Here is a 109,838-nt window from a genome sequence, read left to right as displayed (position 1 = left end):
CGTCGTCAAGGTGTTCGGGCAGTACGCCCAGGTCACCAACGACACGAAGAACGTCGACTACAAGATCTACGAGGCCGGCGTGAGCATCCCCGTGGGCGCCGCCAAGCTGCTGGCGCAGTACGGCCAGATCAGCCCCACCAGCGGCGCGGGCCGCAAGACCTGGACGGTGGGCTACGACTACTGGCTGTCCAAGCGCACGGACCTGTACGCCGTGGCCATGATCGACAGACTCAGCAACCTGAGCGCCGGCGAGAGCTTCTCGGTGGGCATGCGCCACCGGTTCTAACGCACGCCGCTCAGCACCTGCTGCCGCTGCGCCAGTTCCGCGGGCTCGAACGGGCTCAGGCCGGGCTTGTCCGCGTACAGGCGGTACAGCGCCGCGAGGTTGGCGCGCAGTTGCGCATCCTGCGGCGCCATGGCCAGCGCCCCCAGCAAGGCCCGGCCCAGCCGCTGCGCCGAGGCGGCGTCGGCCGGCGTGTCGCTGAGCGCCGACACCGCCGCCAGGTTGGCCGCGGCCGCCGAGGCCGGCAGCCGGGCGCGGGCCTGCGCGAACAGCGCGGCCGCGGCGGCACGGTCGCCCCGGGCCCAGGCGAGCTGGCCACGCAGCGCGGCGGCCAGACCCCAGGCGGCGGGGGCCTCGTCACCGGGCACGGCGGCCTCGTAGCGGGCCAGCGCCGCGTCGGTGAACTGCGCGATGCGCGCACGCTCGGCGTCGCCGACGCTCCCCACCTGCAGGCGCAGCCAGCCGGCCACGCCCAGCGCGTAGTCCAGCTCCGGCAGCCAGCGTGACAGCGACCACTCCGGCACGCTGTCGTCGCCACTGCGCGCCCGCACCCAGCCGGCCGGCAGGCCCGGGCGCATGGGCTGCAGCTGCAGCCAGTCGCCGCGCTGCGCGGTGATCCAGTACGGCAGCCCCTCGCCGGGCGCGCTCGGCAGCGCCACGCCCGGGGCCGCCGCGTCCGGCTGCGGCCGCACGCGCAACGCGGCACGGGACGCCGCGTCGATGCGAGCCAGCTCGTCCACCCGCAGCCGGCGCGGTGCGAAGGCCAGCGCCTGCATCGGCAGCGCCGCCTGCAGCGTCTCGCCACCCCAGCCCAGCGACAGCGTTTCCGGCTGCAGGCCGCTGCCAGTGGTGGCCCCCTGGCGCGCGAAGCGCAGATAGGTCTGCACGAACAGCTCGCCGTCCTGCTCGAAGAACCGCCCCCACAGCACGACGACCGCCTGCCCGGGCGCCAGCGTGCCGCCCAGCGCGCCGCCACGGCTGACACGGCCCAGCACCTCATCGACATCGCAGGTGGCGCCGGGCGACGCCACCAGGTCCACCGCGCCGATGGACCCCAGCGGCAACATGCCCATCAGCAGCTGCAGGAGGGCCAGCGACGACAGCTGCCGGCCGGTGGCCAGCAGCCGGGGGCTGCCGGACTCCACCCGCCACGGCAGCACCAGCGCATTGACGGCGGCGCCGCGGAAGACGAAGGGGTCGGAACAGTCCCGGGCCATCATGCCGGCCCGCGCAGAGGGGCTGGCCCCGAGCGCCAGCAGCAGGCAGGCGGCGAACAGCAGGCGGGCCATGGTCACTCCTCGCCGGCGCAGGGTTGCGCCGGGTTCTGCAGCCGCAACAGGCCGGCCTTGGGGTAGGCCGGGTCCGCCAGCGCATCGCGCAGCGCCTTCGCCGCACCGTCCTGCACGAAGTGCTGCAACGCCGTCAGCTCGGTCTTGGCGCGGCCCGCCAGCGGCCGCTTGAGCAGCGCGCCCAGCAGCCGCGTGGCGCGGCACAGGTTGGCGTGGGCGGGGTCGAAGCGGCGCTCGCGCAGCAGCTTCAGGCCCAGGCTGGTGGCGATGAAGGCGTCCAGGTCCTGCGGGCGGGCCACCAGCTGCACGGCGTCCTGCGCGGGCGCGGCGCCCGCCTCGGGGTAGCGCAGCCGCTGCAGCGCGGCGGCCGGCACCGCCTCACGCTGGTCGGCCGCGAAGCGCAGCGGCACCAGCAGGTAGTTCATCTGCGCGGACAGCACCGGCGGCGTGCCGTCGCGGTCCACCGCGCCCCACACCTCCAGCAGCACGCGCTGGTCGTTGAGCTGCTCGACGACCTCGGGGCTGAACTCGCTGCCATCCAGCGCCGGCGCGCGGCGGGGGCAGGCCCGGAAGGCCACGGGCGTCGCGTCGGGGTTGATCCACTGCTCGTCGCGCTCGCGGTCCAGCGCGAACTGCAGCCGACGCAGGAAGCCGTCGACGGCGGCGCGGTCCGTCATCGCGCCACCGCTGGGCTCGCTGAGCAGCACGGTGAAGCTGTTGGGCGCCGGCGCGCAGTTGACGACGGCGGCCTGGGCGCCGCCGGCGCCCAGCAGCAGGGCTAGCAGCAGGGATCTCATGGGCGTCACTCCAGGTTGGCAATGGCTTCGTCGAGCACCTTCTTCAGCCGCGGGTAGGCCTCGGCCGGCGCGGAGACCTCGCCGCCGATGCGCTCCTGCAACTCCGCGGGCCGGCCGGCCACGGCGGCGTTGACGAAGTCCCGGTAGCGGCGCAGCTGCGGCAGCGCCTTGCGGCAGCCGTTGTCGCCGACGAGCCCCACCAGCGTGCGGTGGGCGCCGATGTCGTAATGCTGGTTGCGCTTGAGCAGCAGCGGCGGCAGCACGCGGCACAGCAGCTCGGGGTCGCGCACGGCCATGGCCTCCAGGCCCCGCGTGGCGGCCACCGCGTGCAGATCGGTGCGGCGCAGCTCCATCAGCAGCGCGGGCAGCGCCGGCTCGCCAAACGAGGCCAGCACGACGGCGGCGTTGTTGAGCTTGCCGAGGTCGTCCTCCTGCGTCAGCGTCTGCAGCACCGCCAGCATCTCCTTGGTGTAGCTCAGGTCCAGCTGGCGCTGCTTGATGGCCAGGTCCACCGAGTCCTTGACCCAGTAACCCAGCACCAGCAGCACGATGCCGGCCAACAGCTTGGGCGCCTCGCCGCCCATCCAGCCCAGCAGCCGTGCCGGCAGCGAAGGCGGGGCCGCCGACGGCTTGGGCGGCGGGGTGGGTGAGGGGCCGGGATAGCTCATCACCGCAGTGTCTGCGTGCCCGCGCGGCCCGTACAACCCCAGTTTGTCGGATGTCAAGGCGCGGGCCACGCCCGGCTCCTAGAATGCGCCGCCATGCCCCGATTCACCCACGCCCGCGCGCGCCGCCAGTCCTGGTGGTGGCTGGCCGTGCTGGTGCTGGGGCTGCTGGCACCGGGCATCAGCGCCGCACTGGCGCATGCGCGGGGCGACTTCAGCGCCTGGCAGGACGTCTGCCGCGCGCCGACCGTTGGCCGGGCCGAACAGCCCAAGCCCATCGAGAAGGCGCTGGACCTGTTGGCCCACGGCCATTGCGCGGCCTGCCACCTGCAGGCCACCGACATGGCACCGCCCCCCGTCGCGCCCGAGTTGGCGCTGCGCTCCGGCCTGCTGCTGCAGGCGCCCGAGCGCTTCTGGACCGCGCCGGTCACCGGCCACGCCTGGCGGCCGGCCAGCGCCCGCGCGCCCCCTGCACTGATCTGAGTCCTGCTGCGCCGCCGTGGCCTGCCCGGCCCGGCGCCTGCCGTCGCACCCGCGCACCGCGGCACGTGACGGCCCGACCTGATCACTGTCCTTTCATGACCAAGACTGCCCTTGCGCGCGCCGCTGCTGCGTGCGCCGCCCTGTCCGGCCTCGTGCTGGCCGCCCCCCCTGCCCGCGCCTGCGACGACTGCGACGGCGACGACACGCCCGCCGCCCTGACGAACACCGCCGCCGCTGCGGCCGATGAAACGCCCGCCCTGCCGCGCACCCGCCTCGGCCTGGTGCGCGTGGCCGGTGCGGCGCCCAGCTCGCTGCCCACCAACATCCCCACCACGCGCGAGACCGTCACGCGCGAGGACATCGAGCGCAGCATCAACGCCACCGACTCGGAAGACGCGCTGAAGTACCTGCCCAGCCTGCTGGTGCGCAAGCGCTACATCGGCGACTACAACCACGCCATCCTGTCCAGCCGCGCCTCGGGCACCGGCAACAGCGCGCGCTCGGCCGTGTACGCCGACGGCGTGCTGCTGTCCAACTACCTGGGCAACGGGGTGGGCGGCCTGTCCTTCCCGCCGCGCTGGGGGCTGGTGACGCCGGAGGAGATCGAGCGCGTGGACGTCATGTACGGCCCGTTCTCGGCGGCCTACCCGGGCAACTCGGTGGGCGCCGTCGTGGACTACCAGACCCGCATGCCGACCCGGTTCGAGGCGTATGCCAAGCTGGGCTACAGCACCCAGCCCTCCGAGCTTTACGGCCTCAAGGCCACCTATCGGGCCTGGCAGGCCAGCGCGTCGGTGGGCAGCCGCGACGGCGCCTTCAGCTGGTGGCTCAACGTCAACCGCACCGACAGCGACGGCCAGCCGCTGACCTTCGCGACACGCCCCGCCAACACGGCCACCGCGGGCACCGTGGGCACGACCGTCACCGGCGCCGTGGCCGGCCTCAACAACGCCAACGCGCCCTGGTACCTGATCGGCGCCGGCACGCAGTACAGCACCACGCAAGACCACCTCAAGCTCAAGCTGGCCTACGACATCAGCCCCACCGTGCGCGCCAGCTACGTGCTGGGGCTGTGGCGCAACGCGGCGGATGGCAACTCGGTGAGCTGGCTGCGCGACGCGGCCGGCAACCCGGTCTACAAGGGCACGCTGGACCCGGTCTCGAAGAAGGAGTTCATCTTCATCGACGGCAAGCAGTTCGCCGGCCCCACCGGCGGCGACTTCGCGCTCACCCGCGAGAAGCTGCAGCACGCCATGCATGGCGTTTCGGTCAAGAGCCACACGGGCGGCGAGTGGGACTGGGAAGTCGCCGCCAGCCTCTACGACTACCGCAGGGACGACAAGCGCCAGAACGCTGCCACCAACCCGCAGCCCGGTGCCCTGAGTGGCGGCGCCGGCACGCTGGCCGACGGCAGCGGCACCGGCTGGCACTCGCTGGCCGCCAAAGGCATCTGGCGCCCGGCCGGCACGGCCCATGTCGTGGACTTCGGGCTGCAGCAGGACAGCTACAAGCTCAACTACCTGACGTCCAATATCGCAGGCAACTACCTGGCGGACGGGCCGGGGGAGATGGTCAACAAGGTGCGCGGCAAGACCCGTCTGCAGGCCGCGTACGCCCAGGACGCATGGCTCATCACGACCGACTGGAAGGCCGTGCTGGGCCTGCGGGCCGAGCACTGGCAGGCGTTTGATGGCCGCACGGACTTCTCCGCTACCGGCACGCCGGCGCCCAGCATCTACGCGGCGCGCAGCGCGAACTTCCTCTCGCCCAAGGCGGCACTGTCCTGGCAGGCCACGGCGCAGACCGTGCTGAAGGCATCGGTGGGCCGCGCCGTGCGCATGCCCACCGTCAGCGAGCTGTACGGCGCCACGTCGACCACCAACTCGCAGTACATCAACGACCCCAACCTCCAACCCGAGAAGTCGTGGACGGCCGAGCTGAGCGCCGAGTCGGCCTGGGGCGCGCTGCAGTCGCGCGTCACGCTGTTCGCCGAAACGACTCGCGACTCGCTGTACTCGCAGACGCTGCTGGACCCGGTGCTCAACCGGAACGTCAGCCGCGTGCAGAACATCGACCGGATCGCCACCACCGGCCTGGAGGCCACGCTGGCCGCGGCGGACCTGGTGCTGAAGGGGCTGGACCTGTCGGCCAGCGTCACCGTGACCGACTCCAAGATCAAGGCCAACCGCGGCTTCGTCGTGACGCCGGGCGACACCCTCGGCAAATGGCAGCCCAACATCCCGCGCTGGCGCGCGACGGCGCTGGCCGCGTACCGCTTCAACGACGCCTGGAGCGCCAGCCTCGCCGCCCGCTACAGCGGCCGCCAGTACCGCACGCTGAACAACGCCGATGTGAATGGCTTCGCCTACCAGGGCGTCAGCAAGTACGCCACGGCCGACCTGCGCGTGCTGTGGAGGATCAGCCGCCAGTGGAGCGCCGCGGCGGGCATCGACAACCTGAACAACTACCAGTACTGGAACTTCCACAACTACCCGCAGCGCAGCTATTCGGCCGAGCTGAAGTTCGACCTGTGAGGAGCACCGCATGAAAGCCTTCGTCATCACTGCCCTGGCCCTGCTGAGCGCCTCGGCCCAGGCACACGTCGTGCTGGACCCGCCCGAGGCCGCGGCCGGCAGCAGCTACCGCGCCGCGTTCCGCATCGGCCACGGCTGCAACGGCGCGGCGACGACCGTCGTCATCGTCACGCTGCCCGCCGGCCTGCGCGGCGCCAAGCCCAGCCCCAAGCCCGGCTGGACGCTGACCACCACGCGCCGCCCGCTGAAGAGCCCGTACGAGAGCCACGGCAAGCCCGTCACCGACGAACTGGCCGAGGTGCGCTGGACGGCCAACACGCCGGCCGACTTCCTGCAGGACGACTGGTTCGACGAGTTCGTCATCCGCGCCGGCCTGCCGGCCGAGCCGGGCGTGCTGTGGTTCCCGGTGCGCCAGCTCTGCACGCAGGGCGAATGGCACTGGGCCGAGCTGCCCAGCCCCGAGACGCCGACGCCCCGCGCGCCGGCCGCCAAGCTGACGGTGACGCCGGCAGCCCCGGCCCCGCACGCGCACTGAGCCCAAAAAAGGGCGGCCCCGCCCCGCTGATTGCGGCTTTGTTCACGGCGGGCTGCGCCGATGATCCTTCCTGTCACCAGTGCACGGCCCCCGGCAACGCTGCGGCCCCTGGCGAGGCGGAGCTCGAGCCCGCCCGCGACCATGAAAGCATGAGCTTCCCGGCCCGCCAGCGTCACCCCGGTGTCGCCCGCGTCAGCCGCCTGCGCTGTGATGCACACCGCAGCCCCATGTCCATCGCGAGGTGGATGTCCCGGGCGGTGTGAAGCGCTTTTGCGCCCCGACCGGTGAACGCCGGGCGGGGCTTTCCTTTGCGCCGTCTCCGGAGAGGCCGTCAGCGCCTGGCGCTGCGGCGGCGCCGCTGCAGTACGGCCAGGCCGACCAGGCCGCTGGCCATCAGCGCCATGCTGGCGGGCTCGGGCACGGGCGCCGCCACGGGCGAGAAGTGCCCCGAGGCCGAGGTGTAGGTCCAGCCGGGCGGCAGGTCCCAGTGGAACGACATGGTGTGGCTGTAGTCGGCCACGGCGCCGTCGCGCGCCGACACCGACAGCGCGCCATACACGTACAGCGTGATGGGCTGGCCATTGCGCGCTTCCACGGTGCCGGCCGCCTCCATCTTGCCGTTGCCCAGCGTGCGCATGTTGGGCGTGTACCAGCCGTTGGCGTCGGTGCCGATGTAATACCAGGAGGTGGCCGTGGTACCGCTGCCGTAGGCCCACGGGCCACGCTTGCGGAAGCCGTCGATGGCGAACCGGTAGTCCAGCGTCTCGGTGCTGCCTGCGGTGGGCGTGATGGTGACGGTGTCCCACACCGACACGTTGGCGTAGGTCCGCCACGAACAGGTGTAGACCGTGCAGTAGATGGGCAGCGTCGGGTTCTCGGACGTCCAGGCCCGCGCATGGACGCTGAAGGATTCCGAGCTGCCCCAGGCGCTGGCTTCGGTATTGCCGCTGGCACTGCCGTGCGAAGCGCTCGCCGTGGACTGGTACCAGCCGCCGGCCTTGACGCTGCCGGCCTCGGCCGTCGCGCCGAAGCTGCTGCCCTGCTGCACTGCAGCGAGGCTGGGAAGGGACAGGGTGAACAGGCACAAGGCCGTCAATGCGTGGCTTGGATGAAAGGACATGGTTTGCTCCTGAGAGAGTTGGGTTGCTGTGGTTGGGCGCGAACGCCTTGGATGGCGGCCCTGGCTTCAGGGCCGGGGCTGTGGCTGCGGGCGCGAGGGGCTCCGCAGCGCTGAAATCGGGGGGCTACGTGGCCCAGCCGGCGGGGGCGTTCGCCAGCAGGCCTTTGCGCACGAGTGCCGAAGCGGCCAGCTCCGGCTCGAGGGCCGCGAAGCCTGCCCTCATTGCGGCCGCTCCAGCGACCAGCTGCGCACGCCGCCGAGCACGACCTCCAGGCCCTGAATGCGGCCCGCGGAGATCTCGCCCTGCGCATCCCAGTCATAGCCACCAGCGGCGGCCGAGGAGGCCGAGCCGGTCGGACAGACCATGGACCACACCGAGTTCCAGTGCGTGTGCAGCTCCAGCGTGTAGCGCACAGGCGTCACGGACTCGTCCACCACCAGCTTGCCCGACGTATCAGCCTGCGACAGCGGCAGCTGACGGGGCGACACGCTGTGCGTGCAGACCGGGTCACTCACCGTGTAGATGTGCCTGGCTTCGCCACTGGTGGGCAGGTAGACGCGGCGGGTGGCCGTGCTCTGGCCCGGGTCCAGCGTCCATCGCGTCGTCGTCGGGAAGCGATGGACAGCGCCAGGGACGCCGAGGCTGCCTTCCAGCTCGCCGACCCAGGCGTCCTCCACGACGCGCACCTGCGCGCTCAGCACCAGGCGCCGCCCGCTGGCGACATGCGTGCTGGTGAAACGCAGCGTCAGCGGGTTGGTGGCAGGCACCTGGGCGGGCGCCGTGTAGACGACGCCGCTGCCCGACTCCGCCGCCAGCGCGCCAAGCGCCGGCGCGGGCGTGGTGCTGTCCTGCAGCTCCCACTGGCGCTGGTAGCCGGCCTTGGTGTTGCGCACCGGCATCGTCACGTCGCGCAGCACCGGCGTCGGGATGCAGATGTCACCATCGGCGGGGCTGTCGCAGGAGATGTTGTCGCTGACCGTGTAGATGGACACCGGCACGAAGCGCTGGCTGCCCAGCACCCGCACGCTGGCGGAGGCCGGCAGCAGCTTGTGGGCCTTCACGCGCACGACATGCAGCTTGGCGGTCGGCGTGGGCAGCGCGGTCTGATGTGCCTGCAGCGCCTGGGCGGTCACGGCCTGCGGCCACAGGGACACGGGCAGGTCCACCGTCAGCAGGCGCTCACCCTCGCCGCGCGCCGCCAGCGGCAGCAGCCACCAGCTGCCGTCGGCCTGCTGCACCGCGAGGCGGTCCGAGGTCACGTCGTCCGCGCTTTCGTTCATGCCGTAGCGCAGCGACAGCCTCAGCGGCTGCGCCGGGCGTTCGGGCAGGCTCAGCGCAAAGCCGGTGCCCACGCCGTCGGGCAGCGGGTTGCTCACCGGCTGCACGGTGGCGGTGCCGGCCTGACTGAAGGCACCGGCCGGCAGCGACAGCGCCAGTGCGCCGTCGGCCAGCGCGAGGCGGCGGGTGTCGGGCGTGAACGGCAGCGGGACGGCGTCGCCGGCCGGCTGCGGGGCGGGTGTCACCCGCGCGGCATCACTGCCGGTGCGCGCATCCGCCGTGGCGGCGACGCTGCCATCGGCGCGCGTCAGGCGGTAGCGGTAGGCGGTGTCGGCGCCAAGGCCAGCGTCCATCCACAGGCCGGCACCGCTGTCGACATCGGCCACGGGGGTGAACGCACCGCTCTCGCCGGCGCGGCGTTCCAGCCGCCAGGTCTGGCCGGTGCTGCCACCGCGCCAGCTCAGGCTGACATGGGAGGCGGAGCCGGCCGCTGCCGACATCGTCACGGCAGCAGGCAGCGGCGCCGGTGCATCGGGCTGGGCGGACGGCGCGCCGCCGTCACCGCCGCCGCCGCAACCGGCGAGCGCAAGCACGCCGGCGCACAGCGGCGCCAGCAGTCGGAGGGACAAGGACATGGGGATCTCCAGAGTCAGGGGAGCGGGAGCGCCGGGCCGGGGCCCGGCGCGCGCGGTCACAGCCAGTGGCGCATCAGCACCACGTCGAGGTCGTTCGTGCCGCTGGCCTCGCCGGCCTGCAGCACGCGCACGGTGGGCACGCGGTCGTCGGCCTGCAGCGCGAGTGCGCGGCCAGCGTCGGTGCGGGTGCCGGCGGCCACCGCCGTGGTGCGCACGCCGCCGGGGCCGAAGCCGGCGTCAGCGCTGCCGTTGGCGTTCAGGCGCACCAGCACCGTGTCGGCGCTGGAGCTGTTGCCGGTGTAGACCCAGCCGCCCAGCAGCAGCTTGCCGTCGGCCTGCTGCACCAGCGCGGTGGCTTCGTCCCAGTTGGTGGTGCTGACCGGCAGCGTGACGCGCCCGCCGGTGCCGAAGCTGGCATCCAGCGCGCCGCTGGGGCTCAGGCGCACGGCCGCGAAGTCGTGGTCGTGATGACCGGCCAGCACCAGCTGGTTATCCGCCGTGACGACGACACCGCGCGCTGCGCCGGTGACGCTGCCGAACAAGGCGTTGACGATGCCGCCCGTGCCGAAGCTGGTGTCCAGCGTGCCGTCGGCCCGGTAGCCCGCAGCGATGAAATCGCCCTCGCCGCCGACGGCGACGAGGCGCTGCGCGCCGCCGACGGTCTGCAGCGCCAGCGCATAGACCGTCTCACTCGCACTGCCGGCGCCGATCGCCGTCAGCACCTTGCCGCCGGTGCCGAAGCTCGCATCCAGCGTGCCATTGGCGTTGTAGCGGGCCAGCGCGAAGTCGTTGCCGCTGGCGCCCTGGTTGCTGTCACCGGCCAGCACAATCTTGCCGTCGGGCTGCAGCAGCAGCGCGTAGGCCTTGTCGGCACCGTTGCCGAACGAGGTGGTGACGCGCCCCCCGTTGCCGAAGCTCGTGTCCAGCGTGCCGTCGGCGTTGTAGCGGGCCAGCGCGAAGTCGTAGCCCGTGGCGCCCTGGTCGCTGGTGCCGGCGACGAGGATCTTGCCGTCGGGCTGCACGGCCACCGCCAGCGCCTCGTCGCTGCGGCCCGCATTGTTGAAGGCGGTGGCCACCTTGCCACCCGTGCCGAAGCTGGTGTCCAGCCCGCCGTCGCGCAGGTGGCGCACCAACAGGAAGTCGGTGCCCGTCGCCGTGGCGGTAACGCCGAAACCGGCCACCAGCACGCGGCCGTCGGCCTGCACAGCCACGCCGCGGACGTAGTCGTCGGTCAGCCCGCCAGGCGCCACCAGCGTGCCGCCGCCGAAGCTGGTGTCGATATCGCCCGCCTGGCCGCGCACGGTGACGGTCAGCGGCTTGGTGGCGTTGACGGTGCCCGCGACGCCCTTGATGGTGACCGCCGTCGGCAGCGAGTGCGGCGCCGTCGACGTGGCCTGCAGCGTCAGCGTGCCGGTGGTGCTGCCGGCCGCCACGCTGAGCGCGCCCGCCGTGGTGCCGGTGGGCAGGCTCTCGGCACTGAACTGGATGGCGTCGGTGAAGCCGGCATCGCGCTGCACGGTGACGGCCACGGTGGCCTGCTGGCCCTGCCAGACGATGGCCTTGCTGGTGTCCAGCGTGAAGCTGAAGCCGGCGCTGCCGCCGTTGCCGGGCTGGGGTTGCTGGGGCTGCGGTTGCTGCGGGGACGCGTCGGTCGGCGTCGACGAGCCGCCGCCACAGGCGGTGAGCGCGGCGGCCAGCAGCGCGGCCAGGCAGGGAGCGCGCAGCGCGCGGCGGGCAGAGAGTCGGTGTTGCATGGGAAGTCCAGGGTGAAACGTGGAGGGAGCCCTGTTCGGGCCGGACGCCGCTTCAGGGTTGACGGCACTGTGCCGAGCGGGGTCCGCGCGGCCATCGCCCGGACGGGCCACGCGCCGCGGCGGCGAAGAGCCATGCCGCGCCATCGCTCGAATGGCCCATCGGAGCGATGGCAGACGCGACCGGCGCCGGAACACTGGCGGCCATCGGGCATCCCGCCCGGACCACCAGGACCCACCATGACCTCACCCGCCCCCCGCCTCGACCTCTACGCCCACATCCACAAGGCCTTGCGCCTGTTCATGAGCGACACGCTGCAGCAGCTCGGCCGCCTGGACATCGACGACCCGCTGGACCTGGCCGCCACGCTGGGCCAGCTGGATGCGTTGCTGGACGCTGCGCGCCACCACCTGGACAAGGAGAACACCTACGTGCACCCGGCCATCGAGGCCCGCCGTGCCGGCGCCAGCGCGGCCGTCGAGGCGGAGCACGACGAGCACCTGGACAGCCTGGCCGCACTGCGCGCCGAGGGTGCGGCGCTGCGGGCCATGCCGTCAGCCGCGGCGGCGCAGCGGCTGTACCGGCGTTTCGCGGCCTTCGTCGCGCACAACTTCGAGCACATGGGCGTGGAGGAAAGCCGCCACAACCAGGCGCTGTGGGCGGCCTACACCGACGAGGAACTGATGGCGCTGCACGGCCGCATCCTGGCCAGCATCGGGCCGCGCGAGATGAGCGAGACGCTGCGCTGGATGATCCCGGCGCTGACGCCGGCCGAACGCGCCGAGGTGATCGGCGGCCTGCCGCCCGAGGTGCAGGCACCGGTGCTGGCGTCGGCCCGCGCGCTGCTCAACGACACCGCCTGGGCCAAGCTGTGCCGGGCGCTCGGTCAGCCCAGCGCGCCAGGCCTCGTCGCCGTGGCCTGACGCTGGTTCCACCACGCGGCGGCCTCGCCGCGCGAGTTCAGGCCCAGCTTGTCCAGGATGTTGGCCACATGGCGCTTCACGGTGTGGGGGCTCAGGTCCAGCGCGCGGGCGATGTGCTTGTTGCTGGCACCTGCGGCGATCTGCGCGATGACTTCCGCCTCGCGTTGTGACAGCCGGTCATCGGCCGGCGCGGCGGCGTCCGCGCCCGGCTGCGTGGCGGGGCGCAAGGCCTGGCCCCAGGCCCGCAGTCGCGCCAGCGCAGCGGCATCCAGAAGCTCGCCCCAGTCCTGGCCGGCCAGCTGCAGCAAGCGGGGCACGGCCCACATCAGGCCGGCCGGCTCGCGCCGGGCCAGCGCCGGCGCCAGCACCTGCGCGGCGCCCTCGCGGTCGCCGCGGTCCAGCAGCGCGCCGGCCAGCCGCGCCCGCGTCTCGCCCAACTGGCCCAGCAGGTCGCCGCTCTCGCCGTCGGCCAGCAGGCCGCGCCAGCCGGCGATGGCGTCGTCCAGCCGACCGTCCAGCGCCGCCAGCTGCGACTGCAGCCCCAGCAGCGGCCGCGGGCGGTGTGGCAGCGCGAGGTCGGGCAGGTCGGCGCCCAGGCGCACCAGCCGTGCGAGGCCCTCGGTCAGCGAGGCGCGGTCCCCGCAGGCCGCAGCCACGCGGGACATGAAAAAGGTGGCCTGCCACTCGCCCCACAGCCCGTAGCCGGGCACATGCTCCGACAGGCGCAGCTTCATCAGCGCGACGGCCGACTCGTGCCGCCCGGCGATGAGGTCCAGCATGGCGTGCAGCGCCTGGCCATGGTTGCGCGCGATGACGAGCCTGCCGCACCAGGCGGCATCGGCCTCGGCGCGCAGCAGCAACTGGCGGGCCTCGTCCAGCCGGCCCTGCCAGAACTGGTTCCACGCCTGGGCCATGTGCGCATTGACGCCGAAGTGCAATGGCCGATCGCCCAACACCTTCATCGCGCCGAGGTACCAGCGGTCCACCACGGCCGACATGCCCGGACAGCTGATCTGCCGCGGCGGCGGCGAGCCGACATACCAGGCCTCCAGCGACGCGCTCTGCAGCAGCTCGGTGACCAGCGCGTCGTACAGCGGTGCGACTGCGTTGAAGTGGCAGCTCTCCAGTGCATGCCACGCCCGGCCCAGCAGCGTGGTGCGCTTGAGCTCGCCGCTCAGCGCAAAGGGGTCGAGGTCGCGCAGCAGCGCCTCGGCCTCCTGCAGGCGGCCTTGCGCGATGAGCAGGATGCTGCGGTGCGCGCGCGCCGTGCGCAGCCCGGTGTCGTCGCCGCGCGCCTCGAACAGCGCCTCGGCCCGACCCAGGTGCCACTCGGCCTGGCGCGCCTCCCACAGCACCCACAGCGCCAACGCCATGACACGGTGCAGTTCGGGGCTGGCGTCCGCGAACGCGGGGTCGAAGCGCCGGGCCAGCTCCATGAGGCCATGGGCGCCCAGTTGATTCATCAGCAGCGCGCCGTCGCCCAGCAGCAGTTCAGCGGCGCGCTCAGGGCGCCCGGCCGCCAGCAGCAGGCCCTGGCGGCGCACCGGGTCGGCCTCCAGCAGCGCGGCGCGCTCCAGCAGCTGGCGGTGCAGCGCCGGCTGCTCCTGGCTCAGCCTCTGCTGCAGCATGTCGCGGAACAGCTGGTGCAGACGCAGGGTGTGGGGCGCCAGGTCCACCACCGTGACGAACAGCGACAGCCGCTCCATCTCGGCCAGCCACTGCCCGGCGTGGCTGTCTTCGCCCAGCGCCTGGCAGCGCGCGGCATCCAGGTCGTGCAGCACGCTGGTGCGCAGCAGGAAGCCGCGCAGCCCGGGGTCCAGCCGGTCCAGCACCTCGGCAGCGAGGTAGTCGAACGTGGCGCGGTCGATGGCCGACGGCTGGCGCTGCGCGCCGGGGGTCATGCCCAGCGCCAGCCGCAGGCCGGCAGGCCAGCCCTGGCAGCGCTCGTACAGGCCGTCCACGGCGCTGTCGTCCAGGCCCGCGGCCTGGGCCAGCTGGGCCACTTCGTCACGCGCCAGCGCCAGCGCGCCAGGGCCCAGGTCGGCCAGCTCGCCCGCGGCCCGCAGCCGGGCCAGGCGCAGCGGCGGCTCGTGCCGGGCCGACAGCACCAGCCGCCAGCGCCAGCCCATGCGGGCCAGCCAGCGGTCCAGGAACTGCTGGGAGGCGGTGTCCGCCAGGTGGTGCGCGTCATCGAGCACGATGAGGCCGCGCGGCACCTCGCAGGCCTCCAGCGCGTTGAGCATCGCGTCGGCCACCGTGATGAGCTCGGCGCCGCCGCGCAGCGCCGCATCGCGCAAGCCTTCGGGCGCGGTGCGCCACGGCGGGTCGTAGGGCTCGAGCGCGGCGAACAGGCAGTCCAGCAATCGCCCCAGGTCGTCGCCTTCGTCCAGCGCCACCCAGGCGATGGCCATGTCGGCCGGCTGGGCCGCCAGGGACTGGGTCAGCAGCGCCGTCTTGCCGTAGCCGGCGGGCGCGCACAGCAGCAGCACGCGCTGCTCGTTCAGTGCGCGGGACACCTGCTCCAGCAGCGCCGGCCGGGGCAGCAGCAGGCCGTCGCGGGGGCGCGGCGCACGGGTCTTGGTGTGGGCAAGGGCCATGGCGCGAAATGATAGGTGGCGCCCCGGCGCCTGGCGCCGTGTTCAGCGGACGCTCAGCCCGCGAATGCCAGCGACACCTGCAGCTCCGCCGGGCCGCGGGGCGCCAGCGGCGGGCTGCCCATCACGCGCACCACGGCCGCGGCTTCGTCCTTGCTGCAATGGATCTCGGCCTCGTACGTCCAGGACTGCCCCGCCACCAGCGGCGTGGCCGACACGCGCAGCACGTCGTAGCGGCAGTCGCGCGTGCCGGCAAAGTCCTGCGCCTGCCGCACGGCGGCGGCGACGACCGCATTGGCCTTGAGCTGCGCGACGACACGCGCCTTGTCTGTGGGCTTCACCTCCGCCGCCTGCGCTGCGGCGGCCAGTGCCAGCCCGGCCAGGGCGCACAGAGCTGTCTTCATCACTCGTTCTCTCCGCTGCGGCCCATCCACGGCCGCGTTGCTGCCCATCGCGGGCGGGGCGCGATGGTCCGCGGCGCCACCGGCGCGGGCAATCCCCAGCTTCCACATGACCCAGGTCATGGTCCGACCCATGCCCGGGCTGTCGCACGGCGGTCAAACGGCGTCGCGATAGTCGCGCTCCCACAAGGAGAAAAGTCGTCATGGGTCGTCCGAAACAAGTCCAGCCCGCGCGCACCGGCAGCAGCCGCCGCGATTTCTTCAAGCGCTCCGGCGCCGGCACGCTGGCGCTGGCCGCCGCGCCCGCGCTGTTGCCACTGGCCGCCGAGGCCGCCGTCAACGCGGTGTTCCAACATGGCGTGGCCAGCGGCGATCCGCTGGCCGACCGCGTCATCCTGTGGACACGCGTGACGCCCGCGAGCGTGAAGCCGGCCGTCAGCGTCAGCTACGTCATCGCCACCGACGCGGCACTGACGCAGGTGGTGCAGCGCGGCAGCGCCAAGACCAACCCGGGCCGCGACTACACCGTCAAGGTCGACGCCGCCGGCCTCAAGCCCGCGACGACCTACTACTACCAGTTCAGCGCCGAGGGCGCCACCAGCCCCGTGGGCCGCACGAAGACGCTGCCCACCACCGGCGCCAGCAGCCTGCGCATGGCCGTGGTGAGCTGCTCCAACCATGCCTACGGCTACTTCAACGCCTACGCCCGCATCGCCGCGCGCGCGGACCTGGACTTGGTCATGCACCTGGGCGACTACCTGTACGAGTACGGCGCCGGCCAGTACGGCAGCGTGCGCACGCCCGAGCCGGCGCATGAGATGGTGACGCTGGCCGACTACCGCGCCCGCCACGCGCAGTACAAGCGCGACGCCGACGCGCAGGCCATGCACCGCCAGCACCCGATGATCGCGATCTGGGACGACCACGAGGTCACCAACGACTCGTACAAGGACGGCGCGCAGAACCACCAGCCCGCCACCGAGGGCGACTGGCCGGGCCGCGTGGCCGCCGCGCTGCAGGCCTACTACGAGTGGATGCCGGTGCGCCCGGCCGATGTGGCCAACCTGCGCGACAACCACCGCAGCTTCGCCTACGGCGACCTGGCCGAGCTGCTGATGCTGGAGGAGCGGCTCAACGCGCGCTCCAAGCAGGTGGGCACGGCCACGCATGCCACCGCCTTCGGCGCCGGCTTCGCGTCCACCGACCCCGGCTACAACGATCCCAGCCGCACGCTGCTAGGCGAGGCGCAGGAGCAGTGGCTCGTCAACCGCCTGCGCACCACGCCGGCGCAGTGGAAGCTGCTGGGCCAGGGCGTCATGTTCGCGCAGCTGAAGGCCCCGGGCAGCAACCAGGCCACCGACCCAGGCCTGTACTTCATCAACGGCGACCAGTGGGACGGCTACGAGCCGGCCCGCAACCGCATCTACGCCGGCATCCAGGGCGACGCCACGCGCGCCAAGGTCGACAACGTCGTCGTGCTGACCGGTGACATCCACAGCAGCTGGGCCGCGGACCTGCATCCCAATCCCTACAACCCCGCGCTGTACGACAAGGCCACCGGCACCGGCTCGCTGGCGGTGGAGTTCGTCGGCACGTCCGTCACGTCGCCCGGCATCGACACCGACACCACGGGCGCGGTGGCCGGCGCCATCCGCTTCTACAACCCGCACTTCAAGTACGTGCAGCTGACGCGCCGCGGCTACCTGCTCATCGACGTGAACCGCGAGCGCGTCGTCGGCGAGTGGTGGTACGTGGACACCGTGGCCAGCCCCAGCAACGTGGAGACCTTCGGCACCGCCTTCGAGGTGCGCGCCGGCGAGAACCACCTGCGCCCCTCGGCCCAGACGCCGTCGCGTGCCACCCCGCCGCTGCTGGCCCCCTGACACCTCAAGGACACGACATGCACAAGCACCTGCTCTCACTCGCCCTCGCCGCCTCGGCACTGGGCGCCAACGCCGCCGACTTCAGCTTCTCGGGCCAGGCCGCGAACCACAACGACAAGATCGTCATCGACTTCCAGGTCGCCGCCGGCAGCTCGGTCAGCCTGTGGACCGACTCCTGGCAGTCGGGCCTGAACTTCGACCCGCAGCTGTTCCTGGCCTCGGGCGGCACCATCGTGCAGGCCGACGACGACGGCGGCAGCCTCGTCAACGCCGGTGCCGGCTACTACGACGCCGGCCTGCAGTTCACGGCCACCACGGCCGGCAGCTACCGGCTGGTGCTCAACGCCGCGTCCAACAACGCGCAGGGCACGACGCTGCAGCAGGGCTTTGTGTACGACGGCGACACCCCCATCGCGCTGGCCGCCTGGAACCAGCCCAGCTACGACGTCAACGCCAACGACCAGAAGGGCGGCTTCTGGCGCCTGCACCTCAGCGGCGTGGAGCAGGCCGCCGCCGTGCCCGAGCCGGCCAGCGTGGCGCTGCTGCTGGCCGGGCTGCTCAGCCTCAGCCTGGCACTGCGGCGCCAGCAACGTCGCTGATCCCCGTCTGCGGGGGGCCACGCGGCCCCCCGCAGCGAACGTCTGCCTAACGGGCGCTGCCAACACTGGGCTTCCCTTGCCGAGGAGACGCCGGATGAGCACCGCCCGCCAACGGTTCTCCGCCCCCCCGCGCAGAACGACGTGCCTGGCAACGGCTTCATGTACAGCAACCTGGTGCTGACGGCGCCGGCCTTCCACGACGCTGCCGGCGCCAACGGGCTGGCCGCCGACGGCCACTTCGTCACCAGCGCGATACCGGGGCCCGCGCCGGGCCGCTGGGCGCAGGTGCCGTCCGGTCTGGGCTGCCTCGCCGTGCTGGCGCGGCGCCGTCGCGCAGCCTGACCGGGCCGAGCCTGAACCTCAGCCACCCGCCACGAAGGCCAGCGCCTCGCGCGACAGCGCCAGACACACCGCCGGCGTAGGACGGGCCAGTTGCAGCCACTCCTTCATGACGCGGCCGTGGCCGGGGTCGAACCGCTCGCCGGCGCCCTGCGCCACCAACGCCTCGACGCGGGCGCGCGGCAGCTTGACGACGAAGTGCCCCGCCGACGACACCATCGCAAAGATCTTGCCGTGCACCTTCAGCGTGCCGGCGCCGAACGACTTCTTCGCGCTGTCGGCCAGCTCGACACCCGGCTGGCCGGCCAGTTCACGCGCGATCTGGTGGAAGACGGGGGTGAGATCGGTGCTCATGAGGGTCCTCGGTCAATGCAGGCTGGGTCAGGCTCAGTCTCGTCGCGCCACCAGCCGGCGGCCGGCGTCGGTGTGGCTGGCATGCAGCGGGTCGATGGCCTGCCGCAGCCGCAGCAACACGTCGGGCGGCAGGCGCTGGCCATGGTGGTTCAACGTCGCGCGGGCCAGGTTGATGATGCGTGCGTTCAGGCTGGTGCTGGCCAGCTCGGCCAGCGCCTCCAGCGTGCGCTGGTGCTGCTTGCCGACCAGGTACGACATCGCCTCGTTGGCCTGTGCGTTGATGGCCTGGGCCATGTCGCGCACCAGCAGCTCGACGGCCGGCATGGGCGCGGCGGCCAGCTCCAGCAGATGGGTGCGCGGCCGCGAGATGCAGAAGCGCCGCGCCAGCTGCGCGATCCAGGTCATGGCCTCGGGAATGGGTTGCTGGCCGGCGCTGCGCACCAGCAGCTGCAGCAGGCTGCTGGCCATTTCGTAGGTGAATTCGGGCTGGGCGATCTGCGCGGCCAGCTCGCGCAGCCCTGCCAGCGCCGACGCGGCGCGGCGCAGCGCCAGCTGCAGCGCCACCTCCGCGGCAAGCTTCAGCATGCGCACCCGGTAGCTGTCGGGGTGGCGGCCCAGTGCCGCCTCCAGGCAGCGGTAGGCCCGCTCGGCGCCGTCCACCTGGGCCAGGTCCAGGCTCGCGATGGCCAGCGCGACGACGCCCTGGTAGTCCAGCGCCCGCGACTGCGCCCCGATGGTCAGCGCCGCGCCGAGGTGGCGCGCCGCTTCCGCGCTCTGGCCCAGGTAGAGCTGCAGCGAGCCCAGCTTCTGCAGGCGCGAGACGTTGCCGGGCGTGATCTGCACCGCCTTGGCCAGCACGTCGGCCGCGGCCTCGACCTTCATGTCCTCCAGCAGCGCGTGCCCGTAGACGTCGTAGGCGTCGGCATAGGCCGGGTTCTCGGTCAGCAGCGTCTCCAGCGCGCGGCAGGCCTTGTCGGCGTCGGCGCCGCTGAGGTCCAGCCGCGCCAGGCCCAGCTTCGCCCACGGCACGGCCTTGCAGGCCAGCACCGCCTCGAGCATGCGCCGCGCGGCGTCCAGCCGGCCCAGCCGCAGGTACAGCTCCGACGCGATGCGTGCGGCATAGACCGCGTAGCCCGCGCCGTCGCGGAACATGGCCTCGCACAGCGCGGCGGCGTTCGCGTAGTCACCCGACGCGATGGCCTGGAACACCGCTCTGAAGGCCAGCTTGCGCGCCAGCACCACCTGCAGCCGCTCCTCGAACTGGCGCGCCGTGATGGGCTTGAGCAGATAGTCGTCCAGCGCCCCTTCCAGCGCCTCGGCCACATGCTGGTAACGGGCCTCGCCGGTCACCATGATGAAGGCCGTCTGCATGGGCAGGCCCTTGGCCTGGCGCAGCTCGTCCAGCAGGTCCTGGCCGGTCATGTCGTGCGGCCCCTGCTGCCGGAACGTCATGTCGCTGATGATGAGGTCGTAGGGCTGCGATGCGCTGCGGATCAGCCGGCGTGCCTCCTCCGGTCGGCGCGCCATGTGCAGGTGCTGGTGGCGCACGCCCAGATCGCGCAGCATGCTGGCCAGCACCGAACGCGACAGTTCGACCTCGTCGATGATCAGCACGAGCAGCTGATCCACCGGCACGCCGCCAGCCAGACCGTTCGCCTGGGTTGCCAATGACATCTCTTCAGGTCGCCTCAAGGGGTGGGTGCCGGCAGTCTGTCAGTTATTGGCCGCCACGTCCGGATGTTTTCACACCTGCCGCGCTACGCGAGCAGTTGCTCCAGCCGCTGCTCCCGCAGCCCGTAGAAGCGCTTGATCTCGGCAATCTGCGCCAGCAGCTCGGGCCGACGCGCGGCCAGCGCCTCGGCGGCCGGGCCCTGCGCCTTCACGGCCAGGATCATCTTGTTCTTGCTGGTGTGCTCCAGCGCGATGAACTCGAACACCTGCGTGCGGTAGCCCCGGCTCTCCAGCAGCAGCGCGCGCAGGCTGTCGGTCACCATCTCGGCCTCCTGGCCCAGGTGGATGCCGTGCTGCAGCATGGGCCGCAGCACCGCCGGCAGCGTCATCTGCGGGCGCAACTCCTTGTGGCAGCAGGGCGAGCTCATGATGACCTTGGCGCCGCTCTGCAGGCCCACGTGCAGCGCATGGTCGGTGGCGATGTCGCAGGCATGCAGCGCGATCATCACGTCCAGCGGCTGCACGGCCTGCGTGCGCACGTCGCCCTGGTCGAAGCGGATACCGCTCAGCTGCTCACCGTCGATGACGGCGTTGCACAGCTTGACCATGTCGTCGCGCAGCTCGATGCCGGTCACGCGCGGCTGCAGGCCGTGGGCCAGCAGCCAGTCGTGCACGGCGAAGGTCAGGTAGCCCTTGCCGGAGCCGAAGTCGGCCACACGCACGGGGCCCTGCAGGCCGGCTTCCTCGACGGCCGAGGACAGGATCTCGACGAAGCGGTTGATCTGCTTCCACTTGCGCGCCATCGCCGGCACCAGCGCCGGCTCGCCCTTGACGACGTGGGTCAGCCCCAGCGCGCGCCACACCGGGTGCGCCATCTCCAGCGGGCGCTGCTTGGCCTTGTCGTGCGCGGCCGGTGCGGGCGCGTCCTCGGCACCGTCCAGGCGCGTCACGCGCAGCGTCTCGCGGCCCTTGCGACTGACGGCGAACTGCACTTCCTCGGAAGCGGTGTGCAGGTGCGCGTTGCGAAAGCGCGCCCCCAGCAGCGCGGCGATCTCGGCCACGCCGGCCTCGGGCGCGTGGTTCTTCGTGATGTCCTTGGTGCGGTGCCGCCACAGGAAGCTCAGCGCCGGCTCACCGCGCAGCTCGACGAGCCGCACGGTCAGGCGCTCGACGTCCTGGTCCTCCCCATCGCCCCCAACAGGGCCGGACAGCAGCAGCTTGCCGAACTGGCCCGAGGCCAGCGCCAGGCGCACCAGGTGCAGGAAGCGCTCGTGCGCGGGCGCGGTCTGGGCGGGCGGGGGGGTGATCAGGCTCGTGAACATCGAGCCGGATTGTCTCAAGCGTGCGTGATGTGACCGCGCGTCGCCGCCGTATCCAGATGCGGCAAGGTGTTGAACGTGACGAGGTGATGCCGCTTCGGGTTGAACACGAACTCCGTCACGGCCGAGTTGCGCAGCCGCAGGTTCAGCTCCACGACGGACTCGGCCGGGCAGGCCAGCACGTGGCCCACGGCCGTCGAGATCGGCCCGCCGCTGGAGACGATGAGCACCTGGCGGCCGACACCCAGCGCCAGCACGCGGGCCAGCGCGTCGGCCACGCCCGCTGTGAAGTCGGCATGTGTGGGCATGCCCTCCGGTGTCGTCTCGCCGCGCATCCAGGCCAGCAGGCCCGTGCGCAGCAGGCGGAAGTGCTGCCTGACCGACTCGGCATCGGCAGGCCGGGCCAGCGGCTCGGGGTGCACGGCGCGCACGATGGCCTCGCTGTCGTACTCATTCAGGCCCGCCAGCGCGACGGCGGGCAGGTCGTCGCCAAGCCCCTCGGCGATGCCCGCCAGCGACTGCGCATGCCGGCGCAGCGTGCCGGTGAAGACGGCGTCGAAGCGCTGGCCGCGCTCGCGCCAGTAGGCGCCCAGCAGGCGGCATTGCTCGTGGCCGGTGGCGCTGAGCTGGTCGTAGTCGGCAGCACCAAAGCTGGCCTGGCCGTGGCGGACGAGATAGAGGCTTCCCATGCCGGCATCATGAAGCGCGAACGCGGCGCCGGCTGTCGCGACAATGACGGCATGTCACGCCTGCGCCAAGCCACCCGCGACGACACCGCCGAGATCTGGCGCGTGCGCTACGCCGTCACCGAGAACACGCTGACGCCGGGCCGCATCGGCGACGCCGAGCTGCACGCCCACCTGGAGGTGTTCGGCCGCGGCTGGGTGGTGGAGCTGGAGCCCGAGCCGAACCTGAAGATTGCCGGCTTTGCCATCGGCGACGCCCGCGACGGCCACATCTGGGCGATGTTCGTGGACCCCGCCATGCACGGCCAGGGCTACGGCCGGCAGCTGCACGACGTCATGGTGGACTGGCTGTTCGCGCAGGGCCACCGCCGGCTGGACCTGGGCACGCAGCCCGGCTCGCGCGCCGAGGCGTTCTACCGCCGCGCCGGCTGGCGCCCCACCGGCGACGCGCTGGACGCGCACGGCGACCGATTGTTTGAACTGCGCATCGAAGACTGGAAACCCCATGCTTGAGACCCATGAGATCGAGACCGCCCCCAACCCGCGCACGAGCATCATCGTGCTGCACGGTCTGGGCGCCGACGGCTATGACTTCGTGCCCATCTGCGGCGAACTGGACCTGACCGCCCTGGGCCCCGTGCGCTACGTGTTCCCGCACGCGCCGACGCGGCCCGTGACGATCAACAACGGCTACGTGATGCGTGCCTGGTACGACATCCTCGTGACCGACCTCGTGCGCCGCGAGGACGAGGCCGGCCTGCGCGAGTCGCAGCACCTGATCGCCGAGCTCATCGACCGCGAGCGCGAGCGCGGCGTGCCGGCCGAGCGCATCGTGCTGATGGGCTTCTCGCAGGGCTGCGCGATGACGCTGATGACCGCGCTGCGCTACCCGCACCGGCTGGGCGGCGCGGTGGGCATGTCGGGCTACCTGCCGCTGGCCGCGACGACCGCCGCCGAGCGCCACGCCGCCAACGCGGGCCTGCCTCTCTTCCTGGCCCACGGCACGCAGGATCCCATCGTCGCGCTGCCGCGCGGCACTGCCAGCCGCGACGCGCTGGCTGCGCTGGGCCACGACATCGAGTGGCACCAGTACCCCATGCCGCACTCGGTCTGCGCCGAGGAGATCGCCGACATCAACGCCTGGCTGCTGAAGCGGCTGGGCTGAGCGCCGACGCGCCTGACAGCTCCCCCGCCGGGCCCGTGATACGGCCGGCGCCGAGGCGGCTGCCACAGCAACTGACCCCGCTTGGCAGCGCTGTTCAGGCGGCCGCTGCACACGCCGCTGGGCGATGATCCATGCGTCATGGAGCGCCTGCCCGAACAGATCGTCGACTGGCACAACCGCCACCCCCTCGCCCGCCGCATCGGCGTGGGCGACGTGCACACGGTCGGTGTCGTCGCCCTGCCCTTCGTGCGCGCGACGGCGCAGGCGGGCGGCTTTGCCGAGCCGGTGCTGACCGACGCGGTCAGCGCGTTCGACGAGCTGCACGGCTCGCCGCCGGTGTCGCGCGGCGCCGTGTGGCTGCAGCGGCTGCAGGCGCTGCCTGCACGCCTGGCCGGCCGGCTGCCGGGGCGCCAGCCGCGCACGCAGTGGCGCGCCTTCAGCGAGAAGTTCCTGCCCGGGCTGGGCGCCGGCCGCATCGAGCGCTTTGCGCTGGCCCACGGTTTTGCCGAGCCGCCCGCGACGCCCGAGTCCCAGCCCTGGCGCGTCATCGTCATCGACGAGAAGCTGGCCAGCGCCCACGGTGGCTGGCCGTTCGAGCTGTACCTGATGAGCGCCGGCATCGACGTGGGCAGCGCGCGCACGCGCGTGCTGTGCGGCCGCGGCATCCCGTCGCAAATCATCGGCCGGCGCCTGTGGGACCCGCGGCGCCTGGCGATCGCCGCCGCGGTGGTCGCGCTGCTGGGTGCGGTGGCGGCCTGGGCGCTGTGGCCGCGGCACGCGGCCGAGCCGGCGCCTGAGCCCCCGGCGGCGGCCGCGTCGTCACCCGCCACGGCACCACCGCCGGTCGCCCCCGCCGAACCGGCATCGGCGGCCAGCGTTGCGGAGCACGCCTCGGCGCCGGCATCGCAGGCGGTGGAGCCCGCGGCGGTGCCCGTGCCCGCCGCGTCGCTGCCCGACGCCAGCGACAGCGCCGCCTCCCAGCCCGACATCCGGCCACGGCTGGTCGAGCGCGCCGACGGCATCACCCGGCCGCCGCTGCGCGCCGACAAGCCGGCGCCGCCGCCCGCAGCGGACACCACTGGCAAGACGACGGAAAGACCGGGCACCAGCCCCGCGGAGAAAACCACCGAGCGCTCCGCGCAAAAGGCGATCGAGAAGGCCGTCGAGCCCGTCGACCCGCGCCTGGTGCGCATGGCCGAGTCGCCCACCAAGATCGCGGTGGCGCTGGTGGGCCCGCCGGGCAACAAGGCCGATGCCGAGGCGCTGCTGAAGAAGATGAAGGAGAGCCTGAAGGGCGTGCACGGTGACCCCGACTCGCTGCAGGCCGACGTCATCCAGACGCCCGAAGGCTGGCGCGCCACGGTCTGGCCCTTCCCCAGCCGCGAGCAGGCGCAGCTCATCAACGCGACGCTGGTGGCGCGCGGGCTGAAGACCAAGGCCGTGAACTTCTAGGCCGGCGCGCCGAACCGCTCGGCCAGGAAGTCCAGCAGCAGCCGCAGCGCCAGCGGCTGGTACTGCCGCGACAGGTAGACGCCGTGGATGGCGTGCGACTCGGGCTCGCAGCCCGGCAGCACGCGCACCAGCCGGCCCGTGCGCAGGTCGTCGTCGACGAGGTAGTCCGGCAGGATCGCCAGGCCCGCGCCGGCCAGCACGGCGCGGTGCATGACGCCGGCGTCGTTGCTCTGCAGCACCGAGCGCACCGGCACGCGCAGCCACTGGCCGCCCTGCTGCAGCGTGTAGTCGCTGCGGTTGACGTAGGCATGCGTCACGCAGCGGTGCTGGCGCAGGTCCTCGGGCGTCTGCAGCGGCGGCGCGCCGGCGAGGTAGCCGGGCGTGGCGCACAACACCGAGTTGAAGCGCCCCAGCGGCCGCGCCACCAGGCCCGGGTCCAGCTGGTTGCTGATGCGCACGGCCAGGTCGATGCGCTCCTCGACGAGGTTGACGGCGCGCTCCAGCACGACGAGTTCCACCTCGCAGTCCGGGTGCCGGGCCAGGAAGTCGGCCACCGCCGCGGCCAGCCGCGCCTGGGCCAGCGAGGCGCTGGCCGTCACGCGCAGCCGGCCGCGCGGCGCCAGCTGCTGCTCGCCGGCGGCCGCCTCGGCCTCGCGGGCCAGCTCCAGCATCTGGCGGCAACGCAGCAGCGCGCCGGCACCGGCCTCGGTGAGGCTGACGCGCCGCGTCGTGCGCTGCAGCAGCCGCGCGCCCAGCCAGCGCTCCACGCTCTCCAGGTAGCGCGACACCATCGCGCGCGACATGCCCAGCGCGTCGGACGCTTGCGTCAGGCTGCCGCGCTCGGCCACCTCCACGAACACCTGCATCGCGATCAGGCGGTCCATGGTCCTAGAAGCGGCAGTTGGGCAGGCCCGAGGGCGCGCCGAGGCGGGCGGCTGGCAAGGCGCGACGACGACGTGGGCTCATGCCCACGAGAAGGAGCAACGCAGCCAGCGGCCCGAAGCGGCGGGCCAGCGGGCCTGCAGCGCTGCTGACCGACGTGGCGGACGTGGCGCCGTGAGCAAGGTCTTGATGCATTGAGACTTTCGATCCGTCGCAAGCGGTCGACTGCCGCTTCCAGGACATTTGATCGATTGAGTTGACAAAGCATCGACTTTATCGGCGTTTATTCATTCAACCAGCGCAAATAGAGTGCAAGTCATTCCCTCCAACTCTGCAAGGATCACCATGACCCCCCTCAAGACGCTGCGCCGCCTCGCCCTGCCGCTGGCCGCGCTCACGCTGAGCGTCACCGACGCCGGCGCCCAAGCCGCCGCACCGGCCGCCACCCCGGCGCCACTGGCGCTGCAGGTCTACAACGCCGACGCCGGCAGCTTCCACGTCAACGCGGTGCTCGTGTCCGGCAAGACCGACGCCGTGCTGCTGGACACCGGCTTCACCCGCGCCGACGCGCTGCGCATCGCCGCCCTGGTGCTGGACAGCAAGAAGACGCTGACCACCATCTACATCAGCCAGGCCGACCCGGACTTCTACTTCGGCATCGGCGTGCTGAAGGCCTTCTTCCCGCAGGCCCGCGTCGTCGCCACCGCGCCCACGGTCAAGAAGATCGCGGCCACGCTGCCGACCAAGCTGCAGGTGTGGGGCCCGCGCCTGGGCGCCAACGCACCGCAGGCCGTGCCGCTGCCCGAGGCGCTGGCCACGCCGGTCATCGAGCTGGAGGGCGAGAAGCTGGAGATCCGCGGGCTGGACGACGCGCTGGCGCACCGCAGCTATGTCTGGATCCCGTCGCTGCGCACCATCGCCGGTGGCGTCAACGTGTTCGCCGGCCTGCACGTGTGGACGGCCGACACGCAGACGGCGCAGGAGCGTGCCGCCTGGCGCGACAAGCTGTCGGCCATGGCGGCGCTGCAGCCGCTGCGCGTCATCCCCGGCCACAGCCGCGCCGGCACGCCGCAGGACGTCACGCAGATCCGCTGGACGCAGGACTACCTCGCCCGCTTCGAGACCGAACTGCCCCAGGCCGCCAACGCCGCCGCGCTGATCGGCTCGCTGCAGCAGGCCTACCCGGAGGCGGGCCTGGGCATCGCGCTGGACATCGGCGCCAAGGTCAACAAGGGGGAGATGAAGTGGTGAGCCGGCTGCACTACCTGCACGACCCCTTGTGCGGCTGGTGCTGGGCGGCGTCGCCGCTGGTGCAGGCCGCGCGCGAGCTGCTACCGGTGCAGGCCCACGCCGGCGGTCTGTTCATGGACGGCGCCCGCCGCACCATGGGCGCCGAGTGGCGCGCCCACGTGCTGCCGCACGACCTGCGCATCGCGCAGCTCAGCGGCCAGCCGTTCGGCGATGCCTATCGCGACGACCTGCTGAACGACCCGACGGCCTGGGTCGACTCGGAACCGCCGATCGCGGCCGTGCTGGCCGCCGACCGGCTGGCCGGCTGCGGCCTGGACCTGCTGCCGCGCATCCAGCAGGCCCACTACGTCGAGGGGCGCCGCATCGCGGACCCCGCCGTGCTGCGCGAGCTCGCCGAAACGCTGGGGCTGGACGGCGAGGCCTTCGCCCGCGAGCTGGCCGCCTGCCTTGGCGATGCGACGCGGGCGCATGTGCACGACGGCCGCGCGCTGCTCGGTCGCCTGGGCGGCCGGGGCTTTCCGACGCTGGCGCTGGCGCGCGGCGACGACTGGCAGGTGATCGACGTGGGCCGCTACCTGGGCCGCGTGGACGACTGGCGCGAGTGGCTGCGCACGCAGTGCTGAACGCTCAGCCTGCCGCGGGCGCGCGGATGACGAAGGCGCGCTTGTCGCTGCTGCTGAAGCCGCAGCGCTCGTAGAACGCCCACACGGCCGGGTCCTTGCGGCTGGTGGTCAGCACGACCTTGTAGGCGTCCATCGCCCAGGCCTGCGCGATGGCATGCCGGATGACGGCCTGGCCGTGGCCCTGGCCGCGGTGATCGGCGTGGGTCACGACGTTCTCGATGACGCCGTAGCTGCGGCCGCCGCGCGTCAGGTTGGGGATGACGGCGAGGTTGCAGCTCGCGATGAGCTGCGCCCCGTCGAACCGCCCGAAGTGGCGCAGCCCCGGGTGCGCGAACACGCGGCGCACCGCCTCGGGTGATGGCGGCGCGTCGCCGGCGTTCAGGTGCTGGTACAGCGCCAGGAGGGCGTCGACATCGTCGACGCCCAGGTCGCGGATTGCGACCTCCGTGCTCACTTGACTTCGAGTTTCATGGTGTTCGCGATGAACGCCAGGATGTCGCTGCGCTCCTCGATGATCTTGGAGGTCGGCTTGCCGGCGCCGTGGCCGGCGTTGACCTCGATGCGGATCAGCTTGGGCGCCGGGCCGGTGTCGGCGGCCTGCAGCGCGGCGGTGTACTTGAAACTGTGCGCCGGCACGACGCGGTCGTCGTGGTCGCCCGTGGTCACCATGACGGCGGGGTACTTCGCGCCGCTCTTGATGTTGTGCAGCGGCGAGTAGGCATACAGCGCCTTGAACATGTCGGCCTTGTCGCTGGTGCCGTAGTCGGTGGCCCAGGCCCAGCCGATGGTGAAGTTCTGGTAGCGCAGCATGTCCATCACGCCCACCTGCGGCACGGCCGCGGCGAACAGGTCGGGGCGCTGGTTGGTCACCGCGCCCACCAGCAGGCCGCCGTTGGAGCCGCCGTTGATGGCCAGCGTGGCCGGGCTGGCCACCTTGTTCTTGACCAGCCATTCGCCGGCGGCGATGAAGTCGTCGAACACGTTCTGCTTCTTCAGCTGCGTGCCTGCTTCGTGCCAGGCCGAGCCGTATTCGCCGCCGCCGCGGATGGACGCGATGACATAGACGCCGCCCATCTTCAGCCACGAGGCCGACGTGACGCCGTAGCTCGGCGTGATGGAGATGTTGAAGCCGCCGTAGCCGTACAGCAGCGTCGGGTTCGTGCCGTCCAGCTTCAGGCCCTTCTTCGCGGCGATGAAGATCGGGAAGCGCGTGCCGTCCTTGCTGGTGACGAACTCGCGGCGGGTCTCGAACTCGTCGGCGTTGAAGGCGGTCTTGGGCTTCTTGAACAGCTCGATCTTGCCGGTCTTCACGTCGTAGCGATGGATCTCGGCCGGTGTCGTCAGGCTGGTGTAGCTGAAGAAGGTCTCCGTGTCGCTCCAGCGGCCACCGAAGCCGCCGGCCGTGCCCACGCCGGGCAGCTTGACCTCGCTGAGCGGCCTGCCGTCGGCGCCGTGCACACGCACCAGCGTGGCGGCGTCGTGCAGGTAGCTCAGCAGGTAGCGGCCGCCCACGGCGGACGCGCTGGTCATGGCGTCGGGGCCCTGCTCCACCAGCGTCTTCCAGCCGGCAGGCGCGGGGTTCTTCAGGTCGATGACGATGAGCTTGCCGCGCGGCGCGCCCTTGTCGGTCTTCACGACCAGCTTGCTGCCGTGCACGGCGACGGGGCTGTAGAGCGCATCGAAGTCCAGCGTGACGGGCTGCGGCTTGCCGCCCGCGAAGCTGCCCTTGGGCAACGGCAGCACCAGCAGGCCGTTCTTGCTGCCGGCGCTCTTCCAGACGTTGATCAGCAGCAGCTGGCCGTCGTCGGACACCTCGGCGCCGAAGCCCCATTCCTTGTCGTCACGGTTCTCGGTGACCAGCACGTCCTCGCTCTGCGGCGTGCCCAGGCGGTGGTAGTACAGCTTCTGGAAGTAGTTGGCGCCCTTGAGCTTCTCGCCGTCCTTCGGCGCGTCGTAGCGCGAGTAGAAGAAGCCGCGGCCATCGGCAGTCCAGGCCGCGCTGCTGAACTTGACCCACTCGATCTTGTCGTCCAGGTCCTGGCCGGTGGCAAGGTCGCGCACCTTCCAGGTCTGCCAGTCGGAGCCGGCGCCGGCGATGCCGTAGGCGATCAGCTTGCCGTCGCGCGACGGCACCAGGCCCGAGAGCGCCACCGTGCCGTCCTTGGACAGCAGGTTGGGGTCCAGCGCCACCGTGGGCGTGTCCTTCAGCGTCTTGGCCGTATAGATGACGTTCTGCTGCTGCAGGCCGTCGTTGCGGCTCCAGAAATAGCGGCCGCCCTCGCGGAACGGGATGCCGAAGCGTTCGAAGTTGTAGAGCTCGGTGTAGATGCGGCGCGCCGGCAGGCGCTGCGGCATGGCTTCGAGGAACTTGTCCGTGACCTTGTTCTGCTCGACGACCCAGGCCTTGGTCTCGGCGCTGTTGTCGTCTTCCAGCCAGCGGTAGGGGTCGGCGACGGCGGTGTCGTGATAGCCGTCGATCTGGTCGACCTTGCGCGTGACCGGGTAGGTCAGCGACTGGGCGTAGGCCGAGGTGGCGAGCGTGGCCGCGAGGGTGACGGCGGTCAGGGCGAGCTTCATCGTGCGAAGTCCTGGGGGTCTAGAAGGCGCGGATTGTCTCCGCGCCACCCACCCCGGCCGATGGTCACTCCGGGTTTGACCCGGCGCCGGCCTCCGCGTCGAAGGTCAGCTCCGGTAGTCGGCGTTGATCGTCACGTAGTCGTGGCTGAGGTCGCAGGTCCAGACGGTGGCGCTGGCCGTGCCGCGGTTCAGGCCCACGCGGATGGTGATCTCGCTCTGCTTCATGACGCGCTGGCCGTCTTCCTCGCGGTACTCCGGCCGGCGGCCGCCGCGGGTGACGACGTGTACGTCGTCCAGGTGCAGGTCGATGAGGCCCTGGTCCAGGTCCGTGATGCCGGCATAGCCGACGGCGGCCAGGATGCGGCCCAGGTTCGGGTCGCTGGCGAAGAACGCTGTCTTGACCAGCGGCGAGTGGGCGATGGCGTAGGCCGCCAGCTTGCACTCGGCCTCGTCGCGGCCGCCTTCGATGGTGATGGCGATGAACTTCGTGGCGCCCTCGCCGTCGCGCACGATGGCCTGGGCCAGTTCCTGGCTCAGCGCGATCAGCGCATCGCGCAGCGTCTTCGCGTCGGCGCTGTCCAGCGACGTGATCTCGGCGTGCTGCGCCTGGCGGCTCGCGATCAGCAGGAAGCAGTCGTTGGTGGAGGTGTCGCCGTCGATGGTGATGCGGTTGAAGGACGCGTCGGCGGCCTCCTTCACGAGCGGCTGCAACAGCGCCGGCGCGATGTTGGCGTCCGTCGCGACGAAGCCCAGCATCGTCGCCATGTTGGGGCGGATCATGCCGGCGCCCTTGGAGATGCCCGTCAGCGTGACCGGCACGCCGCCGAGAGTGATGCGGCGCGACGCCGCCTTGGGCAGCGTGTCCGTCGTCATGATGCCGGCCGCGGCCTCGCCCCAGTTGGCCGGCTGCAGCGCGGCCAGCGCACCGGGCAGGCCGGCGGCGATGCGGTCGACGGGCAGCGTCTCCATGATGACGCCGGTGGAGAACGGCAGCACCTGCTGCGGCTGGCAGCCGATCAGGCCGGCCAGCGCCTCGCAGGTCTGGCGCGCGCGGGCCAGGCCGTCGGCGCCGGTGCCGGCGTTGGCATTGCCGGTGTTGATGACCAGCGCGCGGATGGCGGCACCTGCGGCCAGATGCTCGCGGCATACCTGCACCGGCGCGGCGCAGAAGCGGTTGGTCGTGAACACGCCGGCCACGGCGGCACCCTCGTCCAGCGCGATGACGGTCAGGTCGCGCCGGTTGGCCTTGCGCACGCCGGCCATCGTCACGCCGAGGCGCACGCCCGGCACGGGCAACAGGGTGGCGGGATCGGGGGCGGTGAGATTGACGGGCATGGCGCGCTCGGTGAGGGTGTCAGGGAAACCCGCGGATTCTAGAAAAGCAAAAAGGCTCCCGAGGGAGCCTTTTGGTCGTGCCGCTGACGATCAGCGCGGCATGCGACGGCGGGCGATCATGCCGATGGCGCCCAGGCCGGCCAGGAACAGTGCGTAGGACTCCGGCTCCGGCACGGCGGCCAGCGGCGTCGCGACGATCAGGTCCTGCTTGCCCAGGGTGACGTCGTCGCCCAGGTTGGTCAGCTTGGTCAGCGTGTACTTGGCCGCGCCGTTGTAGCTCAGTGCCTGAGCCAGGAAGCTGGTGGCCTTGGCCGCCACGGCAGCGGTGGCGACGTCGTCACCCAGCGTGTAGAAGCTGCCGCCGCTCACGTTGAAGCTGCCGCTGGTCTCACGCACCAGTTCCCACACGGCCAGCTGAAAGGCGGCCTTGTCGTTGTAGGTCGCCAGGCTCGCGTAGCTGGTGGAGAACAGGCCTTGCAGGTTGTGGGCCTGCGCGCCAGTGAAGCTGCTGACGTTGTAGGTGTACTCGCGACCCTTGCGGCCGTTGCCTTCGTTGGGCTCGATGCAGAAGGCGATGAAGCTCTCGCCGCTGGCGGCGTAGCTGTAGTTCAGCGCCGACGTGGCGTAGCCGTCCGTGACCGGCACGGTCGGGTTGATGGTGCTGTCGATGGTCGTCAGCTTGGTGCCCGCCTGGTCCAGGCCGGCCCAGATGATGTTCACCGTGTTGGCGGCCGAGGCGCCCTGGGAAGCGAGGACACCGGCGGTCAGCAGGCTGGCAGCAACAATGCTTTTCATGGGAGTCATCCGTTGTTCTTATGGGGCTCAGGCCTTGCGGCGGCGCGCGCTGGCGACACCGGCACCGACCAGGGCCAGGGCGGCGAGGGCAACGCTGGCGGGCTCAGGCAGTTCCAGCGTGGCGGTGTAGCCGTTGCCGGCCTTGTCGATGTAGCTCACGCCCTTGACCTCGAACTGCCAGCTGCCGGCGGCCAGTTGCTGGGTGGCCATGGACCACTTCTCGACGCCGCCGTCGGCCACGTCCCAGTTGATCGCGACGTTCTGCACCCAGCTCAGGCCCGTGCCCAGCTGACGCAGCGTGACCGACTGGATGTCGATCGCCGGCAGACCGCCCAGCAGCGAGCCGGTCGTCAGCAGGCCGCCCACCCAGGTGTCGCTCGCCAGCTCGAAGGTGTAGGTGTCGTCGAAGGCCGTGCCGTCGCCGCTTGCATCCTTGTGCGAGAAGTCGCTGATCTTGATCGTGCCGGCGGAGGCGCTGGTGGCAAGGACAACGGCAGCAATCGCGGTGAACAGAGCTTTCATGACGAGCTTTCTAGAACTTCTATCGGGCAAACCCCAGTGGCGGGGATCTCTTGGACTGCACTCTAGGGGGATGCCTCTTCCCCGAGCACCCCCCATGCATGTGGCGAGGGGGTCGGTTCGTGCCCAAACGCACGTTTTTCCCCCTGGATGGGTGGGGTCCAAAGGCAGCGGACCGCCCACGAAAACGGGCCGGCAGTGCCGGCCCGAGGGGGTTCTGGCGCCGCGCCGGCCTCAGGCCAGCTTGCCGTGGCAGCTCTTGAACTTCTTGCCGCTGCCGCAGGGGCAGGGGTCGTTGCGGCCGACATGGCCAAAGCGCTCCAGCAGCGTCTCGGGGTCGACGTCCTGGCTGATGGAGCCGTCCTCGTTGGGGTGCTGATAGGTCACGTTGGAGACGGCCTCCGCGCGGCGCTCGATGGCCTCGGCGGCGCGGTCGGCCTCCTCCTGGCTCTGGATGCGCACGTTCAGCAGGATGCGCGTGACTTCCATCTTCACGACGTCCAGCAGCTGCGAGAACAGCTCGAAGGCTTCGCGCTTGTATTCCTGCTTGGGGTTCTTCTGGGCGTAGCCGCGCAGGTGGATGCCCTGGCGCAGGTAGTCCAGCGCGGCCAGGTGCTCGCGCCAGCGCTGGTCGATGCTCTGCAGCAGCACCATGCGCATGAAGGGGTTGAACTGCTCGATGCCGACGCGGTCGATCTTGGTCTGGAACAGCGCATCACCGGCCTTCACGACCGCCTCGACGATCTCCTCGTCGGTGATGGAGTCGCTCTTCTTGACCAGTTCGGTCAGCGAGACCTCGATCTGCCACTCGTCGCGCAGCACCTGCTCCAGGCCGGGCAGGTCCCACTGCTCTTCGACGCTCTCAGCCGGCACATAGGTGCGCACGACGTCGGTCAGCGTGGACTCGCGCAGCGACGCGATCTGCGCCACCAGTTGCTCGGCTTCGAGGATGTCGTTGCGCTGCTGGTAGATGACCTTGCGCTGGTCGTTCGACACGTCGTCGTACTCGAGCAGCTGCTTGCGGATGTCGAAGTTGCGCGCCTCGACCTTGCGCTGCGCGCCCTCAATGCTGCGCGTGACGATGCCGGCCTCGATGGCCTCGCCCTCCGGCATCTTGAGCCGGTCCATGATGGCGCGCACGCGCTCGCCGGCGAAGATGCGCATCAGCTGGTCGTCCAGCGACAGGTAGAAGCGCGAACTGCCCGGGTCACCCTGGCGGCCGGCACGGCCGCGCAGCTGGTTGTCGATGCGGCGGCTCTCGTGGCGCTCGGTCGCGATGATGCGCAGGCCGCCCTCGGCCTTGACCTTCTCGTGCAGGCCCTGCCACTCGTCCTTGAGCTGCTGGATGCGCGCGGCCTTCTCGGCCTCAGGGATGGACTCGTCGGCCTCGATGAACTGGATCTGCTTCTCGACATTGCCGCCCAGCACGATGTCGGTGCCGCGGCCGGCCATGTTGGTGGCGATGGTGATGACGCCCGGGCGGCCGGCCTGGGCGACGATCTGCGCCTCCTTCTCGTGCTGCTTGGCGTTCAGCACGTTGTGCGGCAGCTTGGCCTGGTTCAGCAGTTTGGAGATCAGCTCCGAGTTCTCGATGGACGTCGTGCCCACCAGCACCGGCTGACCACGCTCGTGGCAGGCGCGGATGTCCTGGATGACGGCGTTGTACTTTTCCTTGTCGGTCTTGTAGACCAGGTCCAGCTCGTCCTTGCGGATGGTCGGGCGGTTCGGCGGGATGACGACGGTCTCCAGGCCGTAGATCTCCTGGAACTCGTAGGCCTCGGTGTCGGCCGTGCCCGTCATGCCCGACAGCTTGCCGTACATGCGGAAGTAGTTCTGGAACGTGATCGAGGCCATCGTCTGGTTCTCGGCCTGGATCTGCACGCCTTCCTTGGCCTCGACGGCCTGGTGCAGTCCGTCGCTCCAGCGGCGGCCGCTCATCAGCCGGCCGGTGAACTCGTCGACGATGATGACCTCGCCGTTCTGCACGACGTAGCTCTGGTCCTTGTGATAGACGTGGTGGGCCCGCAGTGCTGCATTCAGGTGATGCATCAGCGTGATGTTGGCCGCGTCGTACAGGCTGGCACCCTCGGCGATCAGGCCGGCCTGGGCCAGCAGGCGCTCGGCGTTCTCGTGACCGTCTTCCGTCAGGTGGATCTGGTGCGACTTCTCGTCCACCGTGAAGTCGCCCGGCTCGATGACGCCCTCACCCGTGCGCGGGTCCAGCTCGCCGATCTGCTTCTTCAGGCCGGGAACGACGCTGTTGATCTTCAGGTAGACGTCGGTGTGGTCGTCGGCCTGGCCCGAGATGATCAGCGGCGTGCGCGCCTCGTCGATGAGGATGGAGTCCACCTCGTCGACGATGGCGTAGGCCAGGCCGCGCTGCACGCGGTCGGCCGTCTCGTAGACCATGTTGTCGCGCAGGTAGTCGAAGCCGTACTCGTTGTTGGTGCCGTAGGTGACGTCGGCGGCGTAGGCGGCCTGCTTCTGCTCGCGCGGCATCTGCGGCAGGTTGATGCCCACCGACAGGCCCAGGAAGTTGTACAGGCGCCCCATCCACTCGGCGTCACGGCGCGCGAGGTAGTCGTTCACCGTGACGACGTGGACGCCCTTGCCGGTGAGCGCGTTCAGGTAGACCGGCAGCGTCGCCATCAGCGTCTTGCCTTCGCCGGTACGCATCTCGGCCACCTTGCCGGCGTTGAGCACCATGCCGCCGATCAGCTGAACGTCGAAGTGGCGCATCTTCAGCGCACGCTTGCCACCCTCGCGGCAGACGGCAAAGGCCTCGGGCAGGATGTCGTCGACCGTCTCGCCGGCGGCGATGCGCTGCTTGAACTCCTCCGTCTTGCCCCGCAGTTCATCGTCGCTGAGCGCCTCGAACTTCGGCTCCAGCGCGTTGATCTGCTGCACGGTGCGGCGGTAGCCTTTGAGCAGGCGCTCGTTGCGGCTGCCGAAAATCGAGGTGAGAAGCTTGGGCAACATGCTGCAGGGTGACGAAACAGGGGCTGGGCACGGACCGGCGAGAGCCGGGTGACGCGCGAATCTGGGGGCGGGCCGGGGCAATGCAAGGCGGATCAGCCTGGCCACGCAAAGCGGCGCAGTTTAGCAGCGGGCCTGTGTCGGCCCGCCCCGCTGACTACACTGCCACCATGTCCCCGCCCCGCTACCTGGCCCCCACCCGCATCCGCACCAGCGTTCCGTCGCCCACGCCGATGGCCGACGCGCTGCGCGCGCACGAGGGCCTGGCTCGCCTGGGAGAACGGCTGGAGGCATCGCGGCGCCGGCTGCGCGTCATCGCGCCCGCGCTGCCTGGCACGCTGATGGCCAGCGTCCAGCCTGGCCCGCTGGACGAGGATGGCTGGAGCCTGCTGGTCGCCAACGCCGCCGTGGCGGCCAAACTGCGCCACCTGCTGCCGCGGCTGGAGGCGCTGCTGGCCCAGGCCGGGCTGCCCGGGCGCATCCGCGTGAAGCTGGCGCAGAAATAGAAAAACCCACGGTCGTGAAACCGTGGGTTTTCGTTGGTGCCGGCTATCGGATTCGAACTGATGACCTACCGCTTACAAGGCGGTTGCTCTACCAACTGAGCTAAGCCGGCGAAAACAGAACGCGGATTCTAATGCGCTACTTGACCCGCTTCAGCGCGGGGCGAGGTCCGCCGCCAGGCGCGTCGGGCGGCGGCGGGGTGTCGTCACCCTCATCGTCGCCGGCTTCGCTGGCCAGGCGCAGGCCGCTGCGGCGCGGCTCGGCCGGCGCGGGGGCTGCGGGCGGCGGCGCGCCGTCGGCCGGGGCCTCGGGCGCCGGAAAGGCCATGCCCTGCCCGTTCTCCCGGGCGTAGATGGCCACGACGTGGTCCACCGGCACGATGATCTCCCGCGCCACGCCGCCAAAGCGGGCCTTGAACTGGATGAACTCGTTGCCGAGATCCAGACCGCTGGTCGCGTCAAAACCGATGTTCAGCACGATCTCGTTGTTGGACACGTACTCCATCGGCACCTGCACCGAGCGGTCGACGTGGACCGCCACGTAGGGCGTGAAGCCGTTGTCCGTGCACCAGTCGTGCAGCGCGCGGATCAGGTACGGCCGCGTGGACGTCCCGTTGCCCACGCCGGAGGCCGGGGTCTGGTCCATCAGCGACGCATCACCTTCTCGGACGGCGTCAGCGCCTCGATGTAGGCCGGGCGGCTGAAGATGCGCTCGGCGTACTTCAGCAGCGGCAGCGCGTTCTTGGACATGTCGATGCCGTAGTAGTCCAGACGCCACAGCAGCGGGGCGATGGCCACGTCGAGCATCGAGAAGTCGTCGCCCAGCATGTACTTGTTCTTCAGGAAGATCGGGGCGAGCTGGGTCAGGCGGTCGCGGATCTGGGCGCGTGCCTTTTCGAGCTGCTTGTCCGTCGCCTTGGTCGCCATGCCGCGGCCTTCGAGCACGTTCACGTGGGCGAACAGCTCCTTTTCGAAGTTCAGCAGGAACAGGCGCACGCGGGCGCGGGCCACCGGGTCACCGGGCATCAGCTGCGGGTGCGGGAAGCGCTCGTCGATGTACTCGTTGATGATGTGCGACTCGTACAGGATGAGGTCGCGCTCGACGAGGATGGGCACCTCGTTGTACGGGTTCATCAGTGCGATGTCTTCAGGCTTCGCGAACAGGTCAACGTCGCGGATTTCGAAGTCCATGCCTTTCTCGAACAGCACGAAACGGCAGCGGTGCGAGTAGGGATCGGTGGTACCGGAGTAGAGGACCATCATGGCTTGGGCTCCCGAGGGGTCAGTCAATCAAAACGCGCAGCGGCGGCCGCGCTGAAAAAGCAAACGCAGTGGGTGGCCGAAGCGCGCCCCACTGCGTGGTTCGGCGCCGCTTTGACGCGGCGCCGGGAAGGACAGGCTTACTTCACGCCCTTCCAGTACGAGGCGTTCAGACGCCAGGCGAACACGGTCAGGAAGCCAAGGAAGATCAGCACGATGACACCGAGCTGGAATCGCTGGCCCTGCGCGGGCTCACCCATCCATTGTAGATAAGCCACCAGATCGGCCACGGCCTCGTCATATTGACGCTCGGTCAGCGAGCCGGGCGTGAGCTGCTGGTAGCCGGCGAAGACATGTGTCTTCTTCTCGTGGTCATGCGGGTCAGCGACCTCTTCGAACTTGGCGGCACGCTGCCCCTGCAGCTCCCACAGCACATGCGGCATCGCCACACTGGGGAAGGCCAGGTTGTTCCAACCGGTCGCCTTGGTGTCGTCGCGGTAGAAGTTCCGCATGTAGGTGTAGAGGTAGTCCGCACCCGAACCCTTGGCGCCGTCGGCGCGCGAGCGGGCGATGACGGTCAGGTCCGGCGGGTTGGCGCCGAAGTAGGCCTTGGCGTCCTTCGCGTCGAGGCTGACCTTCATCGTCTCGCCGACCTTGTCGGCGGCAAACAGCAGGTTGTTCTTGATGTCGGCTTCCGTCAGGCCGATGTCGCGCATGCGGTTGTAGCGCATGAAGGCTGCGGCGTGGCAGTTGAGGCAGTAGTTGACGAACAGCTTGGCGCCGTGCTGCAGCGACGCCATGTCCGACATCTTCTCCTTCGGGAACTTGTCCCACTCGATACCGCCACCGGAGGCGTGTGCGCTGCCGACGAGGCCCAGGGTGGCCAGCAGGAGGGCGATGAGCTTTTTCATGAGTGTTCTTGCTCCGCGGCTCAATGGGCGTGGAAGGTCACACGGTCGGGCACCGGCTTGGGCGTGCCGAGTCGGCTCCACCACGGCATCAGCAGGAAGAAGCCGAAGTAGAACAGCGTGCCGACCTGGGCCACCAGCGTGCCCATATCGCTGGGCGGCTGGATGCCGAGGTATCCCAGCCACAGGAAAAACACGACGAACACGGCGTACACGTACTTGTGCCAGTCGGGGCGGTAGCGGATGGACTTGACCGGGCTGTGATCCAGCCAGGGCAGGAAGAACAGGATGATGACCGCGCCACCCATGACGACCACGCCCCAGAACTTGGCGTCGAAGACCTTGAGCAGGAAGATCAGCACGGCCGCAGCCACCAGCAGCGCCACCTTGGCAGCGCCGCCGAACTTGCCCTTCAGGAAGCTCACGACGGCGGCCAGACCGATGACGCCGCACAGCACGTTGACCATCACGTCGGTCGTCGCGCGCAGCATCGAATAGAACGGCGTGAAGTACCAGACCGGGGCGATGTGCGCCGGCGTCTTCAGCGGGTCGGCCGGGATGAAGTTGTTGTATTCCAGGAAGTAGCCACCCAGCTCCGGCGCGAAGAACACGATGGCGGTGAACACCATCAGGAACAGGCAGACGCCGTAGATGTCGTGCACCGTGTAGAACGGGTGGAAGGGCACGCCGTCCAGCGGCTTGCCGTTCGCGTCCTTGGGGCCCTTCTTGATCTCGACGCCGTCGGGGTTGTTGGAGCCGACATCGTGCAGCGCCAGCAGGTGAGCCACCACCAGGCCCAGCAGCACCAGCGGCACCGCGATGACGTGGAAGCTGAAGAAGCGGTTCAGCGTGGCGTCGCCGACGACGTAGTCGCCACGGATCATCAGCGCCAGGTCACCGCCCACGAACGGCACGGCGGCGAACAGGTTCACGATGACCTGGGCGCCCCAGTACGACATCTGGCCCCAGGGCAGCAGATAGCCCATGAAGGCCTCGGCCATCAGGCACAGGAAGATCGCACAGCCGAAGATCCAGACCAACTCACGCGGCTTGCGGTAGCTGCCATAGATCAGGCCGCGGAACATGTGCAGGTAGACGACCACGAAGAAGGCCGACGCACCGGTCGAGTGCATGTAGCGGATCAACCAGCCCCAGGGCACGTCGCGCATGATGTACTCGACCGACGCGAAGGCCAGCGCCGCGTCCGGCTTGTAGTGCATCACCAGGAAGATGCCGGTGACGATCTGGATCACCAGCACCAGCAGCGCCAGCGAGCCGAAGATGTACCACCAGTTGAAGTTCTTCGGCGCGTAGTACTCCGACATGTGAACCTTGTAGGCGTCGAACGCGGTCGGGAACCGGTTCTCCAGCCAGGTCATGGTCTTCACGCCGACCGAGGCGCCCGCGGGCGCTTCCTTGAATTCAGCCATGTGTCGTCCCGGATGTTCTAGTTAGGCCTTCTTGTCCTCGCCGATCAGCAACTTGGCGTCGGTGAGGTACATGTGGGGGGGCACTTCGAGGTTGTCGGGCGCCGGCTTGTTCTTGAAGACGCGGCCGGCCATGTCGAAGGTCGAGCCGTGGCAGGGGCACAGGAAGCCGCCCGTCCAGTCGTCCGGCAGCGAGGGCTGCGGGCCGGCGGCGAACTTGTCGCTGGGCGAGCAGCCCAGGTGGGAACAAATGCCCACGGCGACGAAGAACTCGGGCTTGATCGAGCGGTAGCCGTTCTTGGCGTACTCGGGGGTCGGATAGGCCTTGCGATCAGAGTTGGGATCGGCCAGTTGGCCATCGATCTTCTTCAGAGCTTCCAGCTGCTCCGGCGTGCGGCGGACGATCCAGACCGGCTTGCCGCGCCATTCCACCGTGAGCTTCTCACCGGGCTTGATGCCGGAGATGTCCACCTCGACCGGGGCGCCGGCGGCCTTGGCACGCTCGCTAGGCGCAAAGGTGCTGACGAAAGGCACGGCCGTCGCGACGCCACCCACGGCACCCGCACAACCGGTTGCGATCAACCAGGTCCGCTTGCCTTGGTCCACTTGCTGGTCACTCATGAGGGTCCTCTAAAGAGACTTCTGATCAGGGGCAGCCGGGGATTCTAGCGGACGAGAATTCGCGCTCCGGGCCTGCGACACTGGGGAAAGAACGCAGGTTTACCCGCCTTCTGCCCCCGTCGGGTTGGCGCCAAGATAGCGTCAACACCTTTCTTTGACCCCAATCAGGAGTTCTGCATGAGTTTCTTCTCCGAATTCAAGGAGTTCGCCGTCAAAGGCAATGTCATCGACCTGGCGGTCGGTGTGATCATCGGCGGCGCCTTCGGCAAGATCGTCGACTCCCTGGTTGGCGACGTCATCATGCCGGTCGTCAGCAAGATCTTCGGGGGGCTGGACTTCAGCAATTACTTCATCCCCCTGGCGGGCCAGACGGCTGCGACGCTGGCCGAGGCCAAGAAGGAAGGCGCCGTGCTGGCCTATGGCAGCTTCCTGACGGTGTCGCTGAACTTCATCATTCTGGCCTTCGTCATCTTCCTGATGATCAAGCAGATCAACCGCCTCAAGCGCAGCGAGCCGGCCGCCGCCCCGGCCGAGCCGCCGCCGACGCCGGAAGACATCCAGTTGCTGCGCGAGATTCGCGACTCGCTGAAGCGCTGAACCCACGTTTTCCGCAACTGCCCGGTAAGCAATGGTTACCGGGCTTTCTTTTGCAACGGATTTGGCGGCCTGCTGAAAACCCGACCCTGTTGCAGGCGCGATACTTTCGGCGCTACTTGTGCCAATTTCTAGATGAACGCGCCCGAGATACGCCTGAATCCGCACCTCGAAGCTTCGCTGACCCGCATTCGCCTCGCGGGTGAGCAGGCTGCGGAGCGCTGCGCGGAAGGTTTGGGGCTGTCGGCGCTGTCGGCGGGCCAGGTCAAGCGGCGCGACGCGCTGCTGGCGGCCCAGTTCATCTTCCGCCAGCAACAGGGCACGTTCTCGCAGCGCTTCCTGCAGAGCCTGCGCCGCCAGGTGTCGGCCGAGCAGTCCGACACCAAGCCGGCCGCCGCTCCCGCGGCCAAGAAGGACTGGGGCGAGCTGTCGCTGATGGACGACGACCAGGTCAACAACCTGGTGGCCGCTGACCGCATCGGGCTGGCCATCGGACACCACAGCGAGTGGGAGCTGCGTGAGGTGGAGTCCTACATCGCCGGCATCCAGGTCGGCGAGCGCAACCCGCTGCGCCCGGAGCTGATCGGCCAGGCGCTGCTGGATGCCGTGCAGGCCATCACCGACGACGCGCTCACGCGCCAGACGCTGACGGACGAGTTGACCCGCTCGCTCGCGCAGGAAATGCGCGGCTGCTATGCCGACATCGCCGAGTTGCTGCGCTCGCGCGGGTTGCGCCCGCAGGACCTGCGCGTGCGAGCGACACCTGACGGCGCTTCCCGGCACGGCACGCTGAGTGGTACCAGCCAGATGGGTGACCTGGACAGCGGCCACGGTGGCATGTCCACACGAGGCGGCGGCTACGGCGGCTCTGGCCACGGCGGGCTGGGACAGTCCGGCGGCCGCAGCGGATTTGGCGGCGGCGGCAGCTTTGGTGGCCGGGGCGGCGGCGGCGGCGGCGGCGGCGGCATCGGCCGCGTCGACCCGCAGATGATGGACCTGCTGCGCCGCCTGGCCCAGGCACCGGCGGCCTACGACAGCTACGACAGCGGCCTTTCCAGCCGCATGGGGCTGGATACGCTGTCCGGCGAGACCAGCGCCTGGGGGCAGATGCCGCTGCCGACCAACCTGATCCACCAGCACCGGGACGAGCTGCGCCAGGCCGCCACGGGCCGGCTGGACCACATGGTCATCGACGTCGTCAGCAGCCTGTTCGACCAGATCCTGTCCGACCCCAAGGTGCCGCCGCAGATGGCGCGCCTGCTCGCCCGGCTGCAGCTACCCGTGCTGCGCGCAGCGCTGGGCGACGAGACCTTCTTTTCGTCGCGCCGCCATCCGGTACGGCAGTTCGTCAACCGGCTGGCCTCGCTGGCCTGCGCGTTCGACGACTTCGGCGAGGACCCCGGCCGCTCCTTCCTGGCCCACGTGCGCGACATCGTGCAGGAGGTGGCCCAGGGCGACTTCGACCGCATGGACGTCTACACGTCCAAGCTGGACGACCTCGAGTCCTTCATTGCCGAACAGGCCCGCGTCACGCTGAAGGCCTCGGGCGACGCTGCCGCAGTCGTCGAACGCCGCGAGACCGACCTGCGCCTGCAGCAGCGTTACGCGCTGCAGCTGCAGCAGCAGCTTGCCAAGGTGCCGATGCAGGAGTTCCTGCGCAGCTTTCTGGCCGGCGTGTGGAGCCAGGCCATCGTGCTGGCGTCGCGCGAAGGCGCGCCGGAGCGCGCGCTGCGGCTGCGGCAGCTGGGCCGCAGCCTCGTCATGAGCGTGCAGCCCAAGGGCGGCACGGCGGCACGGGCGGACTTCCTGCGCGAGCTGCCCAACCTGATGCGCACCCTCAACGAGGGGCTGGACCTGATCCGCTGGCCCGACGGCCCGCGCAAGGACTTCTTCGGCGCACTGCTGCCGGCGCATGCGGAGTCGCTGAAGGGCCAGGCCCCCAGCGCGCTGGACACCAACCTGCTGATCAAGCAGCTGGACCAGATCTTTGGCGTGCCGCCCCCGGCCGAGGGCGACCTCGCCAAGCCCATGGCCGGCGAGACGCTGCCCGCCGAGCTGGACGCCAGCCAGCGCCTGACGCCGGCCGAGGCCAAGAGCCTGGGCCTGGTGGAAGACGCCGTCGTCGACTGGAACGGCGAGCTGGACCTGGACCTGTCCGGCAACGACGCGACGGCCGCCGCCGAACCGCTGCAGGCGGTGGACATCTCCATCGACGGCCTGCCCGCCGCGGAGAGCGCCTCCGAGCCCGGCACCGGCGCGCTGCTGGTGGACCACATGCAGCTGGGCTTCGCCTACCAGATGCACACCGGCACCGAGTGGCAGAAGATGCGCCTGGCCCACATCAGCGCCGGCCGCAGCTTCTTCATCTTCACGCACGGCAGCCGCCACCAGGAGACGGTGACGATGACCGCCCGCATGCTCAAGAAGCTCTGCGAGGCCGGCCGCATGCGCACCTACGAAACGGCCCACCTGCTGGAGCGCGCGACGGCCCGGGCCCGCGCGCAGCTGGCCGCCCTCACGCCGGCGCGCCAGGGCGCCTGACGCCGGCGTCTCAGCCGGCCAGACGCCTGGCCATCGCCAGCGCCGCCCCCAGGCTGGCGGGATCGGCGATACCGCGGCCGGCGATGTCGAACGCGGTGCCGTGGTCAGGGCTGGTGCGCACGAAGGGCAGGCCCAGCGTCACGTTGACGCCCTGCTCCACGCCCAGGTATTTCACCGGGATCAGCCCGTGGTCGTGCGTCATCGCGACGACGACGTCGAACTCGCCGCGGCGCGCGCGCATGAAGACCGTGTCGGGCGCGTAGGGGCCCGTCGCGTCCAGCCCCTCGGCGCGCGCGTCGGCGATGGCGGGCGCGATGTGGCGGATCTCCTCGTCGCCGAACAGCCCGCCCTCGCCCGCATGCGGGTTCAGGCCGGCCACGGCGATGCGCGGCGCGGCGATGCCCATCAGCTGCAGCGCTGCGCCGGTGATGCGCAGCGTCTCCAGCACCGCCTCGCGCGTGACACGGGCGATGGCGTCGCGCAGCGAACAGTGGATGGTGACCAGCACCGTGCGCAGCTCCTCGTTGGCCAGCATCATGCGCACCGGCACGCCGCCGGCCAGCGCCTGCAGCATCTCCGTGTGGCCGGGGAACGGCGAGCCGGCGGCATGCAGCGCCTCCTTGTGGATGGGCGCCGTGACCAGCGCCCGCGCGCGGCCGGCCTGGATCTCGCCCACGGCCGCCTCGATGCAGCGCGCCGCCGCCGCGCCGGCGCGGGCGTCCACACGGCCCAGCGGCACGTCGGCCAGGCCGGCCGGCAGCCCTGGCGGCTGCCACACGGGCAGACAGCGCGGCGGCACGCGCGTCACGTCGGCCACCGCCTCCAGCGTCGCCACGGCCAGGCCGCCACCGGTGGCCGCCACGGCACGCCGCAGCACGGCCACGTCGCCGACGACGACAGCGTCGCGCGGCGCGTCGCGGCGCCACAGGCTGGCAATGATCTCGGGGCCGATGCCGCAGGCATCGCCCATGCTGATGACGACGGGGGCGGGCGCGGGGGTATCGAGGCTCATGCGGCATTCTTTCATCACGCCCCGGGGCAAGCTGGCAGACTGCGCGACCGCCCTGCCCCCCTCGAGGAGACTGCCTTGCGCCGCCTGATTGCCGCCGTTCTCGCCCTCGCGCTGCCCTGCGCCGCGCTGGCCGCCGACAACCGCCCTGCCGTCCGAGCCCTGTTCGACGAGGCCTGGGAGGCCGAGCTGCGCGCCGCCCCGGAGATGGCCAGCCTGCGCGGCGACCTGCGCTTCAACGACCGGCTCACCGACCGCTCCGCCACCGCCCTTGCCGCGCGCGACGCGTTCGCCCGCGACATGCTGGCCCGCGCGCGGGCCGTCGATGCCGCGCCGCTGGGCGACGCGGACCGGCTGTCGCTGGCGCTGTTCATCCATCGCTACCAGCAGGACGTGGCGCTGCAGGCCCACCCCGGCTGGCGCACGCTGACGCTGGGCACGCTGGGCGGGGCGCAGTCGGCGCTGGCCAGCCTGGCGCGCAACGTGCCGGTGGGCAACGAGGCGCAGGTGAAGCAGTGGCTGGCGCGGCTGGCGGCCTACCCGGCGCGGGTGGACCAGGAGATCGCCATCCTGCGGCAAGGCCTGGCCCTGGGTTGGGTCACGGCGAAGCCGGTGCTGGCGCGCGCTGTCGCGCAGATCGAGGGCCAGCTGCCCGACGACGTCACCAAGAGCCCCATCTACGAGCCCTTCACGCGCATGACCGTGGACGCCGGCGCCCGGGCCGCGCTGCAGGCCCAGGGCCAGGCGGCGTTGCGCGAGCAGGTCTACCCGGCGCAGCGCCGGCTGCTGGCCGTGCTGAAGGACGAGCTGGCGCCCAAGGCGCCCGAGAGCGGCTCCATGGTCAGCTACCCGGGCGGCGACAAGGCCTACGAGGCGCTGATCCTGCGCCACGTGACGCTGCCGCTGACGGCCGCAGAGATCCACGCCACCGGCCTGCGCGAGGTGGCGCGCCTGCGTGCCGACATGGACAAGGTGCGCGCCGAGGCCGGCTTCGACGGCGATCTGGCCGCGTTCAAGAAGTTCCTCTACAGCGAGCCACGCTTCTTCAACCAGACCGCCGACGAGTTGCTGGACGGATACCGCGCCATCGCCAAGCGCATCGACCCCGAACTGCCCAGGCTGTTCACGCAGCTGCCGCGCTCGCCGTACGGCATCCGCGCGATGCCGGCCTACACCGGCGAGGGCGCGGCCGACAACTACAACGGCCCGGCGCTGGACGGCACGACGCCAGGCTGGTTCAACGCCAACGCCATCGCGTTCAAGCGCCGGCCCAAGTGGGCGATGGAGACGCTGGTGGCGCACGAGACCGTGCCGGGCCACCACTTGCAGATCTCACGCCAGGTGGAGCTGGCCGACCTGCCCGCGTTCCGCCGCCAGTCGCAGTACTCGGTGTTCAGCGAGGGCTGGGCGCTGTATGCCGAGACGCTGGGCCCGCAGCTGGGCCTGTACCGCGACCCCTACACCCGTTTCGGCCACCTGCAGGCGCAGATGTTCCGTGCCGCGCGGCTGGTAGTGGACACCGGCCTGCATGCGCTGGGCTGGCCGCGCGACAAGGCCATCGCGTACATGATCGAACAGACCGGCCACGATGCCACCTTCATGACGGCCGAGGTGGACCGCTACCTCGCCCAGCCCGGCCAGGCGCTCAGCTACATGATGGGCAAGCTCAAGATCCAGGAACTGCGCGCCCGCGCCGAGGCGCAGCTCGGCCCCAAGTTCGACCAGCGCCGCTTCCACATGGCCGTCCTCGACCAGGGCGCCATGCCGCTGCCCATGCTGGAGCAACGCATCACCACGTGGATTGCCACGGAGAAAGCCCGTTCATGACCTATCCCATCGGTACCCCCGGCCAGCCCTGGGGCGACACGGAGATCGCCGCCTGGCGCGCACGTGTCGTCAAACAGCGCCGCTACGCCGACGACGTGCTGGCGGCCGTCGAGCCGCTGCGCGCCGACTTCGACGTCAGCGAGTACGGCGCGCTGGACTACGACGGCGAGCGCTTCCCGCTCGTCGCCGTGCGCAGCCGCGGCTGGCGCGAGAGCCTGCCGACGCTGGTCGTCACCGGCGGCGTGCATGGCTACGAGACCAGCGGCGTGCTGGGCGCGTTGCAGTTCCTGCGCGGGCACGGCCTGGAGACGGCCGGCCGCGCCAACCTGCTCGTGGTGCCCTGCGTCAGCCCTTGGGCCTGGGAGCGCATCCAGCGCTGGAACCGCGACGCGCTGGACCCCAACCGCAACTTCCGCCCCGGCAGCCCGGCGGGCGAGTCGGCCGCGCTGGTGTCGCTGCTGGCCCCGCTGCGCGGCCGCGTGCTGATGCACATCGACCTGCACGAGACGACGGACAGCGACGAGGCCGAGTTCCGCCCGGCGCTGGCCGCGCGTGACGGCGTACCGTTTGAGCCCGATGTCGTGCCGGATGGCTTCTACCTGGTCGACGACGCCGACCAGCCGCAGCCCGAGTTCCAGCGCGCCGTCATCGAGGCGGTCGCGCAGGTCACCCACATCGCGCCGCCCGACGCGCACGGCCACATCATCGGCTGCCCATTGCAGTCGCCCGGCGTCATCAGCTTCGCCGTCTCGAAGAAGGGCTTGTGCGCGGCCATCACGGGCGCGCGCTTCAGCACGACGACGGAGGTCTACCCCGACAGCCCGCGCACGACGCCCGAGCAGTGCGTGCAGGCGCAGGTCACGGCCGTGCGCGCAGCCATCGGCTATGCGCTCGCGAATGCCTAGGCGGGATTCGGGACGTCGATGAAGTGCACGTCCAGCCCCAGCTCGGCGGCGACGCGCTCGCCGACGCCCTGCACGCCGTAGCGCTCCGTGGCGTGGTGGCCGGCGGCGATGAAGGCCACGCCGGTCTCGCTGGCGTAGTGCGCCTGCGGCTCGGAGATCTCGCCGGTGATGAACACGTCGGCACCGGCGGCGATGGCCGCCTCGAAGTAACCCTGCGCGCCGCCCGTGCACCAGGCCACGCGGCGCAGCGGCCGGCCGTCGCCGGGCACCGCGGTCACGTCGCGGCCGGTCAGCGTGCGCAGTTGCGCGGCCACCGCGTCCAGCGTCGTTGGCGCGACGGCGGCCGTGAAGCCCAGGTCCTGGTCGCCGAAGCGGCCGTCCGCCGCCCAGCCCAGGCGCTTGCCGAGCTGCGCGTTGTTGCCCAGCTCGGGGTGCGCGTCCAGCGGCAGGTGGTAGGCAAACAGGTTGATGTCGTGCTGGATGAGGCGGGCCAGGCGCTGCTTCATCCAGCCGGTCACGCGGCCGTCCTGGCCGCGCCAGAACAGGCCGTGGTGCACGAGGATGGCATCGGCACCGGCCTCGATGGCGGCGTCGATCAGCGCCAGGCTGGCGGTGACCCCGCAGACCAGCCGGTAGACCTCGGCGCGGCCCTCGACCTGCAGACCGTTCGGCCCATAATCCTTGAACCGTGTGGGCTCCAGCCATTGGTTGAGCTGGCGTTCCAGCGCGGCGCGATCGGTCATGGGGTGATGAAGTGTTGAAGCGGCTCTGGCTGATTTTCGCGCAGGCGGTCACGGTGGTGCTGGCCGCCCTGTTCGTCGTGGCCACGTTGAAGCCGCAGTGGCTGCAGCAGCAGCGCCCGCTGCCGAAGGCGGTCACGGCGCAGACGGCCCAGCAGATCGCGCTGCCCGCGTCGCCGCCGGCGTCGGTGGTGCGCGCCGGGTTTGCACAGGCGGCCCGGGCGGCGTCGCCCGCCGTCGTCAGCATCACGGCGCGCAAGGCATCGGCGCCGGGGGACGGCCAAGCCCGCGACTCGCTGTTCGGCTTCCCGTTCGGCCCGCGCATGCCGCCGGGCCATCCCCAGCGGGGCCTGGGGTCGGGCGTCATCATCTCGGCCGACGGCGTGCTGCTGACCAACAACCATGTGGTCGAGGGCGCGTCGGACATCGAGGTCCAGCTCACCGACGGCCGCCAGGCCCGCGCGACGCTGATCGGCACCGACCCCGAGACCGACATCGCGGTGCTCAAGATCGACCTGCCCGGCCTGCCCGCCGTCGGCCTGGGCGACGCCGCCAGCCTGCAGGTGGGCGACGTGGTGCTGGCCATCGGCAACCCGTTCAACGTGGGCCAGACGGTCACGTCGGGCATCGTGTCGGCGCTGGGGCGCAACCAGCTGGGCATCAACCCGTTCGAGAACTTCATCCAGACCGACGCGGCCATCAACCCGGGCAATTCGGGCGGTGCGCTGGTGGACGCCGATGGCCGGCTGGTGGGCATCAACACGGCCATCTTCTCGCGCGGCGGCGGCTCGCTGGGCATCGGCTTCGCGATCCCCGTGGACATGGCGCGCCAGGTGGCGGCCACCATCCTGAAGGACGGCGCAGTCGTGCGCGGCTACATCGGCGTGCAGACGCGCGAGCTGACGGCCGAGCTGGCCGAGGCCCTGAAGCTGGGCGACGGCAAGGGCGTGCTGGTGGGCGGCGTCGTCAACGACGCGCCGGCGGGCAAGGCGGGCATCAAGCCGGGCGACGTGTTGACCCGCATCGGTTCGCATCAGGTCGCGTCACCGGCCGAGCTGCTGGCCAGCGTCGCGGCGCTGAAGCCGGGCAGTCAGGTGGAGGTGGGCGTGCAGCGCGGCGGCAAGGCGATGAGCTTCGCCGTCACGGTGGCCCAGCGGGAGCGGCTCCGGCCTCAGCGCGCGTCCGACGACGACTGATCGTCGCGGTCTTCCGGCGGCGTGGTGGCGCGGATGAAGTGCGTGGCCGCGAACAGGCCCAGTTCGTAGAGCAGGCACATCGGGATGGCCAGCGCCAGCTGCGACACGATGTCCGGCGGCGTGATGACGGCCGCGATGATGAAGGCCACGACGATGAAGTAGCCGCGCCATTCGCGCAGCTTCTCGACCGACACGATGCCCATGCGGGCCAGCACGACGACGACCACCGGCACCTCGAACGCGGCGCCGAAGGCGATGAACATGTTCATGACGAAGCCGAGGTAGGCCTCGATGTCCGGCGCCGCGGTGATGCTCTTGGGCGCAAAGCTCTGGATGAACTTGAAGACCTGGCCGAAGACGAAGAAGTAGCAGAACGCGACGCCGGCGAAGAACAGCAGCGTGCTGGACACCACCAGCGGCATCACCAGCCGCTTCTCGTGCGAGTACAGCCCCGGCGCGATGAAGGCCCAGGCCTGGTACAGCACCACCGGCAGCGCCAGCAGGAAGCCGGCCAGCATCGTGATCTTGATGGGCACGAAGAACGGCGCGATGACGTTGGTCGCGATCATCTTCGTGCCTTCGGGCAGGTTGGCCACCAGCGGCGCGGCCAGCAGGTCGTACAAGTGGCCGGGGCCGGGGTACAGGCACAGCGCGCCGAAGCAGACGGCGATCGCGATGACGGCGCGCAGCAGCCGGTCGCGCAACTCCATCAGATGAGAAACGAAAGGCTGCTCGGTGCCGGCCAGCTCGTCGTGGTCGGGCTTCTGGAAGGAACTCATCAACGACTACCGGGCGGACGGAAGCGCGCCACGCGGGCGGCGCCGGACTGGGTGTGGCGGCGCACGCCGGCCTTCTGCTTGAACCACAGCGGCGTGGCCCCCCGCTTGAGCCGCCAGTTTTTCTTGGGATGGCGGTACTCGGGCGGCGGCGGGGCGATGCTGTGATAGTCGCCGCCGCTGCCGTCGCTGGTCACGTCGCCCCAGGTCTGGTGCAGCGCCTGCGTCGCGGAGTTGACCTCCTGGCGCACGCTCTGCTCGACGTCGCTCACCGCCGTCTGGAACTGGGTCTTCATCTTCTGAAGCTCCTCCAGCTCGATGGAGCGGTTGACCTCGGCCTTGACGTCCGCGACATAGCGCTGCGCCTTGCCCAGCAGGGTGCCCACCGTGCGGGCGACGCGCGGCAGCTTCTCGGGGCCGATGACGATCAACGCCACCGCGCCGATCAGCGCGATCTTGTCAAAGCCGAAGTCCAGCACTCGTCAGGCTCAGGACTTGTGCTTGGCGTCGACGTCGACGGTGTTCGGGTCGTTGGCCTTGCTGGCCGTGACCTGCTGCGGCGGTGCGGCCGGGTCGGCGGTCGAGCCGTCCTTCATGCCGTCCTTGAAACCCTTGACCGCGGCGCCGAGGTCGGAACCGACGTTGCGCAGCTTCTTGGTGCCGAAGATGGCGATGACGACGACGAGAACGATCAGCCAGTGCCAAATACTGAATGAACCCATGATGCTTGCTCCTTGTGGACTGGCTCAAATTCTAGGTGAGGGGGCGCATGGCCCCTGCCATCACCGCGTCATGCGCCGCGGCTAGCTGGGGGCGGATCTCAGCCCTTCAACCACGGGCGCGGGCCGCCCATCACGTGCAGATGCAGGTGAAACACCTCCTGGCCGCCATCATGACCGGTGTTGATGACATGGCGGAAGCCGTTGCTCACGCCCAGCTCCTTCATCAACCGCGGGCCCAGCGTGGTCATCTTGCCCAGCAGCTGGCTCTCGGCCTCGGTCACGTCGGCCATGGAGGCGATGTGGCGCTTGGGGATGATGAGGATGTGGACGGGCGCCCAGGGGTGGATGTCGTGGAAGGCGAGGACGTCCTCGTCCTCGTAGACCTTCTTGCTCGGGATCTGGCCGGCGACGATCTTGCAGAAGAGGCAGTTGGGGTCGTGGGACACGATGGTTTTCCTTGTTCAGACCGGCATGGGCTTGCCGTCGTTCCAGTTCAGGAAGCCGCGCACCAGACGGTAGACCAGCCACAGCCAGTTGGCGCCCAGGATGACGAAGCCGACCCCGACCCAGATCGTGACCCAGCCCAGGATGGCCCAGGCCAGGCCCCACCAGAAGCTGCGCATCTGCCAGCTGAAGTGGCTGCGGTAGATCGTGCCTTCGGTGTCCCCGGCCTTCAGGTGGTTGATGAGGATGCCGATGAAGGCCGGCAGCCCGGTGAACACGCCGACGGCGTAGAGGATGTAGACGACCAGCGTCAGGCTGCGCAGGCTCTGCAGCCGCTGGCTGTCGACGGCGGGGGTCACTTCGAGGCTCACAGGTTGCATGGCGGGGGTCTTTCGTTCAATCCGGCTTGCGCGCAGCGAATTCCGCGAGGCCGGACAGGCCTTCGCGACGGGCCAGTTCCTGCAGCACGTCGTCCGGCGTCAGGCCGAAGTGCGCCAGCGCCACCATGCTGTGGAACCACAGGTCGGCCACCTCGTAGACGACCTTTTTCGGGTCTCCATCCTTGGCGGCCATGACGGTCTCGGTGGCTTCCTCGCCGACCTTCTTCAGGATGCTGTCCAGGCCCTTGTCGAAGAGCTTGGCGACGTAGCTGGTGGAGGGGGCGGCGCCCTTGCGGCTGTCGATGACCGCGCCGACGCGGCGGAGGATGTCGTCATTCATAGATCTTGTGCGGGTCCTTCAGCACCGGCTCGGTGGTGCTCCAGACGCCGTTCTCCAGCTTCTGGAAGAAGCAGCTGTGCCGGCCGGTGTGGCAGGCGATGCCGGGCTCGTGCCCCAGCTGCGTGATGGTCAGCAGCACGACGTCGTTGTCGCAGTCCATGCGGATGCTGTGCACCTGCTGGAAATGGCCGCTCTCCTCGCCCTTGTGCCACAGCTTGTTGCGCGAGCGGCTGAAATACACCGCCTGGCCGCGCTCGGCCGTCAGCGCCAATGCCTCGCGGTTCATCCACGCGAACATCAGCACGTCGCCGGTGCCCTGCTCCTGGGCGATCACGGGCACCAGGCCACGGTCGTCCCACTTCACTTCGTCCAACCAGTTCATGGCTTCAGTCTAGGTGAGTGGGGCCGGCGTGTTGACGCTCTTCGGCAAACCACTGCAGCACGGGGATGGTGCCCGGCAGCACGGGCTTGACCTGCACCGGCAGCTGGCCCCAAGCCATCTGCTGGCCTTCCAGCATCTGGAACTCGCCGGTCCAGTCGTAGACCTTGCAGAAGTTCAGCCGCACGCGGGCATGGGGGTAGTCCATCACCAGCACCTGCCACGGGTGGGCGGCACCGATCTGGATGCCGATCTCCTCGCGCAGCTCGCGGGCCAGCGCCTGCTCGACGGTCTCGCCGGCCTCGACCTTGCCGCCCGGGAACTCCCAGTAGCCGGCGTAGACCTTGCCCTCGGGGCGGGAGGTCAGCAGGAAGCGGCCTTCGCGCCCGGCCGCGTCGCGCTCGACGAGCACGCCCACGGCCACTTCCACCGGCACGCGTTCGGCGTCAGACATGGTCCAGCCCTTCCGGTGCCTGGCCATCGTCGCCGAGACGCTGCGCGGGCTCCGCATGGCCGACGGCCCCGCGGCCGGCGCGGTCACGCGCGAACTGGAAGGCCACGCGGCCCGAACGCGAGCCGCGCTCCAGCGCCCAGATCAGCGCCTCCTGGCGCGCCGCAGCTATGGACGCGTCGTCCAGGCCGAAGTGGCGCAGCCACTGCGCCACGATGGTCAGGTACTCCGCCTGGCTGAACGGGTAGAAGCTGATCCACAGCCCGAAGCGCTCGGACAGCGAGATCTTCTCCTCCACGGCCTCGCCGGGGTGGATCTCGCCATGCTCGCCGCGCGTGCCGCCGAGGTTGTCGGCCATCTTCTCGGGCAGCAGGTGGCGGCGGTTGCTGGTGGCGTAGATCAGCACGTTGTCGCTGGCGGCCGCGACCGAGCCGTCGAGCACGCTCTTCAGCGCCTTGTAGCTGGCCTCGCCTTCGTCGAAGCTCAAGTCGTCGCAGAAAACGACGAAACGCTCCGGGCGGCCGGCGACCTGGTCGACGAGGTCCGGCAGGTCCACGAGGTCGGCCTTGTCCACCTCGATGAGGCGCAGCCCCTGGCCCGAGAACTCGTTCAGCACCGCCTTGATCAGCGAGCTCTTGCCCGTGCCCTTGGCGCCCGTCAGCAGCACGTTGTTGGCCGGCCGGCCGGCCACGAACTGGGCCGTGTTGCGCAGCAGGCGCTCCTTCTGCGGCTCGACCTCCTTCAGGTCGGACAGCGCGATGCGGCTGATCGCGCGCACCGGCTCCAGGCACAGCGCGCCATGGCGCCGGCGGGCGCGGAAGGCGGGGGACGCGGCCCAGTCGGGCGGCGTGGCGGCATGGGGCAGCACGGCTTCGAGCCGGGCCAGCAGGCCCTCGGCGCGGGCGAGCAGGGATTCAACAGCGGCAGACATGCCGCCAGTGTAGGAGGCGAGCCGTCAGCCGATGACCTTCAGGGCCGCGTCCAGCTGCTCGGTCGGCAGCCGCTTGAAGCCCGAACGGGCGTAGCGGTGCAGCCGGCCGACGATGAAGCTGATCCACACCGACGCCTGCGCATTGGCCTGCACGGTGGGCGTCAGCGACCCCTGCGCCTCGGCCGCCGCGCGCAGCACCTGGCGCAGCGACGACTCGACGCGGTCGAAGAACTGGTTGATGCGCGCCGTCAGCCGCTCGTTCTCGTAAACCAGCGCGTCGCCCACCATGACGCGCGCCATGCCGGGGTTCTTCTCGCCGAACTGCAGGATCAGCGCCGCGATGCGCGCCGCCTGGCCCGGCATGGGCTGGGGCACGTCGACGACCTGGTGGATGAGCCCGAACACGCTGCTCTCGATGAAGTCGATGAGCGCCTCGAACATCTGCGCCTTGCTGGCGAAGTGGCGGTACAGCGCGGCTTCGCTGACGTCCAGCCGGGCGGCCAGCGCGGCGGTCGTGATGCGGTCGGCGCCGGGTTGCTCCAGCATGCCGGCCAGCACCTGCAGGATCTGCGTGCGGCGCTCGCCGGGCTTGGGGCGCTTCTTCGGCGTCGGCGTGGCGGGGCTGTCGGCGGCGGTCTCGGCGTCCATGGCGCCGGATGCTAATCCCGCAGCCAGCCCAGCCGGCGCGCTTCGTAGATCGCCTCGACCTTGGAGCGCACGTGCAGCTTGCGGTAGACGCGCTTCACGTAGGTCATGACGGTATGCGGCGAGACCTGCATGAACTGCGCGATCTCGTCGAACGTGAAGCCCTTGGCCGCCAGGTGCAGCACGCGCGACTCCTGCTCGGACAGCGCGACGACCTCCTCGTCGGCCATCGCTGCGGCCATGGCCTCGGGCGACGGGCCGGTGGAGCCCTGTGCGCCAGGCGCCAGCCGCACCAGCAGCCGGCGCGCGATGACGGGGCTGATGGGGCTGCCGCCGGCGCGCAGGCTGCGCAGCTGGCCGGGCAGGTCCAGCGCCAGGCTGTCCTTCAGCAGGTAGCCGGTGGCGCCAGCCTCGATGCTGGCCACCACATGCTGCTCGTCACCGAACACCGAGATCACCATGACCTCGCACTGCGGCCGCGTCTGCGCCGCGTGGCGGATCAGCTCGATGCCGCTGCCGCCGGGCAGGTCCAGGTCGACGAGCAGCACGTCGGGCTGGAGCTGGTCGAACATGCGCCGGCCCTGCGGCAGGTCGGGCGCGATGCCCAGCAGCTCGATGTCGGGCACGCTGCCCAACGCATGGGTGAAGGCCTCCCGGAAGCGGGCCTGGTCTTCGACGATAAGGACCGAGAACGGGGTCATTGACTCTTCAGATCTTCAAAGGCGCGAAAGACGTATTGTCGCGGCCAGGATAACCCCAGGTCACGCAAGCCTTCCTTCAGAAGTGGGGGGAACGCGCCAGTGCGGCCAGCGACCGCACGCGCCGGCTGACGTACACCGGTCGGTGCTGCAGGCGCCGGCCGTCGGCGGCCAGCCGCGCCCAGCGCTGCATCCAGACCGTCTTCATCCCCAGGCCGCGGGCGGTTTTCTGGTGGATCAGCGTGTCCTCGACGAGCACGCACTGCTCGGGCCGCAGCTTCAGCCGCGCCATGACGACGCGGAACATGCGCGCATCGGGCTTGGGTCGGGAATGGCCGAACAGCTGCATGTCCTCCACGCAGATCAACTGCTCGAAGACGCCCGTCAGCCCGATGGCGGCCAGCACGCGCTCGGCATAGGCACGCGGCGCATTGGTCATCAGCAGCTTGCGCCCGGGCAGCCGGCGCAGCGCGGCCAGGTCGTGCGCATGGCCGTGCAGGTGGGCCTCCAGCCCGGGCAGCTTGTGCGTCTCGTGCAGGAAATGCGCCGGCTTCACGCCGTGATGGCGCTGCAGCCCCGTCAGCGTCGCGCCGTAGCGCTGCCAGTAGCGGTTGCGCAGCGTGGCCGCGTCCTCCTCGGTCAGGCCCAGGTAGGTCACCATGTAGGCGGACATCGACGCGTTCAGCTCCCGGAACGCGCGGTGCGACGCGTTGTGCAGCGTGTCGTCGAGGTCGAACAGCCAGACGCGTGAGTGACGGGTCAAATCGAGGGCTCCGTGGTGGGGTATTGCGGGCCGAGCGCCGGGCCGCTCCCAAGCCGGCCCGGGCTGGCGATGTGCCTGGCGGTCGATCCGCCAGGCATCGCCGTCCCCTCGGGGGACCGGCTGGGCTGGCCCGCGTGCAGCGGCGCCTGGCCAGACGAGGGGCGCACTCGTCTCACCGAGACGAGATCATCGTGCCGTAGGCCTGGTCGGTCAGCACTTCCAGCAGCATCGCGTGCGGCACGCGGCCGTCGATGATGTGCACGGCGTTGACGCCGCTCTTGGCCGCGTCGATGGCGCCGGCGATCTTGGGGATCATGCCGCCGCTGATGGTGCCGTCTTCCACCAGCTCGTCGATGCGGCGCGGCGTCAGCTCGGTCAACAGCTCGCCCTGCTTGTCCAGCACGCCGCGGATGTTGGTCAGCATCAGCAGCTTCTCGGCCTGCAGCACGGTGGCCAGCTTGGCGGCGACGACGTCGGCGTTGATGTTGTAGCTCTCGTTCTTCTCGCCGAAGCCGATGGGGCTGACGACGGGGATGAACTGGTCGTCCTGCAGCGCCTTCACGACGGAGGGGTCGATGGAGACGATGTCGCCGACCTGGCCGATGTCGTGCTCCTTGGCCGGGTCGTCCTTGTCCAGCATCTTCAGCTGCTTCGCGCGGATCATGCCGCCGTCACGGCCGGTCAGGCCCACGGCCTTGCCGCCGGCGGCGTTGATGAGGCCCACGATGTCCTGCTGCACCTCGCCGGCCAGCACCCATTCGACGACGCTCATCGTCTCGGCGTCCGTCACGCGCATGCCCTGGATGAAGTGGCCCTTCTTGCCCAGCTTGTTCAGCGCGTCCTCGATCTGCGGGCCGCCGCCGTGCACGACCACCGGGTTCAGGCCGACAAGCTTGAGCAGCACGACGTCCTCGGCGAAGTCCTGCTGCAGCTCGGGGTCGGTCATCGCGTTGCCGCCGTACTTGATGACGATGGTCTTGCCGTGGAACTTGCGGATGTAGGGCAGCGCCTGCGACAGGATCTCGGCCTTCTCGCGCGGCGCGATGTGGGCGACGCTGGTGGTGTGGGGGGTGCTCATGCGGGGCTCCGGGAGGATTTCAGGCCATTCTAGGAACGCGCGGCTCAGGCCGGGTCCTTGAACACCTGCCTGCACTGGCGTTTCCAGGCCCAGTGGGCCGACACCGACGCCGTCAGCAGCGCCGCCAGCGCCGCCCAGCCCAGCACGGAGCCCCAGCCGAAACCGGCCGCGCCCCGCTGCAGCCATTCCACGAGGCCCAGTGCGGCGCCCGCGAGCACGAAGACCTGTGCGAAGCGCAGCAGCCAGAACTTGACGAGGATCTTGAGCACGCGGGCTCCCAGCCGGGCGGGGTGACGCGCGCATGCTAGCGACAATGCCGGCGCGGAGGGACCGACGTGATCGCAGTGTTGCAACGGGTGCGCGAGGCGCGCGTGGAAGTGGGGGGCGTGGTGATCGGCGCCATCGGCCAGGGCTTGCTGATGCTGGTCTGCGCCGAGCCGACGGACAGCGAAGCCGTCGCCGAGAGGCTGGTTTCCAAGGTGCTGAAGCTGCGCGTCTTCAGCGACGAAGCCGGCAAGATGAACCGCAGCCTGCAGGACGTGGCCGGTGGGCTGCTCATCGTCAGCCAGTTCACGTTGGCGGCCGACACCTCGGGCGGCAACCGGCCCAGCTTCACCGGTGCGGCGCCCGCGGAGCAGGGCCGGCGGCTGTACGAGCACACGCTGGCGGTCGCGCGCCGCCAGCACCCGGTCGTCGCCAGCGGCGAGTTCGGCGCCGACATGCAGGTGCACCTCGTCAACGACGGCCCCGTCACCCTCCCGATGCGGATGACCTAGCCGCCGATGCGCGCCGCCCGCCTCTGGTTGACGCTGCTGGCCGCGGTGCTGCTGCCGCTGCTGGCCGTGTTCGCCGTGCAGGCCGTGCAGCGGCCCGACCCGGCCACGCTGGGCGTGCGCGTGCTGCGCGAGGCGCGGGTGCTGGTGTCCGACGCTGCCACGCCGCCGGCCGGGCTGGCCAGCGCGCCGCTGCGCCGGCTGCCGCTGAGCCGCGCGGCCACCGACACCTCGGCGCTGTGGCTGGCCCTGCCGCTGCCCACCGCGGGCGACCGGCCCGAGAGCCTGGCGCTGACCTACCGCCCGGGCCTGACGGCCTACCTGGACGGCGTACCGCTGGCCGCAGGCCCGGGCGACGCGGCCGGCACCGGCGAGCGCTTCGTGCTGGGCCACCAGCGCTGGGTACTGGAGCTGCTGCCGGGCCTGCACCGCCAGCCGGCCGCCCAGGTGCTGCAGCTGCGTCTGGCCGCGCCGGGGCCCAGCGGCGCCGGGCTCGAAGCGCCGCTGCTGGGCCCGCCCGATGCGGTGCAGGCGCTGGACAGCGGCCGCCGCCGCTGGCAGCTGCTGCGGGCCGCGACGGCGCTGGGCGGCGTGCTGGTGGCGGCCTTCCTGGCGCTGGTGGCGCGCACGCGGCGCGACGAGCCCCTCTACGCGCTCAGCGCGCTGCACGTCGCGCTGCTGGCGCTGCTGCTCAGCCCCTACGTGCTGCCGGAGCAGCCGCTGCCGTCGCCGTGGTGGCGCATGCTGCTGGACGCCGCCGACCTGGGCGCCAAGCTGCTGCTGGTGGCGATCTGCGCGCGGCTGGCTCAGGCCTGGACGCCGGGGCTGCGCCGGCTGCTGTGGGCCGTGGCGCTGGTGGGCCTGCCGCTGGACCTGCTCGCCGCGGGGCTGGGCTGGCCGTGGGGCCGCTTCGACCACTTCTGGCCCTGGTGGGCACTGGGCTCGCGGGCGCTGCTGTTCGGGCTGGCCTGGCAGCTGGCACTGCGCGCGTTGCGCGAGCGCGCGACGCCGGCCACCTGGGGCACGACGCTGCTGGTGGGCTTCTCGGCCGGCACCTGGGCCTGGGTCAGCCTGTGCGCGCTGGTGCTGGACCGCCCGGTGGTGGACGCCAACGCGCTGGCCCACGCCGGCTGGGTGGCCTGGGTGGCGCTGCTGCTGCAACGCCACTTCAACGACGGTGCGCGGCGCGAACGCCAGCTGCGCGAGCGTCTCAGCCTGGAGCTGGAACAGCGCCGCCGCGAGCTGGAGACCGTGTTCGCCGCGCATGCGCAGGCCGAGCGCGACCGCGCTGTCAGCGAGCAGCGCCGCAGGCTGCTGCAGGACCTGCACGACGGGCTGGGCGCTCGGCTGCTGAGCGTGCGGCTGCGCGCGCCGGAGCTGGACGCCGCAGCGCTGGGCGAGGCGCTGGACGAATGCCTGCTGGAGATGCGGCTGTCGGTCGACACGCTGGCCCAGGGTGACGGCGACCTGGGCGTCTTGCTCGGCAGCTGGCGCCAGCGCATCGAGCCGGTGCTGCGCAGCGCCGGCTGCGCGATGGACTGGCGTGTGGCCCATGCGCCGCACCTGCCCTGCCTGGCGGGCGGCGGCGCGCTCGAGCTGGTGCGCGGTTTGCAGGAGCTCACCGCCAACGCGCTGCGCCACGGCGGCGCGCACCGCCTCATCGTCGCCACCGAGGCGGACGATCAGGCGGTGACGGTCTGGGTTGTGGACGACGGCACCGGCATGGCCGACGACGCGCCGCAAGGCCAGGGCCGGCGCAGCGTCATGCAGCGGGCCGAACGGCTGGGCGGCGCCGTGAGCTGGCATTCGCCGGCGCCGCCGCGCTGGGCCGTCGACGGCCCGGGCACGGCCGTGGCGTGGCGGCTGCCGTCGGGCTGATCAGCCGATCAGGCCCAGCCGACGGGCCTGCGCCAGCGCCTGCGTCTTGGAATGCGCCTGCAGCTTGCGGTAGCAGCGCTTGACGTGCGTGGACACGGTATTGAGGCTGATGCCCAGCTGGCCGGCGATCTCGTCGTACCGGTAGCCGCGCGCGACGGCGTCGAGGATCTGCGCCTCGCGCTCCGACAGGCTCACATCCTGGGCCGCCGGCGTCGCGACCTGCGGCGGCGTCAGGCGGCGCATCAGCTGCCGCGCCAGCACCGGGCTCAGCGGCGCCCCGCCTTCGCGCAGGCTGTGCAGCTGTTCCACCAGCCGGTGCGCCTGCCCCTGCTTGAGCAGGTAGCCCACGGCGCCGGCGGCGAGCGCGGCCATCACGCTGTCCTCGTCACCCAGCGTCGTCACGACGACGACCTCGGTGCCGGGCAGCTCGGCCGCGGCCGCCTCGATGAGGCGCAGCCCGCTGCCCGACGGCAGCTGCAGGTCCACCAGCAGCAGCTCGGGCCGCACGCGGCGCAGCAACTGCAGGCCGTCGGGCAGGTCCGCCGCGGTGCCCACCAGCTCGAAGCCGTCGGCCTGCATGACGGCGGAGGCCAGCGCGCCGCGGAAGGCGGCTTCGTCCTCGACCAGGGCGGTGCGCAGCGGGGGCGTCGACATGGCTGCATTGTGGAGGCGCGTCCCGTGTCCCCGGGACGGGCTTCACCCGTACGGGTGACGCCGCCCCCCCAGCGCCGCGGCGGCGCGCCGAGCATGGCGGGCACCGCTCGCCGACAGGAGACACCCATGCGCTCACACCCACTCACGCCCTGGCTCGCCGCCACGCTGCTGGCGGCCACCGCGGCCACGGCACAGCCCGCCGCCGGCGCGCTCGGCACGCTGGCCCGCAGCCAGTGGCCGGGCGATGCTGCCACCGACCTGCCCGGCTGCGCCGCCACGCCAGCCATGACGCCGCTGGGCCAGACCCTGTCGCAGCTGTGCGCCGTGCCGGCGGGCGGCAGCGCCACGCTGTCCAGCACGGCCTACTTCGAGCGCCCCAGCCAGTTCAACCCGCAGGCGCCAGGCAGCTACGCACTGGCCCGGCTCGGCGCGGCCAGCATCGCGCAGGTGGAGGTGATGTCGCGCGCCGGCGGCACGCCGCACGACGGGCGCGACCCCGTGCCGACGCTGCAGGGCCAGGGCTTTGCGCGCTACACCGACTACCTGGTGCTCGGCAGCGTGATGCCGGCGCAGCTGACGCTGAGCTTCCACCTGTCCGGCGAACTGCGGCTGGGCAGCGCATTCGAGGCGGGCCATGTCTGGCAGGCCGACACCAGCTACGCGGTCGCGGTGCAGTCGGGGCACTTCGCGTCGGACGGCGTGTTCGGCAGCTTCGCGCCCTATGCCCGCGGCGGCGTCGCGGTGGCGAGGCAGCTGCGCTCGGGCCTGTCGACGCCGAAGATCACCCCCCGCGTCACCGCGATGCCCGAGGCCAGCCTGCGCTTCGCCGAGCTGACGCAGGCCGGCGGCGGCACCGAGGTACGGCTGACGCTGGAGCGCGACTTCTTCGACAACCGCGCCAACCCGGTGCTGATGCTGGACCTGCAGCTGCTGGCGCAGGTGTACGCGCCGGCCTGGACGTTTGCCAACCTGTCGTTCGGCACCGTGCTGACCGGCAACGAGGTGGCGGCCGACTACGCCAGCACCTTCGAGATGACCGGCCTGCAGGCGCTGGACGCCGACGGCCGCGACATCACGGCCAGCGCCGTGGTGGGTTTCCAGAGCTTGCTGGCCGTGCCGGAGCCCGGCAGCGCGGCGCTGTGGCTGGCCGGCGGCCTGGCGCTGCTGGGGCTCAGCCGAGCTCGACGGTCCAGCGCAGCGGCTGGCCGGCCGGCGGGCGGCTGAGCGCCAGCGCCCCCAGCCGGTAGGGGTGGGCCCGGCGCTGGCCGGGCAGCTCGTGGCCCAGCTCGTCCAGCACGCGCTGTACGCCGTGCCCGCGCGGCCCCACCCGGTAGTGCAGCGACAGCGCCACCCCTGCCAGCGTGATCTGCACGCGCAGCCCGTCCAGCAGCGCCGGCATGACGGGGTCGACGACCAGCGCGTCGCTCTCCAGCCGCAGCCCCAGCAGCGAGCCGATGACCAGGCCCAGCGCGATGCCCGGGCCGCTGGAGTAGATGCGCCAGCCACCGTCCAGCGCCACCTCGCCGGCCAGCGCGCGGCCGTAGTGGGCCTGGGCCTCGTAGCGGTCGGGGAAGGCGGCGTCGGAGCTGGAGTAGTAGCAGTTGGCCTGCCGCGGGCTGGCGCTGGGCACGCGCTCGGCCAGCGCGATGGGATGGGCCAGCATCAGCGCCTGCAGGAAGGCGTCGGCCTGCCCCAGGTGCGCCAGCATCTGCGCGTAGCGCAGGTGGGCGTGCATGTACATGATGCCGATCTCGCGGCCGAAGAAGGTGCTGGTCTCGGCGCGCTGGAAGAAGCGCGACGGACCGCCGCGGTACGGCAGCGGCGCGTCGAACAGCCGGGCGCCGTCGGGGCCCTTCAGGTGCTGCTCGATCAGCGCGGCCTGGTGCTGCGCCTGGGCCGGCGTGAGCAGGCCGTCCAGCACAGCGTGCATCATGGGCAGCAGGCTGTAGCGCAGCCCGGTGCGCGTGTCGCGCGGGTGGATCCACAGCTCGCGCTCGCCGTGCTCCGGGAACAGCGCATAGCCGGTCACGACATCGTCCTGCACCAGCAGGCGCTGGAACTCGGCGCGCACGCCGGCGGCCTCGGCGACGAGCTGCGCCGCTTCGTCGGCGCGCCCGAGGCGCCCGAAGGCGGTGGCCAGCGTGTGCAGCGTCTGGTGGTGCAGCGTGGCGGTCCAGGCGCTGCACAGGCGGTCGCGCAGCGCCGGGTCGGCAGGCTGCAGCGAGTCGTTCCAATCGCCATGCCAGTAGGCCGCGAGACCGGTGCCGGGCACCACGCGCCGGCGGATCAGCGCCAGCGCCTGCGCGACGTGGGCGGCCAGCGGCGCGGGCTCGCCGCCGTGGAAGGGCAGCGCCTCGGCCAGCACGCCCGCGTCGCCCGACGCGATGAGGTACTGCGCCAGCGCCAGCAGCGGCCAGAAGACGATGTCGCCGTGCGAGTCGCCGGCGCGGATGCCGGCCTCGCGCTCGAAGAACATGAACCACTGCGGCCAGTCGCCATCGGGGTTCTGCGCGGCGAAGGTGCGCAGCAGCAGGTCGCGCACCGGCGCCGTGTGGCCCAGCGCGAGCAGCATCTCCAGCGGCCCCTGGCAGACGTCGCGCGTGCCCCAGCCGCCGCCGGAGTACTGCTCCAGCCCGCGCGGCGACAGGTAGTGCACCAGCGCGTTGTGGGCGTACCAGGGCAGGATGTCGCGCAGCTGGGCCAGCGCCGGGTGCTGCCACTGCGGCAGCGCCAGCGGCTGGGGCGCAGGCGGCGTGGCCTGCAGCAGCTCGCCGCGCAGCGTCATCGCGACGGTGGTGGCGGGCGCGAAGTCCAGCACCAGCAGCGGCTCGCCACGGCTGACGCCGTCGCCGTACAGCCGGCCGTCGTCGCCGACGATGGCCAGGCCCGGTGCGTCGATGACGAGGGCGCCGCCCGGGAAGCGCTCGGCCAAGCCGCTGCTGGCCGGCGGCGTGATGCGCAGCGAGTCGCCGCTGTGCAGCCAGCCGGGCTTCAGCGGCGCGGCGCCATCGTCGCCGCCCAGCGCGAGGTTGAGGCTGGCGCGCACCCGCAGCGGGCCGCCCTGCAACACGTTCAGCGCGAAGCCCACCGTGTCGGGCGCGGCGCCCGCATGGGCAACGACCTCAATGAGGCCGCCGGCGTGGGCATAGAGCCAGCGGCAGCGCTGCGGCTGCATCTCGAACGCGGACGGCAGGCCCAGCAGCTGCCAGTCATCGCCCGCCGGCGGCGCGACGAACACGCGCAGGCCAGCCGTGCGGAACAGCCCCAGCAGGCTGCGCTGCGTGGACAGCAGGCGGTTGATGCTGACGTGGCCCTGCGTCAGCATGGAATGGAAGACGCCGCCCATCCAGCAGGTGGACGTCAGCGCGCCCTCGTCGGGCACGAGGTGGTGGCCGCTGCGCAGGATGTGGCCGTGCGGGCGCTGCACGCGCAGCTCCTTGGCGCGCAGCACGACGTGGCCGGACTCGCCGGCGAAGAAGCTCAGCAGCCGGCCGTCGTGCCATTCCTCGTGGCGGCGCTCGCCGAAGGGGGCGAGGTCCACCTCGCGCGTGGCGAGTGCCGGCGCGGTGACGAACAGGCTGGCTGCGGGCGGCTGGCCCGGCGCGTCCACCGGCGCGCCGATGCGGGCCTGCGGCAGCGCGCGCAGTGCGGGCAGTCGGGCCAGGTCGGCGTCACTGCTGGCCTCGGGATGGTGGGCCTGCAGCGCCAGGAAGAAGCCGGCCGCCAGCTGGCCGCCCGGCGCGAGCAACACGGCCTCGTCCTGCAACGCGACGACCGCATGCTCCTGCTGCAGCCGGCAGCCGGGCAGCCCGGCGGCGATGGCGGGCGGCGCGAGGCCCTCGCGCGCGGCGTGGCCCCAGAGCTGGGCCGCGTCGGTCGCGAAGCTCTCGGCCCGGCGCAGCGAGCCGGCCAGCAGCCAGGGGTGGCGGCCCTGCTGCGCCTGGTTCTGGCGCGCCGCCAGCAGCACGCCGTGCGTCGCGTCGTGCAGCGGCTGGAGGTCGATGTAGTGGCTGACGTAGAACTCGTTGGTGCGCACCGCGCCGTAGTCGGCCAGGCCCACGTCCTGCACCAGCACGGCGGCCAGCTCGCAGGCCGCGGTGCCGTGGTGGTCGGCCTGCAGGTGCCAGAACAGCGTCGGCTCGTCGGCCGCCAGCCGCAGCTGCAGCCGCAGCGCGAGCCCCTGCCAGTGGCCGCGCAGCTCGAACGCGCCGGCCTCGGCGTGCACGCTCAGCGGCGACTGCGGTCCCAGCAGCGGCACCGCTTGCCAGTCCCCGCCCGCCTCGCGGCGGCGCAGCCAGATGTTGGCGGGCCCGCCTTCCAGCTCGTTGCCGGGGAAGAGGTTGAGCATCAGCCCCGACGCGAGCATGAGCCGGCGCAGCGCGCCATGGGACAGCAGCTCGGCTTCGAGGCCGGCGGCGTTGCGAACGAGGTGGACGGTCATGTCTGTTTCTGCGCCAACAGCCAGGGCAGCAGTTCGGGGTCGTTGTAGGCGGGCGTCCACGAATCGTGGCCCACGCCGGGGTAGATCGTCAGCGAGGCCTGGCCGCCGGCCGCGCGCAGCGCGTCGACACAGGCGACGTGCGGCGCCACCGGCACGACGGTGTCCTGGTCGCCGTGGTAGGCCCGCACCGGCACGGCACGCATCGCGGCCACCTTGGCGGGGTCGCCGAAACCGCAGACGGGCGCGATGGCCGCCAGGTCGCGCGGGTAGGCCGTGGCCCAGTGCCACATGCCGAAGCCGCCCAGCGACAGCCCGGTGCCGGTGCAGCGTTGTGGGTCGATGTGCAGCCGCGCCTGCAGCGCGACGAGCAGGCGGTGCAGGCGCTCGGGGTCCCAGCGGCGGCCATCCTCCAGCTGCGGGCAGACCAGGATGGCGGGCCAGGCCTGCCCTTGCGCGACAAGCTTGGGCGGGCCGTGGACCTTGACCTTCTGCAAATCGGTGCCGCGCTCGCCGGAGCCGTGCAGGAAGATCACCAGCGGCCAGCGCGCCGACGTGCGTGCGTAGTCACGCGGCAGCCAGATCCAGAAGCGCTGCCCTTCCAGCTCCCAGGCGCGCTGCTCGCCGGCGGCGAGGCCGTCGGGCACGGTGGGCGGCATGGCGGCGCAGGCGCCCAGCAGCGGCGCCGTGAGTGCGGTGAGCGCGGGCGTCGTCAACAGCAACTGGCGGCGGTTCAGCGTCATGGCGTGGTCTCCAGATGAATCGTGGTGGCGCCGGGCGGCAGCGGCAGCTCTCGTGCCTGCCAGGCCAGCTGCTGGGTGGCGACGTTAGCGCGCGGCAACGGCCCCGCGCCGGGCCAGGCCAGGCGCAGTTGACCGGGCAGGCGGTCGGGGCGGCGGTCGATGTGCAGCGTCCAGCCGCCGGCGCGGCGTTCGAGGCGGTAGTCCAGCCGGCCCCAGGCGGTGGACAGGCCGGTCACGCCGATGTCGCCAGCCTCGCGCCAGGCGGCAGGCAGGCCGGCGCCCAGCACGACGCTGCCGGTGGCCTCGCGCTCGTAGGCCAGCAGGTCCAGCGCGGCGCGCAGGTAGTCCGACGAGATCCACGCATGCGGCATGTCGCCGAGGAAGCGGGCCTCTCGCGCGTCGGGCAGCACGACCTCGGCCCACTGCCGCCAGCCGGCCGGGCGCTGGTGCGTGAAGAACCAGGCCAGCAGCCGGTGCGCATCGTCCACGCGGCCCAGCCGCACCAGCGCGCTGACGTTGCGCAGCTCGTAGGGCGTGTAGTCCTTCCAGGCCTTGGCGCCGGTGATGCGCGCGTCGGCCTCGGCCACGTAGCGGTCGAAGGTGCCGCGCAGCAGCGCGGGCGGCAGCCGGCCTTCCGCCTGCGCGGGGTTCAGCGCCATCGTCGTGGACGTGGCGTCGAAGTCCCCCCGGTCGGCGGCGCCGGCAATGTGGTCGAGCCTGAAATGCTGCGCGGTGGCAGCGACGGAGGCGACGAGGTCGGCCTCGAACTCGTCACGCGACGCGGCCCAGCGGCCAGCGCTGGCCGAGTCGCCCAGCGCCTGCGCGATCTGCACGGCGTCCTTGTAGCCGCGCAGCGCCCAGAAGTCGTCCCAGTACGAATAGGCCGGCTTGTCGCTGTAGCCCTCGTGGCTGATGGAGGGTGGCATCAGGCCTTTGAATCTCGCGTCCGCACCGGGCTTGCGTTCGCTCTGGCGCAACGCCTCCATCCACGCCACCACCTTTTGCACCTGCGGCCAGTGGCGCTGCAGCAGCGCGCGGTCCTGCGTGTGACGCCACAGCTCGGCGACGGCGAACAGGTATTGCCCGTGGCTGTCGTTCTCGACGACGGGGTCGGCGCCGCGCTGGTCCACGCAGCAGGGCACCTTGCCGCTGTCGAAGATGTGGCCGGCAAACCAGTCGACAAACTCGCGCGCCGCCTGCGTCTCGCCCATGCGCACGAGGCCCGCCACCATCATGGCGCCATCGCGCACCCACGAGCGAGCGTAGGCGCGGGTGCCCGGTCGCAGCGCCGGTCCCTCGCGGGACATCAGCATCTGGGCGAGCGCGGCGCGCATGGTGTCGGCCACCGGCTGGGCCGGGGGCGGCAGGTCCAGCTGCAATACGCCGAGGCGGTCGCGCCACTGCGCCGCGGCGACGGCGAGGCGGGCGTCCAGCGCGGCTGCGTCGCCGTTGCCTGTGACCCAGCCCAGCCGGCGCGACTCGCCCGGCGCCAGCGTCACGTCAAAGCGCATCAGCGCCGAGGGCAAGGTGTCGGTGTCGGCGAGCTGCGTCAGCGGCGGTGCCTGCAGCAGCGCGGCCAGCCCGGCGCCGGTGCTCCACGGCGCAGCGCGGACGTCCACCGGTGGTTCGCTCGGCGTGACGCGCAGGCCCGGCGCGCTGAGGCTGCCGTTGGCCCAGCTGACCGATGGCAGCGGGCTGATGCCGCCCGGCGTCGACAGGAACTGCTGCGGCGGGTTGACCTGCCAGGGCCGTAGTGCGAGCAGCAGCGCGTACTGCTGCGGTCGGGCCGTCGGGTTGCGCAGCGTGTAGCGGGCCAGCAGCTTCGGCTCCGCGGCCGGGCCGTCGGCGCCGGCCTCAACGCGCAGCTCCACGTCCGCATGCCGCCATTGCACGACCGGCAGCGCGTGCTCGACGAGGTGGTGCTCGCTGCGCACTTGCGCCCAGGTGACCAGGCGGCCGTCAGCGAGGCGAACGGCCGGCTCGATGCTGGGGCCGCCGCGCGTCAGCTCGATGGCGCCGTCTTCGCTGACGAGGCCCGAGCGCTCGGCACCGCCGTCGACGCCGACGACGGCCCAGTAGTTCTGCTCGCCGAGGAAGGCACGCGGCAGGTCGCCGCGCGGCAGGGCCTTGGCCAGTTCGGCGACGGCGGCATTGCGGTCGGGCCACTGGGCGGCGTCGCGCAGCTGGACTTCGGGCGGCGTCTTGCCCTCGTGGCGGATGCGCAGCCAGCGCCACTCCTGTTCGCCGAGGAACAGCGCCCGGGCCGGGCGCGCGGACAGCAGCTTCCAGCGCCGGTTGTCGTCCGACACCTCGACGCGCGTGGGCGAGCCGCTGGCAAACCACAGGCCGTTGAACTCACGCAGCGTGTGGAAGTCCAGCGTGATCTCGCCGGCGCCGCGCGTGCGCTTGGGCGCCGGCCAGCTGGCAGGTGCCGGCTCGCGCGGCTCCAGGCCCAGCGCGCCGACGCACAGCGTGCCGCCGCCGCCGCGGCTTTTCTGGCCCGCGACAACAACGAACTCGATGAACTGGCTGCGCCTGAGCGTGCGCTCCGGCGTCGGGCCCCAGGCGAACGTGACGTGGCGGCGCTTGAAGCGCTGCTCGGTGAGGGTGTCGGGCAGGTCGAAGGCGGGGCGGTTGATCCACCAGACGTTGTCGCCGCTGGCGTCGACGAGCTTGATCTGCACGTCGTTGCCGGCACCGCGGCCCTTGAGCGGGGTCGTCAGCGCGAAGTCGGCGGGCCAGTCCAGCGGCAGCTCGCGGCGCAGCACGGCGTAGCCGGAGACGCCGGCGAAGTCGTAGTCGAGGCAGAGGCTGTCGTCTTTGGCATCACGGCGGACGGACGCTTTCACCTGGTCAGAGGCGGTGGCCTGCCAGGGGGTGGCGTCCTTCATGTCGTCGAGGACGGCGGCGTGCGTCAGCTGAGTGACCGCGAGCAGCAGCGTGAGGAGGAGATGTTTCACGTTGCGGCGGCCTTCTGCGACGAGTGGTGCCGGGAGTTCGCCCCGGCGGGCGACCTACTTTCTTGTGTCGACAAGAAAGTAAGCAAAGAAACGACCCCCGACCGCACCGCCCTCGCTTCGCTCGGGTGCCCGAGGACCGCAAGCCCCGAAGCCCCACGCCGAACTCGCGCCGCTACGCTCTGCTCGAACAGTCGTCGTGAGTCAGTTGTCGAGGCGAGCTGCGCTCGCGGGCTTCGGGGCTTGCGTTCCTCGGCGGTGCTCAAGGGGGCACACAAAACAGCCGGCGCCAGCCGGCGTGCGGGTTTGGCTGTTGGCTGTTCGGCTGTTTTGGGGTCTCCCCTTCTAAACCGCCGAGAAGCGCAGAAGCCCAGGGCGCGAGCGAAGCTCGCTTCAAGAACTGACTCCGCGCAGCTGTTTGACCGGAGCGTAGCGGAGGGAGTTCTGCGCGGGCCCTGGGCTTCGAGCATCGCAGGGAACCCCGCAGGGGCGGTTTTGCAGGGGCGCTTTCTTTGCCTACTTTCTTGCGCGTGCAAGAAAGTAGGTCGCCCGCCGGGGCGAACTCCCGGCACGTCACTGGCCACCAACCCGAAGCAGCGCGAAGCACACGCGTTCACTTCACACTCCCCATCAACAACCCCTGCATGTAATACCGCTGCAACGCCACGAACAACAGCAGCACCGGCAGCACCGTGATGACCGCGCCGGCCATCATCAGTTCGCTGTCCTGCACATGCTCCCGTGACAACGCGGCCAGCGCCACCGGCAACGTGTGCAGGTCGCCGTCGGTCAGCACGATCAACGGCCACATGAAGTCGTTCCAGCTGCCGAGGAACGCGAACACCGCCAGCGTGACCAGCACCGGCTTCAGCGTCGGCAGCACGATGTTCCAGAAGATGCGCCACTCGCCGGCGCCGTCCAGCCGCGCCGCGTCCAGCAGCTCATCCGGCACGCCGCGCGCGTACTGCCGCACCAGGAAGATGCCGAAGATGCCCGCCATGCCGGGGATCAGCACGCCCATCCACGTGTTCACCAGCCCCATGCTCTTCAGCATCAGGAACAACGGCAGCATGGCCACCTGACCCGGGATGACCAGCGCCGCGATCAGCAGCCCGAACACGCGCTCGCGGTGCTTGAAGCGCAGCTTGGCGAACGCGTAGCCCGCCAGCGTGTTAAAGCTCACCGACACCAGCGTGCTGACCACCGCCAGCCCCAGGCTGTTGACGAAAGCGCGCTTCAGCCCGCCGTCGCCCAGCAGCGCGCGGTAGTGCACCAGCGTGGGCTCGTGCGGCAGCAACGGTGGCGGCAGCGTGGAGGCGCTGCCGGCCGGCATCAGCGACACGCAGACCATCCACACCAGCGGAAAGATCGCCAGCGCCGCAAACAGCCACAACAGCGCATTGACGAGCACGCGCTTCATGCGCCCTCCCCCATCCACCGCCGCTGCAGCGCGATCAACCCCTTGCTGACGGCGACGATGATGACGAACAGCACGAAGGCCACGGCCGAGGCCAGGCCCAGGTTCCACCACTTGAAGCCTTCGTCGTACATCAGGTAAAGCACGCTGACCGTGCTCTGCAGCGGGCCGCCCTGCGTCATCACGTAGGGCTCGGCGAACAGCTGGAAGTAACCGGCCGTCGTCAGGATGGTGACCATCAGCAGCGTCGGCGCGATGCCGGGCAACGTGATGTGGCGGAACTGCGCCCACGACTTCGCGCCGTCCAGCCGCGCGGCTTCGTACAGGTCGTGCGGCACGGCCTGCAGCGCGGCGATGAAGATGATCATGTTGCCGCCGAAGTTCTTCCACGCGGCGAAGCCGATGATGGTGGGCATGGACCAGTGCGGATCGCCCAGCCAGTCGATGGGGTCGACGCCGAAGGACTGCAGCGCGTAGTTCACGAGGCCGTACTTCACGTGGAAGAGGTAACGCCAGATGACGGCCACCGCCACCAGCGTGGTGACGACGGGCGCGAACAGCGCCGTGCGCAGCAGCGGCTTGAAGCGCACCAGCCTGCTCTGCAGCAGCACGGCCGCGGCCAGCGACAGCGCGATGGACAGCGGCACGCCCAGCACGACGAAGTAGGCGGTGTTGCCCAGTGCCTGCCAGAACAGCGGCAGGCTCAGCACGTGGACGTAGTTGTCCCAGCCCTGCCAGCGCAGGTTGCGCAGGTCGGCAAGGGCGTAGATGTCGAAGTCGGTCAGGCTCAGCGCCAGGCCGGCGAATACGGGCACGCCGAAGAACAGCGCGATGACGATCAACGCCGGGGCGGCGAAGGCCCAGGCGGCGAGGGATTCGCGACGACCGTGTCTCATGACGACGCCCGATCCAGCATCCAGCGGCGCTTTTCCAGGATGCCGTCCACGCGCGCATCCAGGCCGCGCACGGCGACGTCGATGCTGTCGCGGCCGCCCACGACACGCGCCGCGGCCAGCTGCATCTCGTTGGCGATGCGCTCCCACTCGGGCACGGCGGGCGTGGGCCGCACGCGCTCCAGCTGGCGGCGGAAGGCCGCGGCGTGGCGGTCCTCGGCCAGCGTGGCGCCACCGTCCAGCGGCATGGCCCAGGTGCTGCGGCGCGGCGGCAGGTCGCCGGTGAGGCGGTAGAACTGCTGCTGCACGTCGGGCCGGCTCAGGTAGCTGATGAGCGCCCACGCTTCTGGCTTGTGGCGCGAGCGCTTGAACATCGCCAGGCTGGCACCGCCGGCGATGGACGCGCCCAGCCCGTCGGGGCCGGGCAGCTCGGCGGTGCTCCACGCATCGGCCAGGTCGGCCGGCAGGCGGCGCTTGAACTCGCCGATGTTCCAGGGGCCGGAGATGTAGAACGCGAACGTGCCGCGGCCGAACTCCTGCCACACGTTGGCGACCTGGTTGTTGGTGAGGCCCGGCGCGTCACCGCGCGCGAAGCGCTCGGCGTAGAAGCCCAAAGCGCGGCGGAAGTCTTCCGACGAGAAGTTGCCGAAGCGCCCGCCCTCGCGCAGCACCTCGGCGGGCTGCTGCAGCGCCAGCGCCAGCAGCGGCTCGAACTCGTTGGTAGGCAGCAGCAGCGGTGTGGCCATGCCGTGCTCGCGCAGGCGTGCCAGCGCGGCGCGCCATTCGCTCCAGTTCTGCGGCACGCGCGGAATGCCCGCCCGGGCCAGCAGGTCGTGGCGCACGAACAGCAGCCGCGTATCCACGTACCAAGGCAGGCCCACGCGCTGGCCGGCCGGCGCGTTGGTGGCCCAGATGCCGTCGAAGTAATCGCTCGCCTGCAGCGCCGGCGTGCGCGCGAGCCACGGCTCCAGCGGCTCCAGCGCGCCCAGCGCCTGCATCTCGGGCAGCCAGGTGTTGCCGACCTGGGCGAGGTCGGGTGTCGCATCACCGGCGAACGCGGTCAGCAGCTTCTCGTGCGCGGCCGTCCACGGCAGCTGCTCCACCTTGACGCGCACGCCGGGGCGCTCGCGCTCGAAGCCCGCGATCAGCTCGGCCGCGACCTCGGCCTCCCGCCCCATGGCCCAGAAGCGCAGCGTGGTGGCGCCGCGGTCGCGGTTGCAGCCGGCCAGCGGCGCGGCAACCGCAGCGGTGAGCAGCCGGCGACGCTGCATCAGCCCAGCCAGCCGCCCGAGAAGCCCGCGCGCTTCAGGCCGCGCACGAGGTGGGCGTTCTTGCGCATCGCGCGCCAGATCAGCTCGCCGCGGTGGTTGCCCATCATGGCCAGCAGCGGGCCCTGGTCGATGCCCAGCATGTCGGTGTCCACCCAGCCCTTGCCGGGCTCGATGCGGCCGTGCGTGAGCTTCACGTCGGGATAGTTGAAGCTGGGGTTGAAGGCGTCCCAGAAGCCGTAGCGGCCCCAGGTGTGCGGGTAGCGCTGCTTGATGGCCATCAACGCCGGCACGACGATCTCGGGCGCGAACGTGATGGAGCTGCCCGCGCCGTAGGGCGCCAGCGTGCCATCGTCGTGCTCGCCCATGCCGCGGCCCGCGTAGCTGATGAAGCGGCGCTTCTCCAGCTTGCCGTTGGTCGTGCGGTAGGGCAGCGTGATGTCGGCCGGGCCGTCGCTGGCGGTGACGCCCCAGACCTCGGCGCTGTAGCCCTGCCAGCCCAGCGGGTTGGCGGCGGCGTAGGCCTGCTGCGCGTAGGTGGCGCGGCGCGAGTTCTCGAAGTAGTCCAGGCCCTTGGCCGCCATGTAGCGGTCGCGGATGCCGCGGAAGTCCACCCAGCAGTGCGTGAACTGGTGGCCGAACAGCGGCGGGAAGCGCAGGAAGGTCTGGCCGTGGCTTTCGCCCCAGCTGTGCGCGTCGTAGGTGCTGAGCCAGGCGTCGTAGGCCTCGGGCTTGACCGCTCGCGTGGGCGAGCCCAGCGCGAGCAGGTAGACCATCATGGCCTCGTTGTAGCCCTTCCAGTCGCTGGCGATATGGCCTTTCTCGGGCGTCCAGCCGTGGCCGATGGACGGCGGGCGAACCTGCGCCCAGGCCCAGTCGACGCGGCCGTACAGCTCATCGACGAGGCTGCGGATGCTGGCTTCTTCGGGCGAGTCGCCGTCGAAGAAGCTCTGCGCATGCAGCGCGCCCATCAGCAGCAGCGCGGTGTCCACCGTCGACAGTTCGCAGCGCCCGAAGCGCAGGCCTTCCTTCATGTCGAGGAAGTGATAGAAGAATCCCTTGTGGCCGGCCACGCCGGTCCTGCCCGGGCCTTGCGGCAGGTTGGCGAAGAAGCGCAGCGTGGTGAGCGTGCGGTCGCGTGCCTGGGTGCGCGTGATGTAGCCGCGCGCCACGCCGACGGGATAGGCGCTGAGCGCGAAGCCGACGGCCGCGATGCTCGCGAACGACGGCGTGGGCCAGCGGTCGGGCGCCAGGCCCGTCTTCGCATCGGTCGTCTCCCAGAAGAAGTCGAAGGTGCGGCGTTCGAGGTCGGCGAGGAAGGCGTCGGCAGACGGCTCCTGCGCCCAGGCCGGCAGTGCACCGGCCAGTGCAAGGCCGGCGCCGTGCGACAGCAGGGCGCGGCGAGTCAGAGATTCCATGGCAATGGCGATTGTGGGAGCCGGCCCAGACCGGCCCCGTGGCTTGCAGAGTTAGAACGAGTAACTTGCGCCCAGCTTGAACTGCCGCATCGTGCCGCGGACGCCGGTGCGGGTGTCGAAGTCGGGGTTGTCGCCGCCCAGCGCGTTCTTCGGCGGCGTGGAGGGGCCGCCGACCCAGTCGTTGTAGTAGCCCCAGTTGGCCGTGTTGAAGAGGTTCAGCACGTCCAGCCGCACCTGCAGTTCGCCGCCATAGACCTTGAAGTTCTTCGCCAGCGCAAGGTCCAGCTGCTTGAAGGTGTCGGAGCCGCGGGCCACGGCGCGGCAGCCCGTGGGGCCTGAGAAGCCGGTGTGGCAGTCGGGCACGCGGCGTGGCTGGCCGTCGCCCAGCGTCAGCTTGCCGGAGAGCTGCAGGTCCCAGGGCAGCTTGTCGAGCAAGCCGCCCACGACGAGGCGGTGCTTCTCGGCATCCTTGCTGGGGTTGAAACCGTAGGTGGACTTGCCGTAGGCCCAGTCGAAGATGTCGTCCGACCATTCGTGGTTGGTGGTCTTGGCGTCGGTGTAGGTGTAAGCGACGGTCATGCTCCAGCCGCTGGCTTGCGTGTAGGGCTTCTCCAGCGACAGGAACAGGCTGGTGGCCTTGTTCTCGCCAGCGAAGGTGCCCAGGATCAGCGAGCCGTAGTTGCGCGGCGCGCCGCCCCACAGCGGATCCAGTGCATTGGTGTTGCCGAAGCCGCCGTTGGGGTCGCGGTTGCCGAGGAACCAGATGAACTGGTTCTTGGCATGGACCTTGGACACGGCGATGTCGGCATTCCACGCGCCCAGCGCCTGGCGCAGGCCCAGGCTCATCTGGTCGGCGTAGGGCATCTTGAAGTCGTTCTTGATCATCCACGTCTCGCCGTTGGGCGCGGCGTTCTTCTGCAGCTCGTCCAGCGCGTTGTTGGCCATCTTGCGGTCGTAGCTGCGGCCCCAGCCGCCGTAGATGACGGTGGCCTTGTTGCCCAGCACGTCGAAGGAGCCGCCCAGGCGCGGCGCGAAAGCGCCCTTGTAAGCCTTGCGCGAGCTGCCGGTGGAGATGTAGTCGGCAATGTTGATGCCGGCCTTGGCCAGCGTCTGTGCGTAGGTCTGGCCGGGGGGCGCGGTGATGCCGTCGACGGTGCGGCCGTCCGGCGCGTTCAGCATCGCGATGCGGTCGGCCGGCGTCGCATAGCTGTTGTTCAGCATGTTGTCTTCATAGTCCCAGCGCGCGCCGACATTGAGCTCCAGCTGCTTCGTGACCTTCCAGTCGTCCTGCAGGTAGACGCCGTACTGGTTGTTCTTGAAGTTGGCCGACGCGGTGGGGATGGCGAGGCGGATGTTGCACTGGTCGCTGGACAGGCCCGAGCTGCTGACGTTGGTGCCGGTGCAGGCCAGGCCGTTGTAGTAGGGCTGGCCGGTGGTCGTGTTCAGCACCGTCTCGATGGTCGGCACGCGGAAGGCGGTGCCGCTGAGGTCGTACTTCATGGCCTTGAACTGCGCGCCGGCCTTGATGACGTGGCCGCTGATCGCGGTGTAGGTGAAGTCGTCCTTCAGGTAAACGCCACTCTGGCGCCTGTCCTGCGCATTGGGCGAGCCGCCGACGAAGAAGATGTCCTGGACGTTGTTGATGCGGTCCGTCGGCGAGTACTTGTAGCGGACCTGCGGGTCGACGGCGTCCGACTGCGGATTCCACTGCGTGCGCTCCCAGCCGATGCGGGCCTCGTTGAGCCAGCGGTCGGCGGCGTACTCGTGCTTCAAGTCGACGCGCGACTCCTTGTTCTGGTTGTTGATGGCCGTGCTGGGCGCGAAGCGGTCGCCGTCGACGGAGTAGCTGGTTTCCCGGCGCAGCGTCATCGACAGGTCCAGCCGCTGGCGGTCGTCGATCTCGGCCGACAGCTTGCCGAACAGCAGGTGTTCCTTGAACTCGCCCTTGAACGAGCCCTGCTGTGCCGCGATGGACGGGATCAGCCCGGGGCTGCCGGGGTATTTGTCGAGGTTCATCGCCGTCAGCTGGCGCGGCTTCTCGAGCTGCTTGCCGTCGTAGGCGAGGAAGTAGTGCAGCGCGTCCTTCTTGATCGCGCCGCCGATGCTGAAGCCGGCCTCGATCTGCTTGTACGACGGCGGCTCGATCTTGTTGGCCTTGTCACGCTCCTGGATGGGGCTCAGCGATGTCCAGTTGCTGCCCGTGCGGTTGGCGTAAACGTTTCCATGCGTTTCGTTGGTGCCGGATTTGGTGACTGCAGCGATGGCCACGCTGGACACCTGGTCGAACTCGGCCTTGTAATTCTGCGTCAGCACGCGGTACTCGGCGATGGCGGCCTGCGGGAAGGGGTTGCCCTGGCTGGTGTCCTGGCCACTCACGCCGCCGCGCAGGATGTTGTTCTTGCGGCCGACGCCATCGATGAAGACGTTGACGGAGTCGATGTTCTGCGAGCCACCGCGCAGCCGCGTGTTGCCGCCCGGGTCGGTGTCGAAGCGCACGCCCGGTGCAAAGTCGGCCGCCGACAGGAAATTGCGCGACGCCTGGGGGATGGCCTCGATCATCTTGTTGGAGACCGTGGTGCCCACCTGCGAGTCGATGACGCCCTGGCGCGCCGAGCTGCCTTCGACGACCACGGTGCCCAGCTGCGCGGTGCCGCTGGCGAGATCGACGGTGGCGTTCTGGCCCACCGACAGCGTGATGACGCTGCCGCTGGCCGCGCCGGCGACACGCACCTCGTAGGTGCCCGGGTTCAGGCCCGCCAGCACGTAGCTGCCGTCCGGCAGTGTCTTGGTACGGTAGGTGTTGCCGTTGGCCTTGTTGACGGCGACGACGTCCGTGCCTGCCGGGGCCGCAGCGCCGGCGGCGGTGATGCTGCCACGCACGGTGGCGTTGGAGGTCTGCGCCGACGCGGCGCCGGCGAATGCGAACAGAACGGTGGCGGCAGCCGAGGCCAGCGCGTGGCGACGCCAGGGGGTGCGGGGGCGATGCGTGCTCATGATGTCCTTGTCTCCTGTTGTGTTGTGCGAATGGACGGGTCTCAGGGCCGCGAGCCGCAGGAGCGGCGCACGACGAGCTGCACGGGCATGACGGTGGCACCGGCCGGGCCGGCCGGTGCGGAGCCGTCGAGGGCGGTGGCCAGCGCGTCCAGCGCCTGGCTGCCCAGCGCGGCAATGGGCACGCGCATGGTGGTGAGTGCGGGGCTGATGTAGCGCGCGACGGGGATGTCGTCGAAGCCGGCGACGGCGATGTCCTCGGGCACGCGCACGCCGCCAGCCTGCAGGGCGCCCAGCAGGCCGATGGCCATGATGTCGTTGGCGGCGAAGACGGCATCAGGCCGCTCGGCAGCCGCCAGGCCCAGCAGGTGGGCGCCGGCGCGCTCGCCACCGGCCTCCGAGAAATCGCCTTCGATGAGCCAGGGCCGGGCGCCGGCCGGCAGCCCCGCGCGGTAGCCGCGCTCGCGCTCGCGGGCCTCGAAGTTGGCGGCCGGGCCGCCCAGGAAGGCGATGCGTCGGCGACCGCTGCGCACCAGGTGCTCCGTCATCTCGCGCGCACCGCCGAAGTTGTCGACGGCGAAGACGCGCTGCGAGGGCTCGCGCACGCCGGAGTTCAGCAGCACGGTGGGCAGCGACGGCGGCAGGTTCTGCGACAGGAAGTCGTCATCGGCATGCGGCGACATGACGACCAGCCCGTCCACGCGCCCGTTCATCGCGCGCAGCGCCGCGGCGGCCTCGCTCGCGTCGTCGTGCGAGCTGGACAGCAGCAGGTGCAGGCCGCGCGCGCGGGCCGCCTGGTCGATGCCGCGGATGAGCTCCGAGAAGAACTCGCCGTGCAGGTCGGGCAGCAGCGCGCCGATGGTGTCGGTGCGGCGCGTGATGAGGCTGCGCGCGGCGCCCGACGGCGAATAGCGCAGTTCACGGGCGACGTCGAGGATGCGCTGGCGGGTGTGAGGCAGCACGTTCTCGGCGCCGTTGAGCGCGCGCGAGACCGTGGCGACCGACACGCCGGCGACGCGGGCGACATCCTTGATCGTGGCGGGAGAAGCCGTCATCTTGTTCTCAGAGATTGGCGCCGTGGGCGGCGATGACCTCAGCATAGAAGCGCGCGCTGGCCTTGGGCGTGCGCTGCAGCGTCTGGAAGTCCACATGCACGAGGCCGAAGCGCTTGGCATAGCCCAGCGCCCACTCGAGGTTGTCGAACAGCGACCAGGCGCAGTAGCCGCGCACGTCGGCGCCGCGCGCGATGGCGTCCTGCACGGCGGCGATGTGGGTGCGCAGGTAGTGCACGCGCAGCGGGTCATTGACCTCGCCGGCGATGGCGGTGGGCGGGTCGTAGAAGGCCGCGCCGTTCTCGGTGACATACAGCGGCAGGCCGCCGTAGCGCTCGTGCATCCAGACCAGCGTGTCGGCCAGGCTCTGCGGGTGCAGCTCCCAGCCGGTCTCGGTGTAGATGCCACCCGGCTGGCGCTGCGGCGCGGCAGGCACCGGCCAGGCCCTGGCGTCGTGGCGCACGACGGCGCGGGTGTAGTAGTTCAGGCCGAGGAAGTCGACGGGGGTCTTCAGCGCCTCGACCTCGGCAGCCGGCCAGTCGGGCCAGGCCTCGCCGAAGACCTCGCGCAGCTCGTCCGGGTAGCTGCCCAGCAGCGCGGGGTCGAGGTACTGGCGGTTCATGTACGCGTCGGCCAGGCGCGCGGCGTGGCGGTCGGCGTCGGTGGCGTCGGCAGCCACGTGCTTGGGCTCGATGTTGACAACGAGGCCGATGCGGTGGCGGCCGATCGCGCGGTAGGCCTGCACGGCCGCGGCATGCGCCTGCATCAGCCGGTGCGCGACGATGGCGGCCTCGAAGGCGCTCTTGTGCCCGGGCGCCAGCGCACCGTGCACAAAGCCCTGGTCGGCGATGACCCAGGGCTCGTTGAGCGTGGCCCACAGCGGCACGCGGTCGTCCAGCGCGTTGAAGCAGACCTGCGCGTAGTCGGCGAACCAGCCGGGCATGTCGGGGTTGAGCCAGCCGCCGCGGTCGTCCAGCGCGGCGGGCAGGTCCCAGTGGTGCAACGTGGCCATCGGCGTGATGCCGGCGGCCAGCAGTTCGTCCACGAGCCGCTCGTAGAAACCCAGGCCGGCGGCGTTCACGCGGCCGCGGCCGTCGGGCATGACGCGGTTCCAAGCGATGCTGAAACGGTAGGCCGTCAGGCCCAGCGCGCGCATCAGCGCGACGTCGTCCTTCATGCGGCGGTAGTGGTCGCAGGCGACGTCGCCCGTGTCGCCGCCCAGCACGCGGCCCGGCGTGCGCACGAAGCGATGCCAGTTGCTCACGCCGGCGCCGTCGGCCAGCGGCGAGCCTTCGATCTGGTAGGCAGAGGTGGCGCAGCCCCACAGGAAGCCGGGCGGGAACGGTTGTCTCATCCGCAGGGTCGGCTGGGCTTGCACCTGCCGACGTCATGTAAACGTTTACACGGCATTTTGTCGACGCGGCCGGATCGCGTCAACAGCGTGTTTACCCGGCCGGCAGCTGCCGTGGACCGCCGTCGACAGGCGGTGCGAGGCCTGCAGCCAGCGCTGTGGCAACACCTGGCACCAGCGGTGCGCCGGCTGCTGCTCGGCCGCGGCGGGTGTGGCTAGCATCGGCGCCTTCGCCAACCCACCTCACGCAAGCGATGCTGGATCAACCCGTTGGAACCGTCTTCGAAACCACGTCCGCGCTGCCACCCAGCCAGCGGCTGCATCTCGTGCTGCTGGGGGTGGACAGCGTGGCGCGCTCGGCGGCGTTCTACGAGGCGCTGGGCTGGCAGCGGTCCCCCACCGGCAACGACGGCTTCGTCAAGTTCGACCTGGGCGGCTACGCGCTGTGCCTGATCTCGCGCGCGGACTTCGCGAAGGACGCGCAGTTCGATTCACCGCACGGCACCGGCTTCGCGGGCGTGGGGCTGATCCACATCGCAAAGACGCCCGACGAGGTGCCGGCCATCCTCGCTCGCGCCGTCGCCGCCGGCGGCCGGCTCGTGAAGCCCGCCACCCGCACGCACTGGGGCGTGGCCGGCTACTTCACCGACCCGGACGGCCATCTCTTCGAGGTGGACTACGAGGACGTGTGGGTGCTGGACGACGAGCACCGGCTGGTGGTCGACAAGATCAACGCCCAATGAAAACAGGGGCGCGAGCCCCTGTTCGTTCGGCCCCTGGACAGGGGCGCCGCACCGGCTTCAGTCGGCGTAGATGCCGGCCGCCTTGATGACGGGGCCCAGCTTGTTGATCTCGGCCTCGACGAACTTCTTGTGCTCGGCCGGGGCAACGCGGCCGTCGGCCACGATGACCGCACCCAGCGCCGCCTGGCGCTTCTGGAAGTCGGCATCCTTCAGCGCCGCGCGCAGCGCCGTGTTGACCTTGTCCAGCACCGCCTTGGGCGTGCCCTTGGGCGCATACAGGCCGTGCCAGATCGTCAGGTTGAAGCCTTTCAGGCCGGACTCGTCGGCCGTCGGCAGCTTGGCGAGCGCGCCGCTGGTCAGCCGCTTGGACGACATGACGGCGAAGGCCTTGACCTTGCCGGACTCGATCTGCCCGGTGGTGTTGGTGGTCTGGTCGCACATGATGTCGACCTGGCTGCCCAGCAGGTCGTTCATGGCCGGCGCGGTGCCCTTGTAGGGCACGGTGGTCATGTCGATCTGCACGGCCTGCTGGAACAGCAGCCCGCACAGGTGCGAGGCCGAGCCCACGCCGGCGTTGGCCAGGTTGATCTTGCCCTTGTTGGCCGCCATCCACTTGGCGAGGTCGGCATAGCTGTTGGCCGGCAGGTCGGGGCGACCGATCAGCGTCATCGGCACTTCGTTGACCATGCCCAGGTACTCGAAGTCCTCCAGCGTCTTGTACGGCAGCGTGCGGTACAGCGCTGTGGCGCTGGCGATGCCGATGTGGTGCAGCAGCAGCGTGTAGCCGTCCGGCGACGCCTTGGCCACCTTGTTGGCGCCCAGCGTGCCGCCGACGCCGCCGACGTTCTCGATGATGATGGTGGCGCCCAGCGGCTTGCGCAGCGCCTCGGCCAGGTCCCGGCCGACCTTGTCGGTGGGGCCGCCGGCGGTGAACGGCACGACCAGCGTGATGGGCTTGTCCGGGTACTCGGCCAGGGCAGGCAAGGCGGCCAGGGTGGCGAGCAGGCTGGCGGCCAGCTTGAATGAGGTGCGCATCGATGTCTCCAGCGGTTAGCGACGGTCTTCGATGAGTTTGCCGTCGTTGGGCAGGCTGCCCTCCGGCAGCAGTTCTATCTCAACCCGCAGTTTGGTGAGGTCACGGGCGGTCAGCATCAGGCTTTCCACGGGCGCCGGGGTTGTGGGTTTCCACATTTCCACCTGCAGCACGACCTGATCCTGCGCCAGCTCGCCGCTGACGACAAGGCGCGCGCGCCGCACCTCGGGGTGGCGCTTGACGAGGTCGGCCACCTGGCCCGCATGCACGAACATGCCGCGCACCTTGGCCGACTGGTCGGCCCGCCCCAGCCAGCCGCGCAGCCGCTGGTTGGTGCGGCCGCAAGGGCTGGCACCAGGCATCACGGCGGACAGGTCGCCGGTGGCGAAGCGGATCAGCGGATAGCCGGGCGACAGCGTCGTCACGACCACCTCGCCCACCTCGCCGTCGGGCAGCGGCTCGCCCGAGCCCGGGCGCACGATCTCGACGATGACGCCCTCGTCCACCACCAGCCCGTCGCGCGCCGCGGTCTGGTAGGCGATGAGGCCCAGGTCGGCCGTGGCGTAGCACTGATAGGCGTCCACGCCGCGCTCGGCGAACCAGGCCACGAGCGGCGGCGGGCAGGCCTCGCCGCTGACGAGCGCCCGCTTCAGCGACGGCAAGGCATGGCCGGCCTCGGCGGCCTTCTCCAGCAGGATGCGCAGGAAGCTGGGCGTGCCGGCGTAGGCCTCGGGTTGCAGGTCCAGCATGGCCTGCAGCTGCAGCTCGGTGTTGCCAACGCCGCCGGGGAAGCTGGCCGCGCCCAGCGCGCGCAGACCGGCTTCCATCATGGCGCCGGCCGGCGTCAGGTGATAGCTGAAGCTGACATGCGCGAGCTGGCCCGCACGGATGCCGGCCGCATGCAGCGCCCGGATGACGCGCCAGGGGTCCACGCCGTCCGCGTCCGGTTCGGGCTCGTACAGCGGCCCGGGAGACTGGAAGATGCGCCGCGGCGCACCGGCCGCGAAGCCGCCCAGGCGCAGCGAACGCCGGGCCGACTGCGCGGCCGCCAGGCTGCTCTTGCGCGTCAGCGGCAGCGTGGCCAGCGCGGCGCGCGACGTGATGGCGGCGGCATCGATGCCCGCCAGCAACTCCCCGTAAGCCGGGCTGCTGGCCTGCGCGTGGGCTACCTGCAGCGGCAGCGCGGCCATCAACGCGGCCTCCCGCTCGGCCGGATCGCGCGCCTCCAGCGCGTCGTAGAACGCCGCCGTCACTCGTCGTCCTTCCAGCGCGTCAGGCGGCGTTTGATCTCGTCCTGCAGCTTGCGCGCGTCGGTGGGCGCCTTCAGCGTGAACGTGTCCCACTCGGGGGTGCGCGCCGGGCGTTTGGCAAGTTGCACGGTGACCGCCGCGCCGTCGACGGCCAGCTTCAGCACCGCATCGGCGCCCAGCATCCACGCGCCGCCACGCTCGGCCAGCACGCGCTGGTCGCGCACGAAGCGCTTCATCGTCTGCAGCGCCGCATCCGCGTTGAACGGCGGGGGCGCGATGTCCCACGAGTCGTCGCTCATGCAAGCCACCTCTTCCTGCGCTTGTAGCTCTTGACGTCCTTGAAGCTGCGCCGCCCTTCCCCGCCGACGCCGAGGTAGAACTCCTTGACGTCCTCGTTCTCGCGCAGCGCGGCAGCGGCGCCGTCCATGACGACGCGGCCGTTCTCCAGGATGTAGCCGTAGTCGGCGTAGCGCAGCGCCATGCTGGTGTTCTGCTCGGCGAGCAGGAAGGTGGTGCGCTCCTTGGCGTTGAGGTCGCGCACGATCTCGAACACCTCCTCGACAATCTGCGGCGCCAGGCCCATGGACGGCTCGTCCAGCAACACCATCTTCGGGTTGGCCATCAGCGCGCGGCCGATGGCGCACATCTGCTGCTCGCCACCCGACGTGTAGGCGGCCTGGCTGGTGCGGCGCGTCTTGAGCCGCGGGAAATAGGCGTAGACCTTCTCCAGCGTGGCCGCCACGGCGGCGCGGCCGTCCTTGCGCGTGTAGGCGCCGGTCATCAGGTTCTCTTCGATGGTCAGGTGCGCGAAGCAGTGGCGCCCCTCCATGACCTGCACGACACCGCGCTCCACCATGCCCGCCGTCGACAGCTTCTCGATGCGCTCGCCGCGCAGCTCGATGCTGCCCTTGGTGACCTCGCCGCGCTCGCCCTCCAGCAGGTTGGACACGGCCCGCAGCGTGGTGGTCTTGCCGGCGCCGTTGCCGCCCAGCAAGGCCACCACCTGGCCCTCGGCCACCTGCAGGCTCACGCCCTTGAGCACGAGGATCACGTGGTTGTAGATGACCTCGATGCCGTTGACGTTGAGGAGGGGTGCAGTCATGGCAACTCTCTGATCAGCATGGACGTTCTCGCGGTCAGTGCCCCTCCCCGCGGGGGAGGGGCCAGGGGTGGGGCTTCAGCACCCCGCCCTCTCGGAGGGCGGGGAAGGGGTGGGAGCGGGGCGTTACCAGCTCGAAGAGCTGAGCCGCGCAGCGGGTCAGCTCTGGCATTCGGCGGGCGTGCGGCGGGTGATCTTCTTCTCGCTCGCGTACTTGTCGGCCGCGGCCTTCACCATGGGCTTGAGGATCTGGTCATCGGCCTGGTACCAGTCGGAGCTGAAGTTCCACTGCTTGCCGTCCCAGGTGTGCACGCGCACGGACGTGGAGCCCTGGTGGTCCGTGCAGCTGGTGCTGATGGGGCGGATGACGCCGGTCAGGCCCAGCGCGGCCAGCTTCTTGTCGTCCAGCGCCAGGTTCTCCAGGCCCCAGCGCACCTGCTCGCCGGTCATGACCTTGCCCTTACCGAAGCGCTCCTGCGCGCGCCGCACGGCCTCCACGGCCAAGGCCTGGATGACCAGGCCGCGTGTGTACAGCACCGAGCCCACCTCCTCCTTCGGGCCGGTGCCCTGGCCCTTGTCGTGCACCAGCTTCAGGATGTCCTGGATGACCTTCGGGCTCTGGCCCGAGGTGTTGAGGTTCAGCGCGTTGTAGCCCTTGGCGCCTTCGCCCACGTCCTTCACGTCGGGTTCTGCGCCCGACCACCAGACGCCATACATCTTCTCGCGCGGATAGCCGGTGGCCTGGGCCTCTTTCAGCGCGGTGGAGTTCATGACGCCCCAGCCCCACAGCAGCACGTAGTCGGGCCGCGCCTGGCGCACCTGCAGCCAGGCGCTCTTCTGCTCCACGCCCGGCGCGGTGACCGGGATCTTGATGAGCTCGAAGCCGTGCATCTTCTGGCGCTCGTCCAGCAGCGGGATGGGTTCCTTGCCGAACGGGCTGTCGTGGTAGACCAGCGCGATCTTCTTGCCCTTGAGCTTGTCCAGCCCGCCCTCCTTCTTGCCCAGGTGCTGGATCAACACGTCGGCCGCCGTCCAGTAGCTGCCCATCAGCGGGAAGTTCCACGCGAACACGCCGCCGTCGGCCGACGCCGACAGGCCGTAGCCCAGCGTGATGAGCGGGATCTTGTCGCCCGGCACCTTGTCGGTCAGCGCGAACGTGATGCCGGTGGCCTGCGGGTCGAACAGCGTGGCGCCCTTGCCCTTGAGCCGCTCGTAGCACTCCACGCCCTTGTCGGTGGCGTAGCCGGTCTCGCATTCCTCGAACGTGAGCTTGACGCCGTTGACGCCGCCATCGCGGGCGTTGATGAGCTTGATGTAGTCCTGCTTGCCGTTCGCCCACGGTGTGCCGTTGGGCGAGTACGGGCCGGTGCGGTAGACCAGCAACGGGAAGAACTGCTCCTTGGCCTGGGCCATCGCGGCGGGCGCCGCGAACAACTGCAAAGCGGCCAGCGCCGCGCACGTGATGAAGGTCTTCATGAGCGTTGTCTCCTGTCGTCGTTGTGGTCAGTGAGGATCAATGCGGATCAATGCGCATCAATGCGGGAAAGGCCAGAGGCGCAGCTTCTCCTTGGCCGTGGCCCAGAGTCGCGCGAGGCCGTGCGGTTCCTTGATGAGGAAGAACACGATGAGGGCGCCGAAGATCATCAGCGCCAGATGCGAGGCGGTGGCGGTGTCCATCGGCAGGCCGGTCCAGTAGGGCAGCTTGTCCAGCAGCAGCGGCAGCACGACGATGAAGGCCGCGCCGAAGAAGGCGCCCGAGATGGAGCCCAAACCGCCGATGATGACCATGAACAGCAGGTCGAACGAGCGGTTGATGCCGAACGCCGCCGGCTCCCACGAGCCCAGGTGCACGAAACCCCACAGCGCGCCGGCCACGCCGATGATGAAGCTGCTGACGGCGAACGCGCTGAGCTTGGCGTGCATGGGCCGGATGCCGATGACGGCGGCGGCGACGTCCATGTCGCGCATGGCCATCCACGAGCGGCCGATGTGGCCGCGCACGAGGTTCTTGGTGACAAGCGCAAACAGCACCACCACCGCCAGGCACAGCAGGTAGCGCGACTGCGGCGACTCGATGGGCACGCCGAACAGGTTCAGGTTGGCGACGCTGACGGAGCCCGAAGTCGAGTCGTTGGTGACCCACTTCAGCCGCAGGCAGGCCCAGTCCACGAAGAACTGCGCCGCCAGCGTGGCCACCGCCAGATACAGGCCCTTGATGCGCAGCGACGGGATGCCGAACGCCACGCCCAGCACCGTGGCGCCCAGCCCGCCGGCCAACAGCGACACGATGAGCGGCATGCCTTCGACCCGGGCCTGGCAGTTGTAGGCCACGTAGGCGCCCACCGCCATGAAGGCGCCGGAGCCCAGCGAGATCTGGCCGCAGTAGCCCACCAGCACGTTGAGCCCCAGCGCGGCGAGGCTGAGGATGAGGAAGGGAATGAAGATGGCGCGCAGCAGGTACTCGCTGGACGCCGCAGGCACGACGATGAAGGCCACCGCCAGCAGCAGCGCCATCGCGATGCGGTCCTGGCGTATGGGCAGGATCTGGCTGTCCGCCGGGTAGGTCGTCTTGAACTGGCCGTTTTCTCTGTAGAGCATGTTCTTCGTCAGTTGAGGACAGAGCTACTCGCTTCGCTCGGGCGGTCTGTCCCGCAAGTTCATCAGACTCGATCAATGATCTTTTCGCCGAAGAGCCCCTGCGGCCGCACCAACAGCACGCCGAGCACCAGCACATAGCCGAACCAGTACTCGATGCCGCCACCGAGCGCCGGTCCCAGGTAGGCCTCCGACAGCTTCTCGCCCACGCCAATCAGCAGCCCGCCGACGATGGCGCCCGGCACGCTGGTGAGGCCGCCCAGGATCACCACCGGCAAGGCTTTGAGCGCCACCAGCGACAGCGAGAACTGCACACCCAGCTTGCTGCCCCAGATCATCCCGGCTACCAGCGCGACGAAGCCGGCCACGCTCCAGACGATGACCCAGATGCTTGAGAGCGGGATGCCGATGCTCTGCGCGGCCTGGTGGTCGTCAGCCACGGCGCGCAGTGCGCGGCCGGTGGCAGTCTTCTGGAAGAACAGGCTCAGGCCCGCCACCAGCGCTGCCGCGATGAGCGCCGCGTACAGGTCCTCCTTGCTGACGAGGATGCCGCCGGGGAAGGTCTGCTCCAACAGGAACATCGGGTCCTTGGGCAGGCCGATGTCGATCTTGTAGATGTCGTTGCCGAACAGCATCTGGCCGGCGCCTTCCAGCAGGTAGGCGATGCCCAGCGTGGCCATCAGCAGCGTGACGCCCTCCTGGTTGACAAGCCGCGACAGCGCGAACCGCTCCACCAGCCAGGCCACGACCACCATCACCGCCAGCGCGCCGGCGAACGCCAGCACGTTGATGAGCGTCTTGCTGTCCATGCCGGTGAGCTTGGGCAGCCACTCGGCGAAGCGCGCCATCGCCAGCGCGGCAAACAGCACCATCGCGCCCTGCGCGAAGTTGAAGACGCCGCTGGCCTTGAAGATGAGCACGAAGCCCAGCGCGATCAGCGAATACAGCATGCCGGCCATCAGGCCGCCGATCAGCGTTTCGAGAAACGGCCCCATCACGCCACCTCCGCCTGCTTCGCTGCCACAGCCACGGCCGGCCCGGGCGCCTCGCCACCGAGATAGGCACGGATCACGTCGGCGTTGCCGCGCACCTCGTCCGGCGTGCCGTCGCCGATCTTCTTGCCGTAGTCCAGCACCACCACGCGGTCCGAGATGTCCATGACGACGCCCATGTCGTGCTCGATCAGCACGATGGTCGTGCCGAACTCGTCGTTGACGTCGAGGATGAAGCGGCACATGTCCTGCTTCTCCTCCACGTTCATGCCGGCCATGGGCTCGTCCAGCAGCAACAGGCTAGGCTCCATGGCGAGGGCCCGGCCCAGGTCCACGCGCTTTTGCAGGCCGTAGGGCAGGCGGCCGACGGGCGTCTTGCGCCAGGCCTGGATTTCGAGGAAGTCGATGATGCGCTCCACCGCCGCGCGCTGCTCGGTCTCTTCCCGACGCGCGGGGCCAAGGTGCAGCGCCTGCCAGAACAGGCCGCGCTTCATGCGCAGGTTGCGGCCGGTCATGATGTTGTCCAGCACGCTCATGCCCTTGAACAGCGCGAGGTTCTGGAAGGTGCGGGCCACGCCCATCTCGGCCACCTGGCGCGGGCTCATGCCGCGGTAGGTCTTGCCGCGCAGCGTGACCGCCCCCTGCTGCGGCTGGTAGACGCCGTTGATGCAGTTCAGCATCGAGCTCTTACCGGCGCCATTGGGGCCGATGATGGCGCGGATCTCGTGCTCGCGGACGTCGAAGCTGATGTCCGTCAGCGCCTTCACGCCGCCGAAGGCCAGCGAGATGTTCTTCACGTCGAGGATGACGTCGCCGATCTTCTTCATGCGGCGACTCCCTTGACCGCCGGGAACGTGCGCGCCTCGACGATGCGCAGGTCCGCCGCCACCAGGGCCGTGCGGCCGTCCTCGAACTTCACCTGCGTCTCGATGTACTGCGAGGCCTTGCCGTCGTACAGCGCGTCGATGAGCACGCCGTACTTGTCGGCAATGGCGCCGCGGCGGACCTTGCGCGTGCGCGTCAGCTCGCCGTCGTCGGCATCCAGCTCCTTGTGCAGCACGAGGAAGCGGCTGATCTGGCTGCCGGCCAGCAGCTCGTCCTGCGCGAGGTCGGCGTTGACCTTCTCCACGCATTCCAGCATCAGCTGGTAGACCTCGGCGCGCTGCGCCAGGTCGGTGTAGCCGGCGTAGGGCAGGTTGCGGCGCTCGGCCCAGTTGCCGACGGCCTCGAAGTCGATGTTGATGAAGGCGCAGACCTTCTCGCGGCGGTCGCCGAAGCACACCGCCTCCTTGATGTGCGGGAAGAACTTCAGCTTGTTCTCCACGTACTTGGGCGCAAACATCGCGCCGTCGAAGGGGCCGCCCTGCAGCCGGCCCACGTCCTTGGCGCGGTCGATGATCTTCAGGTGCCCGCCCGGCGTCAGGAAGCCGGCGTCGCCGGTGTGGAACCAGCCATCTTCTGTGAGCGCCTCGGCCGTCGCGGCGTCGTTCTTGTAATAGCCCTTCAGCAGCCCCGGCGAGCGCACCAGCAGTTCGCCGCCGTCCGTGAGCCTGATCTCCACGCCCTCGATGGGCACGCCCACCGTGTCGGCGCGGGCCTCGTGGTCGGGCTGCAGGCAGACGAACACGGCCGTCTCGGTGGAGCCGTAGAGCTGCTTCAGGTTGATGCCGATCGCGCGGTAGAAGCTGAACAGGTCGGGCCCGATGGCCTCGCCCGCCGTGTAGGCCATCCGCACGCGCGAGAAGCCCAGCGTGTTGCGCAGCGGGCCGTAGATGAGCACATCGCCCAGCGCGTAGGCGAGGCGGTCCGGCAGGCTGACCGGCTGCTTGTCCATCAGGCGCGGGCCGACGCGGCGGGCCAGCGTCATGCAGCGGTCGAACAGCCAGCGCTTGGGTGCCGACGCGTCTTCCATGCGGATCATCACCGTCGTCAGCAGCCCCTCGAACACGCGCGGCGGCGCGAAGTAGTAGGTCGGGCCGACTTCCTTCAGGTCGATGCTGACGGTGCTCGCCGACTCCGGGCAGTTGACGACATAGCCGCACACCAGCCACTGCGCAAAGCTGAAGATGTTCTGGCCTATCCAGGCCGGCGGCAGATAGGCCAGCACCTCCTCGTCGGCGGTCAGCCTGTCGAAGCGCTGGCCGGCCTGGGCGCGGTCGATCAGCGTCGCGTGCGTGTGGATGACGCCCTTGGGGTTGCCGGTCGTGCCCGACGTGAAGAACAGCGCCGCCACGTCGCCGGGCTGACCGGCCGTCACCTCGCGCGCGAAGACATCGGCCGGCGCCGCGCGGCCCTGCTCGATCAGCGCGTCCAGCGACGCCAGGCCCGGCTCGTCGTAGTGGCGCAGGCCGCGCGGGTCGTCGAACCAGATGTGCGCCAGCTGCGGGCACCGCTCGCGCAGCTCCAGCATCTTGTCGACCTGCTCCTGGTCCTCCACCACCGCGAAGGCGATCTCGGCGTTGTTGATCGGGAAGACGAACTCGGCCGCGACGGCGTCCTGGTACAGCGGCACCGGCACGGCGCCCAGCGACTGTGCCGCCAGCATGCTGGCGTACAGCCGCGGTCGGTTCTCGCCGACGACGACCAGGTGCTGGCCGCGCTTGAGCCCCGCCGCGGCCAGCCCCTGCGCCAGCTGCCTGACCAGCGCCGCGAGCTGTGCCCAGGTCAGCGTCTGCCAGACGCCAAAGGCCTTTTCGCGCAACGCCGGCGCGTCGGGCCGGCGGGCCGCGTGGTCGAGCAAGAGCCGAGGAAAGGTCGTCAAGCCTGTCTCCAACGCGAGGGCTCAGGCCCCCGTCTGTGCGACCCATTCTGGTCAGTACTTTGACGCCCATCTGTCGGTACGACGACAATTTACGGGTCTTCACGGCCCAGACTTTCCCGCATGGCGGACATTCCCCTGCGCCAACGCGCCCGCAAGCCGACACCGGCCGAGCTGGACGCCATCCCGTGGCTGAAGCTGCTGGACGGCGCCCAGCGCTCGCGCGCCATCGTCACGCTGGAGGTGGGCGACGCCGAGCCCGGCGAGCGGCTGTGCCGCATCGGCCGGCCGGCGACGTTCTGGTTCGGCGTCATCGACGGCCTGCTGAAGATGAACAACGACGACTCGACCGGCCAGGCCGTCACGTTCACCGGCATCCCGCCGGGCGGCTGGTTCGGCGAGGGCACGCTGCTCAAGCGCGAGGTCTACCGCTACAACATCCAGGCGCTGCGGCCCAGCGTCGTGGCGGGCCTGCCCATCGACAGCTTTCATGCGCTGCTGGACGGCAGCATCGCCTTCAACCGCTTCGTGCTGGACCAGCTCAACGAGCGGCTGGGCCAGTTCATCGGCGCGCGCGAGACCGACCGCATCCACGACCCCGACGTGCGCGTCGCCCGCAACCTCGCCGCCCTGTTCCACCCGACGCTGTACCCCGGCGTGGGCAACTGGCTGCGCATCACGCAGCAGGAGCTGGGCTACCTCGTGGGGCTGTCACGCCAGCGCGTGAACCAGGCGCTGCACCGGCTGGGCGACGCGGGGCTGATCCGCATCGAGTACGGCGGGCTGCGCGTGCTGGACCTGCAGGGGCTGAGGCGCTTCCAGGCCGACGCACCAGCCGCCTAGCCGCGAAACCGCTCAGGCGACAGGGCCGCCACGCCGACGCCCGCATCTACCAGGTCCTGCGGCACACCCCGGCCCAGCGCGAGCGACGCCGCCAAGCGGCCCAGCGCCGGCGACGTCTGGATGCCATACCCGCCCTGTCCGGCACACCAGAAGAAGCCCGGCGCGCCCGGCTCGAAGCCCACCACCGGCGAGCGGTCAGGGCTGAACACGCGCAAGCCGGCCCAGCGGTGGCGCACACGCCGCACGGGCCGGCCGGTCAGCGTCTCGAAGCGGTCCACCGCGATGGCCACGTCCAGCTCCTCGGGCTGGGCGTCGCAGGGCGGGCTGGGCGTCTCGTCGGCCGCCGAGATCAGCAGCAGGCCGGCGTCGGGCTTGAAGTACTGGCTCTCGTCGATGGCCACGACGGCCGGCCACGCGCCGGCATCCACCCCCTCGGGCAGTTCGATGAGCACGGCCGTGCGCCGCAGCGGCTGCAGCGGCACCGGCGCCACGCCGGCCAGGCCCGCCACCTCGTCTGCCCAGGCGCCAGCCGCGTTGATGACGATGCCGGCGCGGAACTCGCCCGTCGCCGTGCGGGCCAGCCACCCGTTGCCGTCGCGCGCCAGCGACTGCAGCGCGCTGCCCAGGTGCACCTCGGCCCCGGCGGCCCGCGCAGCGCGCAGGAACCCCTGGTGCAGCAGGTCCACGTCGATGTCGGCGGACGTGCGATCCAGCAGCGCACCGGCGATGCGCTCGCGCTGCAGCAGCGGCACGCACGCCAGCACCTCGTCGACGCCCAGCGTCACGGTGCGCGCGCGCACATCGGCATCGGCCGTGAAACCGGCCACCAGGTCCAGCTGCCCCGCGCCGACGAGGAACAGCGTGTGCCGCTCGCGCAGCAGCGCGCTTTTCACCATGCCCTGCGATGGGGTCAGGAAGTAGCCCAGGCTCGCCCGGGTCAGCGCGCGGATGGTGGCGTTGCCATACAGCGCCGAGTACAGCGCCGCGGAACGGCCGGTGGCGTGGTAACCCGCATGAGGTTCCGTCTCCAGCACCGCCACACTCGCCTCGCCCGCCAGCGACGCAGCAACCGACGCCCCCGCGATGCCGGCACCGATGACGATGCAATCCACGTTCTTCGTTGTCTCTTGGCGCATGGCTGGCGACATCAATTTTCCAAAATGGAAAATAAATGTACCATCATGAAAATTGTTGGGCAACGCTGAAATTGACGCCTTGCCCGTCGCACGAAGGAGTTCGCGTGGACGCTTCCCTGCAGACCTCACCGCCCCAGGCCAGCTCGCCATGGTTCGGCCATCCGCGCGGGCTGGTGGTGCTGTTCCTGACCGAGATGTGGGAGAAGTTCTCCTTCTACGGCATGAAGGCGCTGCTGATCTACTACATGATCCGGCACCTGCAGTTCCCGCAGGCGGACGCGTCGCTCATCTACGGCGCCTACACGGGCGGCGTGTACCTCACGCCCATCTTCGGCGGCGTCATCGCCGACCGCTGGCTGGGCCGGCGCCGCGCCATCCTCATCGGCGGCTCGCTGATGGCGCTGGGGCATTTCACGCTCGCATTCGAGTCGGCGTTCTTCGCCGCGCTGGCGCTCATCGCGCTGGGCAACGGCCTGTTCCTGCCCAACCTCCCCAGCCAGGTGGGCGATCTGTACGCCGAAGACGACCCGCGCCGCGGCGGCTCGTACAACGTCTACTACGTGGGCGTGAACCTCGGCGCCCTGCTGGCGCCGCTGGTGTGCGGCACGCTGGGCGAGGTGTACGGCTGGCACGTGGGCTTCGGGGCGGCCGGCGTCGGCATGTGCCTGGGGCTGGCCATCTACGCGCTGGGCGCACGCCACCTGCCCCCGGACCGCGCGCCCGCGCCGCCCGCCGGCACGCCCGCGGCCGCCCCCAGCGGCGCGCGACGCTTCGTGCCCTTGCTGCTGGTGGGCCTGGCGGTCGTCGTGTTCCGCAGCGGCTACGAGCAGAGCGGCAACACGCTGGCCGTGTGGGCCGAAGCGGGCGTGGACCGCGCGCTGGGCAGCATCACCGTGCCGGTGACGTGGATGCAGTCGCTGAACCCGTTGTTCGTCTTCCTGTTCACGCCCTTCGTCATTGCCGGCTGGCGCCGCGCGGCCGAGCGCGGGCGCGAACCGGCGCCCCTCACCAAGATGGCGCTGGGCGCCGCGGGCGTGGCGCTGTCGTACCTGATGCTGGCGCTGGTGGCCGCCACGCACGGCAGTGCGCCGGTGAGCATGGCCTGGGTGGGCGCGTTCTTCGTGATCTACACGCTGGCGGAGCTGTACATCCTGCCCGTGGGGCTGGGCCTGTTTGCGCGGCTGGCGCCACGCGGCATGGGCGCCACGGTCATTGCGGCGTGGTTCCTGGCGTCGTTCGGCGGCAACCTGCTGTCGGGCGTCGTGGGCCGCCACCTGCAAGGGCTGGGCCCGGCGGGCTTCTTCGTGCTGCTGGGCGCCATCACCGGCGCCGCCGCGCTGGCGCTGTTCGCGCTGCGGCCGCTGCTGCGCCGGGTGTAAGCCGCGCCTAGCGGCGCCTGGCCTTGGCGGCCGGCCGCACGGACTTGGCCGGGGCCGCCGGCTGCGGCGCCGGCGCGGCGTGGCGCTGCGACACCTCCAGGAAATGCTGCGTCATCTCGTCCTGCCCGTTGCGCGGCGCGCAGGTGGCAACGAGGCGGCACGTGCCCTCCGAGGCCTTCAGGTAGGCATGCCCCATCTCGCTGTCGAAGAAGATGGAGTCACCCGCCTTCAGCGTGACCGGCGCGTACAGCTCGGAGTGGAAGACCACCTCGCCCTCGATGACGAAGGCGAACTCCTCGCCCGGGTGGCGGATCAGGTCGCCGAACTCGGCCTTGAACTCGTCCAGCGTGCGCGCACGCACCTCGGCAATCAGCGGCGTGAAGCGCTTGTTGAGCAACTCCGACGCCAGGTAGGTCTGCTTGTAGCTCTGCGTGTCGACGACCTGGCCGTCGCCCGCCCGGTGCACCACGCGGCGGCCACCGCCGCTGGGCGCGGGCCGGGTGCTGCCGTGCGCGTCGTGCAGCAGCTCGGCCATGTCCACCCCCAGCCCGCGGCTCAGCAGCATGAGCTTGTCGTAGGACAGCGACACGTTGCCTTTTTCCAGTTTGGACAACGTGGACACCGCCAGCCCGGTGCGCTCGCCCACCTGGCTCAGCGTCAGACCCAGCCGCTTGCGCACGCTGCGGATGTGTTCGCCGGGAGTGGGGATGGTGCTGGCCATTTCGCTGGGAGAAATCGTTCGCCATCTTAGGTGACACCCCGGCGGCGACCGCCTCCCCACTTGCCCTACGCCGATTGCATGACTCGTCTAAGGTTTTCACCGATGGGAAATAATTTTCCAAATTGGAAACTTCAGCGATCAAACAACTTTCCTGACCCAGGAGATGCCATGAGCCGGTCCACCCGCTTCGCTCACCTCGGCACGCCGCCAGCGCCCGCCCGGCACCACCCGCGCCACAAGCTCGCGGCCCTGACGGCAGCGGGGCTGGCCGCACTGTGCGCGTCACCGCCGCTGTGGGCGCAGGCCGCGGGCAACACGCCGCAAGCGACGCGCGACGTCGAGAAGCTGGACGTCGTGACCGTGACGGCAACGCGGCGCCGCGAGCCGGTGCGCGACGTGCCGCTGCGCGTCGAGACGCTGGGCGCCGAGCCGATGGAGCGGGCCGGCGCGACCTCGCTGAGCGACTACGTCGGCGGCCTGCCCGGCGTGGACGTGAAGACTTCCGGCGGCCCCGGCCGCGGCGCCGTCACGATCCGCGGCGTCAGCGTCGGCGAGCAGCAGATCGCCACCGTGGGCATGTACGTTGACGACGTGGCCTTCGGCTCCAGCAGCGCATTCGTCGGTGGCGCCAACACGGCGCTGGACCTGTCGCTGCTGGACCTGCGCCACATCGAGGTGCTGCGCGGCCCGCAAGGCACGCTGTACGGAGCCGGTGCCATGGGCGGGCTGCTGAAGTACGTGACCCACGAGCCCGACAGCACGCAGTTCTCGGGCAAGCTGGGCCTGGGGGTGCGCCAGGCACGCGGCGGCGGCCTGGGCCACACCGAGCACGCCGTCGTCAACGTGCCGCTGAGCCAGGACGTCGCCGCGCTGCGCGTGGCCGCGTTCAACGACCACGAGGGCGGCTACATCGGCGCCGTGGGCAAGGCCGCCGGCGAGCATGTCAACGACGGCACGACGCGCGGCGCGCGGGTGTCGGTGCTGGTCGAACCGGCCGCCCGCGTGAAGCTGCGGCTGACGCACACGCAGCAGGAAATCCGGCGCAACGGGCTGAACGTGCTGGAATACGACGTGGCGAGAGGCCAACCCGTGTACGGCGACCTGACACGCCATCTGGACGTTGGCGAGCCGTACCGGACCAAGAGCAGCCTCAGCTCGGCGGACGCCGAGGTCGACTTCGGCTGGGCCCGCTTCAACGCGATCGCGTCAGCACAGCGGCAGGACGGCGCCACCGGCCAGGACGCCACGGCACTGCTGGGCAACAACCCCGCATTCGACTTCGTGTCGCTGAACAACGCCTACCGGCTGCGCAAGCGGACGCAGGAGCTGCGACTGACGTCGCAACGCGGCACCATGGAGTGGCTGCTCGGCTACTTCCGCACCACCGAGACCGGCCACGTCGGCCAGCGCCTGTGGGCGCAGGCGGCGGGCGGCGGCGCTGGCATGACGCTCACCACCACCGGCCAGCCCTCGGAGTACCGCGAACGCGCGCTGTACGGCGACCTGACCTGGAACCTCAACCCGGCCTGGTCGCTCACGCTGGGCGCGCGGGTGGCCAAGAACGAACAGGTCTACACGGTCTACGTGAACGACGTCCTGAATTCGTCCGCCCCCAGCGACGACACCGCCAAGACCTACCTCGGCACGCTGCGCTACGCGATCGACAAGGCCAGCAACGTGTACTTCCGCGCGGCCAGCGGCTACCGGCCCGGGGGGCCCAACTCGCCGGCCATCGACGCGGACGGCCAGGTCATCCCCGACACGCCCAAGACGTTCGGCCACGACACGCTGTGGAGCTATGAGCTGGGCTACAAGGCCGACCTGCTGGACAAGCGGCTGAACCTCGAGGCGGCGCTGTTCACCATCGACTGGAAAGACCTGCAGCAGCCCAAGGCGGTGGGCGCCAGCACCATCGTCGTGAACGCCGGCAAGGCCCGTGTGCGCGGGCTGGAGCTGGCCGCCCGCTACCAGGCCGACGCCCACTGGCACCTGGAAGGCAGCCTGACCTGGACCGACCCCAAGCTCACCCAGGACGCCCCCGCGCTGGGCCCCGCCGGCTCGCGCCTGCCCAACGCGGCGCGGTTGGCCTTCACGCTGGGGGCCCGCTACACGTTCGAGTTGGCCAACCACCCGTCCTACGCCGGCTTGAACCTGCGCCGCGTGGGCCAGCGCAATGCCGGCTTCGACGCGGCCGGCAGCTCGGTGCCCAACTTCAGCCAGCCCGGCTACACGCTGCTGGATGCGCAGTGGGGGCTGACGTTCGGCGCCTGGCAGCTGTCCACCTTCGTGCGCAACCTGACCGACAAGCGCGCCATCCTCGGCGCCGACACGGCGCTGACCGCGTTCGGCCTGCCGCTCAATGTGACGACGGTGGCCCCGCGCACGGTGGGCGCCCACCTGACCCTGAACTTCTGACCCCAGGATTCCGCATGAGAAAGATGCTCTCCCGCCTGCATGCGCTGGCGCTGGCACTGGCGCTGACGCCCCTGGCCGATGCACAGCCCCACCCAGCCCTGGCCTCCACGCCGCCAGCGCCCGCCGCGGCGCCCGAGGTCAGCTCGCCCAAGCCCGCCGCGAAGGCGGGGACGCCGCTGACGGCCGTCGATGTCGAGGCCTTCATCGACGGGCTGGTGCCGACGGCGCTGCGCAACGCGCGCGTGCCGGGGGCGGTGGTGGTCGTGGTCAAGGACGGGCAGCCGCTGCTGCAAAAAGGCTACGGCATGGCCGACTGGGAGCGGCGCATCCCGGTGGACGCGCACAAGACGCTGTTCCGCCCCGGCTCGGTGTCCAAGCTGTTCACGTGGACGGCGGTGATGCAGCTCGTCGAGCAGGGGCGGCTGGATCTGGACGCCGACCTGAACAAGTACCTGGACTTCGCCATCCCCGGCCGCAACGGCAAGGCGCTGACGTTGCGCCACGTGATGACGCACACGACCGGCTTCGAGGAGGTCGCGCGCGACCTGCTCACGTACGACACGCCGGCCCCCGACCTCGGCAACGTGCTCAAGCGCTACATCCCGCCGTACGTATACGACCCCGGCACGACGCCCGGCTATTCCAACTACGCAACCGCGCTGGCCGGCTACATCGTGCAGCGCGTCAGCGGCAAGCCGTTCGATGACTACATGGACCAGCACGTCTTCGGTCCGCTGGGCATGACGCAGTCCACCTTCCGCCAGCCGCTGCCCGACGCACTGAAGGGCCAGATGTCGCAGGGCTACATGACCTGGGACGACAAGCCCAAGGGCTTCGAGGTCATCAGCATGCCGCCCGCCGGCAGCATGTCCGCGCCCGGTGCGGACATGGGCCGCTTCATGCTCGCCATGCTGCAGCAGGGGCGGCTGGGCGACGCGCAGCTCCTCAAGCCCGAGACCGTCAGGCAGATGTACGGCCAGCTGACGCGCCCGCTGCCCGGCCTGCTGGGCATAGGCCTGGGCTTCTACGAGCAGAACGTCAACGGCCGCCGCGTCTTGGCGCACGGCGGCGACACGGTGCTGTTCCACAGCGACCTGCTGCTGTTCGTCGACGACGGCATCGGCCTGTACATCTCCGTCAACGCGCCGGGCCATGAGCGCCAGGGCGGCTGGCTGCGCGACAAGCTGTTCGAGGCCTTCGCAGACCGTTACCTGCCCGACGCCCGCCCGCCCACGACGCCCGGGGTGGACGAAGCCACCGCACGGCTGCACGCCCGGCAGATGGCCGGCAGCTACCGCAACACCCGGCGCGAGGACTCGACCTGGCTGTCGGTGCTGCAACTGCTGAGCCCGTTGAAGGTGCAGGCGCTGGAGGACGGCCGCCTGTCCATCGAGCTGGCCGGCGCACGCAGCAACTACCGTGAGGTGAAGCCCTATTTCTGGGAGGAGGAGCACGGCAAACGCAGGCTGCAGGCCGTGGTCGAGAACGGCAAGGTCAAGCACTGGGGGCTGGAGCCCTACGTCTTCGCCTTCATCTTCGAGCCCGTGCCGCTCATGGCCGACACGCCGGTGCTGATGCTGACGGCGCTGGCCCTCGTCACGCTGCTGCTGACCGTGCTGGTGTGGCCCGTCGTCGCCGTGCTGCGCCGGCGCTACCAGGTCGCCACGCCACCGCCACGTTCGGTGACCTGGGTGCGCAGCGCCAGCGCGGGTGTCATGGTGGCACTGGGCCTGTGGGGCGCGGTGGTATCACTGCTGGAAAGCCTGGGCGACACCTCGCTGCTGCTCCCGCTGGCGCAACTGGCGCTCGCCGTGTCGGTCATCGGCGGCCTGGCACTGGCCGGCCTGCACGCCCGCCACGCGCTCAAGGGCCGCAGCCGGTGGAGCCAGGCCCTGGCGCTGGCCTGGCTGATCGCGTTCGCGGTGCTGCTGGTCGTCAGCCTCAGCCACCACCTGATCAGCCTGAACCCGTGGTATTGAGATGAAACGCCCCTGCCTCAGGCCGGCGGCCCCGGCTCGCGGACCGCGGGGACTGGCGCACACATGACATGAGCAAATCCATGCGACTTTTCCTCGGCGGCCTGGTGCACGAGACCAGCAGCTTCTCGCCGCTGCCCACCAGCGTGCAGTCCTTCCGCGACGGTGTGCTGATACGCCGCGGCGAGGTGGGCGCGCTGCAGCGCATCGCCGCTCAGCCCAACCTGACCGGCGTCATCGCCGCGGCCGCCCGCCAGGGCGACACGCTGCTGCCGGGCCTGTACGCGCAGGCCCAGCCGTCCGGCCCGCTGTCGCGGGCCGACTACGAGCTGCTGCGCGACGAGTTGCTCGATGACCTCCGTGCAGCGCTCAGCCTCGGCCCGGTGGACGCCGTGGTGCTGGAGCTGCACGGCGCCATGCTGGCCGACGGCCACCCCGACTGCGAAGGCGACCTGCTGACCCGCGTGCGCGCGCTGGTCGGCCCGCGCGTTGCGCTGGGCGCGCTGCTGGACCTGCACTGCAACCTGAGCCCGGCGATGGTCGAGTCCGGGGCGGCACTGGTGGCCTGCAAGGAGTACCCGCACGTCGACTACGCGGCGCGCGGCGAGGAGTTGCACGCGATGCTGTGCGCGATGGCCCGCGGCGAGCTGGCGCTGCAGGCGCATTGGCGGCGCGTGCCGCTGCTGGGGATCTTCGGCACGACGCAAGCACCCATGCGCGATTTCGTGTGCCAGCTGCAGGCCAGCGAGCAGACGGTGCCGGGCGTGGTGTCCGTCTCGGCGCTGCACGGCTTTCCGTGGTCGGACACGCCGCACACCAGCGCAGCCATGCTGGTGCTCGCGCAGGCCACGCCAGCCGCGGCGCAGGCCGCCCAACAGCTGCTGGGCGAACTGGCCGATACCTTCTACGGCCTGCGCGAGCGTGCCGCGGCCAACCGCCAGCCCCTGGGCGCCGCGCTGGACGCCGCGCAGCACGCGATGCAGCAGGCCGGCGGCCGACCCGTCGTGCTCGCCGACACGGCCGACAACCCCGGTGGCGGCGCGGCCGGCGACAGCACCTTCGTGCTGCGCGAGCTGCTGCGCCGCGGCCAGCGTGACGTGGCGCTGGGCATGATCTGGGACCCGCAGGCCGTTGCCATCGCGATGTCCGCCGGCGTCGGTGCGCGGCTGCCGCTACGCATCGGCGGGAAGGTGGGCCCAACGTCGGGCGACCCGGTGGACCTGGATGTCGAAGTGCTCGCCTGCCGCAGCGATGCCTGCCAGCGCAGCCTCACGCCCGGCGGCCGAGACCCGCTCGGTGCCGCAGTAGCGGTGCGCGCGCACGGCATCGACCTCGTGCTCAACAGCACGCGTCAGCAGGTGTTTTCGCCCGAATGCTTCACCGAGCTTGGCATAGACCCCACCGCCAAGCGCCTGGTCGTCGTGAAGTCGACCCAGCACTTCCGCTCAGGCTTCGACGCCATGGCTGCAGCGGTCATCTACGCCGACTCACCCGGCAGCCTGCAGGCCGACATCGGCGCATTGCCGTTCAAGCACCTGCCGCGGCCGGTGTGGCCGCTGGACTAGACCCGGCTCACGCGAGCGCAGCGGGCGGCGTCGCACCCCGAGGTGCAGGCCGGTCCTTGTGAACAGGCCCTAAGCCGCGAAAGCGACTGCCTCGGGCTCAACACGCGGCAGCGCGGCCCAACGGTCGGCGGTCAGCTCGTACAGCAGCGCGGCGGCGCTGCCGGGGCCGTCGGCCAGCGTGCCCTTGGGCCGCAGCCCCAGGCCTTCCAGCGTCTTGCGCGTCGGCGCGTTGTTGGGCAGCACGGCGGCGACGACCGCCGGCTCCTGGCGCTGCTCGAAGGCCTGCGCGAACGCATATTGCGCCATCTCCGACGCCAGCCCGCGGCCCCAGGCCTGCGGCGTGATGCGGTAGTAGAGGTACAGGCCCGCATGGCCGGCAACGCTGCGGTGCATCAGGCCACCAAAGCCGATCAGGCCGTCGGGCTGGTCACGCTCGGCGATGGCCCAGTGGCCGAAGCCGCGCTGCTCCCAATGCGCCATCCAGGCCCGCAACTGGGACTGAGTCGCGTCGCGGCCATGGGGCGTGGCCGCAGCGCAGAAGCGCGTCACCGCCGGGTCCGCGTAAAGCGCCATCAAGGTATCGAGATCGCTGTCCCGCGGCGGGCGCAGCACCAGGCGGCGGGTAACCATGGCAGCCGGCACGGCGGCGGCGGGTTCGCGGGGCTCACTCAAGACCATGAAACTGCTTGGAACTCGGTAAAAACCCTAGGTTAACGACGACACGCCGGCGCGGGAAGCCCGCGGGCCGGGTGTCGTCGCATTCCCGTCACAAATGCACGGTAAAGAAGCGCGAAGCGCGCGGTTCGCGCCACGCTCCCGGGCTGCGGCTGACGGTCAGCCGATCAGCAGCGCATTGACGCGCCGCACGTAGGCGGCCGGGTCTTCCAGGTGGCCGCCCTCGGCCAGCACGGCCTGGTCGAACAGCACCTGGGCGAGGTCGTCGAAGCGAGCGTTGCCCTCCAGTTGCTTGACCAGCGCGTGCTCCGCGTTGATCTCCAGCGTGGGCAGCGACACCGGCGCCTGCTGGCCGGCCTGCTTCAGCAGCCGCGCCAGGTGGCCGGACACATCGCCCTCTTCCACGACGATGCAGGCCGGCGAGTCGACCAGGCGGGTCGTCACGCGCACGTCCTTGGCGCGGTCCTTCAGCGCGTCCTTCAGCTTGTCCAGCAGCGGCTTGAACGCCTCGGCCGCTTCCTCGGCCTTCTTCTTCTCGTCCTCGTCCTGCAGCTTGCCCAGGTCCACGGCGCCCTTGGCGACCGACTGGAGTTGCTTGCCTTCGAACTCGTAGAGGTGGCTGAGCATCCACTCGTCCACGCGGTCCACCAGCAGCAGCACCTCGATGCCCTTCTTGCGGAAGATCTCCAGCTGCGGGCTGTGCTTGGCGGCGGCCAGGCTGTCGGCGGTGATGTAGTAGATGGCCTCCTGGCCTTCCTTCATGCGGCTCACGTAGTCGGCCAGGCTCACGCCTTCGTCGGCATGGGTGGAGGCGAAGCGGAACAGCTTGGCCAGGCGCTCCTGGTTGGCGTGGTCCTCGCCGATGCCTTCCTTGAGCACCTGGCCGAAGTCCTTCCAGAAGGCGGCGTACTTGTCACGCTCGGCCTGCTCCTCGCTGTTGGCCAGGCTCTCCAGCATGCCCAGCACGCGCTTGGTGGAGCCCTCGCGGATGGCGCGCACATCACGGCTTTCCTGCAGCAGCTCGCGCGAGACGTTCAGCGGCAGGTCGGCCGAGTCGATCACGCCCTTCACGAACCGCAGGTACACCGGCATCAGCGCCTCGGCGTCGTCCATGATGAAGACGCGCTTGACGTACAGCTTCACGCCGCCGCGCTTGTCGCGGTTCCACAGATCGAACGGCGCCTTGGCCGGGACGTAGAGCAGCTGCGTGTACTCGCTGCGGCCTTCCACGCGGTTGTGCGTGTAGGCCAGGGGCGCCTCGCTGTCGTGGCTGATCTGCTTGTAGAACTCTTCGTACTGTTCCTGCGTGACCTCGCTCTTGCTGCGGCTCCACAGGGCCGAAGCCTTGTTGACCGGCTCCCACTCGTCGGTGACGACCTGCTTGGCGGCCTCCGCGTCCCAGGTCTCCTTCTTCATCAGGATGGGCAGGGAGATGTGGTCGCTGTACTTGCTGATCGTGGACTTCACGCGCCAGGTCTTGAGGAACTCCTCCTCACCCTCGCGCAGGTGCAGGATCACGTCGGTGCCGCGGCCCGCCTTGGTGATGGTCTCCAGCTCGTACTCGCCGGTGCCCTCGCTGCTCCAGCGCACGCCCTGGTCGGCCGGCAGCCCGGCGCGGCGGGTCTCGACGGTGATGCGGTCGGCCACGATGAAGCCCGAGTAGAAGCCCACGCCGAACTGGCCGATCAGCTGGGCGTCCTTCTTCTGGTCGCCTTCCAGCTTGGCCATGAACTCCTTCGTGCCGCTCTTGGCGATGGTGCCCAGGTGCGACGCGGCCTCGTCGGCGCTCATGCCGATGCCGTTGTCGCTGATGGTCAGCGTCTTGGCGGCTTCGTCGAAGCTGACGCGCACTTCCAGGTTGGGCGCGTCCTCGAACAGCGCCGCGTTGTCCAGCGCCTCGAAGCGCAGCTTGTCGCAGGCGTCGCTGGCGTTGCTCACCAGCTCGCGCAGGAAGATTTCCTTGTTCGAGTAGAGGCTGTGGGTGACGAGATGCAGGATCTGCTTGACTTCGGCCTGGAAGGCGTGGGTTTGCTTGGTCATGGCAATGGACAATGAGTGATCTCTTGGGCGTTCGCGCCCGACGGGCGGCCAGCTTGGGACCGCCCACGCATTTTCAAGGGCCGCGCGCCCTCGAACCATGGAAAACCCGAACAACTTCGGCCACGGCATCCATCGCCTGCCGCAGGTCTTCTCCGCTGCAGACTGCGAGGCCTTCATCCACCAGGCCGAGGGCTTCGGCTTCGAGCCGGCCACGATCAACACGGCAACGGGCGCGCGCCTCGAATCCGAGGTGCGCAACAACGACCGAGTCATCTTCGACAGCGCCGAGCTGGCGCTGGCCGTGTGGCGGCAGGTGGCCCTGCAGCTGCCTGCGGTCTGGATGGCCCGCGGCCTGGCTGGCCTCAACGAACGCTTCCGCTTCTACCGCTACACCGAGCAGCAGAAGTTCGACTGGCATGTCGACGGCCCCTTCGAGCGCAGCAACGGCGAGCGCAGCCTGCTCACGCTGCTGATCTATCTAGGCGGCGACTACAACGGCGGCGAAACCACCTTCGACGTGGACGGCCAGTTGATCGAGGTGCGCGGCCAGCAGGGCGACGTGGTGTTCTTCCCGCACCGGCTGCGGCATCGCGGCTCGATGGTGACCTCGGGCACCAAGTACATGCTGCGCAGCGACGTGATGTACTTCCCGCTGGTTGGCGCCGGCACCAGCACCTTCCCGAGCCTGGACGCGCTGCGCGCCGACGCTCAGTAAGACACCGCCTGGCGCGGCACATCCACCTTGACGAGGGCCTTGGACAGGGCGCCGGTGGCCGCGCGGGCATAGTCCAGCGCCCAGGCTGCATCCGCGAAGCCGGCCGGGCCCGCCGCGGCGGCGACCTGGATGAGCTTGTCGGCCAGCAGCACCTTGCCGCTGCCGCGCAGGGGCTCGCACTCCAGCGCGACGAACTGATCGTCCAGCCAGCGCCGGGCGGCTTCAAAGCCCAGCACCTCGGCGCCGTCCAGTTGCAGGTCGATGGGAGAGCCAGTCTCGAAGAGGACGGTGATGCGGGCTTGCATGGCCCGCATTGTGTCAGCGACGCGCCCTGACCGCCTCGCTCAGCACGTCCAGCACCGCCAGAGAGTCATCCCAGCCCAGGCAGGCGTCGGTGATGCTCTTGCCGTACTGCAGCGCGGCGGGGTCGTCCTTGCCGGGCGTGAACTTCTGGGCGCCGTCGTTCAGGTGGCTTTCCACCATGACGCCGAAGATGCTGTTGCTGCCCTCGCGCAGCTGGCCGGCGATGTCGCGCGCCACGTCCAGCTGGCGCTGGTGCTGCTTGCTGGAGTTGGCGTGCGAGCAGTCCACCATGAGGCGCTGCGGCAGCTTGGACTTTTCCAGGTCGGCGCAGGCCTCGGCCACGCTCTGCGCGTCGTAGTTGGGCGCCTTGCCGCCACGCAGGATGACGTGGCAGTCGGCATTGCCACGCGTCTCGACGATGGCGACCTGGCCGTTCTTGTGGACGGACAGGAAATGGTGGCCGCGCGCCGCGGCCTGGATGGCGTCGGTGGCGATCTTGATGTTGCCGTCGGTGCCGTTCTTGAAACCGATGGGGGCTGAGAGGCCCGAGGCCAGTTCGCGGTGCACCTGGCTTTCAGTCGTGCGCGCGCCGATGGCGCCCCAGGAGATCAGGTCGCCGATGTACTGCGGCGAGATCACGTCCAGGAACTCGGAGCCCGCCGGCATGCCCAGGCGGTTGATCTCCAGCAGCAGCTGGCGGGCGATGCGCAGGCCCTCGTCGATGCGGTAGCTCTCGTCGAGGTAGGGGTCGTTGATGAGGCCTTTCCAGCCCACCGTCGTGCGCGGCTTCTCGAAGTAGACGCGCATGACGATCTCCAGCGTGTCGGCGTACTTCTCGCGCTCGACCTTCAGGCGGCGCGCGTACTCGATGGCGGCCTGGGGGTCGTGGATGGAGCAGGGGCCGATGATGACCAGCAGCCGGTCGTCCTTGGCCGCCATGATGTTGCGGATGCGCTGGCGGGTCTGGCCGATCAGCGTCTCCACGGGCGTGCCGCTGATGGGGAAGAAGCGGATCAGGTGCTCCGGCGGCGGCAGCGGCGTCACGTCGACGATGCGCTCGTCGTCGGTGGCGCTGGTCTTGTCGTCCTGGGAGTACCAGCGCTGGGCTTCGGGCTGGACGGAAGAGACTTTGGCGTTCATCGGAGTGCCTTTCGAAAAACAAAAAACCGCCGGGCTTGGCGGCCTCGGCGGTTTTTGGGGAGTTTCTGTGTTCAGCGCGCGCGCTCAGGACTCTCCACCGCCGGGGCGGGGAAAAAACCAAAAGCGAAAGTAAGCAGCGCGGGACATGGGATCGGAATCTAGCACGGCGGCGCGGCGGAGCTTTCGGCAGCGGGCAAGCGCGGCTTGACGGCCACATCAGCCCCCGCCGCCTTCCACCAGCCCGCGCACCCGCAACTGCTCCGTGGCGTCGAAGCGCGCGGCCAGCCAGCCGGCCCAGGCGGCCTCCCGCTGCGGGGCGGACAACGCCACCGCCGCCTGGAGCCGCCCCCATTCGGCGCGCGCCTCGGCCACCCGGGCGTCCCAGCGCGCCCATTCGGCCTGCACCGCCGCCACGCGCTGCGCCGCCTGCGGATGCTCGGCCACCGGCGCCACCGCGTCGTCGGGCCGAGACTGCCCCGCCTCGCGCGCCAGGATGTCGCGCCACAGCCGCTGCTCCTCGTCGCCGTAGAAGGCATCGGCCGTCGCGCGGCCGAGCTGCTGCCGCCGCACCGACTGCCGCTCCTCCAGCGCCGGGCGCCAGCTTGACGGGTCGGCCGGCAGCACGACGCGCTGCCATGGATGGCGCTGCAGCGCCACGTACCGGCCCCACAGCGCCTGCAGCTCCTGCAGGGCCGGCGGCGGCAGGTCGCGCGCGGCGGCCGCGAGCAGGCGCGCGCCGATCACTTCCGGCGCCACCTCCCCCACCGTGCTGAGCCAGTAGTCCAGCCGCCGGCGCAGCGCCCGGTCGACGACCAGCCGCCCCTGCGCATCGGCGCGCCAGCCGCCGTCGGCCTCGGTGCCCTGCAACGACGGCGGCAAGGCCGCGTCCGCCGCAGTCGCCGTCTGCACGGCGGCGGCGGAGGCCGGGCCCGGCGGGGCCAGCTCAGGGCCGGCCACGGCCGGCGCCGGCGCCGGGGCGGCCGCCGGCACCGCCGCCGGCGGCTGCCCGCGCGGCGACCAGGCGACACACCCCGCCGCAGCCGCCACGGCCAGGGCCAGCGCGGCCGCCCGCCTCACAGCCCGGCGCCCTTCAGCCGGTTCGCGTGGGCGCGGTAGACCGACACCGGATCGGACGAGAACAGCCCGCGCAGGCCGAACACATGGTTGATCTCGTCAATGTGGTTCCACGCGTAGTTGTCGCGCAGCACCTGGCCCCAGTGGCTGGAGCAGCGCGACACCAGGCCGTCGTTGGCCTCGAAGCCGAAGAACACGCTGCTGGCCACGAGGAAGCCGTCGCTGACGTCCAGCAGGTTGGTGCCCACCGACGTGCCGCCCATCGAGTAATAGCGGATGCCGTTCACCACCGCCGGGCCGCTGCCGCAGCTGCTGGTGGGCGCGCCCTGCGGGAAGCGGCGGTTGAAGTCGGCCGCGCCGGCGGTGGACAGCGACTTCAGCGACGCCAGCGCGTTCTGCGGGTTGCCGGCGCTGCCGGACAGCGTCGCGATGACGCTGGACAGCCCGTTCACCACGGCCGCCACCGCACCGGTCGTGCCCGTGCTGCCGGTGAGGGCCGCGACCGCGTCCGCCACCTTGCTGCCCTGGTGGGGCGTGCCCATCGTCGTCACGCTGGCCACCAGGCCGGGCGCGACGGCCGCCACGTAGCGGACGGTGTTGCCGCCATGGCTGTGGCCGATCAGATTGAACTTGGTGTGGCCGTAGCGGGCTTTCAGCGTCTGCAGCTCCTTGAGCAGTTGCTCGCCCCGCACCTCGGTGCTGTTGCTCTGCGACACGCTGGCCGTGTAGACCACCGCGCCGCCCGAGCGCAGCTCCGACGGCACGCCGTAGAAGTACTGCACCGGCCCCAGCGCGTCAAAGCCCAGCAGGCCGTGCACGAGGACGATGGGGTGCTGGGTCTGGGTGTAGGTGTCGGCCGAGGCCGCGATGCAGGCGCAGCCCGCGACCACGCCGACCATGCAGCGGCGCACCAGCGCGCGCCAATTCGATTGCCAATTCATTGCCTGTCTCCGGTGGATTTTTGGGGGGAAACAGGACGCGCACCGCGGGGGGGAACTGCAAGACCGGGGTTCACGTCCCCTGGTCCAGCCGACTGCACTGGATCAGCGACCGCGAGTGTGCAGAGCCGGGCGGCGGCGCGCCTCGGCGTTGCTCCGAACCCGGTTCGGAGGACAGACAGCCGCCCCGCTTGTGCGCGAGGGGCGGTGCATGCTCAGGCCGTGCCGCCCACCGTCAGCCCGTCGATGCGCAGCGTCGGCTGCCCCACGCCCACCGGCACGCTCTGGCCTTCCTTGCCGCAGACGCCAACACCGGTGTCCAGCGCCATGTCGTTGCCGATCATGCTGACGCGGGTCAGCGCGTCCGGCCCGTTGCCGATGATGGTGGCGCCCTTGACGGGGTACTGGATCTTGCCGTTCTCGACCCAGTAGGCCTCACTGGCCGAGAACACGAACTTGCCGCTCGTGATGTCGACCTGGCCACCGCCGAAGTTGGTGGCGTACAGGCCCTTCTTGATGGAGGCGACGATCTCCTGCGGGTCGTCCTTGCCGCCCAGCATGTAGGTGTTGGTCATGCGCGGCATGGGCACGTGGGCGTAGCTCTCGCGGCGGCCGTTGCCGGTGGGGGCGGTCTTCATCAGGCGCGCGTTCATCGCGTCCTGGATGTAGCCCTTCAGGATGCCGTCCTCGATCAACACGTTGCGCTGGCTGGCGCAGCCCTCGTCGTCGACGTTCAGCGAGCCGCGTCGGTCGGGCAGCGTGCCGTCGTCCAGCACGGTCACGCCCTTGGCGGCCACGCGCTGGCCGATGCGGCCGGAGAAGGCGCTCGACCCCTTGCGGTTGAAGTCGCCCTCCAGCCCGTGGCCCACGGCCTCGTGCAGCAGCACGCCGGGCCAGCCCGGGCCGACGACGACGGTCATCTCGCCGGCCGGCGCGGGGCGGCTGTCCAGGTTGGTGAGTGCCGCGTGCACGGCCTGCTCGACGTAGGTGGCGATCATCTCGTCGGTGAAATAGGCCAGCCCGAAGCGGCCGCCGCCGCCGCCCGAGCCCACCTCGCGGCGGCCGTTGCTCTCCGCGATGACGGTGATGGACAGGCGCACCAGCGGGCGCACGTCGGCGGCCAGCGTGCCGTCGGCGCGGGCGATCAGCACCACCTCGTGCTCGGCCGCGAGGCCGGCCATCACCTGCACGATGCGCGGGTCCTTGGCGCTGGCCATCTTCTCGGCGCGCTCCAGCAGCGCCACCTTGGCGGCGCTGTCGAGGCTGGCGATGGGGTCGGCCACGCCGTACAGCTCGCGGCTGCCGGCCACTCGGCCCTGCACCGGCACCTTGACCTTTTTGCTCTGGCCCGCGGCGGCGATGGTGCGCACGGTGCGTGCAGCGTCCAGCAGCGAATCGAGCGAGATGTCGTCCGAGTAGGCGAACGCCGTCTTCTCGCCCGCCACGGCACGCACGCCCACCCCCTGGTCGATGCTGAAGGAGCCGCTCTTCACGATGCCCTCCTCCAGGCTCCACCCCTCGGCGCGCGTGGTCTGGAAATACAGGTCGGCGTCGTCGACCCGGTGCTCGGTGATGAGGCGCAGCGCCTGGCTCAGAGACGCTTCGGTCAGACCGAAAGGCTCCAGCAGTTGCGAGCGGGCGGTGGCCAGGCGGGCCAGGGTGGGTTCGACGGCGATCATGGGCTGATTCTAGGAAGCCGGCGGTCAGACCTTGGAAGACATGGATATGTCTTGTTACGCGCGCCGCGTCGGCCCGGCATGCACAGTGGTCGTTGTGGAGGGGCCTTGCAACCCAACCCTCCCAAGGAGCACGCCATGAAGACCTCGCACAAGACCCTGATCGCCCTGCTGGCCCTGGCCGGCGCCAGCGCCTTCGCCCAGACGCCCGGCACCAACACGCCGCGCGTGGACCAGCGCGAAGCCAACCAGCAGGCCCGCATCGCCCAGGGCGCCGCCAACGGCAGCCTGACGGCGCATGAGACCCAGCGCCTGGAAAAGGAGCAGGCCCGCATCGACAACGCCGAGGCCAAGGCCAAGTCCGACGGCACCGTGACCGCCAAGGAACGCCGCCGCCTGCACGCCATGCAGGACGGCGCCAGCCGAGACATCCGCCGCAAGAAGCACAACGAGCGCACGGCCGGCCAGTGAGGCCAGGCGCCGGTCGCGGCTACTCGTCGCCGCCGCGCTTGAGTTTCAGGCCGGCGTCGTAGAGCCGGTTGCGCGGCGCGCCGCTGATCTGCGCGGCCAGCGCGACGGCCTGCTTCAGCGGCAGCTCGGCCGCCAGCAGCGCCAGCGTGCGCTGCGCCTCGGCCGGCAGTTCGTCCTCAGCCGACGCCTGGGCGGCGAGCGCGTGCAACACCAGCACGAACTCGCCGCGCTGGCGCTGCGCATCGGCCGCCATCCAGCCGGGCAGCGTGGCCGCCTCGGCCGTGTGGATGCTCTCGAACTGCTTGGTGAGCTCGCGGCACACCGTCACGCGGCGCGCCGGTGCCAGTTCGGCCAGCAGCGCGATCAGCTCCGTGATGCGGTGCGGCGCCTCGAAGACCACCTGGCTCTGGCCCTCCACGGCCAGCACCGCCTGCAGCGCCGTGCGGCGCTCGCCGGCCTTGGTGGGCAGGAAGCCGGCGAAGGCAAAGCTGGTGGCTGCGGTGTCACCCGCGACGGACAGCGCCGTCACCGTGCTGCTGGGGCCCGGCAGCGGCAGCACGCGGTAGCCGGCCGCCACCACCTGCTGCACCAGCACGGCGCCCGGGTCGGAAATCGCCGGCGTGCCCGCGTCGGACGCATACGCCACCCGCTCGCCCGCCGCCAGCCGTGCGATGACAGCGGCGCTGCCCTCGCGCTCGTTGTGCTGGTGCAGCGCGATCAGCGGCTTGTGCAGGCCCAGGTGGCGCAGCAGGCCGCCGCCCTGGCGCGTGTCCTCGCAGGCCAGCGCGTCGGCCAAGCCGAGCAGGTGGATGGCGCGCAGGCTCAGGTCCGCCAGATTGCCGATGGGCGTGGCGACGAGATAGAGCGTCGCGGCCGGATACTGCTGGCCGCCGGCCGCGGCCTGGGCGGCCTGGCGAAGCAGGGAGGCGTCAATGTTCAACTGGGGCTCTCGATCAAAACCGGCGACGAAGACGCGCGGCGACGCGGCGGAAGACGCCGCACTGGCGCACCTGGAGCGCGCCGGCCTGCGCCTGCTGGAGCGCAATTATCGAGTCGCCGCCGGCCCCAGCCGCCACGCCGGCGAGGTGGACCTCATCATGCAGGACCGCGACGGCACGCTGGTCTTCGTGGAAGTGCGCGCCCGCGCCGACACCTCGCACGGCGGCGCGGCGGCCAGCGTCACCGCACGCAAGCAGCAACGCCTGATCTACGCCGCCCAGCACTATCTGCTGCGCCACGCCAGCCCGCCGCCGTGCCGCTTCGACGTCGTGGCCATCGATGCAGACCAGCTGACCTGGCTGCAAGGGGCCTTCGACGCCCAGTAGCCGCACACCGTGGGCCTTCAACGCGGACCGGCGCCGGGCCGCCCCAAGCCGGCCCGCAGGCGATGTGCCTTTGGCTCAATGCCAAAGGCATCGCCGTCCCCTCGGGGGCTGAGCCCGGACACAGTGCGCCCAGTGGGCGCGCTGTGCCTGGCGAAGCGCTGCGGCTCATGCCGCAGCGCGGTCCCAGGCAGGGCGCCCGCGTCCAGCGGGGCGGCCTGAGCGAGGGGCTTTTATGATCCGCCCGAATGATTGAACAACGAATCCAACAGCAGTTCTTCGAAAGCGCCGA

102 protein-coding genes, 1 tRNA gene and 2 pseudogenes (2 of these 105 only partly in view) are annotated in these 109,838 nt (G+C 70.6%); 32 read left to right on the top strand and 73 right to left on the bottom strand.

All coding sequences use genetic code 11. The annotated features are described in order from the left end of the window. Positions 1 to 286, top strand: the end of a protein-coding gene (locus tag ACG04Q_RS16630; RefSeq protein ID WP_394512115.1) for a porin. 695 nt of this gene lie to the left of the window's left edge; 286 of the gene's 981 nt are visible here — the last part of the coding sequence; its start codon lies beyond the left edge, outside the window; its stop codon occupies positions 284 to 286. On the opposite strand, the gene ACG04Q_RS16625 is transcribed toward ACG04Q_RS16630, so the two are convergent. Genes ACG04Q_RS16625 through ACG04Q_RS16615 form a run of 3 tightly spaced genes read right to left on the bottom strand, consistent with a single transcriptional unit; the run spans position 283 to position 3,037 of the window. Beyond that, positions 283 to 1,572 carry a hypothetical protein gene (locus tag ACG04Q_RS16625; protein ID WP_394512114.1) on the bottom strand — a complete coding sequence of 430 codons (1,290 nt, stop codon included), beginning with the start codon at positions 1,570 to 1,572 and terminating at the stop codon, positions 283 to 285. The genes ACG04Q_RS16630 and ACG04Q_RS16625 overlap by 4 nt on opposite strands. Before the next feature lie 2 nt (positions 1,573 to 1,574). Continuing rightward, the gene (locus tag ACG04Q_RS16620) at positions 1,575 to 2,369 is read right to left on the bottom strand and encodes a hypothetical protein (RefSeq protein ID WP_394512113.1); all 795 of its coding nucleotides are present in this window, start codon (positions 2,367 to 2,369) and stop codon (positions 1,575 to 1,577) included. A 5-nt stretch (positions 2,370 to 2,374) separates the two neighbouring features. After that, on the bottom strand, positions 2,375 to 3,037 hold the full coding sequence (locus tag ACG04Q_RS16615) for a hypothetical protein (RefSeq protein WP_394512111.1): 663 nt from the start codon (positions 3,035 to 3,037) through the stop codon (positions 2,375 to 2,377). A 93-nt stretch (positions 3,038 to 3,130) separates the two neighbouring features. Here ACG04Q_RS16615 and ACG04Q_RS16610 point away from each other — a divergent pair, with 93 nt between their 5' ends. From ACG04Q_RS16610 to ACG04Q_RS16600, 3 genes are all read left to right on the top strand, one after another. Then, positions 3,131 to 3,517, top strand: a complete 387-nt coding sequence (locus ACG04Q_RS16610; protein ID WP_394512109.1) for a DUF2946 family protein — start codon at positions 3,131 to 3,133, stop codon at positions 3,515 to 3,517. A 95-nt stretch (positions 3,518 to 3,612) separates the two neighbouring features. Beyond that, the gene (locus tag ACG04Q_RS16605) at positions 3,613 to 6,051 is read left to right on the top strand and encodes a TonB-dependent receptor (RefSeq protein ID WP_394512108.1); all 2,439 of its coding nucleotides are present in this window, start codon (positions 3,613 to 3,615) and stop codon (positions 6,049 to 6,051) included. Between the two features lie 10 nt (positions 6,052 to 6,061). Further along, entirely contained in the window at positions 6,062 to 6,586 is a 525-nt protein-coding gene (locus tag ACG04Q_RS16600) for a YcnI family copper-binding membrane protein (protein WP_394512107.1), read from the top strand. Between the two features lie 331 nt (positions 6,587 to 6,917). Here ACG04Q_RS16600 and ACG04Q_RS16595 read toward each other — a convergent pair whose 3' ends face one another. From ACG04Q_RS16595 to ACG04Q_RS16585, 3 genes are all read right to left on the bottom strand, one after another. After that, positions 6,918 to 7,706 (bottom strand): PEP-CTERM sorting domain-containing protein, encoded by a 789-nt coding sequence (locus ACG04Q_RS16595; protein ID WP_394512105.1) that lies wholly within the window; start codon positions 7,704 to 7,706, stop codon positions 6,918 to 6,920. 219 nt (positions 7,707 to 7,925) lie between these two features. Then, the gene (locus ACG04Q_RS16590) at positions 7,926 to 9,620 is read right to left on the bottom strand and encodes a hypothetical protein (RefSeq protein ID WP_394512103.1); all 1,695 of its coding nucleotides are present in this window, start codon (positions 9,618 to 9,620) and stop codon (positions 7,926 to 7,928) included. Between the two features lie 56 nt (positions 9,621 to 9,676). Continuing rightward, complete coding sequence (locus ACG04Q_RS16585; protein WP_394512102.1) at positions 9,677 to 11,374, bottom strand: hypothetical protein; 1,698 nt, start codon at positions 11,372 to 11,374, stop codon at positions 9,677 to 9,679. 237 nt (positions 11,375 to 11,611) lie between these two features. Between ACG04Q_RS16585 and ACG04Q_RS16580 the strand changes: the two genes are divergently transcribed. After that, positions 11,612 to 12,295 carry a hemerythrin domain-containing protein gene (locus ACG04Q_RS16580; RefSeq protein ID WP_394512100.1) on the top strand — a complete coding sequence of 228 codons (684 nt, stop codon included), beginning with the start codon at positions 11,612 to 11,614 and terminating at the stop codon, positions 12,293 to 12,295. Here ACG04Q_RS16580 and ACG04Q_RS16575 read toward each other — a convergent pair. Continuing rightward, positions 12,259 to 14,892, bottom strand: coding sequence for a winged helix-turn-helix domain-containing protein (locus tag ACG04Q_RS16575; protein WP_394512098.1), 2,634 nt, complete (start codon positions 14,890 to 14,892; stop codon positions 12,259 to 12,261). The genes ACG04Q_RS16580 and ACG04Q_RS16575 overlap by 37 nt on opposite strands. A gap of 53 nt (positions 14,893 to 14,945) precedes the next feature. Next, positions 14,946 to 15,293 carry a hypothetical protein gene (locus ACG04Q_RS16570; RefSeq protein WP_394512096.1) on the bottom strand — a complete coding sequence of 116 codons (348 nt, stop codon included), beginning with the start codon at positions 15,291 to 15,293 and terminating at the stop codon, positions 14,946 to 14,948. Between the two features lie 200 nt (positions 15,294 to 15,493). Here ACG04Q_RS16570 and ACG04Q_RS16565 point away from each other — a divergent pair, with 200 nt between their 5' ends. The 3 genes from ACG04Q_RS16565 (at position 15,494) to ACG04Q_RS16555 (ending at position 18,114) form a co-directional block, all read left to right on the top strand. Then, a complete protein-coding gene (locus ACG04Q_RS16565) occupies positions 15,494 to 17,173 on the top strand; it encodes an alkaline phosphatase D family protein (RefSeq protein ID WP_394512094.1) in 1,680 nt (559 codons plus the stop codon). 17 nt (positions 17,174 to 17,190) lie between these two features. Then, positions 17,191 to 17,772, top strand: a complete 582-nt coding sequence (locus ACG04Q_RS16560) for a DVUA0089 family protein (protein ID WP_394512093.1) — start codon at positions 17,191 to 17,193, stop codon at positions 17,770 to 17,772. Between the two features lie 159 nt (positions 17,773 to 17,931). Continuing rightward, entirely contained in the window at positions 17,932 to 18,114 is a 183-nt protein-coding gene (locus ACG04Q_RS16555; protein WP_394512091.1) for a hypothetical protein, read from the top strand. A gap of 18 nt (positions 18,115 to 18,132) precedes the next feature. Here the strand turns inward: ACG04Q_RS16555 and ACG04Q_RS16550 are convergent, their stop codons facing one another. The 4 genes from ACG04Q_RS16550 to ACG04Q_RS16535 all read right to left on the bottom strand — a co-directional run bounded on the left by ACG04Q_RS16550 (position 18,133) and on the right by ACG04Q_RS16535 (position 22,144). Further along, positions 18,133 to 18,465, bottom strand: a complete 333-nt coding sequence (locus tag ACG04Q_RS16550) for an MmcQ/YjbR family DNA-binding protein (RefSeq protein WP_394512089.1) — start codon at positions 18,463 to 18,465, stop codon at positions 18,133 to 18,135. Between the two features lie 33 nt (positions 18,466 to 18,498). Then, positions 18,499 to 20,139, bottom strand: coding sequence for a response regulator (locus tag ACG04Q_RS16545; RefSeq protein WP_394512088.1), 1,641 nt, complete (start codon positions 20,137 to 20,139; stop codon positions 18,499 to 18,501). An 83-nt stretch (positions 20,140 to 20,222) separates the two neighbouring features. Then, positions 20,223 to 21,458 (bottom strand): class I SAM-dependent methyltransferase, encoded by a 1,236-nt coding sequence (locus ACG04Q_RS16540; protein WP_394512087.1) that lies wholly within the window; start codon positions 21,456 to 21,458, stop codon positions 20,223 to 20,225. Positions 21,459 to 21,472: 14 nt separating this feature from the next. Next, the gene (locus tag ACG04Q_RS16535) at positions 21,473 to 22,144 is read right to left on the bottom strand and encodes a histidine phosphatase family protein (protein ID WP_394512086.1); all 672 of its coding nucleotides are present in this window, start codon (positions 22,142 to 22,144) and stop codon (positions 21,473 to 21,475) included. A gap of 51 nt (positions 22,145 to 22,195) precedes the next feature. Between ACG04Q_RS16535 and ACG04Q_RS16530 the strand changes: the two genes are divergently transcribed. From ACG04Q_RS16530 to ACG04Q_RS16520, 3 genes are all read left to right on the top strand, one after another. Then, positions 22,196 to 22,654 (top strand): GNAT family N-acetyltransferase, encoded by a 459-nt coding sequence (locus ACG04Q_RS16530; RefSeq protein WP_394512084.1) that lies wholly within the window; start codon positions 22,196 to 22,198, stop codon positions 22,652 to 22,654. Beyond that, complete coding sequence (locus ACG04Q_RS16525; protein WP_394512082.1) at positions 22,647 to 23,306, top strand: alpha/beta hydrolase; 660 nt, start codon at positions 22,647 to 22,649, stop codon at positions 23,304 to 23,306. The genes ACG04Q_RS16530 and ACG04Q_RS16525 overlap by 8 nt, the downstream gene beginning before the upstream one ends. A gap of 138 nt (positions 23,307 to 23,444) precedes the next feature. After that, positions 23,445 to 24,758: a hypothetical protein gene (locus ACG04Q_RS16520; RefSeq protein WP_394512081.1), complete on the top strand. Its 1,314-nt coding sequence runs from the start codon at positions 23,445 to 23,447 to the stop codon at positions 24,756 to 24,758. Here ACG04Q_RS16520 and ACG04Q_RS16515 read toward each other — a convergent pair. Beyond that, on the bottom strand, positions 24,755 to 25,642 hold the full coding sequence (locus tag ACG04Q_RS16515; protein ID WP_394512080.1) for a LysR family transcriptional regulator: 888 nt from the start codon (positions 25,640 to 25,642) through the stop codon (positions 24,755 to 24,757). The two genes, ACG04Q_RS16520 and ACG04Q_RS16515, sit on opposite strands and share 4 nt — an antisense overlap. 4 nt (positions 25,643 to 25,646) lie before the next feature. Next, positions 25,647 to 25,835 (bottom strand): hypothetical protein, encoded by a 189-nt coding sequence (locus ACG04Q_RS16510; RefSeq protein ID WP_394512078.1) that lies wholly within the window; start codon positions 25,833 to 25,835, stop codon positions 25,647 to 25,649. Positions 25,836 to 25,985: 150 nt separating this feature from the next. Between ACG04Q_RS16510 and ACG04Q_RS16505 the strand changes: the two genes are divergently transcribed. Further along, a complete protein-coding gene (locus ACG04Q_RS16505) occupies positions 25,986 to 26,891 on the top strand; it encodes an MBL fold metallo-hydrolase (protein ID WP_394512076.1) in 906 nt (301 codons plus the stop codon). Further along, positions 26,888 to 27,514 carry a DsbA family protein gene (locus ACG04Q_RS16500; RefSeq protein WP_394512074.1) on the top strand — a complete coding sequence of 209 codons (627 nt, stop codon included), beginning with the start codon at positions 26,888 to 26,890 and terminating at the stop codon, positions 27,512 to 27,514. The genes ACG04Q_RS16505 and ACG04Q_RS16500 overlap by 4 nt, the downstream gene beginning before the upstream one ends. 4 nt (positions 27,515 to 27,518) lie before the next feature. On the opposite strand, the gene ACG04Q_RS16495 is transcribed toward ACG04Q_RS16500, so the two are convergent. The 6 genes from ACG04Q_RS16495 to secA form a co-directional block, all read right to left on the bottom strand. Beyond that, on the bottom strand, positions 27,519 to 27,968 hold the full coding sequence (locus ACG04Q_RS16495) for a GNAT family N-acetyltransferase (RefSeq protein ID WP_394512072.1): 450 nt from the start codon (positions 27,966 to 27,968) through the stop codon (positions 27,519 to 27,521). Further along, positions 27,965 to 30,091 carry a prolyl oligopeptidase family serine peptidase gene (locus ACG04Q_RS16490; RefSeq protein WP_394512070.1) on the bottom strand — a complete coding sequence of 709 codons (2,127 nt, stop codon included), beginning with the start codon at positions 30,089 to 30,091 and terminating at the stop codon, positions 27,965 to 27,967. The genes ACG04Q_RS16495 and ACG04Q_RS16490 overlap by 4 nt, the downstream gene beginning before the upstream one ends. A gap of 105 nt (positions 30,092 to 30,196) precedes the next feature. Continuing rightward, on the bottom strand, positions 30,197 to 31,426 hold the full coding sequence (argJ, locus tag ACG04Q_RS16485) for a bifunctional glutamate N-acetyltransferase/amino-acid acetyltransferase ArgJ (protein ID WP_394512068.1): 1,230 nt from the start codon (positions 31,424 to 31,426) through the stop codon (positions 30,197 to 30,199). 90 nt (positions 31,427 to 31,516) lie between these two features. Next, on the bottom strand, positions 31,517 to 32,221 hold the full coding sequence (locus ACG04Q_RS16480) for a PEP-CTERM sorting domain-containing protein (protein WP_394512066.1): 705 nt from the start codon (positions 32,219 to 32,221) through the stop codon (positions 31,517 to 31,519). Between the two features lie 27 nt (positions 32,222 to 32,248). Further along, positions 32,249 to 32,743 carry an FxDxF family PEP-CTERM protein gene (locus tag ACG04Q_RS16475; RefSeq protein ID WP_394512064.1) on the bottom strand — a complete coding sequence of 165 codons (495 nt, stop codon included), beginning with the start codon at positions 32,741 to 32,743 and terminating at the stop codon, positions 32,249 to 32,251. Positions 32,744 to 32,974: 231 nt separating this feature from the next. Further along, complete coding sequence (gene secA / locus ACG04Q_RS16470; protein WP_394512062.1) at positions 32,975 to 35,719, bottom strand: preprotein translocase subunit SecA; 2,745 nt, start codon at positions 35,717 to 35,719, stop codon at positions 32,975 to 32,977. A gap of 167 nt (positions 35,720 to 35,886) precedes the next feature. Here secA and ACG04Q_RS16465 point away from each other — a divergent pair, with 167 nt between their 5' ends. Then, positions 35,887 to 36,222: a hypothetical protein gene (locus ACG04Q_RS16465; RefSeq protein ID WP_394512061.1), complete on the top strand. Its 336-nt coding sequence runs from the start codon at positions 35,887 to 35,889 to the stop codon at positions 36,220 to 36,222. A 34-nt stretch (positions 36,223 to 36,256) separates the two neighbouring features. Here the strand turns inward: ACG04Q_RS16465 and ACG04Q_RS16460 are convergent. From ACG04Q_RS16460 to petA, 6 genes are all read right to left on the bottom strand, one after another. Then, positions 36,257 to 36,332 (bottom strand) — tRNA-Thr (locus tag ACG04Q_RS16460). Between the two features lie 26 nt (positions 36,333 to 36,358). Next, positions 36,359 to 36,865: a ClpXP protease specificity-enhancing factor gene (locus ACG04Q_RS16455; protein WP_394512060.1), complete on the bottom strand. Its 507-nt coding sequence runs from the start codon at positions 36,863 to 36,865 to the stop codon at positions 36,359 to 36,361. Next, complete coding sequence (locus tag ACG04Q_RS16450) at positions 36,865 to 37,482, bottom strand: glutathione S-transferase N-terminal domain-containing protein (RefSeq protein ID WP_394512059.1); 618 nt, start codon at positions 37,480 to 37,482, stop codon at positions 36,865 to 36,867. The genes ACG04Q_RS16455 and ACG04Q_RS16450 overlap by 1 nt, the downstream gene beginning before the upstream one ends. Positions 37,483 to 37,619: 137 nt before the next feature. After that, the gene (locus ACG04Q_RS16445) at positions 37,620 to 38,390 is read right to left on the bottom strand and encodes a cytochrome c1 (RefSeq protein ID WP_394512058.1); all 771 of its coding nucleotides are present in this window, start codon (positions 38,388 to 38,390) and stop codon (positions 37,620 to 37,622) included. A gap of 20 nt (positions 38,391 to 38,410) precedes the next feature. Then, positions 38,411 to 39,817 (bottom strand): cytochrome b, encoded by a 1,407-nt coding sequence (locus ACG04Q_RS16440; protein ID WP_394512057.1) that lies wholly within the window; start codon positions 39,815 to 39,817, stop codon positions 38,411 to 38,413. Between the two features lie 21 nt (positions 39,818 to 39,838). Further along, positions 39,839 to 40,435, bottom strand: a complete 597-nt coding sequence (petA, locus tag ACG04Q_RS16435) for a ubiquinol-cytochrome c reductase iron-sulfur subunit (RefSeq protein WP_394512056.1) — start codon at positions 40,433 to 40,435, stop codon at positions 39,839 to 39,841. A gap of 177 nt (positions 40,436 to 40,612) precedes the next feature. On the opposite strand from petA, the gene mscL reads away from it, so the two are divergent. Both mscL and ACG04Q_RS16425 read left to right on the top strand, forming a co-directional pair. After that, the gene (mscL, locus tag ACG04Q_RS16430; protein ID WP_394512055.1) at positions 40,613 to 41,032 is read left to right on the top strand and encodes a large conductance mechanosensitive channel protein MscL; all 420 of its coding nucleotides are present in this window, start codon (positions 40,613 to 40,615) and stop codon (positions 41,030 to 41,032) included. Positions 41,033 to 41,164: 132 nt separating this feature from the next. Continuing rightward, positions 41,165 to 43,570 carry a DUF1631 family protein gene (locus tag ACG04Q_RS16425; protein WP_394512053.1) on the top strand — a complete coding sequence of 802 codons (2,406 nt, stop codon included), beginning with the start codon at positions 41,165 to 41,167 and terminating at the stop codon, positions 43,568 to 43,570. Between the two features lie 10 nt (positions 43,571 to 43,580). On the opposite strand, the gene pdxA is transcribed toward ACG04Q_RS16425, so the two are convergent. Further along, on the bottom strand, positions 43,581 to 44,582 hold the full coding sequence (pdxA, locus tag ACG04Q_RS16420; RefSeq protein WP_394512051.1) for a 4-hydroxythreonine-4-phosphate dehydrogenase PdxA: 1,002 nt from the start codon (positions 44,580 to 44,582) through the stop codon (positions 43,581 to 43,583). Positions 44,583 to 44,657: 75 nt separating this feature from the next. On the opposite strand from pdxA, the gene ACG04Q_RS16415 reads away from it, so the two are divergent. Both ACG04Q_RS16415 and ACG04Q_RS16410 read left to right on the top strand, forming a co-directional pair. Then, entirely contained in the window at positions 44,658 to 46,406 is a 1,749-nt protein-coding gene (locus tag ACG04Q_RS16415; RefSeq protein ID WP_394512050.1) for a DUF885 domain-containing protein, read from the top strand. Further along, positions 46,403 to 47,311 (top strand): M14 family metallopeptidase, encoded by a 909-nt coding sequence (locus tag ACG04Q_RS16410; protein WP_394512049.1) that lies wholly within the window; start codon positions 46,403 to 46,405, stop codon positions 47,309 to 47,311. The genes ACG04Q_RS16415 and ACG04Q_RS16410 overlap by 4 nt, the downstream gene beginning before the upstream one ends. Here ACG04Q_RS16410 and ACG04Q_RS16405 read toward each other — a convergent pair. Continuing rightward, positions 47,308 to 48,054, bottom strand: coding sequence for a Nif3-like dinuclear metal center hexameric protein (locus ACG04Q_RS16405; protein ID WP_394512048.1), 747 nt, complete (start codon positions 48,052 to 48,054; stop codon positions 47,308 to 47,310). The genes ACG04Q_RS16410 and ACG04Q_RS16405 overlap by 4 nt on opposite strands. 11 nt (positions 48,055 to 48,065) lie before the next feature. On the opposite strand from ACG04Q_RS16405, the gene ACG04Q_RS16400 reads away from it, so the two are divergent. Next, positions 48,066 to 49,247 carry a S1C family serine protease gene (locus ACG04Q_RS16400; protein ID WP_394512047.1) on the top strand — a complete coding sequence of 394 codons (1,182 nt, stop codon included), beginning with the start codon at positions 48,066 to 48,068 and terminating at the stop codon, positions 49,245 to 49,247. Here ACG04Q_RS16400 and tatC read toward each other — a convergent pair. The 15 genes and pseudogenes from tatC to ACG04Q_RS16325 all read right to left on the bottom strand — a co-directional run bounded on the left by tatC (position 49,223) and on the right by ACG04Q_RS16325 (position 57,123). After that, positions 49,223 to 50,026: a twin-arginine translocase subunit TatC gene (gene tatC / locus ACG04Q_RS16395; RefSeq protein ID WP_394512046.1), complete on the bottom strand. Its 804-nt coding sequence runs from the start codon at positions 50,024 to 50,026 to the stop codon at positions 49,223 to 49,225. The genes ACG04Q_RS16400 and tatC overlap by 25 nt on opposite strands. Continuing rightward, a pseudogene (tatB, locus tag ACG04Q_RS16390) lies at positions 50,026 to 50,169 on the bottom strand (Sec-independent protein translocase protein TatB); the annotation flags it as partial. The pseudogene tatB (ACG04Q_RS16390) and the gene tatC, both read right to left, overlap by 1 nt. Before the next feature lie 104 nt (positions 50,170 to 50,273). Next, positions 50,274 to 50,502 (bottom strand): annotated as a pseudogene (tatB, locus tag ACG04Q_RS16385) (Sec-independent protein translocase protein TatB); the annotation flags it as partial. A 9-nt stretch (positions 50,503 to 50,511) separates the two neighbouring features. Next, positions 50,512 to 50,745, bottom strand: coding sequence for a Sec-independent protein translocase subunit TatA (gene tatA, locus ACG04Q_RS16380; protein ID WP_394512044.1), 234 nt, complete (start codon positions 50,743 to 50,745; stop codon positions 50,512 to 50,514). 98 nt (positions 50,746 to 50,843) lie between these two features. Next, the gene (locus tag ACG04Q_RS16375) at positions 50,844 to 51,191 is read right to left on the bottom strand and encodes a histidine triad nucleotide-binding protein (protein ID WP_394512043.1); all 348 of its coding nucleotides are present in this window, start codon (positions 51,189 to 51,191) and stop codon (positions 50,844 to 50,846) included. A 15-nt stretch (positions 51,192 to 51,206) separates the two neighbouring features. Beyond that, positions 51,207 to 51,569, bottom strand: coding sequence for a DUF4870 family protein (locus ACG04Q_RS16370; protein WP_394512042.1), 363 nt, complete (start codon positions 51,567 to 51,569; stop codon positions 51,207 to 51,209). 16 nt (positions 51,570 to 51,585) lie between these two features. Beyond that, positions 51,586 to 51,909, bottom strand: coding sequence for a phosphoribosyl-ATP diphosphatase (locus ACG04Q_RS16365; protein ID WP_394512041.1), 324 nt, complete (start codon positions 51,907 to 51,909; stop codon positions 51,586 to 51,588). Next, positions 51,902 to 52,291 carry a phosphoribosyl-AMP cyclohydrolase gene (hisI, locus tag ACG04Q_RS16360; RefSeq protein ID WP_394512040.1) on the bottom strand — a complete coding sequence of 130 codons (390 nt, stop codon included), beginning with the start codon at positions 52,289 to 52,291 and terminating at the stop codon, positions 51,902 to 51,904. The genes ACG04Q_RS16365 and hisI overlap by 8 nt, the downstream gene beginning before the upstream one ends. A 4-nt stretch (positions 52,292 to 52,295) precedes the next feature. Beyond that, positions 52,296 to 52,742, bottom strand: a complete 447-nt coding sequence (locus tag ACG04Q_RS16355) for an NUDIX domain-containing protein (RefSeq protein ID WP_394512039.1) — start codon at positions 52,740 to 52,742, stop codon at positions 52,296 to 52,298. Further along, the gene (locus tag ACG04Q_RS16350) at positions 52,735 to 53,670 is read right to left on the bottom strand and encodes an ATP-binding protein (protein WP_394512038.1); all 936 of its coding nucleotides are present in this window, start codon (positions 53,668 to 53,670) and stop codon (positions 52,735 to 52,737) included. Before ACG04Q_RS16350 ends, ACG04Q_RS16355 begins: the two co-directional genes overlap by 8 nt. Positions 53,671 to 53,694: 24 nt before the next feature. Further along, the gene (slmA, locus tag ACG04Q_RS16345; protein ID WP_394512036.1) at positions 53,695 to 54,318 is read right to left on the bottom strand and encodes a nucleoid occlusion factor SlmA; all 624 of its coding nucleotides are present in this window, start codon (positions 54,316 to 54,318) and stop codon (positions 53,695 to 53,697) included. Between the two features lie 11 nt (positions 54,319 to 54,329). Then, complete coding sequence (locus tag ACG04Q_RS16340) at positions 54,330 to 55,016, bottom strand: response regulator (RefSeq protein ID WP_394512035.1); 687 nt, start codon at positions 55,014 to 55,016, stop codon at positions 54,330 to 54,332. Between the two features lie 76 nt (positions 55,017 to 55,092). Beyond that, complete coding sequence (locus ACG04Q_RS16335; protein WP_394512033.1) at positions 55,093 to 55,776, bottom strand: pyrimidine 5'-nucleotidase; 684 nt, start codon at positions 55,774 to 55,776, stop codon at positions 55,093 to 55,095. A 172-nt stretch (positions 55,777 to 55,948) separates the two neighbouring features. Further along, the gene (argB, locus tag ACG04Q_RS16330; RefSeq protein WP_394512032.1) at positions 55,949 to 56,854 is read right to left on the bottom strand and encodes an acetylglutamate kinase; all 906 of its coding nucleotides are present in this window, start codon (positions 56,852 to 56,854) and stop codon (positions 55,949 to 55,951) included. 44 nt (positions 56,855 to 56,898) lie between these two features. Further along, entirely contained in the window at positions 56,899 to 57,123 is a 225-nt protein-coding gene (locus ACG04Q_RS16325; protein ID WP_394512031.1) for a hypothetical protein, read from the bottom strand. 66 nt (positions 57,124 to 57,189) lie between these two features. On the opposite strand from ACG04Q_RS16325, the gene dtd reads away from it, so the two are divergent. Both dtd and ACG04Q_RS16315 read left to right on the top strand, forming a co-directional pair. Next, on the top strand, positions 57,190 to 57,630 hold the full coding sequence (dtd, locus tag ACG04Q_RS16320; RefSeq protein WP_394512030.1) for a D-aminoacyl-tRNA deacylase: 441 nt from the start codon (positions 57,190 to 57,192) through the stop codon (positions 57,628 to 57,630). A 6-nt stretch (positions 57,631 to 57,636) separates the two neighbouring features. Further along, positions 57,637 to 59,505 carry a sensor histidine kinase gene (locus tag ACG04Q_RS16315; RefSeq protein WP_394512029.1) on the top strand — a complete coding sequence of 623 codons (1,869 nt, stop codon included), beginning with the start codon at positions 57,637 to 57,639 and terminating at the stop codon, positions 59,503 to 59,505. On the opposite strand, the gene ACG04Q_RS16310 is transcribed toward ACG04Q_RS16315, so the two are convergent. Further along, on the bottom strand, positions 59,506 to 60,159 hold the full coding sequence (locus ACG04Q_RS16310) for a response regulator (protein ID WP_394512027.1): 654 nt from the start codon (positions 60,157 to 60,159) through the stop codon (positions 59,506 to 59,508). Between the two features lie 126 nt (positions 60,160 to 60,285). On the opposite strand from ACG04Q_RS16310, the gene ACG04Q_RS16305 reads away from it, so the two are divergent. Further along, positions 60,286 to 61,383, top strand: coding sequence for a hypothetical protein (locus tag ACG04Q_RS16305; protein ID WP_394512025.1), 1,098 nt, complete (start codon positions 60,286 to 60,288; stop codon positions 61,381 to 61,383). Here ACG04Q_RS16305 and ACG04Q_RS16300 read toward each other — a convergent pair. The 10 genes from ACG04Q_RS16300 to ACG04Q_RS16255 all read right to left on the bottom strand — a co-directional run bounded on the left by ACG04Q_RS16300 (position 61,331) and on the right by ACG04Q_RS16255 (position 78,690). After that, the gene (locus tag ACG04Q_RS16300; RefSeq protein WP_394512023.1) at positions 61,331 to 64,600 is read right to left on the bottom strand and encodes a hypothetical protein; all 3,270 of its coding nucleotides are present in this window, start codon (positions 64,598 to 64,600) and stop codon (positions 61,331 to 61,333) included. The two genes, ACG04Q_RS16305 and ACG04Q_RS16300, sit on opposite strands and share 53 nt — an antisense overlap. Further along, complete coding sequence (locus ACG04Q_RS16295) at positions 64,597 to 65,340, bottom strand: carboxylesterase family protein (protein WP_394512022.1); 744 nt, start codon at positions 65,338 to 65,340, stop codon at positions 64,597 to 64,599. The genes ACG04Q_RS16300 and ACG04Q_RS16295 overlap by 4 nt, the downstream gene beginning before the upstream one ends. After that, complete coding sequence (locus ACG04Q_RS16290) at positions 65,337 to 68,300, bottom strand: glucosidase family protein (protein WP_394512020.1); 2,964 nt, start codon at positions 68,298 to 68,300, stop codon at positions 65,337 to 65,339. Before ACG04Q_RS16290 ends, ACG04Q_RS16295 begins: the two co-directional genes overlap by 4 nt. Before the next feature lie 610 nt (positions 68,301 to 68,910). Continuing rightward, positions 68,911 to 69,717: a carbohydrate ABC transporter permease gene (locus tag ACG04Q_RS16285; RefSeq protein ID WP_394512019.1), complete on the bottom strand. Its 807-nt coding sequence runs from the start codon at positions 69,715 to 69,717 to the stop codon at positions 68,911 to 68,913. Next, complete coding sequence (locus ACG04Q_RS16280; RefSeq protein ID WP_394512018.1) at positions 69,714 to 70,610, bottom strand: carbohydrate ABC transporter permease; 897 nt, start codon at positions 70,608 to 70,610, stop codon at positions 69,714 to 69,716. The genes ACG04Q_RS16285 and ACG04Q_RS16280 overlap by 4 nt, the downstream gene beginning before the upstream one ends. Beyond that, complete coding sequence (locus ACG04Q_RS16275) at positions 70,607 to 71,878, bottom strand: sugar ABC transporter substrate-binding protein (protein ID WP_394512017.1); 1,272 nt, start codon at positions 71,876 to 71,878, stop codon at positions 70,607 to 70,609. The genes ACG04Q_RS16280 and ACG04Q_RS16275 overlap by 4 nt, the downstream gene beginning before the upstream one ends. Next, positions 71,878 to 73,293 carry a glucoamylase family protein gene (locus ACG04Q_RS16270; RefSeq protein ID WP_394512016.1) on the bottom strand — a complete coding sequence of 472 codons (1,416 nt, stop codon included), beginning with the start codon at positions 73,291 to 73,293 and terminating at the stop codon, positions 71,878 to 71,880. Before ACG04Q_RS16270 ends, ACG04Q_RS16275 begins: the two co-directional genes overlap by 1 nt. A gap of 51 nt (positions 73,294 to 73,344) precedes the next feature. Beyond that, positions 73,345 to 76,287, bottom strand: a complete 2,943-nt coding sequence (locus tag ACG04Q_RS16265; protein ID WP_394512015.1) for a TonB-dependent receptor — start codon at positions 76,285 to 76,287, stop codon at positions 73,345 to 73,347. Positions 76,288 to 76,328: 41 nt separating this feature from the next. Then, a complete protein-coding gene (locus tag ACG04Q_RS16260; protein ID WP_394512014.1) occupies positions 76,329 to 77,339 on the bottom strand; it encodes a LacI family DNA-binding transcriptional regulator in 1,011 nt (336 codons plus the stop codon). 7 nt (positions 77,340 to 77,346) lie between these two features. Next, positions 77,347 to 78,690 carry a GH1 family beta-glucosidase gene (locus ACG04Q_RS16255; protein WP_394512013.1) on the bottom strand — a complete coding sequence of 448 codons (1,344 nt, stop codon included), beginning with the start codon at positions 78,688 to 78,690 and terminating at the stop codon, positions 77,347 to 77,349. 251 nt (positions 78,691 to 78,941) lie between these two features. Between ACG04Q_RS16255 and ACG04Q_RS16250 the strand changes: the two genes are divergently transcribed. After that, positions 78,942 to 79,430, top strand: a complete 489-nt coding sequence (locus ACG04Q_RS16250) for a VOC family protein (RefSeq protein ID WP_394512012.1) — start codon at positions 78,942 to 78,944, stop codon at positions 79,428 to 79,430. A gap of 57 nt (positions 79,431 to 79,487) precedes the next feature. Here the strand turns inward: ACG04Q_RS16250 and ACG04Q_RS16245 are convergent, their stop codons facing one another. The 9 genes from ACG04Q_RS16245 to ACG04Q_RS16205 form a co-directional block, all read right to left on the bottom strand. Further along, positions 79,488 to 80,465: a tripartite tricarboxylate transporter substrate-binding protein gene (locus ACG04Q_RS16245; RefSeq protein WP_394512011.1), complete on the bottom strand. Its 978-nt coding sequence runs from the start codon at positions 80,463 to 80,465 to the stop codon at positions 79,488 to 79,490. Between the two features lie 15 nt (positions 80,466 to 80,480). Further along, complete coding sequence (locus tag ACG04Q_RS16240; RefSeq protein WP_394512156.1) at positions 80,481 to 81,653, bottom strand: phenylacetate--CoA ligase family protein; 1,173 nt, start codon at positions 81,651 to 81,653, stop codon at positions 80,481 to 80,483. Positions 81,654 to 81,712: 59 nt separating this feature from the next. Next, positions 81,713 to 82,012, bottom strand: a complete 300-nt coding sequence (locus ACG04Q_RS16235; RefSeq protein ID WP_394512010.1) for a hypothetical protein — start codon at positions 82,010 to 82,012, stop codon at positions 81,713 to 81,715. Beyond that, a complete protein-coding gene (locus tag ACG04Q_RS16230; RefSeq protein WP_394512009.1) occupies positions 82,009 to 82,815 on the bottom strand; it encodes an ABC transporter ATP-binding protein in 807 nt (268 codons plus the stop codon). The genes ACG04Q_RS16235 and ACG04Q_RS16230 overlap by 4 nt, the downstream gene beginning before the upstream one ends. 156 nt (positions 82,816 to 82,971) lie before the next feature. Then, on the bottom strand, positions 82,972 to 84,288 hold the full coding sequence (locus ACG04Q_RS16225) for an ABC transporter substrate-binding protein (protein WP_394512008.1): 1,317 nt from the start codon (positions 84,286 to 84,288) through the stop codon (positions 82,972 to 82,974). Positions 84,289 to 84,345: 57 nt separating this feature from the next. Then, positions 84,346 to 85,410 carry a branched-chain amino acid ABC transporter permease gene (locus ACG04Q_RS16220; protein ID WP_394512006.1) on the bottom strand — a complete coding sequence of 355 codons (1,065 nt, stop codon included), beginning with the start codon at positions 85,408 to 85,410 and terminating at the stop codon, positions 84,346 to 84,348. Positions 85,411 to 85,472: 62 nt separating this feature from the next. After that, positions 85,473 to 86,402, bottom strand: coding sequence for a branched-chain amino acid ABC transporter permease (locus ACG04Q_RS16215; RefSeq protein ID WP_394512005.1), 930 nt, complete (start codon positions 86,400 to 86,402; stop codon positions 85,473 to 85,475). Beyond that, entirely contained in the window at positions 86,402 to 87,226 is an 825-nt protein-coding gene (locus tag ACG04Q_RS16210; RefSeq protein ID WP_394512004.1) for an ABC transporter ATP-binding protein, read from the bottom strand. Before ACG04Q_RS16210 ends, ACG04Q_RS16215 begins: the two co-directional genes overlap by 1 nt. Next, complete coding sequence (locus ACG04Q_RS16205) at positions 87,223 to 89,160, bottom strand: AMP-dependent synthetase/ligase (protein WP_394512003.1); 1,938 nt, start codon at positions 89,158 to 89,160, stop codon at positions 87,223 to 87,225. The genes ACG04Q_RS16210 and ACG04Q_RS16205 overlap by 4 nt, the downstream gene beginning before the upstream one ends. 120 nt (positions 89,161 to 89,280) lie before the next feature. Here ACG04Q_RS16205 and ACG04Q_RS16200 point away from each other — a divergent pair, with 120 nt between their 5' ends. Next, complete coding sequence (locus tag ACG04Q_RS16200) at positions 89,281 to 90,000, top strand: Crp/Fnr family transcriptional regulator (RefSeq protein WP_394512002.1); 720 nt, start codon at positions 89,281 to 89,283, stop codon at positions 89,998 to 90,000. Here ACG04Q_RS16200 and ACG04Q_RS16195 read toward each other — a convergent pair. Continuing rightward, the gene (locus ACG04Q_RS16195; RefSeq protein WP_394512001.1) at positions 89,997 to 91,136 is read right to left on the bottom strand and encodes an NAD(P)/FAD-dependent oxidoreductase; all 1,140 of its coding nucleotides are present in this window, start codon (positions 91,134 to 91,136) and stop codon (positions 89,997 to 89,999) included. The genes ACG04Q_RS16200 and ACG04Q_RS16195 overlap by 4 nt on opposite strands. A gap of 104 nt (positions 91,137 to 91,240) precedes the next feature. On the opposite strand from ACG04Q_RS16195, the gene ACG04Q_RS16190 reads away from it, so the two are divergent. After that, entirely contained in the window at positions 91,241 to 92,515 is a 1,275-nt protein-coding gene (locus ACG04Q_RS16190) for a peptide MFS transporter (protein WP_394511999.1), read from the top strand. Positions 92,516 to 92,522: 7 nt separating this feature from the next. On the opposite strand, the gene ACG04Q_RS16185 is transcribed toward ACG04Q_RS16190, so the two are convergent. Then, the gene (locus ACG04Q_RS16185) at positions 92,523 to 93,236 is read right to left on the bottom strand and encodes a helix-turn-helix domain-containing protein (protein WP_394511997.1); all 714 of its coding nucleotides are present in this window, start codon (positions 93,234 to 93,236) and stop codon (positions 92,523 to 92,525) included. Positions 93,237 to 93,404: 168 nt separating this feature from the next. Between ACG04Q_RS16185 and ACG04Q_RS16180 the strand changes: the two genes are divergently transcribed. From ACG04Q_RS16180 to ACG04Q_RS16170, 3 genes are all read left to right on the top strand, one after another. Then, positions 93,405 to 95,651: a TonB-dependent receptor gene (locus ACG04Q_RS16180; RefSeq protein WP_394511996.1), complete on the top strand. Its 2,247-nt coding sequence runs from the start codon at positions 93,405 to 93,407 to the stop codon at positions 95,649 to 95,651. A gap of 14 nt (positions 95,652 to 95,665) precedes the next feature. Then, positions 95,666 to 97,630, top strand: coding sequence for a serine hydrolase domain-containing protein (locus tag ACG04Q_RS16175; RefSeq protein WP_394511995.1), 1,965 nt, complete (start codon positions 95,666 to 95,668; stop codon positions 97,628 to 97,630). A gap of 80 nt (positions 97,631 to 97,710) precedes the next feature. Next, positions 97,711 to 99,192, top strand: coding sequence for a M81 family metallopeptidase (locus tag ACG04Q_RS16170; protein ID WP_394511994.1), 1,482 nt, complete (start codon positions 97,711 to 97,713; stop codon positions 99,190 to 99,192). A gap of 69 nt (positions 99,193 to 99,261) precedes the next feature. Here the strand turns inward: ACG04Q_RS16170 and ACG04Q_RS16165 are convergent, their stop codons facing one another. Together ACG04Q_RS16165 and htpG are read right to left on the bottom strand one after the other, a co-directional pair. Then, positions 99,262 to 99,864 carry a GNAT family N-acetyltransferase gene (locus ACG04Q_RS16165; protein WP_394511993.1) on the bottom strand — a complete coding sequence of 201 codons (603 nt, stop codon included), beginning with the start codon at positions 99,862 to 99,864 and terminating at the stop codon, positions 99,262 to 99,264. A gap of 162 nt (positions 99,865 to 100,026) precedes the next feature. Further along, the gene (htpG, locus tag ACG04Q_RS16160) at positions 100,027 to 101,907 is read right to left on the bottom strand and encodes a molecular chaperone HtpG (protein ID WP_394511992.1); all 1,881 of its coding nucleotides are present in this window, start codon (positions 101,905 to 101,907) and stop codon (positions 100,027 to 100,029) included. A 97-nt stretch (positions 101,908 to 102,004) separates the two neighbouring features. On the opposite strand from htpG, the gene ACG04Q_RS16155 reads away from it, so the two are divergent. Next, the gene (locus ACG04Q_RS16155) at positions 102,005 to 102,622 is read left to right on the top strand and encodes a 2OG-Fe(II) oxygenase (protein WP_394511991.1); all 618 of its coding nucleotides are present in this window, start codon (positions 102,005 to 102,007) and stop codon (positions 102,620 to 102,622) included. Here the strand turns inward: ACG04Q_RS16155 and ACG04Q_RS16150 are convergent. The 5 genes from ACG04Q_RS16150 to tldD form a co-directional block, all read right to left on the bottom strand. Then, a complete protein-coding gene (locus ACG04Q_RS16150; protein WP_394511990.1) occupies positions 102,616 to 102,927 on the bottom strand; it encodes a hypothetical protein in 312 nt (103 codons plus the stop codon). The two genes, ACG04Q_RS16155 and ACG04Q_RS16150, sit on opposite strands and share 7 nt — an antisense overlap. Before the next feature lie 13 nt (positions 102,928 to 102,940). Then, on the bottom strand, positions 102,941 to 104,065 hold the full coding sequence (locus tag ACG04Q_RS16145; protein WP_394511989.1) for a 3-deoxy-7-phosphoheptulonate synthase: 1,125 nt from the start codon (positions 104,063 to 104,065) through the stop codon (positions 102,941 to 102,943). A 216-nt stretch (positions 104,066 to 104,281) separates the two neighbouring features. After that, positions 104,282 to 105,142, bottom strand: a complete 861-nt coding sequence (locus ACG04Q_RS16140; RefSeq protein ID WP_394511988.1) for a hypothetical protein — start codon at positions 105,140 to 105,142, stop codon at positions 104,282 to 104,284. Beyond that, a complete protein-coding gene (locus tag ACG04Q_RS16135) occupies positions 105,139 to 106,080 on the bottom strand; it encodes an esterase/lipase family protein (RefSeq protein WP_394511987.1) in 942 nt (313 codons plus the stop codon). Before ACG04Q_RS16135 ends, ACG04Q_RS16140 begins: the two co-directional genes overlap by 4 nt. A 212-nt stretch (positions 106,081 to 106,292) precedes the next feature. Further along, entirely contained in the window at positions 106,293 to 107,756 is a 1,464-nt protein-coding gene (gene tldD, locus ACG04Q_RS16130; RefSeq protein WP_394511986.1) for a metalloprotease TldD, read from the bottom strand. 135 nt (positions 107,757 to 107,891) lie between these two features. Between tldD and ACG04Q_RS16125 the strand changes: the two genes are divergently transcribed. Then, a complete protein-coding gene (locus ACG04Q_RS16125; protein ID WP_394511984.1) occupies positions 107,892 to 108,224 on the top strand; it encodes a hypothetical protein in 333 nt (110 codons plus the stop codon). A gap of 19 nt (positions 108,225 to 108,243) precedes the next feature. Here the strand turns inward: ACG04Q_RS16125 and rsmI are convergent, their stop codons facing one another. Continuing rightward, on the bottom strand, positions 108,244 to 109,164 hold the full coding sequence (rsmI, locus tag ACG04Q_RS16120) for a 16S rRNA (cytidine(1402)-2'-O)-methyltransferase (protein ID WP_394511982.1): 921 nt from the start codon (positions 109,162 to 109,164) through the stop codon (positions 108,244 to 108,246). Here rsmI and ACG04Q_RS16115 point away from each other — a divergent pair. Together ACG04Q_RS16115 and ACG04Q_RS16110 are read left to right on the top strand one after the other, a co-directional pair. Beyond that, positions 109,157 to 109,549 carry a YraN family protein gene (locus tag ACG04Q_RS16115; RefSeq protein WP_394511981.1) on the top strand — a complete coding sequence of 131 codons (393 nt, stop codon included), beginning with the start codon at positions 109,157 to 109,159 and terminating at the stop codon, positions 109,547 to 109,549. The genes rsmI and ACG04Q_RS16115 overlap by 8 nt on opposite strands. A gap of 245 nt (positions 109,550 to 109,794) precedes the next feature. Then, on the top strand, positions 109,795 to 109,838 hold the beginning of the coding sequence (locus ACG04Q_RS16110; protein ID WP_394511980.1) for an SIS domain-containing protein. 535 nt of this gene lie beyond the right edge of the window; 44 of the gene's 579 nt are visible here — the first part of the coding sequence; it begins with the start codon at positions 109,795 to 109,797; its stop codon lies beyond the right edge, outside the window.

It is taken from the genome of Pelomonas lactea, from assembly GCF_043555885.1.
Taxonomy (GTDB): domain Bacteria; phylum Pseudomonadota; class Gammaproteobacteria; order Burkholderiales; family Burkholderiaceae_C; genus Pelomonas; species Pelomonas lactea.
The sequence above is the reverse complement of the archived record's forward strand: the minus strand, read 5'-3'. Positions and strand labels throughout refer to the sequence as shown.

What these genes read in the sequence shown, in the direction of transcription:
- ACG04Q_RS16625 (WP_394512114.1), bottom strand. Translation starts at nt 1,572, where the DNA reads ATGGCCCGCCTGCTGTTCGCCGCCTGCCTGCTGCTGGCGCTCGGGGCC.
- ACG04Q_RS16620 (WP_394512113.1), bottom strand. Translation starts at nt 2,369, where the DNA reads ATGAGATCCCTGCTGCTAGCCCTGCTGCTGGGCGCCGGCGGCGCCCAG.
- ACG04Q_RS16615 (WP_394512111.1), bottom strand. Translation starts at nt 3,037, where the DNA reads ATGAGCTATCCCGGCCCCTCACCCACCCCGCCGCCCAAGCCGTCGGCG.
- ACG04Q_RS16610 (WP_394512109.1), top strand. Translation starts at nt 3,131, where the DNA reads ATGCCCCGATTCACCCACGCCCGCGCGCGCCGCCAGTCCTGGTGGTGG.
- ACG04Q_RS16605 (WP_394512108.1), top strand. Translation starts at nt 3,613, where the DNA reads ATGACCAAGACTGCCCTTGCGCGCGCCGCTGCTGCGTGCGCCGCCCTG.
- ACG04Q_RS16600 (WP_394512107.1), top strand. Translation starts at nt 6,062, where the DNA reads ATGAAAGCCTTCGTCATCACTGCCCTGGCCCTGCTGAGCGCCTCGGCC.
- ACG04Q_RS16595 (WP_394512105.1), bottom strand. Translation starts at nt 7,706, where the DNA reads ATGTCCTTTCATCCAAGCCACGCATTGACGGCCTTGTGCCTGTTCACC.
- ACG04Q_RS16590 (WP_394512103.1), bottom strand. Translation starts at nt 9,620, where the DNA reads ATGTCCTTGTCCCTCCGACTGCTGGCGCCGCTGTGCGCCGGCGTGCTT.
- ACG04Q_RS16585 (WP_394512102.1), bottom strand. Translation starts at nt 11,374, where the DNA reads ATGCAACACCGACTCTCTGCCCGCCGCGCGCTGCGCGCTCCCTGCCTG.
- ACG04Q_RS16580 (WP_394512100.1), top strand. Translation starts at nt 11,612, where the DNA reads ATGACCTCACCCGCCCCCCGCCTCGACCTCTACGCCCACATCCACAAG.
- ACG04Q_RS16575 (WP_394512098.1), bottom strand. Translation starts at nt 14,892, where the DNA reads ATGGCCCTTGCCCACACCAAGACCCGTGCGCCGCGCCCCCGCGACGGC.
- ACG04Q_RS16570 (WP_394512096.1), bottom strand. Translation starts at nt 15,293, where the DNA reads ATGAAGACAGCTCTGTGCGCCCTGGCCGGGCTGGCACTGGCCGCCGCA.
- ACG04Q_RS16565 (WP_394512094.1), top strand. Translation starts at nt 15,494, where the DNA reads ATGGGTCGTCCGAAACAAGTCCAGCCCGCGCGCACCGGCAGCAGCCGC.
- ACG04Q_RS16560 (WP_394512093.1), top strand. Translation starts at nt 17,191, where the DNA reads ATGCACAAGCACCTGCTCTCACTCGCCCTCGCCGCCTCGGCACTGGGC.
- ACG04Q_RS16555 (WP_394512091.1), top strand. Translation starts at nt 17,932, where the DNA reads ATGTACAGCAACCTGGTGCTGACGGCGCCGGCCTTCCACGACGCTGCC.
- ACG04Q_RS16550 (WP_394512089.1), bottom strand. Translation starts at nt 18,465, where the DNA reads ATGAGCACCGATCTCACCCCCGTCTTCCACCAGATCGCGCGTGAACTG.
- ACG04Q_RS16545 (WP_394512088.1), bottom strand. Translation starts at nt 20,139, where the DNA reads ATGTCATTGGCAACCCAGGCGAACGGTCTGGCTGGCGGCGTGCCGGTG.
- ACG04Q_RS16540 (WP_394512087.1), bottom strand. Translation starts at nt 21,458, where the DNA reads ATGTTCACGAGCCTGATCACCCCCCCGCCCGCCCAGACCGCGCCCGCG.
- ACG04Q_RS16535 (WP_394512086.1), bottom strand. Translation starts at nt 22,144, where the DNA reads ATGGGAAGCCTCTATCTCGTCCGCCACGGCCAGGCCAGCTTTGGTGCT.
- ACG04Q_RS16530 (WP_394512084.1), top strand. Translation starts at nt 22,196, where the DNA reads ATGTCACGCCTGCGCCAAGCCACCCGCGACGACACCGCCGAGATCTGG.
- ACG04Q_RS16525 (WP_394512082.1), top strand. Translation starts at nt 22,647, where the DNA reads ATGCTTGAGACCCATGAGATCGAGACCGCCCCCAACCCGCGCACGAGC.
- ACG04Q_RS16520 (WP_394512081.1), top strand. Translation starts at nt 23,445, where the DNA reads ATGGAGCGCCTGCCCGAACAGATCGTCGACTGGCACAACCGCCACCCC.
- ACG04Q_RS16515 (WP_394512080.1), bottom strand. Translation starts at nt 25,642, where the DNA reads ATGGACCGCCTGATCGCGATGCAGGTGTTCGTGGAGGTGGCCGAGCGC.
- ACG04Q_RS16510 (WP_394512078.1), bottom strand. Translation starts at nt 25,835, where the DNA reads ATGCATCAAGACCTTGCTCACGGCGCCACGTCCGCCACGTCGGTCAGC.
- ACG04Q_RS16505 (WP_394512076.1), top strand. Translation starts at nt 25,986, where the DNA reads ATGACCCCCCTCAAGACGCTGCGCCGCCTCGCCCTGCCGCTGGCCGCG.
- ACG04Q_RS16490 (WP_394512070.1), bottom strand. Translation starts at nt 30,091, where the DNA reads ATGAAGCTCGCCCTGACCGCCGTCACCCTCGCGGCCACGCTCGCCACC.
- argJ (WP_394512068.1), bottom strand. Translation starts at nt 31,426, where the DNA reads ATGCCCGTCAATCTCACCGCCCCCGATCCCGCCACCCTGTTGCCCGTG.
- ACG04Q_RS16480 (WP_394512066.1), bottom strand. Translation starts at nt 32,221, where the DNA reads ATGAAAAGCATTGTTGCTGCCAGCCTGCTGACCGCCGGTGTCCTCGCT.
- ACG04Q_RS16475 (WP_394512064.1), bottom strand. Translation starts at nt 32,743, where the DNA reads ATGAAAGCTCTGTTCACCGCGATTGCTGCCGTTGTCCTTGCCACCAGC.
- secA (WP_394512062.1), bottom strand. Translation starts at nt 35,719, where the DNA reads ATGTTGCCCAAGCTTCTCACCTCGATTTTCGGCAGCCGCAACGAGCGC.
- ACG04Q_RS16465 (WP_394512061.1), top strand. Translation starts at nt 35,887, where the DNA reads ATGTCCCCGCCCCGCTACCTGGCCCCCACCCGCATCCGCACCAGCGTT.
- ACG04Q_RS16455 (WP_394512060.1), bottom strand. Translation starts at nt 36,865, where the DNA reads ATGGACCAGACCCCGGCCTCCGGCGTGGGCAACGGGACGTCCACGCGG.
- ACG04Q_RS16450 (WP_394512059.1), bottom strand. Translation starts at nt 37,482, where the DNA reads ATGATGGTCCTCTACTCCGGTACCACCGATCCCTACTCGCACCGCTGC.
- ACG04Q_RS16445 (WP_394512058.1), bottom strand. Translation starts at nt 38,390, where the DNA reads ATGAAAAAGCTCATCGCCCTCCTGCTGGCCACCCTGGGCCTCGTCGGC.
- ACG04Q_RS16440 (WP_394512057.1), bottom strand. Translation starts at nt 39,817, where the DNA reads ATGGCTGAATTCAAGGAAGCGCCCGCGGGCGCCTCGGTCGGCGTGAAG.
- petA (WP_394512056.1), bottom strand. Translation starts at nt 40,435, where the DNA reads ATGAGTGACCAGCAAGTGGACCAAGGCAAGCGGACCTGGTTGATCGCA.
- mscL (WP_394512055.1), top strand. Translation starts at nt 40,613, where the DNA reads ATGAGTTTCTTCTCCGAATTCAAGGAGTTCGCCGTCAAAGGCAATGTC.
- ACG04Q_RS16425 (WP_394512053.1), top strand. Translation starts at nt 41,165, where the DNA reads ATGAACGCGCCCGAGATACGCCTGAATCCGCACCTCGAAGCTTCGCTG.
- pdxA (WP_394512051.1), bottom strand. Translation starts at nt 44,582, where the DNA reads ATGAGCCTCGATACCCCCGCGCCCGCCCCCGTCGTCATCAGCATGGGC.
- ACG04Q_RS16410 (WP_394512049.1), top strand. Translation starts at nt 46,403, where the DNA reads ATGACCTATCCCATCGGTACCCCCGGCCAGCCCTGGGGCGACACGGAG.
- ACG04Q_RS16405 (WP_394512048.1), bottom strand. Translation starts at nt 48,054, where the DNA reads ATGACCGATCGCGCCGCGCTGGAACGCCAGCTCAACCAATGGCTGGAG.
- tatC (WP_394512046.1), bottom strand. Translation starts at nt 50,026, where the DNA reads ATGAGTTCCTTCCAGAAGCCCGACCACGACGAGCTGGCCGGCACCGAG.
- tatA (WP_394512044.1), bottom strand. Translation starts at nt 50,745, where the DNA reads ATGGGTTCATTCAGTATTTGGCACTGGCTGATCGTTCTCGTCGTCGTC.
- ACG04Q_RS16370 (WP_394512042.1), bottom strand. Translation starts at nt 51,569, where the DNA reads ATGCAACCTGTGAGCCTCGAAGTGACCCCCGCCGTCGACAGCCAGCGG.
- ACG04Q_RS16365 (WP_394512041.1), bottom strand. Translation starts at nt 51,909, where the DNA reads ATGAATGACGACATCCTCCGCCGCGTCGGCGCGGTCATCGACAGCCGC.
- hisI (WP_394512040.1), bottom strand. Translation starts at nt 52,291, where the DNA reads ATGAACTGGTTGGACGAAGTGAAGTGGGACGACCGTGGCCTGGTGCCC.
- ACG04Q_RS16355 (WP_394512039.1), bottom strand. Translation starts at nt 52,742, where the DNA reads ATGTCTGACGCCGAACGCGTGCCGGTGGAAGTGGCCGTGGGCGTGCTC.
- ACG04Q_RS16350 (WP_394512038.1), bottom strand. Translation starts at nt 53,670, where the DNA reads ATGTCTGCCGCTGTTGAATCCCTGCTCGCCCGCGCCGAGGGCCTGCTG.
- slmA (WP_394512036.1), bottom strand. Translation starts at nt 54,318, where the DNA reads ATGGACGCCGAGACCGCCGCCGACAGCCCCGCCACGCCGACGCCGAAG.
- ACG04Q_RS16340 (WP_394512035.1), bottom strand. Translation starts at nt 55,016, where the DNA reads ATGACCCCGTTCTCGGTCCTTATCGTCGAAGACCAGGCCCGCTTCCGG.
- argB (WP_394512032.1), bottom strand. Translation starts at nt 56,854, where the DNA reads ATGAGCACCCCCCACACCACCAGCGTCGCCCACATCGCGCCGCGCGAG.
- ACG04Q_RS16315 (WP_394512029.1), top strand. Translation starts at nt 57,637, where the DNA reads ATGCGCGCCGCCCGCCTCTGGTTGACGCTGCTGGCCGCGGTGCTGCTG.
- ACG04Q_RS16310 (WP_394512027.1), bottom strand. Translation starts at nt 60,159, where the DNA reads ATGTCGACGCCCCCGCTGCGCACCGCCCTGGTCGAGGACGAAGCCGCC.
- ACG04Q_RS16305 (WP_394512025.1), top strand. Translation starts at nt 60,286, where the DNA reads ATGCGCTCACACCCACTCACGCCCTGGCTCGCCGCCACGCTGCTGGCG.
- ACG04Q_RS16300 (WP_394512023.1), bottom strand. Translation starts at nt 64,600, where the DNA reads ATGACCGTCCACCTCGTTCGCAACGCCGCCGGCCTCGAAGCCGAGCTG.
- ACG04Q_RS16295 (WP_394512022.1), bottom strand. Translation starts at nt 65,340, where the DNA reads ATGACGCTGAACCGCCGCCAGTTGCTGTTGACGACGCCCGCGCTCACC.
- ACG04Q_RS16285 (WP_394512019.1), bottom strand. Translation starts at nt 69,717, where the DNA reads ATGAAGCGCGTGCTCGTCAATGCGCTGTTGTGGCTGTTTGCGGCGCTG.
- ACG04Q_RS16280 (WP_394512018.1), bottom strand. Translation starts at nt 70,610, where the DNA reads ATGAGACACGGTCGTCGCGAATCCCTCGCCGCCTGGGCCTTCGCCGCC.
- ACG04Q_RS16275 (WP_394512017.1), bottom strand. Translation starts at nt 71,878, where the DNA reads ATGCAGCGTCGCCGGCTGCTCACCGCTGCGGTTGCCGCGCCGCTGGCC.
- ACG04Q_RS16270 (WP_394512016.1), bottom strand. Translation starts at nt 73,293, where the DNA reads ATGGAATCTCTGACTCGCCGCGCCCTGCTGTCGCACGGCGCCGGCCTT.
- ACG04Q_RS16265 (WP_394512015.1), bottom strand. Translation starts at nt 76,287, where the DNA reads ATGAGCACGCATCGCCCCCGCACCCCCTGGCGTCGCCACGCGCTGGCC.
- ACG04Q_RS16260 (WP_394512014.1), bottom strand. Translation starts at nt 77,339, where the DNA reads ATGACGGCTTCTCCCGCCACGATCAAGGATGTCGCCCGCGTCGCCGGC.
- ACG04Q_RS16255 (WP_394512013.1), bottom strand. Translation starts at nt 78,690, where the DNA reads ATGAGACAACCGTTCCCGCCCGGCTTCCTGTGGGGCTGCGCCACCTCT.
- ACG04Q_RS16250 (WP_394512012.1), top strand. Translation starts at nt 78,942, where the DNA reads ATGCTGGATCAACCCGTTGGAACCGTCTTCGAAACCACGTCCGCGCTG.
- ACG04Q_RS16245 (WP_394512011.1), bottom strand. Translation starts at nt 80,465, where the DNA reads ATGCGCACCTCATTCAAGCTGGCCGCCAGCCTGCTCGCCACCCTGGCC.
- ACG04Q_RS16240 (WP_394512156.1), bottom strand. Translation starts at nt 81,653, where the DNA reads ATGGCCGCGCTGCCGCTGCAGGTAGCCCACGCGCAGGCCAGCAGCCCG.
- ACG04Q_RS16235 (WP_394512010.1), bottom strand. Translation starts at nt 82,012, where the DNA reads ATGAGCGACGACTCGTGGGACATCGCGCCCCCGCCGTTCAACGCGGAT.
- ACG04Q_RS16230 (WP_394512009.1), bottom strand. Translation starts at nt 82,815, where the DNA reads ATGACTGCACCCCTCCTCAACGTCAACGGCATCGAGGTCATCTACAAC.
- ACG04Q_RS16225 (WP_394512008.1), bottom strand. Translation starts at nt 84,288, where the DNA reads ATGAAGACCTTCATCACGTGCGCGGCGCTGGCCGCTTTGCAGTTGTTC.
- ACG04Q_RS16220 (WP_394512006.1), bottom strand. Translation starts at nt 85,410, where the DNA reads ATGCTCTACAGAGAAAACGGCCAGTTCAAGACGACCTACCCGGCGGAC.
- ACG04Q_RS16215 (WP_394512005.1), bottom strand. Translation starts at nt 86,402, where the DNA reads ATGGGGCCGTTTCTCGAAACGCTGATCGGCGGCCTGATGGCCGGCATG.
- ACG04Q_RS16210 (WP_394512004.1), bottom strand. Translation starts at nt 87,226, where the DNA reads ATGAAGAAGATCGGCGACGTCATCCTCGACGTGAAGAACATCTCGCTG.
- ACG04Q_RS16200 (WP_394512002.1), top strand. Translation starts at nt 89,281, where the DNA reads ATGGCGGACATTCCCCTGCGCCAACGCGCCCGCAAGCCGACACCGGCC.
- ACG04Q_RS16195 (WP_394512001.1), bottom strand. Translation starts at nt 91,136, where the DNA reads ATGCGCCAAGAGACAACGAAGAACGTGGATTGCATCGTCATCGGTGCC.
- ACG04Q_RS16185 (WP_394511997.1), bottom strand. Translation starts at nt 93,236, where the DNA reads ATGGCCAGCACCATCCCCACTCCCGGCGAACACATCCGCAGCGTGCGC.
- ACG04Q_RS16180 (WP_394511996.1), top strand. Translation starts at nt 93,405, where the DNA reads ATGAGCCGGTCCACCCGCTTCGCTCACCTCGGCACGCCGCCAGCGCCC.
- ACG04Q_RS16175 (WP_394511995.1), top strand. Translation starts at nt 95,666, where the DNA reads ATGAGAAAGATGCTCTCCCGCCTGCATGCGCTGGCGCTGGCACTGGCG.
- ACG04Q_RS16170 (WP_394511994.1), top strand. Translation starts at nt 97,711, where the DNA reads ATGCGACTTTTCCTCGGCGGCCTGGTGCACGAGACCAGCAGCTTCTCG.
- htpG (WP_394511992.1), bottom strand. Translation starts at nt 101,907, where the DNA reads ATGACCAAGCAAACCCACGCCTTCCAGGCCGAAGTCAAGCAGATCCTG.
- ACG04Q_RS16155 (WP_394511991.1), top strand. Translation starts at nt 102,005, where the DNA reads ATGGAAAACCCGAACAACTTCGGCCACGGCATCCATCGCCTGCCGCAG.
- ACG04Q_RS16150 (WP_394511990.1), bottom strand. Translation starts at nt 102,927, where the DNA reads ATGCAAGCCCGCATCACCGTCCTCTTCGAGACTGGCTCTCCCATCGAC.
- ACG04Q_RS16145 (WP_394511989.1), bottom strand. Translation starts at nt 104,065, where the DNA reads ATGAACGCCAAAGTCTCTTCCGTCCAGCCCGAAGCCCAGCGCTGGTAC.
- ACG04Q_RS16135 (WP_394511987.1), bottom strand. Translation starts at nt 106,080, where the DNA reads ATGAATTGGCAATCGAATTGGCGCGCGCTGGTGCGCCGCTGCATGGTC.
- tldD (WP_394511986.1), bottom strand. Translation starts at nt 107,756, where the DNA reads ATGATCGCCGTCGAACCCACCCTGGCCCGCCTGGCCACCGCCCGCTCG.
- ACG04Q_RS16125 (WP_394511984.1), top strand. Translation starts at nt 107,892, where the DNA reads ATGAAGACCTCGCACAAGACCCTGATCGCCCTGCTGGCCCTGGCCGGC.
- ACG04Q_RS16115 (WP_394511981.1), top strand. Translation starts at nt 109,157, where the DNA reads ATGTTCAACTGGGGCTCTCGATCAAAACCGGCGACGAAGACGCGCGGC.